Here is an 82,456-nt window from a genome sequence, read left to right as displayed (position 1 = left end):
ACAGCGCGGGGATGCCCCTGACCCGCTGGGTTGGCGCCACACCGTCCTGACGGGCCTGTCTGGCAGGGGGCAGGGACCGGTGGCCTGATACCGGCCCCTGGATCGAACGGGTGCGGCGGTGACTGCCGCCGTCCGATATGTTGGCTTTCAACGGCACCTGATCGTGATCGGTCGGGTGCCGTTCTCATTTGTGGGTATTGGCGCCGCAAACCCGCCAAAAGCAAAACGGCCCGGGGAAAACCCGAGCCGTTTTACATGTCTAGCTGGTCGGAGTAAGAGGATTCGAACCTCCGGCCTCTGCCTCCCGAAAGCAGCGCTCTACCAGGCTGAGCTATACTCCGTCATGCTTCACGCATCGTTTCGCCGGGGGCGTCGTTTGCGTGGGCGGCTGTATAGCGCCATCGAATGGACCATGCAAGCACTAGATCGCATTTTCCCACCCCCGGGGTGCCGCATGGCAGCCGCGCGCCGGCAAGCCCCTCTTTTCGATAAGAAAAAGGCCGGGAAAGGCATCCTTTCCCGGCCTTGGCAATATCCATCTGGAAGCCGCCGCGTCAGTAATCGCGGTCCACAACGAATTCCAGTACCTCCAGCAGCGCCCGCTTCACGGGGCTGGACGGGAACAGTCCCAGCGCATCGCGGGCCACCGATGCGTAATGGCGGGCCCGCTCCACGCTGTCGCGCAGGGTATTGTGTTTGTTCATCAGGGCAATGGCCCGGTCCAGGTCATCCTCGCCCTGGTCCAGCTCCTCCATCGTCCGGCGCCAGAAGGCCCGCTCCTCGTCGTCGCCACGGCGGAAGGCCAGCACGACGGGCAGGGTGATCTTGCCCTCGCGGAAATCGTCGCCGATGGTCTTGCCCAGCCGGGCCTGCGCTGCGGAGTAGTCCAGCACATCATCGACAAGCTGGAAGGCCACGCCCAGGTTCAGCCCGTAGGAACGCAGCGCTTCTTCCTCTGCCGCCGAACGGCCAGCCACCACGGCGCCGATCCGGCAGGCGGCGGCGAATAGTTCCGCGGTCTTGGCCCTGATGACCTCCAGATAGGCCTCCTCGCTCGTCTCCGTATCGTTGGAGGTGGTGAGTTGGAGAACCTCGCCCTCCGCGATCACGGCCGAGGCATTGGACAGGATGCGCAGCACATCCAGCGACCCCGCCTCCACCATCACCTGGAAGGCGCGGGAAAACAGGAAGTCGCCGACCAGCACGGAGGATTTGTTGCCGAACACGGCATTGGCGCTGGCCTGGCCACGGCGGAGATCGCTTTCATCGACGACATCGTCATGCAGCAGGGTGGCGGTGTGGATGAACTCCACACAGGCCGCCAGCGGCTTGTGCTGTTCGCCCTGATAACCGCACATGCGTGCGGCGGCCAGGGTCAGCACGGGGCGCAACCGCTTGCCACCGCTGGCAATCAGATAGCCGGCCAGCTGGGGAATCAGTTCCACCGGTGAATGCATGCGGTCAACGATGATCTCGTTGACATCGGCCAGATCATCGGCGACCAGCGCGACAAGCTGGTCGAGCGCGTTCGTGTCCGGCTTCCGGCGCTTGGGATCAAGGGTGGTCACGGTGGCCACGGGTCAAGGCTCCATCGCGAGAAGACGGCAAACAGGATCGAAGCCCGGTTGACGGGCCCAGGATTGCGGGGGAGCATAGCGGGGCAGGGCGTGGGGTCAAGGCCCGCACGCGCCTGCGCGCGGCATGTCCGCCTTGAGCTTGCCACCTGACAGGACCCAGATGCAGCCCCTGATCCGCAGCAACGACCCCGTTGAGCTGAGTTTTGCACAATCGCTGCTGGCCGATGCGGGTATCCTCGCCATCCTTCTGGACCAGCATACATCGGCGCTGGAAGGCAGCATCGGTGCCATTCCCCGGCGTCTATGCGTGGCCGATGCCGATTTTGCGGCGGCGCGCGCATTGTTGCGCGACGCGGGCCTGCCGGTGGTGCCATGACGGACGATGCGTCCCTGGTGGAACGTACCCCCGTTCTGGGTGGGCGCGTCACTTTGTTCCAGCCCCGGCAGGGATATCGTACCGCCATCGATCCCGTGCTGCTGGCTGCCGCCGTGGGGGCGGCAGCGGGGGACAGCGTGCTGGAACTGGGCTGTGGCACGGGGGCGGCCCTGCTGTGCCTGGCGGCGCGGGTGCCCGGGCTTCAGGTCACGGGGCTGGAAATCCAGCCCATGGCCGCCGGCCTGGCCCGGCAGGCGGCGGCGGCCAGCGGCCTGGACGCACGGGTCCGCATCCTGGAGGGTGACCTTGCCCATCCGCCGCCGGACCTGCGGCCCAACAGCTTCGACCATGTGATGGCCAACCCGCCATTCTGGCCGGCCGGCCGGCACACCCCGTCACCCAGCGGGCACAAGGCGGCCAGCCATGGGGAGGGGGCGGGGGAGGGGACCGGTGACCTGGCCGGTTTCATCCAGGCTGCGCTGCGCCTGCTGCGCAGCCGTGGCACCTTGACGCTGATCTATCCCGCCGACCGGCTGGACCTGTTGCTGTCGCTGCTGGCGGGGCGGTTCGGGGATATCCGGCTTCTGCCGCTGTGGCCGCGCGCGGGCCAGCCGGCGCGGCGGATCATCCTTTCCGCGCGGCGGGATGCGCGAGGTCCCCTGTCCCTGCTGCCGGGTCTGGTCCTGCATGGGGACGGACAGGGATATATGCCGGCGGCGGAAGCGATCCTGCGCGATGGCATGCCCCTGCCCGTCGGGTGACGGGGGATCAGTAGGAAAGGCTATAGCGGGCCAGGATACGGTCCCGCGTCCCGTCCTCCTGCAGGCTTTCCAGTGCGGTGCGCAGGGCCGCGACCAGGGACGGGCTGCAATCGCGCGAGCAGGCGAGGAATATCTCGTCATCTGCCACCTTGCGCCCGATATGCAGGGGAAGGCCGCGGCCCTCCTGCTGCCAGCGCATCCGGATATGAAGCGTGCTGCCATACCACCCGTCGACCCGGCCGCTGGCCAGCATGTCGGCTTCCCGGGAGCCTAGCGGCGGCGTGCTGATGAGTTCGGCGGGATAGCCCATGTCCCGCAACTGCTGCTCCTGGGCGCTGCCGGCACCGACCACCAGGGTCCGCCGTTCGGCCATGGCCTGTTCCAGGCTGTCGATCGGCGCCTTCAGGCTGGCGATTGCCCGTTCGATCCGGCACACGGGCGCAATCCAGGTGAATTTCCCGTCGCGGGACGGCAGCCAGGTGACGGGTGTGATCAGCATGTCCTTGCCGGCCACCACCATTTCCTGTGCCCGGCGCCACGGGATGAACCGGAGCTGCGGCTCCATGCCCGCGCGGCGGATCGCGGCCAGTGTCAGTTCCAGGACCGCGCCCGGTGCCTCGGCATTTTCCATCGCCATCGGCGGCGACTGCACGGCCAGGATATCCACATTCCTGCTGCCGGCGTGCGCGTGGGTGGGCATCCCCCCCGCCACGGCCAGTGCGAGAAGAAGGGCGTATGCATAAAGGTATATTTTGATATTGCCCTTTTTCATATGCTTAGACTGCACATTGCATCGGGCAAGGTCAAATGCCGCTATTGTTCTTTCGGATGGTGGAGAGGTCTTCCGGTCGGCGGGTCGCATCCCCACCTTCTGCTGGTTGATATGAAGACCGAAGGTTCACCGATATGATCCGCCGCCTGAAGAAGATTGCCGGCCTGTCCGTTTCGCCGCTGGTCAACGTGCTGCGCCTTTCCGGTGTCATCGGCACGAAACGCCGGGGCCTGTCGCTGGAGGGGCTGGAACAGGATATCCAGCGGGCGTTCGCCCCGGCCGATCTGGCGGCCGTGGCGCTGGCGATCAATTCGCCGGGTGGTTCACCTGTACAGTCGGCGCTGATCGCGCGCCGGATTCGCGCCCTGGCGGTGGAGAAATCCGTGCCTGTCCTGGTTTTCGTGGAGGATCTGGCCGCCAGCGGCGGCTATTGGCTGGCCTGCGCCGGGGACGAGATCGTGGTGGATGGCGGTTCCATCGTGGGGTCGGTCGGGGTCATCTCTGCCGGCTTCGGCTTCACGGGCCTGATGGACAAGCTGGGTGTCGACCGCCGCATCTATACGGCCGGCACCCGCAAATCCATGCTGGACCCGTTCCAGGCGGAAAGGCCGGAGGATGTGGCGCATGTGCGCGATCTGCAGGTCGATATCCATGAGCAGTTCAAGCAATGGGTGCGCGAACGGCGGGCCGGGCGCCTGAACGCGACGGAGGATGAACTGTTCAACGGCAATGTCTGGACGGGCCGGCGCGCCGTGGAACTGGGCCTGGCCGACCGGCTGGGCTGCCTGCACAGTGTGTTGCGTGAACGGTTCGGCGACAAGGTGCAGGTGCGCACCATCAACCCGGCCCGGCGGGGCGGGCTGGGGCGGTTGATCGGGCTGGACGCCGGGAGGCTGGCCGACGGCCTGGCCGACATGGCGGCCGAACGGGCTGCCTTTGCCCGCTACGGGCTGTGAGCCTGCCGATTTCACTTGCCCCGCGCGGCGGCTTCTCCCACCTTTGGCGCCCATGATCTCCCTCACCAAACTCCTCACCCTGATCGGCATCCTGTTCGTCGTCTGGTACGGCTTCCGCCTGCTGGGCAGGATACAGCGCCAACGCCAGGACGCGCTGCGCCGCAATGGCGGCGGGGAACGACCCGCGCGCAAGGGGACCGGCCGCCAGGAACCCGCCGATACGCAGGACATGGCCAAATGCACCGTCTGCGGCGTCTATGTCGCGGCCGGTGCGGGCAAGTGCGGCACGCCGGGCTGCCCGCGCTGAGGCGGGGGCGGCCGCCATCACCCTTTGTGCGCAACAAACCATCGCCAGCCCTGCGTTCCCCGCACAGAACGTAACCGGGCGGCTGCCTTGATTTGGTCCTTGACGCTCATTAAGGTGCCACGCACTGCAACAGTAGTGTGAAGTTCAAGGACAATGGCGGCCAGCGCATCGGGCAAACAGCCCCTCTCCTTCCAGGGTGTCATCCTGACCTTGCAGAATTTCTGGGCGGCCCAGGGCTGTCTGGTTCTGCAGCCCTATGACATGGAAGTGGGTGCCGGCACGTTCCACCCGGCCACCACCCTGCGCGCGCTGGGCCCGGACGCCTGGAACGCCGCCTATGTGCAGCCGTCCCGCCGGCCCAAGGATGGCCGCTATGGTGAAAATCCCAACCGGCTGCAGCATTATTACCAGTTCCAGGTGATCATGAAGCCGTCGCCGGCCAACATCCAGGACCTGTACCTGCAGTCTCTGGTGGCGCTGGGCATCGATCCCGCCCTGCACGATATCCGCTTTGTCGAGGATGACTGGGAAAGCCCGACGCTCGGCGCCTGGGGCCTGGGCTGGGAGGTGTGGTGCGACGGGATGGAAGTGTCGCAATTCACCTATTTCCAGCAGGTCGGCGGCATCGCGGTGGACAAGGTGGCGGCGGAACTGACCTATGGCCTGGAACGTCTGGCCATGTATATCCAGGGCGTGGAAAACGTCTATGACCTGCGCTTCAACGATCCCGTGGGTGATCGTCCGGCCGTGAAATATGGCGAGGTGTTCCACCGCGCCGAACAGGAATATTCCGCGCATAATTTCGAATATGCGGATACGGGGATGTTGCTGCAGCATTTTCAGAACGCGGAGAAGGAGTGTGCTTCCCTGCTGTCCCACGGTTTGGCCCTGCCGGCCTATGACCAGTGCATCAAGGCCAGCCACCTGTTCAATCTGCTGGATGCGCGCGGTGTCATTTCGGTGGTGGAACGGCAGAGCTACATCCTGCGGGTGCGCACACTGGCCAAGGCCTGCTGCGAGGCGTGGCTGGCCGATGGCTACCGCCGCGGGCAGGCCGCCTGAAGCTGATCATTACGATACCAGAACAATAATCTCCGGACGCTTGTGACCAAAATGGCCGAACTGCTGATCGAACTGTTCATGGAAGAGATCCCGGCCCGCATGCAGGTGCGTGCGGCCGATGATTTCCGGCGCCTGGTGACGGACAAGCTGACGGCCGCCGGCATCACCTTCGATCGGGCGGAGGCCCATTCCACGCCGCGCCGTGTGGCCCTGGTGGTGGATGGCGTGCCGGCCGCCCAGGCCGATGTGCGTGACGAGCGCAAGGGGCCGCGCGTCGGGTCGCCCGAACAGGCGCTGGCCGGGTTCCTGAAATCCGCCGGCCTGTCCAGCATCGATCAGGCCGAACAGCGCGACACCGGCAAGGGCGTGTTCTATTTCGCGGTGATCGAGAAGAAGGGCGGCGCCACCATCGACGCCCTGCCCGGTATCATCGATGCCGCCATCCGCGAACTGCCCTGGCCCAAATCCATGCGCTGGGGGGCCAATGATTTCATGTGGGTCCGCCCGCTGCATTCCATCCTGGCCCTGTTCGACGGCGCGGTCATTCCCGGCGCCCTGACCCTGGCGACGGCGGAAACGGCACCGGAACAGTCGGACGGCACTGTCTGTCTGGCCGGTGAGGTCAAGGCCGTCACCATCCCCTATGGCGACAAGACGCAGGGCCACCGTTTCCTGTCCCCCGGTGAATTCACCGTCACCGGCTTCGCCGACTACAAGGACAAGCTGCTGAAGGCCCATGTCGTGCTGGATCGGGAGTTCCGCAAACGCCTGATCCTGACCGGAGCGGAAAAGGCCGCCGTGGCGGAGGGCTTCGTCCTGAAGGATGATCCCGGCCTGCTGGAGGAAGTGGTGGGTTTGGTCGAATGGCCCGTCGTGCTGACCGGTGCCATCGATGACAAGTTCATGGACGTCCCGGCCGAGGTGCTGACCACGTCGATGCGCACGCATCAGCGTTATTTCGCCCTGGAAACCGCCGATGGAAGGCTGGCCCCGCGCTTCGTGGTGGTTGCCAACCGCAACACCATTGATGGCGGTGTGGCCGTGGTGGCGGGGAACGAGCGCGTGCTGCGCGCCCGCCTGTCGGACGCCAAGTTCTTCTGGGACCAGGATTTGAAGGTGAAGCTGGAAGACCGGCTGCCCGGCCTGAAGGACATCACCTTCCATGCCAAGCTGGGTACGCTGCATGCGCGCGTGGAGCGGATTGAGGCTCTGTCGGTTTCCATCGCCAAGGCCCTGAATTGGGACACGACGGTGGTGGAACAGACAGCATTGGCCGCCCGCCTGTCCAAGTCCGACCTGACCACGGGCGTGGTGGGTGAATTCCCCGAGGTCCAGGGCATCATGGGCCGCTACGTCGCCTATCACGAAGGGCTGCCCGCCCCCGTGGCCGAGGCGATTGCCGACCATTACAAGCCGCTGGGCCCGAGCGACCGCGTGCCGACCGACAAGGTGTCGGTGGCCGTGGCCCTGGCCGAAAAGATCGATACGCTGGTCCAGTTCTTTGGGATCGAAGAACTCCCGACCGGTAGCCGCGACCCATTTGGTCTTCGCCGTGCAGCGCTCGGTGTGATCCGGCTAATTCTTGAGAACAACCTCAGAGTCGATTTGGCAGCAATTTTCAAAGCTGCCGGAGCCGCCGATACCACTGTCGGCGAATTGGTCTTCTTCTTCTACGGCCGACTGGAAGTTGCTCTTCGGGAGCAAGGCATCCGGGCTGACGTTATTCGGGCAGTTCGTGAAAACAATGGTCGAGTAACTGACCTGACGCTGTTGATCGACAAGGTCAGGGCGCTTTCAAGTTTTCTTGCTTCTCCAGACGGCGGCAACCTCCTTGGCACATATCGACGCGGGATCAACCTTCTTTTTAAGGAAGAGGGTAAGGAAGACCGTATCGTAACGGGCATGCCGGAGCGGCGGGGCGAGCCGGTTGAGATCGAATTTTATGACGCACTGGGTACGGCTAATTCAACCATTCCAACATTGATTTCGAACGAGAGATTCGAAGAGGCCATGGTTGCCTTGGCCGCTCTTCGTGGCCCGGTTGACCAGTTCGCGAACAATGTCATGGTGAACGCACCCGAAGCTGATGTTCGCGAGAACCGGCTTCGACTTTATGCGGCGCTGCGTGCGCTTTTCTCTGAAATCGCCGACTTCTCGAAGATCGAAGGCTGACCCCATGATCCATCACCCCTGCACCCCCCGCCCCAAACGGCGGGCGGGGTGCGGCGGTGTAGGTAGTGGAATTACGTTATCCTTGTTGCAGTGCGGTAGTTTGGTAGTGGCGGGGCACGACACTGTCCGCCCCTTCCACCCGCCCGCCCCACCGTCATCCCCGCGAAAGCGGGGATCCAGCGAGAGCGGCGGTAGCCGCGACATGACTCATATCGGCGCTGACCGCGCCTTACGCTGGGTCCCCGCTTTCGCGGGGATGACAGTGGGTGCTGCCCGCGTCGTTACCACCGTACAGGGTCGCCAATCGACATCCCCCATCCGGGCCCCGGCCCGTCTGCCGTGCAATGACATCCCCAATCCTGTTGCACGGTGTTTCACAGCGTCACCACCAGACCAATCCCAACCCCATAATCAAACGGGACCAAGATCATGACGAAGTGGGTCTACAGCTTCGGTGAAGGCAAGGCCGAAGGTCGCGCGGAGATGAAGAACCTCCTGGGCGGCAAGGGTGCCAACCTGGCGGAGATGAGCAATCTCGGCCTGCCGGTGCCCCCTGGCTTTACGGTCACGACGGAGGTCTGCACCTACTTTTACGCCAATGGCCGTCAATACCCCGACACGCTGCGCACCGAGGTCGGTGCCGCCCTGGCGGAGATCGAGCGGATCGTGGGCATGACGTTCGGCGATGCGGAAAACCCGCTGCTGGTTTCCGTGCGGTCGGGCGCCCGCGCCTCCATGCCCGGCATGATGGACACCGTGCTGAACCTGGGGCTGAACGATGTGACGGTGGCGGGTCTGGCCCGCCGGTCGGGTGACGCCCGCTTCGCCTATGACAGCTATCGCCGCTTCATCCAGATGTTCGGCAATGTCGTGCTGGACGTGGACCACCATCATTTCGAGGAAGTGCTGGAAGACCACAAGCGCGACCATGACCTGAACCTGGACACCGAACTGACGGCCGAGGACTGGCAGGCGGTGATCAAGGGCTATAAGGAAGTCGTGCAGGAGGCCCTGGGCCGCCCCTTCCCGCAGGACCCGCAGGAACAGCTCTGGGGCGCCATCGGCGCCGTGTTCGGTTCCTGGATGAATGCCCGCGCCATCACCTATCGCAAGCTGCATGACATCCCGGCCGAATGGGGCACGGCGGTGAACATCCAGGCCATGGTGTTCGGCAATATGGGCGAGGATTGCGCCACGGGCGTCGCCTTCACCCGCAACCCGTCCACGGGCGAGAACGCCTTCTATGGCGAATATCTGATCAATGCCCAGGGCGAGGATGTGGTGGCCGGCATCCGCACGCCGCAGCACCTGACCATCGCCGGCAAGATCGCCAACGGCTCCGACCTGCCGGCCATGGAAGAGAGCATGCCGGAGGTGTTCCGGCAGTTGAACGAGGTGCGGCTGAAGCTGGAGCGGCACTATCGCGACATGCAGGACATCGAATTCACGGTCCAGCAGTCGAAGCTCTACATGCTGCAGACCCGGTCGGGCAAGCGCACGGCCCCGGCCGCGCTGAAGATCGCGGTGGACATGGTCCGCGAAGGCCTGATCACGCAGAAGGAAGGCATCCTGCGGATCGAGCCGAAGTCGCTGGATCAGCTTCTCCATCCCACGCTGGACCCCAAGGCGACGAAGCAGATCATCGCCAAGGGCCTGCCGGCCAGCCCCGGTGCCGCCAGCGGCAAGGTCGTCTTCACGGCGGAAGAGGCAGAGAAGCTGGCGGGCCTGGGCGAGAATGTCATCCTTTGCCGGGTGGAAACCAGCCCGGAGGACATCCACGGCATGCACGCCGCCCGAGGCATCCTGACCACCCGCGGCGGCATGACCAGCCACGCGGCCGTCGTGGCCCGCGGCATGGGCCGGTCCTGCGTGGCCGGTGCCGGCGAGCTGCGCATCGATTACAAGCGGGGCATCATCTCCGTCCGCAATGTGGAGGTGAAGGCCGGTGACATCATCACCATCGACGGGTCGACGGGTGAGGTGATGCTGGGCGAGGTGCAGACGATCCAGCCGGAACTGTCCGGCGACTTCGCCGAACTGATGGGCTGGGCCGACGCGCATCGCCGCATGAAGGTGCGCACCAACGCCGAAACGCCGCTGGACGCTCGCACGGCCCGCAAGTTCGGGGCGGAAGGCATCGGCCTGTGCCGGACGGAGCATATGTTCTTCGACGCCGACCGCATCATTGCCGTGCGTGAGATGATCCTGGCCGATACGGAGGCCGGCCGCCGCGTCGCCCTGGCCAAGATCGCGCCCATGCAGCGCAAGGATTTCGTCGAACTGTTCAAGATCATGAAGGGCCTTCCCGTCACGATCCGCCTGCTCGACCCGCCGCTGCACGAATTCCTGCCCAACTCGGACGCGGAGATGGCAGAGGTTGCCAAGGCCGCCGGCACCGACCTGTCCAAGGTTCAGCACCGGTCCCTGCAGCTCCACGAGGCCAACCCGATGCTGGGCCATCGTGGATGCCGTCTGGGCATCTCCTATCCGGAGATATACGAGATGCAGGCCCGCGCCATCTTCGAGGCGGCGGTCGAGGTGTTCAAGGAGACGGGTGAGACTGTGACCCCGGAAGTGATGATCCCCCTGGTCGGCACCAAGAAGGAACTGGACATCCTGAAGGAGGTCATCGACCGCGTGGGCGGGGAGGTCAGCACTGCCGCCGGCCGCAAGGTCGAGTACCTGGTCGGTACCATGATCGAACTGCCGCGTGCGGCCCTGCAGGCGGCCAAGATCGCCGAGACGGCGCAGTTCTTCAGCTTCGGCACCAACGACCTGACGCAGACCACCTTCGGCATCAGCCGCGACGATGCCGGTTCCTTCCTGCCCGACTATCAGCGGACGGGTATCCTGGAACATGACCCGTTCGTGACGCTGGATACCGATGGTGTGGGCGAACTGGTGCAGATCGCCGCCGAGCGTGGCCGCAAGACCCGGCCCGACATCAAGCTCGGCATCTGCGGCGAGCATGGCGGCGACCCGTCCTCGGTCTATTTCTGTGAGAAGGTGGGGCTGGACTATGTGTCCTGCTCCCCCTACCGCGTGCCCATCGCCCGCCTGGCGGCCGCACAGGCCGCCATCGAGGGCGAACAGCGCGCCAGCGAGGCGTGATATCAAGTCCCGGTGATCGCAACCGATCACCGGGACCGCAATCGCCGGCGCCCACATCCGTTGCTTGGCTACGCGCCACGTGGCGCGCGGCGGCGGTCGCTGCCGTTCCAGATCCCGGTGAGTTGCTCTCACCGGGATCTGGTATGAGATAGGCCGCGACCAGGCTTTCCAGCCTGAACATGGGGAAGGGAAGGGGGCCGGCGACGGCCCCCTTTTTCATGGGTGGTTATTCCGAAAGGTCCCAGTCGACCGTGGAAACGACGCGCACCGTCTTGTCGACCTGCCGCCCTTCATAGCTGCCGGGCACCTCGTTGCGGGCCAGAATCTGGAAGACGCCCTGGTTGGCGCGGCGGATGCCGCCGATGGTGGCGCCGCTGTCGGCCGCGAATTGCTGGGCAGAGGCGCGGGCGTTGCGCGTCGCCTCCGCGATCATCTCGGCCTTCACATCGTTCAGGCGGGTGAAAGCATAGGTCGGCCCGTTGCCGCCCCCCTGGTCGCCCCCCAGCACGACATCCTGGTCCAGAAGGCTGGCCATGTCCTGGCTGGCGGCGACGACGGCGTCGACATCGCCCGTGCGCACGGTCAGGGTACGGGTGACGATATAGCGGCTGTCAACAGGTCCCTGGCGATATTGCTGGGCCAGCAGATCGACCACGTCCAGCCCGCGCGACACGACCGCTTCCGCCCCGATCCTGTGGTGGGCCAGAAAGGCCAGTACAGCGGCCTCGTCCTTGGCGCTCTTGGCCTGGACTTGGCCCAGATCATTGCCGGTGGCGACGAAGCGCAGCGGCCAGATGGCCAGGTCGGCGCGCACCTCCCGCTCGGCCAGCCCCTTCACGCTGACCACGCGATCGGCCAGCCGCATCCGGGCCAGTTGCGAACCGGCGAGATAGCCGCCAAGGGCGATGCCCACGGAAACGATGAGGGACGTGGCAAGAAGAACGGATGTGCGCATGATCGCCTCGCCGGGCAGGGGGATGGGTTGCCCCACCCTGCGAGGCGATCATGTCGCTGTCATGGCGTCATGACAGCGACGCCGCGGCGATGGCGGTCACGCCTTCGCCGTTTCCGGGCCGCAATCCTGGGCCTTTGCCCCGGGTTTGCTGGGGGTGGACAGGGACCAGATATGGTTGAACGGATCGCGCAACTGGGCATAGCGGTCGCCCCAGAACATGTCCGCCGGCGCCATCACGGGCTCACCACCGGCGGCCAGCGCCTGGGCGAAGACGGCATCGATATCGCCCACGGCAAGATGCAGCGTCACAGGCGGGCGCCTGGGGAATTCCGTCGGGCTCTCGGTGCAATATTCGGGGAAATCATCGCACAGCATCAGCGGGCCGCCATTGATCAGCAACTGGGCGTGCAGCAGGCGCTTCCCGTCCTCCGCCGGCATTTGCATGACCGGCGTGGCGCCGAAGGCGCGGATATAGAAGTCGATGGCCGCATGGGCGTTGCGTACAATCAGATGCGGGATCACGCCGGGGACGTTGTGGGCATGATTGGTCGTTTCGGACATGGTGCTTCCCTTCTGTGTGCCGTGGCGGCCGGTTGCCATATCCCAAGGACGCCGGCCCCCGGCCGGTCCCGACAATGCCGCGCAAAAATCATGATCCCGGGCCGTCGGCCTGTAAACGGTCCAGATGCTGGCGGATATGGCTGGCCTCTGCGGGGGTGCTGGCCAGGGCGATGGCCCGGCCGAAGGCCTCCCGCGCCGGTCCGCTGCGCCCCAACTGCATCAGCAGCGCGCCGCGCAACCCATGGAAATGGAAATATCCGTCCAGCCGGGCCGCCAGCGGTTCCACCATGGCCAGCGCCGCTTCCGGCCCTTTCACCTTGGACACGGCCACGGCACGGTTCAGCGTGACCACGGGCGATGGCTGCTGGAGCTCCAGCCCCCCATAGAGCAGTTCGATCTGTGCCCAGTCGGTTTGCGATGCCGTGGGCGCACGGGCATGCAGGGCCGCGATGGCGGCCTGGATCTGATAGGGGCCGGACCGGCGGTGGCGGACGGCCTTGTCCAGCAGCGCCAGTCCTTCCGTCAGGGCCGGGCGATGCCACAGCGAACGGTCCTGTTCCTCCAGCAGGATAACGGAGCCATCGGCGGCGAACCGGGCCGCGCGCCGCGCATGTTGCAGCAGCATCAGGGCCAGCAGGCCCATCACCTCCGGTTCGGCCGGGAACAGGCGTAGCAGCAGGCGGCCCAGGCGGATCGCCTCCTCGCACAGCGGGGCGCGGGCCGACTGCTCCCCGGTGCCGGCCGAATAGCCTTCGTTGAAGACCAGATAGACCATGGCGGCGACGGCGGCCAGCCGTTCCGGCCGGTCGGCGGCGCCCGGCGCCTCAAATGGCACGGGCCGGGCGGCGATGCGGGCCTTGGCGCGGGTGATGCGCTGTTCCATGGCGCTGTCGCCGACCAGGAAGGCACGGGCGATCTGGCGCACGCTCAGGCCCGACACGATGCGCAGGGCCAGCGCGATCTGCTGCGTCGACGGCAGGTCGGGGTGGCAGCAGATGAACAGCAGGCGCAGCACATCGTCGCGATAATCGGCGGCATCCAGCCGCTCGGCCGCCGCCGCCTCCCCGTCGGAAAGGTCGGACAGGGCGGCATCATCCTCGGGCAGGGCCACATGCCGTGCCCGTCTGCGCGTCTGATCGATGCCGGCATTGCGGCCGACCATGATCAGCCAGGCGGCGGTGTCGCGTGGCGGACCGTTGCGGGGCCAGGACGAGAGCGCGCGCAATGCCGCTTCCTGAAAGGCCTCCTCGGCCAGGTCCAGGTCACGGAAATACCGCAGAAGCGCACCCATCGCCTGGGGTCGTGCCGCGGCCAGGGCGGCGTTGATCCAGGCGATGTCGCTCATGGGGCCAGCGGCCCTTCGGATTGGGACAGGGCCAGCGGCCCTCCGGGCCGGAACAGCGCCACGGGCCTGATTTCATAGGACCCGGTGCCGGGATTGGCGCGGGCCAGTTCGCGGGCCTTCTCGATGGCTTCCTCCAGCCCGTCGCAATCGACGATGTAGAAGCCCAGCAACTGTTCCTTGGTTTCCGCGAACGGACCATCCAGGACCAGAGGTTCCTCCTTGCCCTTGCGCAGGGTGGCGGCGGCTGTCGTGGGCAGCAGCCGTGCGACGGGCCCCAGCTTGCCGGCATTCGCCCAGCCCTCCTGGACGCGGCCCAGCCGGTCCATGACGATGGCATCTTCTTCTGCCGACCAGGCGCCGACCACATCTTCCTCATTGTAGCACAAAATGGCGTACAGCATGTGCGGGCCCTCCTTCCTCATCCACAGGACGCTGGATTATGCCCCGTGCCGACAGGGCTTTCAGAAAAATTTCCAGACGGTGGGATTCCCGCGGGTCGGATAGGGCGGACATTCATTCTTCGCCGGCCGAACCATCATGGCCGAAGGTTTTCAGGGGGCGGCTGCCCCTTTAAAGCCAACAAGACGGGTAAGGGCCATGATCCAGGAAGCGATGTTCAATTCACTGTCCAGGCGCGCGATGTTCGGTGGGCTGGCGGGTATGGGTGCCATGGCGGCATCCGCTCCGGCCTTCGGCGCGACAGGCAGGGCCAAGGGCGATATCCGGCCGCTGGATGTAATGGACCCGCGGGAGAATCTCTACGGCTTTGCCAAGATGTGGGGGACCATTGGTCCGAAGGCGGTGCTGTCGGGCTATCAGGGCGTGCAGTACGCCATCGTCGGTGACAAGCGCGCCATGCCGCTGTTCGGCTATTGCGGCTTCGGCAACAACCGTAACGTCATCCAGCCGGACGGGTCGGTCAAGGTGATGGGCAAGGAATGCGGCTATTTCACCGACCTGGCGACAGGGGAGATCCTGGATTACTGGGACAATCCCTGGACCGGGGAGCGGGTGGAGGTCTTCCCCTTCCTGAACGATCGCTGGCGCGGAACGCTGACCCTTGAACAGAAGGTGTTCAAGATCGGTGACGGGGAAACGATCAACAACGACAATGGAACGCAGGGCCAGAAGGGCAAGCCCTTCCTGCTGCCCTGGCAGCGGATCGGCGACCAGTACCTGTTGAGCTGGGATTACGCCCATGAATATACCAACCCCGTGACGCCCGAAGGCTGGCCCAAGGCATCCACGGGCCGCCGGGCCAACCCGTCGGAGCATTTCTGTATCTTCACCCCGACGGCGGAGATCGATGACCGCTCGCTGCCGTCTGCCCGTTTCCATGCCGGTTTCATGCGGCAGGGCCCCTGGTGGCCCTGGATGCTGATGGGCAAAAGCGGTGTGCATGGCGTGCTGACCGGGCGCATGCACAGTTACAAGATTACCGGCACGGTTGAGGATATTCCCCGCGCCGTGCTGAAGCGGGTGGAACGCGACCGGCCGGACCTGCTGGAGGAACCGACGGACGGGCCGGATGAAGGCGTGCGCGGCACCCTGGAAGCCTATGCGGAGGACGTGCCGCCGGAGGTGCCGGGCTATGTCTCCCCGCTGGCCCGGAAGCGCGCTGAACAGAAGGGCTGAAGAATGGGCGGGGGGGGGCGATATCGCCCCCCCCGCCACAGGACCTGTGCTTGGGGCCAGATGGTCAGCCAGGATTTGCGGCGCCCGCCCCCTCGTTGGCGGCATGCAGCGGGGGCATCGCCAGAAGCCTGTTGAGCTGCTGAAGATCCGATCCGCCGGGGCTTTGGAAGACGCGCAGCCCGAATTCCGGCAGGATGGCCAGCAAATGGTCGAAAATATCGGCCTGGATGGCCTCGAAATTTCCCCAGGCCGTGTCATTGGTAAAGCAGTAGATTTCCATGGGCAGCCCTTCTGACCCTGGGGCCAGGTGGCGGACCAGAATGGTCATGCCCTGATGGATGCCGGGATGCTGCCGCAGATACTGGTCCAGATACGCGCGGAAGGTGCCCAGGTTGGTCAGCCGCCGGATATTATACTCATCATCCTTGCCCAACGTGGCGTTCCATTGGGCAATTTCCTGCTGCTTGCTGTCCAGATAGCCGGCCAGGACCTTGAAATTATGTAGATTCTCGATCTCCTGCGGGTTCAGGAAGCGCACGCTGTTCTGATCCAGGAACAGGGAACGCTTGATGCGCCGCCCACCGGATTCCTGCATCCCGCGCCAGTTCTTGAAGGGCTCGGAGATCAGCTTGCGCGTGGGTAGCGTGGTGATGGTCTTGTCCCAGTTCTGGACCTTGACCGTATGCAGGGCGATGTCGATGACATCGCCATCGGCATTCATCTGCGGCATCTCGATCCAGTCGCCGACACGCACCATGTCGCCGGAGGAGATTTGCACGCTGGCCACCAGGGACAGCAGCGTATCCTGGAAGACCAACATCAGCACGGCCGCCAGCGCACCGACGCCCGACAGCAGGATCAGGGGCGAGCGGTCCATCAGCGCCGCAATGACCAGGATGGTGGCGATGGCGAAGACCACCAGTTTCACCAACTGCACATAGCCCTTGATGGGTTTGCGGTGGGCATCCGGCCGGCGGCTATAGACGATGGTGACGATATTCAGCGCGGCACTGACGGCCAGCGCCAGGGTCAGGATGATGAAGGCCGCGCAGACATTGCGGACGACCAGCACCACCGCATCGGGCAGGCCCGGCACGAGGTTGATGCCGGCCATGATGACCAGCGCCGGCATGACATTGGCCAGACGCGGGATCAACCCCTCGCTGGCCAATGCCTCGTCGCTGCCATAGCGGGTCAGGGACAGCCCCCGCTGGATCAGGCGCAATACCAGTTTCTTCACGACAGAATTGGTAATCCAGGCGGCCAGTATCAGAATGGTCAAGCCGATCAGTGTCCGGATCAGGTCGGCATTTTCCGCTATCAGATTATGAAAATAATCCGAATCCATCGATTTCCCTTTCCAAATTCAATTGCGTTCATCGCCTGCGGCAACGGGTGTGAAGCCAGCATCTGGATGGAAGACCCAGCGAATATAGAGGCGGTGCCCGTCAAATTCTACCTTTGATGCCAGGAAATCCTGACCGGCATCGATGTCGTCAGGTGCCTGTCACCTCTCCAACGGTCTTCATGACGCGGTTTGATGGCGAAAATCCCCGCGCTGTTCCCTTCCGGCGATAAGCAGGCGATGCCATCACAGAGCGTGACGCCGATGGAATTGACGGCATGCCCGGATATCGTCATCATTAAATGACCTAATGTTACATCATTATATGGAGCGGGCGTGATGGTGATGGTTCGGCGGGCCTATGTGGATGGCCGCTTCGGTCAGATGCACCTTCGCATCGCCAGGGAAGGGGGCGGGGGGCGGCCCCCGCTGCTCTGCATCCATATGAGCCCGATGAGCGGTCGGGTATTTGAGGATTTTCTGGGCGAGATGGGCGCCGACCGCACGGCCATCGCCTTCGATACCCCGGGTTTCGGCCTGTCGGACCCGCCGCCGTCGCCCCCTTCCATCGCCGACTATGCCGGCGCCCTGCTGGACGGATTGTCGGCGCTGGGCATTGAGGGTCCGGTGGATGTCATGGGTTATCATACGGGTTCGATGATTGCGGTTGAAATGGCCCGGCAGGCCCCGTCCCGCATCCGCCGGCTGGTCATGGTGGCCGCCCCCGTCATCACGGCGCAGGAGCGGGAGCAGTTCCGCGCCTTTTACCGGGAAAAGCCGGTGCAGGCCGATGGCAGCCACCTGCTGGCCCGCTGGCAGGGCTTCCACTACTACCATATGCGGCCGGGTGCCGATCTGGAGGCGATTGCCGAGAAGTTCCCCGATGCGCTGCTGGGCGGGGCCAAGTCGGCCTGGGGACATCAGGCGGCCTTCGCCTATGACCTGGCGGGGCGCATGGCCGGACTGGACCAGCCCGCCCTGGTGCTGGTGACGGGCGATGACCTGGATGTGCAGACCCGCCGGGCGGACGGCCTTGCCCGCACCGCCCGCCTGATTGAGGTGCCCGGCTGGGGGCATGGCTTCCTGGATATGCACACGGCCGACGCCGCCCTGATGGTGCGTGCCTTTCTGGACGCTGCTGCGGGGGACCCCTTCGCCGGGATCGTGCCGCCGCTCTCCGCCCTGGGGCCACGCTATCCCGCGCATGTCGGCGCCTTCCGTCCGGTGCCGGCCGACTGAACAGCCGGGGCCGCCGCCGGCCGGATACCGCCATCGATGTGGCCGGCTGGCCGGCCACATATCACCCCTGCCAGCCCATGCCCCCCACGGGTCATTGCCAGAAGGTCCGCCACCCCCTATCTTGCGCCGCATCCCTGCACCCTGGCTTGATCCATGACCGACCTGTCAAAAATCCGCAATTTCTCCATCATCGCCCATATCGACCATGGCAAGTCGACGCTGGCCGACCGGCTGATCGAATTCTGCGGCGCCATCGAGGCGCGGGACATGAAGGCGCAGTTGCTCGACAACATGGATATCGAACGGGAGCGCGGTATCACCATCAAGGCGCAGACCGTGCGCCTGAATTACAATGCCAAGGATGGCGAGACCTATCAGTTGAACCTGATGGACACGCCGGGCCATGTCGATTTCGCCTATGAGGTTTCGCGCAGCCTTGCGGCCTGCGAAGGGTCGCTGCTGGTGGTCGATGCCAGCCAGGGGGTGGAGGCGCAGACCCTGGCCAATGTCTATCAGGCATTGGACGCCAACCACGAGATCGTACCCGTTCTCAACAAGGTGGACCTGCCGGCCGCCGATGTGGACCGCGTGAAGACGCAGATCGAGGATGTGATCGGGCTGGATGCTTCGGACGCCGTGGAGATTTCGGCCAAGACGGGCCTGAATATCGAAGGCGTGCTGGAGGCCATCGTCGCCCGCCTGCCATCGCCCAAGGGTGACCGGGAGGCGCCGCTTCAGGCCTTGATCGTCGATAGCTGGTATGACGCCTATCTGGGCGTCATCATCCTGGTGCGGGTATTCAACGGCGAACTGAAGCTGGGCCAGAAGGTGCGCTTCATGGCTACGGGCGCCACCCGTGAACTGGACCGCGTCGGCATTTTCACGCCCAAGAAGGTGGCGGTCGACAGGCTGGGGCCCGGCGAAATGGGCTTCGTCACGGCCGCCATCAAGGATATCCGCGACACCAAGGTCGGCGACACGATCACGGAGGAACGCCGGCTGGCCGAAAAGCCGCTGGCCGGCTTCAAGCCGTCCATCCCCGTCGTGTTCTGCGGCCTGTTCCCCGCCGATGCCGCCGATTTCGAGCATCTGCGCGACAGCCTGGGCAAACTGGCGCTCAATGATGCCAGCTTCCAGTATGAGACGGAAAGCTCGGCCGCGCTGGGCTTCGGTTTCCGCTGCGGCTTCCTTGGCCTGCTGCATCTGGAGATCATCCAGGAGCGGCTGGAGCGCGAATTCGATCTGGACCTGATCACCACGGCGCCGTCGGTGGTCTACAAGATGTTCATGACCGATGGCACGGTGCTGGAGATGCACAATCCGGCCGACATGCCGGACGTGGTGAAGATCGACCATATCGAGGAGCCGTGGATCAAGGCCACGATCATGCTGCCGGATGAATATCTGGGCGGTGTGCTGGCGCTCTGCACCGAACGGCGCGGCATCCAGGTGGACCTGACCTATGTCGGCGGCCGTGCCATGCTGGTCTATGAATTGCCGCTGAACGAGGTGGTGTTCGATTTCTATGACCGGCTGAAATCGATCAGCCGCGGCTATGCCAGCTTTGACTATCATCTGGAAGGCTATCGCGAGGGTGATCTCGTCAAGATGTCGATCCTGGTCAATGCGGAGCCGGTGGACGCGCTGTCCATGATCGTGCATCGCAGCCAGGCCGAATATCGTGGCCGTCAGCTTTGCGAGCGGCTGAAGGACCTGATCCCCCGCCATCTGTTCAAGATTCCCATCCAGGCTGCCATCGGGGCCAAGGTGATCGCGCGCGAGACCATCGCGGCCCTGCGCAAGGACGTGCTGGCCAAATGCTATGGCGGCGATATCAGCCGCAAGCGCAAGCTGCTGGACAAGCAGAAGGAAGGCAAGAAGCGCATGCGCCAGTTCGGCGAGGTTGAAATCCCGCAGAGCGCCTTCATCGCGGCCCTCAAGATGGGCGACAACTGATCGGGCGGATGTGACGGCCGCCCGTCGTTGCGCTGAAGAAAAGGGGGCAGGTGGTTTTCCACCTGCCCCCTTTTCTTATTCTATGGCCGGAATTCTCAGCCCACCCGTTTCAGGGCCAGTTGCCAGCTCAGGCCGAAACGGTCGACCAGCCAGACATAGCGCTGGGCAAAAGGATATTCGCCAAGCGGCATCAGCACCTGCCCATCGACCGACAGGGCCTGGTACAGCCGCTCCAGTTCGGCATCGTCGGTGCAGTCGATGAACAGGGTGATGGCGGGGGTGAAGCCGAAACCGTGATCGATCGAACTGTCGATGCAGACGAAATTCTGGCCCGCCATGCGGAAGGCGGCCTGCATCACCGTGCCTTCCACGCCGCCCTGGTCGGGACCGTAACGGAACAGCGCCGTGATCTCCCCGTCGGCGAACAGCGACGTGTAGAAGCGCATGGCCTCTTCTGCCTTGCCCTGGAACATCAGGAAGGTCGAGATCTGGCGGGGCATGGTTTCCTCCATCGGGTCGGGTTGGGCATCGGTGCCGGCTGCGCCGATGCCGACAGGATGGGGTATGCCTATTCCATCCCCACCAGCGCGCGTGAGAAGGCACGGGCCTCGAACGGACGCATGTCATAGACGCCTTCGCCCACGCCGATGGCATGGACGGGCAGCTTGAACTTCTCTGCCAGGGCCACCAGCACACCACCGCGGGCCGACCCGTCCAGTTTGGTCAGGATCAGGCCGTTGATGGCCACCATGTCCTTGAACACCTCGATCTGGCTATGTGCGTTCTGGCCCGTGGTGGCGTCCAGCGTCAACAGCGTGGTGTGCGGCGCCTCGGGGTTCAGCTTCTTGATGACGCGCACGATCTTACGCAGCTCTTCCATCAGGCCGGCCTTGTTCTGCAAGCGCCCGGCCGTGTCGATCAGCAGCACGTCCGCCCCGGCCTTCGTCGCCTGTTCCACCGCGTCATAGGCCAGCCCGGCCGCGTCGGCGCCTGTGTCGCGGGCCACGACGGGACAGCCCGTGCGCTCGCCCCAGACCTTCAACTGTGCCACGGCCGCCGCGCGGAACGTATCGCCGGCGGCCAGCCAGACGATCTTGCCCTCATCCCGGAACTGGCGGGCCAGCTTGCCGATGGTGGTCGTCTTGCCGGTGCCGTTGACGCCGACCAGAAGAATGATGTGCGGTTTCTTCGACGGGTCGATGACCAGCGGGCGGGCTACCGGCTCCACGATCTTCTGAAGCTCCGTGGCGAGATAGTCTTTTACCTCCTCGGCGGAGACCTCCTTGCCGAAGCGGGTCTTGGCCAGCCCCGCCGTCAGGCGGGCAGCCGTGACAGGGCCCAGATCGGCCCGGATCAGCAGTTCCTCCAGTTCCTCCAGCGCCTCGTCATCCAGCTTCTTCTTCGTGAAGATGCCGGTGATGCCGTCGGTCAGGCGGCTGGTGGACTTGGACAGCCCGTCCTTCAGGCGGGAGAACCAGCTTTTCTTCTCCGGCTTGTCCTCCAGTTCCGGCAGCAGGGCGACCGCCAGGGGGGAAGGCAGCGGGACGGGGGGGGGAACAGGGGTGGGGGCAGCCACCACGATCTCTTCTGCCATCGTCCCATCCACCGCCGTTTCCAGCGGTGCCGGAGCCGCCTGCGCATCCCCGGCCGGCCCGACAGGGTCGGCTGCGGGTTGATCAACCGGTGGTGTGATCTCCGGCTGGGGCGGCGGGGCGGGGGCCGGCTGGGGTGCGGGCGGGGTGGCCGGCTTCTTCTTGAACCAGTTCAGCATGGGTCGATGGCTCGCGCGGTCAATTGCGTCCCGGCCACACCGGTGATGATGCAGCGGATGATCGTTCCGGGTTCATAATGATCCGCCATGGCCACTTCGGCAAAGCCTTCATTCCGGCCAAGGCCCCGGCGTTCAATCAGTACGTTGGCGGAACGACCCGCCTGTGCGGCCAGATAGCGCGCCACCTGCACGGTGCCGGCCGCGCGCAGCCGGGCTGCGCGCTCCTTGCGGACGGGGCCGGGGACCTGGGGCATCTTGGCGGCGGGGGTGCCGGGGCGGGGGCTGTAGGGGAAGACGTGCAGCCAGGTCAGGCCGCATTGCTCCACGATGTCCAGGCTGTTCTGGAACATCGCCTCCGTCTCGGTCGGGAAGCCGGCGATGATGTCGGCGCCGAACACCATGTCGGGGCGCAGGCGGCGCGCCCTGTCGGCGAAGGCGATGGCGTCGGCGCGCAGGTGCCGGCGCTTCATCCGCTTCAGGATCATGTCGTCCCCGGCCTGCAGGGACAGGTGCAGGTGAGGCATCAGACGTGGCTCCTCGGCCACCAGACGCCAGAGGTCGTCATCCATCTCCACCGCATCCAGGCTCGACAGGCGCAGGCGCGGCAGGTCGGGCACCAGTGCCAGCAACCGGCGGACCATCTGCCCCAGCGACGGCTTGCCCGGCAGGTCCGCGCCATAGGAGGTGACATCCACCCCGGTCAGCACGACTTCGTTGTAGCCCGCTTCCACCAGGGCGCGGACCTGGGACACGATCTCCCCCACCGGTACCGACCGGGAATTGCCGCGGCCATAGGGGATGATGCAGAAGGTGCAGCGATGGTCGCAGCCGTTCTGCACCTGCACGAAGGCACGGGCGCGCCCCTCCATCCCCTGGATCAGGTGGCCGGCCGTTTCCTTCACGCTCATGATGTCGTTGACGACGACGCGCTCGGCATCCGCACCGCCGAACGCCGCCCAGGGGGCGGCCGTCAGCTTGGCATCGTTGCCCAGCACATGGTCGACCTCGCCCATGGCGGCGAAGGTCTCCGGGTTGACCTGGGCGGCACAGCCGGTGACGATGATCTTCGATGCCGGCCGTTCGCGGCGCAGGCGCCGGATGGTCTGCCGCGCCTGACGTTCTGCCTCCGCCGTCACGGCGCAGGTATTGACGATGACGACATCATCCAGCCCGGCCTGCCGCGCATGGGTGCGCATCACCTCCGACTCATAGGCATTCAGGCGGCAGCCGAAGGTGACCAGGGTCGGTTCGCCCAGCCCCCCGGTCACCTCCGGCGGGCCGCCTTCGCCACTTTCATGCACATGGGCTGTATCGGCCAGGGCCGTTCCGGCGGTATCGGTCAGGGCCGTTTCGACGCTCACAGCGCCTCTCCACCCAGCAGATCGGCGCCCAGCGTGCCGGCAAAGGATGTCGCGACGGGTCCCGTCATCAGGACATGGCCATCCTCACGCCATTCGATATCCAGCACCCCGCCATCCAGGGTGACGCAGACGCGCCGCCCCGTCACCAGACCCCGGCGGATGGCCGCCACGCCGACGGCGCAGGCGCCCGACCCGCAGGCATCGGTAATGCCGGCCCCGCGTTCCCAGACGCGCATGCGGACCGATGACGGTCCGGTCACGCTTGCCACCTCGATATTGGCGCGATCGGGGAAGAAGGGGTGGCGCTCCAACTCCGGGCCCCAGCGTGTCAGGTCCACATCTTCCGCGTCCGGCACGAAATGCACGGCGTGGGGGTTGCCCATGTTCACGGCGACGCCATCGGACAAGGGGCCGGCCGATGCCGGCAGATGCAGCGTGTCACAGGCTTCCGCCACGGGGATCTGCTGCCAGTCCAGCCGTGCCGGTCCCATATCCACCGTCACGGTGCCATCGGCATGCAGCCAGCAGCGCAGCAGGCCGGAAATGGTCTGTATCACCAGTTCGTCGCGCACCAGGCCCCGGCCAACCAGCGAGGCGACGCAGCGCGTGGCGTTGCCACAGGCCCCGGCCTCGCTACCATCGGGGTTCAGGATGCGCATGAAGATGTCTGCCGCCGTGTCCTGCGGTGGTTCGATCAGGATCAGCTGGTCGAAACCCACCCCGCGCCGGCGGTCGCCAATGGCAACCACCTGCGTCGCCGTCAGGGGGACGGGCCGGTTGCGGGCATCGATGACCACGAAATCGTTGCCCAGCCCATGCATCTTCAGGAATTGTATCGTCATGGGCTTTATATAAGCCCCCGCTGCCCCAGCGTAAATGTCTGCTGGGGACGGGGCGGGGATGCAAGGGGCGGGGATGCAAGGGGCGGGCGGGCACCTGCCCGCCACCTGCTGACCGCAACGGCCTACCAGCGGTAACGCAGCCCGCCATGGAAGGCCCGCCCTGTGCCGGCATTGAATATCTGCGACGCGGGGCCGGCCGTGCCGGCGATGGCGACGCTGGAGATATAGTGCCTGTCGGTCAGGTTGCGGCCTTCGACATAGCCGGACCAGCCGCTGCCGGTATCGTAGCCGACCCGGAAATTCAGCAGGGCATAGGACCCGATGGTCAGACTGTTGTCATTGTCTGCATAGTAATGGCCGGGCGCCCATTCGACATTCGGTCCCGCATAGAACCCTTCCGGATGCTTGTAGAGCAGTTCGGCGCGCAGGAAATGCCTGGGCACCCCCGGCAGGCGGTTGTCACCATAGAGGGCGTCCCCGTCGAAGAAGAAGTCATTATAAGTATAGGCGAGGTTCAGCATCACGCGGTCATCGGCCACGCCAGCCGATTTCAGGAGGACGGCCTCCAGCCCGGCCTCGATCCCCTGATGGACGGTGCTGTCCACGTTGACGACGCTGCAGGCCGCCCAGGGCGCCGTGGTCAGGCATTGCAGCTCGTTCCTGATCTCCGCACGGTAGAGTGTGATATCCCAGGCCACATCCTCCCGCCCGCCGCGGGTGCCGATCTCATAGGTCGTGGCGCGCTGGGCCGTCAGGTTGGAACTGGCCGGTGTGGCGAAGGAATTGGCGTCGTAGCTGGGCACCTCTGCACTGCGCGAGATGTTGGCGAAGGCCTGCCAGCCTGTATCGATGTCCCACAGCACGCCGACGCGCGGGCTCCACAGGTCATAGCTTTTGCGGCCCGACTGATCGCCGTTGGACAGGAACCGGTCGCGCCGGTCGCGGCTGGCGTGCAGGTACTGGACGCCGGCGATCAGCGACAGGTCGGGGCGGAGATGGAAGGCGTTTTCGGCATAGGCCGAAATATTCTCCGACTTGTCGAGCATGGAAGCGGCCACCGCGCCCTTAACGGCGCCCGACAGGTTGATATACTGCCTTGTATCGATCCGGCCGTTATGGATATTGGCGCCGATGGTCAGGCGGTTGCGGTGGTCGCCCAGCGACCGGTCGTCCACGGCACGCACGAAACCGCCATAGTCGTTCACCTTGAAATCCAGCCATTGGAAGATCGGGTGCATGACATGCCGGTGCTGGCCGAACAGGCCGAATTCGATCCGCGTCTGGTCCAGGCGCACCGTGGTCTTGTTGGCCAGGCGTACCGAGTCGATGTTGCGCTGCTGATCCTGGTCGATCCAGGCCGGGTGGGCGGCGCGCGGGGTTTCCAGCGCTTCCTGCTTCGTCATCTCGCCCGGGATGCGCTGACGGATGGAATTGGCATTCACATGGAAGCGGGTCTCCACGTCCGGCGAAATGCTGTAGCCGACATTGCCGCTGCCGCGCACCTGGTGGCCGTCGCTATGGTCGCGGTAACCGTCGGCATCCTGTCCCGACGCCGTGATGAAATAATCCAGCGCGCCCGACACGCCGCCGGTGCTGGCCTGTCCCTTGACGTAGCCGAAGCTGCCCACATCCAGGCGGCCGTCGAAGCGGGCGGCGTCGCGTCCCGTCGGAGTGACGAGGTTGATGGCCCCGCCCAGCGCGTTTGACCCGTACCGCAGGGCATTCGCACCCTTGAAGATTTCCACATGGCGATAGGCGCTGGGATCCACCTCGAACAGGTCGACCAGCCCGTCGGACATGTTCATGGGCACACCGTCCAGATAGATGGACAGCCCGCGATTGCCATAATTGCGCGACAGGCCGGAACCACGGATGGACAGGCGGGCATCGTCGCCGAAGCGCGGCTGCACGACGATGCCGGGCACATAGCCCAGAATGTCCTTGATGGTCTGGACGGGGCTGTTCTTGAAGGCGGTGTCGGGCACCACCTCCACGGCGCCGGCCGTGCGCCGGATGGCGGCCTCGGCCTCTTCGATGGCGCGGTTGCCGATCACGACGATGTCGCCCTCCGCGACGGGGCGGGCATCCTGCGCGACGGCAGGCGTGATGGCGAGGCCGAGCAGGGCGCTCGACGCCAGAAGCAGATTCTTCATGCTGACATATCCTTGGGGGCGCGCCCCCTTGCGGCCTTTCCCGAGGGGGCGAATGTTCAGGCGCGGGACGGGGCCGTCCCGGCAGCAGGCAGTCCGGATATCGGTCAGACAGGAAGGGGTGGTGCGCGCAGTGGTGGCCGCAGGCGTGCCGGTATCGATGGCGGGGCCGTCCGGGAAGGGCAGGGGCCCCTTGTGATGACGGGCTGAAGCAGCGCGAAGGCCAGGATCGCCGCGACTGCCGCCAGGGACAGCATGGACAGGGATGCAAAGGCGCAGGGCGTGCCCTGCGGGCTGGGCACCGGCTTGCCGTTATCCGCCTTGCCGGCGAGGTCCGCGGTCTTGGGACCGGCACCCCAGCAGATGCTCATGCCCAACTGGCCGTCCGGCGTGACCGGCATGAAGCCCGGCGGCACCATCAGCTTCATCGACAAGGCCAGCATCATGACGACGCCGGCCAGCAGCCGATGGTTCAGGAGGAAATGGCGGAGCGGATGCACGGTGGCGGCAGCCTCGGGGTCGGCGTTTCCATGGGGCGGATCAGGGAGGGACTACCCCATCACCCGTGCATAAATCCACCCGAAAAGGGTTCCGCAGTCTGGAAATGGCCGGCCGTTGCCGGGGCAAGGGTTACTTCCGGCCTTCGATCACCTTGAAGCCCTCCGCCTCCGCCACGGTGCGGCGCGATTTGAAATGTCCGTCGAAAACGGCTTCGTAAGGGAGGTGCTTGTTGGCGACCAGCAGCAGGGTGCCGCCCGTCCCCAGCGCCTCCGCCGCGCGGATGATGAACTGGCTGCCCAGCGTCACGTCGGTGGCCTTGCCGGCATGGAAGGGCGGATTGGTGATGATCCAGTCGAAACGCCCGCGCGGCAGGCCGGCCGTCACATCGGCCCAATGGTATTTCAGCACCGTGCCGCCGGCCAGGGGCGCCACATTGGTCGCGGCGGCGGCCAGCGACGCCGCATCGGCTTCGTAAAGATCCAGGCCTGCCACGCGGCCGGGTCCGGCGCGCAGCAATTCGGCCGAGAGATAGCCCCACCCGGCCCCCAGATCGGCGACCCGCCCCCGGATGGCGCCGGGGAACTGGGTGGCCAGCAGGCGGGAGCCGGCATCCACCTTGTTCCAGCCATGCATGCCGGGTCCGGCCATGAAGCCGGTGGCTTCCACCCGCCGCACGGTGGCCCCTTCCTGCCATTCGGCCAGAATGGCCGGGGGCGGCCCGGCCTGCTTCACGGTCCAGAAGACACGGGCATGATGCTTGGACAGGTTCTCCATCTCGCCGAAAGCCTGCCTGGCAGCCTTCATCAGACTGGCCACGCCGGTATCATTGTCGCCGCAACAGACCAGCAGCCCGCCGGGCTCCAGCGCCTCCCAGGCCTGCGCCATGGCGGCCAGGCTTTCAGCCTTGTGCTTGGTCATCAGGCACAGGCCGGTCCGGTACGGGCCGGCGGGCAGGTCGCGCACCACCTGGAACCCGGCCTGCACCAGCGCATCATGTGCCGGCTTGAACCCGGTGACGCAGATCAGGGGGCGGAGGTCCGGCGACAGGGCGCTGTCGGCCCCGGCGTTCAGGATGAAGCCGGTCCCCCGCGCGGGCAGGGGCAGCAGGCCGGTGGCGAACGGGTGGTGGATGGCTTTGGCGATCGACATGGCTGCCACGCCTATCCCATCTGCGACGCGCTGTCGAGCGGCGTGACCCGCCGGGCAAAAGCGTGTAGGCATGGAACCGCCGCCATGACCGCTCCTGCCATGACCAAACCCGTTCCGCGCCAGTTCCTCACCTTCGCCCTGATCGGGGTCGGGGGGCTGTTCGTCGATATGGCGGCGCTGGCCGTGGCGCTGCATCTGTTGGGGCTGGACCCCTATGGCGGCCGCGTCTTCTCCTATCTCATGGCGGCCACCTTCACCTGGTACATGAACCGGCAATATACCTTCGCGGGTGTCAGCCGGCGTGGGGCGTTGCGGCAATGGTTGCGGTTCCTGGCGGCCAATGCCGTCGGGGCGCTGGTCAATTACGCCGTCTATGTGGTGGTCCTGCAACTGGGCGGGCCCGTCATTGCCTGGGTCGGCCTGTGGCCGGCGGCGCTGGCGGCGCTTCTGCCCTATGCCGGGGTGGCGGCCGGCAGCGTCTCGGGGCTGGTGTTCAACTTTGTCTTGTCCAGGCGTCTGGTTTTCCGCCAATCCCGTTAGGAAACGCGGGTCCTTCCCCGTCCTTTCAGCCGGTGACGCCCCACGGCCCACGTAGCGGTGCTTGCATCCCCCATGCTATGGATGGGCGGAAACAAAGATCGGGGGAGCGTTTCGGGGAATGCCGTCGGCGCGGTTCTATCGGTGGATGACCTGGGGCTTGACCCTGGCGCTGGTCACCGGTGCGGGTGCCATGGTCTGGCACGAAACCAGGACCTCGCGCCTGCAGGCGGAGGTGCTGGCCCGTTATGGTCGGGACCTGACCTGGCAACTGGAGCCCGGCCCCAACCCCGATATCCGGTTTCCCGGCCCCGGCCCCTATGACCAGCGCCTGGGCTATGCCGGCATCCCGGGCTTCGTGGAGCGGCTGGTGGCCGCCAACTACCGCGTGGACCTGCAGGCGCGGCCCAGTCCGGCCCTGCGCGATTACATGGATTTCGGCGGATTCGCCCCCTATGCGGAGAAGACGGCCGGCGGCCTGTCGATCCGCGACCCGCACGGTCACCCCCTGTTCGACGCGCGCTATCCGGAGCGCACCTATGCCGGGTTCGGGGAAGTGCCCAGGCTGGTGGCTGATACGCTTCTGTTCATCGAGAACCGGGAGCTGTTGGACCCGACCCATCCGCATCGCAACCCGGCCGTGGAATGGGACCGGTTTGCCCTGGCCCTGGCCAATATCCCGTTGAAACTGGTCAATCCCGACAATCCGCGGGCCGGCGGTTCCACCCTGGCCACGCAGATCGAGAAATACCGGCATTCGCCTGAAGGCCGCACGGGCAGCGGCATGGAAAAGCTGCGGCAGATGATGTCGGCTTCCGTCCGCGCCTACAAGGGCGGGCCGGACACGACACGGGCCCGCCATCAGATCCTGGTCGATTACCTGAATTCCACGCCGCTGTCCGCCCGGCCCGGCATGGGCGAGGTGAATGGCCTGGGCGACGGGCTGTGGGCCTGGTACGGCACCGATTTCGCCCTGGCCAACCGCATCCTGCGCGACCGTCCGCGGACGGAGGAGGATCTTCAGCTCCAGGCCGTCGTTTACAAGCAGGTGTTGAGCCTGCTGCTGGCCCAGCGCCGGCCATCTGCCTATCTGGGCACGGGCACCGGCCGGCAGGCGCTGAACGAACTGGCCAACGGCCATCTGCGCCTTTTGGAGCGGTCGGGCATCGTGCCGGCACCCCTGGCAGACGCGGCGCGCTTCTTCCCCCTGCGATTCCGGGCCGAGCCGCCTTCCATGCCGGAACCCAGCTTCGTGGAACAGAAGGCGACCAACGCCATCCGCTCCCGCCTGCTGGGCATGCTGGGTGTCCCCAGCCTCTACGCGCTGGACAGGCTGGACCTGGCTGTGGACACCACGCTGGACCAGCCGACCCAGGCGCGCGTCACGCAGACATTGCGCAAGCTGGCCGATCCCGTGCAGGCCGCCGCCCTGGGCCTGGTCGGCGAGCGGTTGCTGAACCAGGCCGATCCGGCCCGCATCGTCTATTCGGTCACCCTGTTCGAGCGCACGGCGGACGCCAACCTTGTGCGGGTGCAGGTCGATACGCTGCCCCAGCCGCTGGACCTGAACGAGGGGGCGAAGCTGGATCTCGGCTCCACGGCCAAGCTGCGAACGCTGGTGACCTATCTGGAGATCATCGCCAAGCTTCACGACCGCTATGTCGGGCGGGAGACCTATGAACTGGATGCCGCGGCCCTGGATGCGCCGGACCGGCTGACGCAATGGGTGTTGCGCACCATGTCGGCCCAGCCGGGCCTGGGCATTGCGGGCCTGCTCGACCTGGCGATGCAGCGCCCCTATTCGGCCAGCCCGGCGGAGCGCTTCTTCACCGGCGGCGGGCTGCACAGCTTCGGCAATTTCGACAGGCTGGACGATGGAAAGGTGATCAGCGTGGCGGAGGCGTTCCGCCATTCCGTCAATCTGGTCTTCATCCGCATGATGCGGGACATCGCCAACCATTACATCGCGGAAGGCCCCGACAACCGCACCGACCTGATGGATGATCCCCGCCATCCGGCGCGCCGCACCTATCTGTCGCAGTTCGCCGACCAGGAGGGCAGCACCTTCCTGAACCGGTTCTGGTCGACCTATCAGGGGCTGGAGCCGGCCGCCGCCCTGGACAAGCTGGCCGGACGCATCCGGCCCCTGCCGGACCGGTTGTCCGTGATCTTCCGCTCGGCGCTGCCCAACGCGCCCGTGCAGGACCTGGCGCGCTTCCTGGACCGGCACATGCCGGCCGGCGGGCCGCCGGAAGCGCAGGTCCGCGCGCTTTACGACCGCTACGCTCCCGACAACTGGTCGCTGAACGACCGCGGTTATATCGCCGGCGTGCATCCGCTGGAACTGTGGCTGGTATCCTATCTCCAGGACAGCCCCGCATCCCAGCGCCGCGACATGCTGAAGGATAGCAGCGAGTCGCGGCAGGAAAGCTATAACTGGCTCTTTTCCTCCCGGTCCAAGCGGGCACAGGACACGCGCATCGGTATCGTGCTGGAGGAGGAGGCGTTCACCCGCATTCATGAGGAATGGCAGCGTCTGGGCTATCCGTTCGGCAGGCTGGTGCCCAGCTATGCCACCTCCATCGGCAGTTCGGCCGACCGGCCGGGGGCCCTGGCCGAACTGATGGGCATCATCCTGAATGATGGTGTCCGGTTGCCCACCCTGCGCGTCAACCGCCTGCATTTCGCCAGCGCCACCCCGTATGAGACCAGTTTCGTGCCGGCCAGCCTGCTGGACAGGGCCGAACAGGTGATGGCGCCGGAAGTGGCGCGCGTGGTTCGCCGGCACCTGCGCGATATCGTGGACAATGGCACGGCCCGGCGTGTGAAGGGTGCCTTCACGGCCGCCGACAGCGCGGAAATCCCCGTCGGCGGCAAGACCGGCACGGGCGACCACCGGTTCGAACGCTACGGTCCTGGCGGCGTGGTGCTGGAAAGCCGTGTCGTCAACCGCACGGCCACGTTCGTCTTCTATATCGGTGACCGGTTCTTCGGGGTGATCACGGCCCATGTTCACGGGCCGGAGGCGGCGGAATACCGCTTCACGTCCGCCCTGCCGGCACAGTTGCTGAAAATCCTGGCGCCGGCACTCAATCCGTTGCTGAACGACGATACGCAGACGGCCGACCGGGGACGATAGGACCGGCCCGATTCCCCCCTGCTTTTTTCCCGACGGGCCGCGGGCCCCGCAATCGGCTGCCCGCGGGCCGGCTATCGGATGGGGTATGCCCATTTGGCCGTGCGGGCGGGGACGCAGGCGGCGGGCGGCACTGGCCACCACCACCCCCGTTATCCACAATCAATCCACAGGAGCGGGCCTTTCCCCCCGGTTCCATTGTGCTAGGTTAGGGCATCCACCCCCTACATCTAGTGTTGGTGCCATGTCCTCCCTGCTGACGCCCAATCCGGTCTACAAGCCCTTCCGCTACCCCTGGGCCTATGAGGCCTGGCTCACCCAGCAGCGCATCCATTGGCTGCCGGAGGAAGTGCCCCTGGCCGATGACGTCAAGGATTGGCGCAACAACCTGTCCGATGCCGAACGGAACCTGCTGACCCAGATTTTCCGCTTCTTCACCCAGGCCGATGTCGAGGTGAACAATTGCTACATGCGGCACTATAGCCGCGTGTTCCAGCCGACCGAGGTCTGCATGATGCTGGCGGCCTTCTCCGCCATGGAGACGGTGCATATCGCGGCCTACAGCCATCTGCTCGACACGATCGGCATGCCCGAGGTCGAATATTCCGCCTTCCTCCACTATAAGGAGATGAAGGACAAATATGATTACATGCAGGAGTTCAACGTCGACAGTAAAAAGGACATTGCCAAGACCCTGGCCGTGTTCGGCGCCTTTACCGAAGGGCTCCAGCTTTTTGCCAGCTTCGCCATCCTGATGAATTTCCCGCGGTTCGGGAAGATGAAGGGCATGGGCCAGATCGTGACCTGGTCGGTGCGTGATGAAAGCCTGCATACGCAGTCGATCATCCAGTTGTTCAAGACCTTCATCAGCGAAAACCCCGAGGTCTGGGACGAGGAATTCCAACGCGAACTCTACAAGGCGTGCGAGACCATCGTGCACCACGAGGATGCCTTCATCGACCTGGCGTTCGAGATGGGGGCGGTGAAGGGCCTGGAAGGCGAGGATGTGAAGAAATATATCCGCTATATCGCCGACCGTCGTCTGGCCCAGCTCGGCCTGCAGCCCATCTACAAGACAGACAAGAATCCGTTGCCGTGGATGGATGCCATCCTGAATGGCGTGGAACATACGAACTTCTTCGAGAACCGGGCCACGGAATATTCGAAGGCCGCCACGAAGGGTTCCTGGGAAGACGCTTTCGCGGATTGAGCATCGGTACGTACCGATGACCGGGGCGGCCTTTTGCGGGGCCGCCCTTTTTTATGGCGATTCTTGATGCGGGCGTTTCAGCGGTTCTAGGCCGGTTGCCGGAAAAGATAACCTATCCTTGCGGATGAGGTGGAAGCCCTTCCCGGTGGATCGATGGCAGTTATCCTGTTGTCATGAAAAACACTTTGGGCATACCGCATAGGCTTAGGTCAGGGACGGTCGGCTGGACGTTTTCCCGGCCCGGATGGCTTCTGCCCGGTCTGGGCATCGCCATGGCCCTGGCCATGTCCTTCATCATCATGGCCCAGATTTATCTGGATCGCGGTAACGCCCGTATCCGGGCCGAAGCCGAGGCGACCAACCTTGGCAGTGCCATCGCCGGTGATATCGACCGCCACCTGAACCTGTTCCAATTCCTTCTGGGAACCCTGCGCGATACGATCACATCGCCGGCCTTCAGCCAGATACCGCCGGAATTGCGGGAACGGTTCCTGTTCGAACATTCCGCCATACCGCACGAAATGGGCGTGCTGTTCGTAACGGATGCAACGGGCACGATCATGATGGGGGCCGGGGATGGGCTGGTGACGGGCGAAAGCCGGAGCTGGCGGCCCTATTTCGATCATCATCGCCGCCGGAATGATCGTGACCTGCTGATTTCCGGTCCCTATCTGGCCCTGTCGACGGGAGAGCCCGTGCTCATGCTGTCGATGCGGGTCAGCGGTCCGGATGGGTCGTTCCAGGGTGTCGTTGCCGCCTCCATGCGTCTGGAATATTTCGACAGTCTGTTCGCCGACATCACCCTGCCGCCCAATGCCAGCGTCACCCTGCTGCTGAATGGTAGCACCGTGCTGGCCCGCAAGCCGGCCCTTCCGGAAGCAGACGCGGTGATCACCCGGCAGGAAACGGTACTGCTGCCGATTGCAGGCGCCGTGCGATCCGGCCGTCCACAAGCCAGCCGTGTCGATGATCATCTGGTGATCACCACGCCTGTGACCCAATGGCCCTTGCGGCTGGAACTGGCCAAGCCGCTGCACGACATCTATCAGGACTGGCGCGCCAACGCGCTGACCGTGGGTTTTACGGCCGCAGCCCTGCTAGTCGGCTTCGTCACCCTGATCATCAAGGCGCACCTGGATGCCCTGCAGCGCAGCCGGGCTAAAGCCGAACTGGCGGAGGCGAACAGCCGGCTGGAACAATTGGCGACGACCGATCCGTTGACGGGTATCGCCAACCGCCGCATGTTCGACGACCTTATGCGCCGCGAGCAGGCCCGGATATCGCGCAAGCCGCACGACACCGTGGTGATGATGATTGATATCGACCTGTTCAAGCCCTTTAACGACACCTACGGTCACGGGGCCGGCGACGCAGCATTGCGTTCTGTGGCACAGGCTATCGCGGCGGCCGTGCCGCGCGGCGGTGACACCGCAGCCCGTCTGGGGGGCGAGGAATTTGGTGTGCTGCTGACCGACACCGACATGGCGGGCGCCATCACCGTGGCCGAGCGGGTGCATGAACTGGTGGCCGCCATCGGCATCCGGCACGGCGGCAGCCCGCACCAGCATGTCACCGTGTCCATCGGTCTGGCAGGGACCTTTGGTCAGCCGGAGGGCACGACCCTGGAGCAGTTGCTTACACTGGCCGACCGCGCTCTCTATGATGCCAAGCGCAACGGGCGCAACCGCATCGAAATACACCGCCCGCCGGTACCCAGCCTGATACTGGGGGCGGCGGTGTGATCGTCCGGGGCGGATCAGCCGCGATGTCGCAGAAAGAAGATGCGGGCCTGGCTGTAGTCGCGGTGATCCAGCGGATCAAAACCCGGCGGAGGCGCAAAGGCATCGGTTGAAGCCACTTCTACGCAGACCAGGGCGCCCGGTGCCAGCCAGCCGGCTGCCGACAGCGCGGACAGGGCCGGCGGTGCCAGTCCCTGGCCATAGGGCGGGTCCAGAAAGGCCAGACCGGCGGCAAAGGGGGCGGCGGGAGGGCGTCCCGCATCGCCCAGCACGAAGCGGCACTCTCCCGTTTCGCCCAGCATTTCCGCATTGCGCCGCGCCATGTCCAGTGATGGCCGCGCCCGGTCCAGAAAGGCGGCGCGGGCGGCCCCCCGCGACAATGCCTCCAGCCCCAGGGCGCCGGTGCCGCAGAAGGCGTCCAGTACATCCGCCCCTTCCAGCGCGTCGCCGCCATCCGCCATCCAGTCACCATGCGACAGGATGTTGAACAGGGATTGTCGTGTGCGGTCGCTGGTGGGGCGCACATCGGGACCCGACGGTGCCTCCAGCCGGCGCCCGCGATGCCTACCGGCGACGATCCGCACGCGGGCCCCCCTTCGATGCCGGCCGGGCCGGCTTGCCGCCGGGCGACGGCTTCACGGGGGTGCTGGCCGTTTTCGCGGGGGCGGGGCGGGCACTGCGCCGGGGGGCGGGCGCATCGTCGGCAATGTCGCCCTTGGCCAGCACGCGGTCCAGCTTGGCCACGGCACGGCGGGCGCTCTCGCTGAGTTGTGCGGCGGGGCCGCGCTTCGCGGGCTTCGGTGCCTCCACCTCGTCCCGTGGTGCAGCGGGCTTGCGGGCGGGGGCCGGCTTGGCGCGTCCGCCCACCAGCCGTTCCACGCTGTCGCGGGCCTTGGCGGCCGACGGCTTGCGGCCGCCCTTGGTCGCGCCGGCGGGCGCGGCCGGGGCCATGGCCTTGGGCAGGCGGTCATAGCGCATGCGCGGGGCGGCGGCGGGCTGGCCGGCGCTCTCCGTTGTTCCCTCTTCCTGCCCTTCGGGGAAGAAGGCGGGGATCTGGTCGCGCAGCACGCGCCGCGGCACCTCCTCCACGGCGCCCCGTTCCAGCTTGCCCAGCTGGAACGGGCCATAGGCGACGCGGATCAGGCGGCTGACGGGCAGGCCCAGCCATTCAAAGACGCGGCGGACCTCGCGGTTCTTGCCTTCACGCAGGCCCACGGTCAGCCAGGAATTATAACCGACGGTGCGGTCGATCACAGTTTCGATAGGGCCATAGGCAAGCCCCTCCACCACCACGCCCTCGGCCAGCTTGCGCATGGTTTCCGGTGTCGGCACACCATGCACGCGGATGCGGTACCGGCGCAGCCAGCCCGTGGCCGGCAGTTCCAGGTGCCGGGCCAGCGCACCGTCATTGGTCAGCAGCAGCAGCCCTTCCGACGACAGATCCAGCCGGCCGACGGAGATCACGCGCGGCATGTGCGCCGGCAGATGGTCGAACACCGTGGCCCGGCCCTTTTCGTCACGCGCGGACGTCACCAGCCCCTCGGGCTTGTGATAGCGCCACAGGCGCGTCGGTTCCGGTTCCCCGACATTCTGGCCGTCCACCTGGATACGATCGCCGTCACGCACCAGGAAGGCGGCGGTGTCCAGCACCCTGCCATTCACGCGCACCCTGCCGTCGGCGATCCAGCGCTCCGCATCGCGCCGGGAACAGACACCGGCGCGGGCAAGCCGCTTGGCGATGCGCTCCCCACCCGGCAGGTTGGTGGCGTCATCCGTTTCGGCATCATCGGTGCCGTCTTCGACAGGCACCTGACGCAGGGGGTCATAGGAATTCTGGGACATGGGGCCGGAGATTACGCGCAAAGCCCCCCGCCCCGCAAGCGGGCCCCGGCTTGACGGGCGCGACCGTCCCATGCAGCCTTGCGCACATCATGACCGATCCCCGTTTCCGCCCGTCGCCCATGGATATCGCCTTTGCCGAAGCCGCGGCCGCGGCCGTTCGCGGCGAGGTGCCGGTGGGTGCCGTCATCATCGACCCGGCCACGGGGCGCGTGCTGGCTGCCGCCGGCAACCGGACGGAGGAACTGTGCGATCCCACGGCCCATGCAGAGGTGCTGGCCATCCGGCAGGCCGCGGCATTGCTGGGCAGTCCGCGCCTGCCGGGGCTGGATCTTTATGTGACGCTGGAGCCCTGTGCCCTGTGCGCGGCATCGATCAGCTTCGCCCGGCTGCGGCGGCTCTATTTCGGGGCCTATGATCCCAAGGGGGGGGCCGTGGATCATGGCCCGCGCTTTTTCCAGCAACCGACCTGCCACCATGCGCCCGACCATTATGGCGGCCTGGGGGAGGGCAGGGCGGCTGCCCTGCTGCGCGATTTCTTCAAGGACCGGCGCCAGGCCGGTCCCCGGACGGAGGTGACGTGATGAATGACCAGCCCTTTCCCGCAATCATCGCCCTGGCCGACCCCGGTCCGGCGCCCGAAACCTACCGCCCCGCGTCGGACCGGTTGCTGGGCGGCGATCCCGTGCAGACCGTCAGCAACCGGTTCAGCAGCACCGATGGCCGCTTCAACTGCGGTATCTGGACGGGCGCCGTCGGCGCCTGGCGCGTCGTCTTCACGGAGAACGAGTTCTGCCATCTGCTGGAAGGGCTGGTCGTGGTGACGGGCGATGACGGTTCCAGCCGCACCTTCAGGGCTGGCGACGCCTTCATCATGCCGGCCGGCTTCACCGGCGTCTGGGATATCAGGGAGCCGGCGCGCAAATATTACGCGGTCTACGAGTAACCGTGGCTCAACCATCCACCAGTTCGATTCGGAGCCGTCATTTGCGAGGGGGAGCGATCCGGGCGTTGTGCTCTTATATACCCAAATGACCAGAGAATCCTCGAAATCTCTTGTTTAAGCCTCTGAAAATCAAGGAAAATGTGAGATCTCTCCTGGGATTCTCTGAGGGCAGCGGTGTACCTTAGGCCCGGTGATCGCAACCGATCACCGGCCTCAACCGCCGCCGCCCACATTCGTGGGCTTGGCTACGCCCCCACGGCCGCCTTCCCCTCCACCCCCAGCGCCTTCAGCGCCGTGGCCACGATGTCGCGGGCGGTCAGGCCGGCTTGCTCGTATTGCTTCGCCGGACTGTCATGATCCTGATAGGTGTCGGGCAGGACCATGGGGCGGACCTTGCAACCCAGATCCAGCAGGCCGCTGGTCGCCAGGTGGTGCAGCACATGGCTGCCGAAGCCGCCGATGCTGCCTTCCTCGATGGTGATCAGCACCTCATGGTCCCGGACCAGCCGTTCCACCAGTTCCATGTCGATGGGCTTGGCGAACCGGGCATCGGCGACGGTGGTGGACAGACCGAGGGCGGCCAGATCTTCTGCCGCCTTCTGCGCCTCCGCCAGACGCGCCCCCAGTGACAGGATGGCGACCTTCGATCCTTCGCGGATGACACGGCCCTTGCCGATGGCCAGGGGCAGGCCCTGTTCGGGCATTTCCACGCCCACGCCTTCGCCGCGCGGATAGCGCACGGCGATGGGGCCGGCATCATGGGCGGCACAGGTTGCCACCATATGCACCAGTTCCGCCTCGTCCGCCGCGGCCATCACCACCATGTTGGGCAGGCAGGCCAGATAGGCCACGTCGAAGGCGCCGGCATGGGTGGCCCCATCGGCCCCGACCAGGCCGGCGCGGTCGATGGCGAAGCGCACGGGCAGGTTCTGCAATGCCACGTCATGGACCAACTGGTCATAGCCGCGCTGCAGGAAGGTGGAATAGATGGCGCAGAAGGGCTTGAACCCCTCGGTGGCCATGCCGGCCGCGAAGGTCACGGCGTGCTGTTCGGCGATGGCCACGTCGAAGCTGCGCTTGGGGAATTTCTGCTCGAACAGGTCCAGCCCGGTGCCCGACGGCATGGCAGCCGTGATGGCGACGATCTTCTCGTCCCTGGCGGCTTCCTTGATCAGGCTTTCGGCGAAGACACGGGTGTAGGACGGGGCATTGGCCTTGGGCTTGGCCTGGGTGCCCGTGATCACATCGAATTTGCCCACGGCGTGCAGCTTGTCGGCCGATGCCTCGGCCGGGGCGTAGCCCTTGCCCTTCTGCGTCACGCAATGGATCAGGACGGGGCCACCTGTCGGATCGTCGCGGACATTTTCCAGGACCGGCAGCAGATGGTCCAGATTATGGCCGTCGATGGGCCCGACATAATAGAAGCCCAGTTCCTCGAACAGCGTGCCGCCGGTCACCATGCCCCTGGCATATTCCTCCGCCCGGCGGGCGGCGTTCAGCAGGGGGCGGGGCAAGTGTTCGGCCACCTGCTTGGAGAAATCCCGGAACCCGCGGTAGGATTTGGAGGAGATCAGCCGCGACAGATAGCCCGACAGCGCGCCCACAGGCGGCGCGATGGACATGTCGTTGTCATTCAGGATGACGACCAGCCGCGATTGCAGGGCACCAGCATTGTTCATGGCTTCATACGCCATGCCGGCCGACAGGGCCCCGTCGCCGATGACGGCCACGACATTGTTGGTCCGCCCGGCCAGATCGCGCGCGGCCGCCATGCCCAGCCCGGCGGAGATGGAGGTGGAGCTGTGCGCCGTGCCGAACGGGTCGTACTCGCTCTCCGACCGCTTGGTGAAGCCGGAAAGGCCGCCGCCCATGCGCAGGGTGCGGATACGGTCGCGCCGCCCCGTCAGGATCTTGTGCGGATAGGCCTGATGGCCCACATCCCAGATCAGCCGGTCGTCCGGCGTGTCGAAGCAGTAATGGATGGCGACGGTCAGCTCCACCACCCCCAGTCCGGCGCCCAGATGGCCACCCGTCACCGACACCGCGTCGATGGTTTCCTGCCGCAACTCATCGGCAAGCTGGCGCAATTGCGTGGGTGCCAGCCGGCGCAGATCGGCGGGGATATTGACCTGGTCCAACAACGGCGTCTTCGACTGGGACATGGTCCCTTCCTCTTTTTCTGTTTCCACCAGCGCCCCTTGAACGCCGGGCACCGCCGGTCTGCGGCCCCCGGGTGTCATCCGCGATGGCGGCTGCCCTTATGCACGCCGCTCGACCACATAATGCGCCACCTGACGCAGCATTTCAGCCCGGTCCCCGAATATCTCCAGGTGCTGGGCCGCCTGACCGGCCAGCCGGCGCGCCTGGTCGCGGGCCCGCTCCACGCCCAGGATGGACACGAATGTGGCTTTTCCTGCGACGTTGTCCCTGCCCACGGGCTTGCCCACCTCTTCCTGGCTGCCTTCGACATCCAGCAGGTCGTCGGCAATCTGGAAGGCCAGGCCCAGATCGTGGGCATAGGCCTGCAGCGCATGGTGCTGCGGCGAGCCGGCCCGGCCCAGAATGGCGCCGGCCACGGCGGAAAAGGCGATCATCTCCCCCGTCTTCAGGCGCTGGAGCCGCGTGATGGCCCCGATATCCAGTGGTGTCGTCTCCGCGATCAGGTCCAGCATCTGTCCGCCGACCATGCCCCTGGGCCCGGCGGCCTTGGCCAGACCGGCCACAAGCCGGCAGCGCACCTGTGCATCCTCATGCGTTTCGGGATTGGCCAGAATCTCGAACGCCTGGGTCAGCAATGCGTCGCCGGCCAGGATCGCCGTCGCCTCATCGAATTCCAGATGCACCGTCTTGCGGCCCCGCCGCAACTCGCTGTCGTCCATGGCCGGCAGATCGTCATGGATCAGGCTGTAGCAATGGATGAACTCCACCGCGGCGGCCGTGCGCAGCGCACAGGCCGGGTTCACCCCGAACATGCGGGCGCTTTCCATCACCAGGAAGGGCCGCAGCCGCTTGCCTCCGCCCAGGCAACCATAGCGCATGGCGTCGAACAGCCGCGCTTCCATGAGGCTGGTGCGGGGCAGCAGCACCTCGATGGCGGCTTCCACCTGTTCGACGGTATCCGCCATGGCGGTGGTCAATGTCTTGGGCAATGACGGCATCAAGGGGACCTCAATCCAGGCGGGCAGGTTCGGCGCTGATGGTGCCATCGGCGGCGATGGTGATGCGGTCCACCTTGGCCTGCGCCTCGCGCAGCTTGGCTTCGCAATGCCGTTTCAGCCAGGTGCCGCGTTCGTAAGACTGGATGGCGTCGTCCAGCTTGGCCTTGCCCTCCTCCAACTGGCGGACGATCCGCTCCAGCTCGGCAAGCGCATCTTCGAAGGAGAGCGCGGCGATATCGGGGGGCAGGGTCTGGTCGGTCATGGCATCGCATTGGCTTTCGGAAGGCCGGACTGTATGTCCCCCGGCCCGCCGGTTCAAGTGCCACGCATGGCCGAAGGCGTCAGGCCACCATCAGGGTCTTTACATGTGCGGCCGTCGCACTGGCCAGCGCGCGCAGGTCGTACCCACCCTCCAGCACGGAAACGATGCGGCCGCGGGCATGGCGGTCCGCCACCTCGATCAGTTTGCCTGTGACCCAGACAAAATCATCGTCTGTCAGGTCCAGCCCCCCGACCGGGTCGCGCATATGGGCATCGAACCCGGCGGAAATCATCAGCAGGTCGGGCCGGAAGGCATCCAGCGCCGGGATCATCTGGGCCTGGATGGCATGGCGGAATTCGGGGCTGCCGGACATGGGCGGCAGGCAGGCATTCACGATATTCCCGAAATCGCCTTTCTCCCGCACGGACCCCGTGCCGGGATAAAGCGGCCATTGGTGGGTGGAGCCATAGAACAGGTCCGCGTCGTGCTGGCAGAAGGTTTGTGTGCCATTGCCGTGATGCACATCGAAATCGACGATGGCCACCCGTTGAACGCGATGGATGGCACGGGCATGGGCCGCCCCGACCGCGATATTATTGAACAGGCAGAAGCCCATCGCCTGGTCAGGCTCGGCATGGTGGCCGGGCGGGCGCACGGCGCAGAACGCATTGCGCGCCTGTCCCCCGCACACGGCATCGACGGCGGCGACCACGGCGCCCGCCGCCCGCAGGGCGGCCGTGCCCGTGCCGGGCGACAGCACGGTGTCGGCATCGATGCTGCCATGGCCTTGGGCCGGAATGGCATCCAGCAGGGCCGTGACATGGGCCGCGGGATGCACGCGCTCCAACTGTTCGCGGGTGGCCAGCGGCGCGTCGCGCCGGTCCAGGAACATGAAGACCTCGTCCTCCAGCGCCGACAGCACGACGCGCAGCCGGTCGGCGCATTCGGGATGGCCATAGCCCGTGTCATGTTCAAGGCAGTCGGAATGCGAGAAAAGCAGCGTGTTCATCCGGCGTCACGTCCCCCTGGTCGGTTCTCCGCCCGCCTGATTAACGCCGGCGGGCACGCCAGGATATCATGGGGGCGGATGCCGGTCGTCGTCATTGCGGCAGATCATCAGGCCGGCGCATGGCCGCCTCGCCGTATGCGAAAACGTGTCGCATCACCGCCGGCCGCCGGCCCCAAGGCATCGGTGCCCAGCAGGATGTGTCCGCCTTCCCGGCAGAAGGTGGCGAAATCCTTCTGTGCCGCCTTGTCTGTGGCGGTCACGTGCAGAATCTGGCCCGGCTGCATGGCGCGCAGCGCCTTGGCCGCACGCAGCACCGGCATGGGGCATTTCAGGCCCGTGCAGTCCAGCGTGAGGTCGGCTTGCATGCCGGTGCTGTCCATCTGACCGTTTCCCTGGCTGGAATTTTATCGTCCCGGCGGGCTTGACGCCCTGCCCCCGCGATACAGTTAAAGCCCTATGAATGCGCCTGTCCTGCCTGTCAAGACCACCGATGCGGCCGCCCTGCTGAAGGCAATGGGCAATGAACGACGCCTGTGCGTGCTGTTGCATCTTGCCGAAGGCGAGAAGGCGGTGGGCGAACTGGAAACCCTTGTCGGCCTGTCACAATCGGCGCTGAGCCAGCATCTGGCCCTGCTGCGGCTGGAGGGTATGGTCCAGACCCGCCGTCAGGCGCAGACCATCTTCTACAGCCTGCGGGGGGAGGCGGTGACCGCCGTCCTGTCCCTCCTGGCGCGTATCTATCCGGTCGATGCCGATCCCATGGCCGACGATGGTCACGCCGCACCGGCGCCGATCAGGCGTCCGGCCGCGGCCGCTGGCATGGGCCGGCCGTAAAGGAAGCCCTGCAGGAAGCCGCAGCCCAGACGCGCCAGCTCATCCGCCTGCTCCTGCGTTTCCACGCCTTCCGCCACGACTTCCAGCGACAATTGCTGGGCCAGGGCCAGCATGGTGCGCAGGATGGTCCGGCTTTCGAACCGGTCGATCATGCTGGACACGAAGGCCCGGTCCACCTTCAGGAAATCGAAGGGCAGGGTCTGGAGGTAGGCCAGGTTGGAATAGCCCGTGCCGAAATCATCCATGCAGAGACGGATGCCCAGCCCGCGCAGGCCCGTCAGGATTTCCGCGGCGTGGCCCGGATCACCGATGATGGTGCTTTCCGTCACTTCCAGCTTCAGCAGCGTCGGATCGACGCCCGTCTCCCGGATCACGCAGCGCACATGGTCCAGAAAGCCGGGCTCGGACAATTGCGCGGCGGAAATGTTGACGCTGACCCAGACCGGGCGGCCGGCGGCCCGCGTCCACGTGGCCGTCTGTTCGGCCGCGGCGCGCATCACCCAGGTGCCGATGGGCACGATCAGGCCCGTTTCCTCCGCTGTGGGGATGAAGGCAGCGGGTATCACCACCCCGCGCGACGGATGATTCCAGCGCACCAGCGCCTCGAACGCCACCACCTCGCGCGTTCCGGCATCGACGATGGGCTGGTAATAAAGCTCGAACTGACCCTGTTTCAGCGCACTGCCCAGTTCCATGGTCAGGCCCAGCCGGCCGCCATCAAGCGGCTCCGCGCCGATCACCACCTCCTGCAGGCGGCCGAAGGCGCGCTTGGATGCCTGCATGCTTTCTTCCGCCCGGGCCAGCAATTCCTCGCCATGCCGGCCCATGCAGTTGCACCAGGCCAGACCGGGCGAGGACATGGGATGCACCTCCCGCCCGGCCAGAACCAAGGGCTCGCTGACGGCGCTGGCGGCAGCGTGCAACTGGTCCCTGGCTTCGGCCAGCCGGGGGGAGCCGGGCAGCAGCAGGGCGAACTGGTCGCCGCCCGTGCGGGCGCAGACCGCGCCGGGGCCGGCGGCGTCCAGGATGCGCCGCGCCGTGGTGGTCAACAGCCGGTCGCCGCTGGCCACGCCCAGTTCCTGGTTGATGTCGCGGAAATGCCGCAGGTCGATGATGCCCACGGCGGCGCTTTCCACCCCGCCATGCTGCAATTCCTCCAGCCGTGCCTCGATCGCCTGGATGAAGCCGACCCGGTTCAGCAGGCCCGTGGCGCGGTCATGCGTGCGGTCCTTCGACAATTGTGCCACTAGCCGGGCATTCTCCAGCGCCACCGCCACCGTGCGCGCGAACAGGGCCATCATGCCGGCCTGGGGCATGCGGCCGGCCGGCAGGTTGGCCAGATGCAGCACGATCGCCGTTTCGTCCGACAGCGCGGCCGCGATCGCGAACCAGTCGTCGCCGCCCACCGGGCCGTCGGCCGTCAGGGCGCGGACGACCTGCTGTCCGCGTTCCGCCGGGACCAGATGCGACAGCAGGCCGGGAGCCAGCGGACCGCCATGCCCGCCCGTGCCGGCCAGCACCAGCGGTTCCCCCGTGGGCACGCCGCCCACCAGCTCGCCGCGGACCAGCAATCCCACCGTTCCCGGCCCGGCCAGGGCGCACAGGTCCTGCACCGCGATGGCGGCCAGGATGTCGGGGTCGCGTTCACCGAACAGGCGGGCCGTGGCGTCCAGGACGCGGGTCAGCCCGGCACGGTTATCCGCCAGTGCGCGGACCTGCTCATAGGCACGCAGGGCCGTGTAGACGGAGGTCCACAGCCGTCGCGCCGTCAACTCGTCCTTGGCGCGGTAATCATTGATGTCGTAGCGCTCCACCACCTCGCGCTCGGGCGCCTGTCCCGGCTGGCCTGTGCGCAGGATGATGCGGACATGGTGGTTGCCCAATTCCTCGCGCACGGCGCGCGCAAGGGTCAGGCCGGCATCATCCTTCTCCATCACCACATCCAGCAGGATCAGGGCGATATCGGGATAGACGGCCAGCATCTGCCGCGCCTCTGCCGCTGAATAGGCGGACAGGAACAGCAGGCGGCGGCCATCGTGCCGCATGTCACGCAGCGCCAGCCGCGTGACATTATGGACGGACGGGTCGTCATCGGCGATCAGGACCAGCCAGGGGGGCAGTTCGGGCGCCGCGGGCTCCCCCGTCGGCTCGGCCGCGAAATCAACCAGATCGTCCACCATTTCGCGACCGCCCCCCAACCTTGTCCATGGCGCCCCACGCCCTGGACGATCTGTTCCCGCTCTGCAACGATCGTCTCTGTTTCTCAAGGCTCCGCAAGGTAGATGAATTTATGGCGCCGCGCCATACGACCGTTCAGGCCACGCCCGCGCATTCCGGCTCCCCGGTTGCACGCCGGTGGCGGTGCTGGCATCGCGGCCCGCTTCCATGTCATGCTGTCCGCCACCGTTCCCGCCCTTGCCGGTGCCCCATCGCATCATGGAACCCCTGATCAACACCTTGCTGGCCGTCGCCGGATTGCTGGGGCTGGTCAGCCTGCTGCCGCCACTGGCCCAGCGTCTGCGCCTGCCCTACACGGTTGTGCTGGCGGCGCTGGGCGTCGGCTTCGGCCTGCTGCTGCACGGATCGGGGTCGCTGTTCGGCGAGGGGACGGGACCGTTCAACGCCTTCATCCATGCGGTGGGGGAGGTGGAGCTGACCTCGTCGGCCTTCCTCTATATCTTCCTGCCCATCCTGCTGTTCGAAACCGCGCTGGGCGTGGATGTGCGGCGCATGATGGACGATCTGGGGCCCATCCTGCTGCTGGCCGTCGTGGCCGTGCTGATCGCCACGCTGATTTCCGGCCTGGCCATGTGGTGGGTGTGGGGTATCTGGCACGGGATGCCGACGCAGAAGGCCCTGATCATCTGCCTGCTGCTGGCCAGTATCATCGCCACCACCGATCCCGCCGCCGTCGTCGGCATCTTCCGCGACCTGGGCGCGCCCCGGCGGCTGACCATTCTGGTGGAAGGCGAAAGCCTGTTCAACGATGCCGCCGCCATCGTCCTGTTCACCTTGTTGCTGGGATTGCTGACCCAGGGCGGGGAACCGGACCTGGGGCAGGCCACTTCCGACTTCATTGTCAAATTCGCGGGCGGCGTCGTGGTGGGCTGGGCCATGGCCTGGGCCGCGGCCCTGATCATCACGCCGTTGCGGGGCCAGACCCTGTCGGAAATCACGCTGACCCTGACGCTGGCCTATCTCACCTTCATCCTTGGGGAACATTTCCTGGGGGTGTCGGGCGTGGTGGCCGTGGTGGTGGCGGGTCTGGTCATGGCGTCGTCGGGCCGCACACGGGTCAGCCCGGAAAGCTGGGCCAGCCTGGACCAGGTATGGAAGCAGTTGGGATTCTGGGCCAATTCCCTGATCTTCCTGTTCGCGTCGATGCTGGTGCCGCCGACCTTGATGAATGCGAAATGGAGCCATTTTGCCCTGCTGGGGGCGCTGATCGTGTCAGCACTGGTGGCCCGCGCGCTGGTGATCTTCGGGTTGCTGCCCATGCTGGCCTGGATCGGTGCCAGCGACCGGATCGGCAACCGGTTCCGCATCGTCATGACCTGGGGCGGGTTGCGTGGTGCCGTATCGCTGGCACTGGCGCTGGCCGTGACCGAGCATCCGCAGCTTCCCGTCTATATCAAGGAGCATGTAGCCGTCGTCGTCACCGGGTTCGTGCTGTTCACCCTGTTCGTGCAGGGTACGACACTGCGGCCGCTGATCAGGCTTTTGAAGCTGGACCGGCTGACGCCGGTGGAACTGAACCTGCGCAACCGGGCCGTCGGCCTGTCGCTGACCAATGTCCGCCGCGACCTGGAGGAAGTGGCCAAGCGGTTCGGCTTTCCGGTCGAACATGCGGTGGAGCCCCTGCTGGAGCGTGGCGCCGAACTGGCGCAGGAGCAGCTGGATCTGGAAAGCCGCTATGGCGCACTGTCGCCGGATGACAAGGTCTATATCGGCCTCTCCACCCTGGCCCGGTACGAGGAACAGCGGTTCCTGTCCTATTTCCGCGACGGTGTCATTTCCCGCCTGTCGGTGCAGACGCTGACGGCCGCCGCGGGGCGCCTGCAGGATGCGCTGAAGACGGGTGGGGCCGCAGCCTATGAGAAGGTGGCGGCCAAGCAGTTGCGGCCGGGCCGGTCGCTGCGGCTGGCCCTCTGGCTGCATCGGCGGTTCGGCCTGGAACGGCCGGTGTCGGCGCGGCTGTCGGAGCGCTATGCCATGCTGACCGCCCTGCGTTTCTGCCTGAAGGAGACGATGGAGTTCACCGGGGACCGCCTGGTGCCCATGCTGGGCAAGGCCACGGCCGACGCCGTGCGGACCCGGCTGGTCCAGCGCCTCAAGATCGTGGACGAGGCATTGGATTCCATCCGGCTGCAATACCCGGCCTATCTGGACGCCGTGCAGTCGCAGTACCTGATCCGCGCGGGCCTGCGGATGGAGGAAAGATCGACCCAGTCCCTGTTCGAGGAGGCGCTGATCAGCCGCGAGATCCTGAACGACCTGGAACGTGACCTGCGGGAGCGCTGGCAGGGTGTCAGCAAGCCGCCGCAACTCGACCTGGGGCTGGCCACGCATGAACTGGTGGCCCGCGTGCCGCTGTTCACCGGTCTGGCGCCCGACCGGCTGGCGCAGATCGAACGGCTGCTGAAGCCGCGACTCTATTTCCCCGGTCAGCCCATCGTGCGCAAGGGGGAGCGGGGCGACACGGTCTATTTCATCTCTTCAGGTGCCGTCGCCGTGCATGTGCCGGGGCTGGAGGCGCCGATCCGCCTGGGCAGCGGCGATTTCTTCGGCGAGATTTCGCTGGTGCTGGACCAGCCGCGCAATGCCGACGTCACGGCCATCGCCTATTGCCGGCTTCTGCTGCTGGATCGCCGCGATTTCAACCGTCTCTACACCACCGATCCCGACCTGAAGCGCCACATCGACAGCGCCATCGAAAGGCGCCTGTCCGCCTGATTACGGCTCCATCACTCATACTATTTTGCGGTGACCAGAACCTATTGGTTCTGGTCACCGCCCTCAATTGCCGGCGCCGCATCTGCGGCTTCACGCGGCTTTCCAGTCAAAGGAGAACCGCTCTATACCCGTGCCATGAAGATGAGCGGATAGGGCTTTCCCCCATGATCGATGGGGGAACGGCCCACGACGCGGAAGCCCAGGGTGCGGTAGAAGGTTACCGCGCCGGGGTTCTGGGCATTCACATCGACCAGCAATTGCGCATGCAGACTGGCCGCATGGTCGATCAGCCGGCGGCCGACACCGGTGCGGTGGAAGGCGGGATGGACGAAAAGCGCATCGATCTTGGGGCCCGTCAATCCCATGAAGCCGGTGGCCGTCCCATCCTCCAGTGTTGCCAGCCAGACGGGAACCTGCGGCAGATAGAGGGTCAGCAGCAGGTTTTCATAGAAATCCAGGTCGGCCGGCGCCACGAAGCCATGCGTGGCATCGACGGCGGCGCGCCAGACGGCATGGATGGCGGCGACATCGTCGGGTGTGGAAAGGCGCAGGGCGGGCAGGGGCATCGGGATCCGGGCACTAATGGAAAGGGCCGGCCCGTCACCGGGCCGGCCCCTGCATGCTTGCCGAAAAAGGGCCGGATTACCAGACCTTGCATGCCTTGGCGCCGCGCACCATGGCGTCATCGGGCTTGCAATTGAAGGCCTTGGCGAATTCCGGCATGTTGGCCACCGTACCGTTGACGCGATAGCGGGCGGCCGAATGCGGGTCCGTCTGCGCCCGCAGCCGTTCCGCCTCGGGCCGGGCGGAGGAACACCAGACCCCGGCCCAGCCATAGAACAGCTTCTGTTCCGCGCTCAGCCCATCGGCCCCGCGCGCGCTCAGGGCGTTCTGCCCACCCAGGCGGTTGCGAAGGGCGGCCAGCGCCAGACGCAGGCCGCCATTGTCGGCCGTGTTCTCCCCCAGCGTCAGCTTGCCGTTCAGGGGGGTGTCGCCGGCCACAGTATAGGCGCCGTACTGGTCCACCAGGCATTGCGCCTTCTCGTTGAACCGCGTGGCGTCGGCCTCCGTCCACCAATCCTTCAGGTTGCCGTGGGCATCGAAGGCGCGGCCCTGATCATCGAACCCATGGGTCATCTCGTGCCCGATGACGGCGCCGATGGCGCCGTAGTTCAACCCATCGTCGGCCTTGAAGTCGAAGAAGGGCGGCTGCAGGATGCCGGCCGGGAAATTGATGTTGTTCTGGCTGGGATCATAATAGGCGTTCACGGTGGGTGGCGTCATGTACCATTCGTTCTTGTCCACCTTCTTGCCGATCTTGGCGTTCTGATAGGCATTCTCGAAGGCGGCGGACCGGAACAGGTTGCCCAGCAGCGCGTCCCTGGCGACGGTCAGCGCCGTATAGTCGCGCCACTGGTCGGGATAGCCGATCTTCTGGGCCATGGCGTCCAGCTTCTCCAGGGCCTTGGCCTTGGTTTCCGGCCCCATCCAGTCCAGATCCCGGATTTCCTGCGCATAGGCGGCGCGCAGATCGTCCAGCATGACCAGCATGCGCTTTTTGTGTTCCGGCCCAAAGGCGCTTTCCACGTAATGGCGGCCCAGATCCTCGCCCAGCGCGTTGTCCGCGGCGTCGGTGCAGCGCTTCCAGCGCGGCCGCAATTCCTGCGCGCCCGACAGGGTCTTGCCGTAGAACGCGAAATTCTCCTCCACGAAGGGCTTCGACAGCCACGGGGAAGACCGGCGCAGTGCCTGCCAGGTGAAATAGGTGCGGATATCGCCCAGGTCGCTGTCGGCGACCGTCTTGTCCAGGTTCGTGAAGAAGCCGGGATCGTTGACATTCATCTCGGTGAAAGCCGGAGCGCCCACCGTCCTGACATAGGCGGCCCAGTCCACGCCCGCATGTCCGGCCGCGAAATCCTTCAGCGTCGTGGGATTGTCCAGCCGGCTGGTGTCGCGCCGTTCCACCTTGGGCATCGTGCCCGTGGCCAGCTTCCTCTCGAACGCCATCACGGCTGCTGCCTTGCGCGCTGCCGTGGCGGCATCGTCGCCGGCCAGGGTGAAAATGGCGGCTACATGCTTCTCATAGGCCGCCCGCAGCGTCACCGACCGCTCATCATCCTTCAGGTAGAGATCGCGGTCGGGCAGCCCCAGGCCACCCTGGTCGAAGGCGGCGATGGTGTCCTCTGCCCTGGCGAAGCTCTGCTGCGGGCCGAAGCTGAACAGGGCGTTTACCCCGGCGTCGTGCAGCACGGCCACAAGACCGGCGACCTGCTTCTTGTCCTTCAGGGCGGCGATCCGGTCCAGCAGCGGCTTCACCGGTGCCAGCCCCGCCTTGTCGACGGCGGCCTCGTCCATGCAGGCGGCATAGAAGGCGCCGATCTTGGCCGTGCCCGGTTCGGTGCCGGCGGCTGCCTTCTCCAGGATGGCGTGCAGCAGGTTCTGGTTGCTCTGCTGCAGCGCGTCGAAGGTGCCCCAGCGGGCCCGGTCGGCCGGGATGGGGTTCTCCTTGATCCAGGGGCCGCAGGCATGCAGGAAGAAATCATCGCAGGGGCTGATGCCGGGATCGACGGCCGGCGTGCTGGAAGCTTGCGCCATCGCGGGCTGGCCCAGACCCATCAACAGGGTCAGGCCGAGGGCGCCCAGGCAGGTGCTGGCGGACAGGCCCTTCATGCTGTTCACTCCGGTACGGGGATTGCTGACGTGTATTGTCGGGCCGCCTGACGGCGGCTCTTGGACAGCGACCGTAGCACCGGGTTTCACAGGCCGCGAATGGCGCTGTGTAACGGCTCTGTTACAGCCGTGGCGGCGTCACCGGGCAGCAACAGCGACAGGTTGGCGGCCAGGGCCTCGTCCCAGCCCGCATCGGTGCGCCGGTGGAGGGGAAGGCGGGCCAGAACGGTCTGCTGGATGCGCTCCGCTTCCAGTTCCGCGGCCTTGACCTGTGCGCGCAGGGCCTGGGTGGCTGCATCCTCCGGTGCGGGCGCTGGCCCCGATTTCAGGCGGCGGCGAAGCGCGCGCAGCGGCTGCACGACATCCTGTCGCCAGGGGGCTGTCGCATGCCGGGCGGCGGACAGTTCGACCGGGGTCAGCACATGGCCGCGGGCACCCAGCCAGGCGGCCCATAACAGCAGGTTCACATCGGCCCCGTGCTCGTCCTGCGCCAAAAGGCAGGCCGCCGCCACGTCCGGCCCCGCATAGACCGCCAGGGAAAAAGGCCACAGGTCGGGAATGTCCGAGGGGGCGGCCGGCACACGGGCAGCCCTGGGCGGATGATACCGATAGGGATCACCGGGCCCGCCACCGCCGCGGCGCTCCAGCGCACCGGCGGCGACCAGCAGGCGGCAATCCTGGTTGACACGTTGCTGCCGGGCCCCGTGGCCGAACAGATGTTCGGCGATCATGATCTCCGTCAGGCCCGGACGGGCCCGGACCAGGGTGATGATCCGGTCGGCGACCGTGCCCGCGTTGCTGCCCATCACGCCATCCTTATCTTTGCACCCTATGGCCGTTGCACCCCTCCGGCCCTTCACACCCCCTCTGTGCCCGGTTCATCCGCCCCGCGGCTCGTCCCCCAGATAGATGCCCAGCCCGCGGGCGGTGCGCATCAGCGTACCGTCCAGGTCCACGGCGGCATAGGTCGCGATGGCATCGGCGATGGGGATGTCGATGACGCGGCGGTTGGACCAGGCGACCAGCCGGTCGGACTTTCCCGCCGCCAGCAGATCCACGGCCGCCACGCCGAAGGCCGATGCCACGACGCGGTCATTATGCCCCGGCGGGCAGCCGCGCTGCACATGGCCCAGCACGGTGACGCGCGTCTCCGCCCCCGTCGCCTCCGCGATCAGGTGGCCGACATAATTGCCGATGCCGCCATAGCGCTTCTGCCCGTCGGCGAATTCCTGCTTGGCTGTGCCGCCTTCCATGGTCTTGGCGGCTTCCGACACGACGACCAGCGCGAAATTGCGTCCGTCGGCCTGTACGCGACGGATCTTGTCGGCGATGCCGGCCACCGACCAGGGCAGTTCGGGCAGCAGGATCACATCGGCCCCGCCCGCGATGCCGGCGGACAGCGCGATGTGGCCGGCGTCGCGCCCCATAACCTCCAGCACCATGACGCGGTCATGGCTGGCGGCGGTGGGCTGCAGGCGGTCCAGCGCCTCCGTCGCGACGGCCACGGCCGTGTCGAAGCCGACCGACATCTCCGTGATGCCCAGGTCATTGTCGATGGTCTTGGGGATGCCGATCAGTTTCAGCCCGCCGACATCGGCCAGTTTGCGCAGGATGGCCATCGATCCGTCGCCGCCGATGCCGATCAGGCTGTCCACGCCCAGTTCGCGCAGGCCGCCGATGATCTCCATCGACCGGTCCTTGCGGGACCCGTCGGCCATGGGATAGGCGAAGGGGTCACCCTTGTTGGTGGTGCCCAGGATGGTGCCGCCCTGGCGCATCATGGCGCAATCGACACGGTTGGTGTCCAGCGTGATATAGCGGACGGGCCGTGACAGCAGGCCCTGCGTGCCATCCTCGATCCCCACGACCTCCCAGCCGTAATGCGCGGCGCGATGGACCGCCGCCCGGATGACCGCGTTCAGCCCGGCGCAATCGCCGCCGCTGGTCAGGATGCCGATCCGCTTGTTGGCGCTCATGAACGTCCCTTCCTCCTGCTCACCGGCATTGCGCCGCAGGGGGGACTTTGCCAGGAAGCGCGCGCGGTGGGCAACCTTTCCAGTGCCGCTGCCGGCTTCAGCGCGCGATGGCGTAGCGGGCCAGGAACAGGGCCACGGCCTTGCGGCTATCCTCGGGCAGGTTGGTGAAATTGATCCTGGTGCCGGCCTTTTCCACCGCGGCGACCGTGCCGGCAGCCTTCAGCGACAACTTCTGCTTGGGGTCCTTCAGGTCCAGATCGAACGTCACGGCCTGCCCGACCTTCAGCTTGGCCCCGGCCACGGTGACGCTGTTCAGCCCCAGGTTGGCAATGGTCAGTGACTTGCCGTCGATTTTCAGATGGGCGGTGTAGTTGGGCACCCGCACCTTCTCGACAACATCCACCTTCAGGAAATCGAACATACCCATGGGGACCTGCCGCGACGTGGTCAACATCTGATCCTAACAGAGAAAATCCTGTCCTGTTAGGGGTTTGCGGACATCATCGGGATAGGGTGCGTCTGTAAACCCCTTTTCCTGCGCTTACGGCCCGGCTTTGGCGGCTGCTTCCAGGGCTGCAATATCGAATTTCACCATCTTCAGCATCGCTTCCGTCACACGCCGCGCCTGCCCCGGATCGCCCTGCATCAATTCACCCAGGCGCCTTGGCGTGATCTGCCAGCAAAGGCCCCAGCGGTCGCGAAGCCACCCGCATTGCTCGACTTGCCCGCCCTCCGACAGGGCGGACCATAGCCGATCGATCTCGGTCTGATCATCGCATTCCACAATGATGGAAAAACTGTGATTGAAGGCGTCCAGCGGTCCCGCCTCGATGGCCATGTAGCGCTGGTCGCCCAGGGTGAAGACGGCCAGGCGCACACTGCCGGCCGGGCCGCTGGGGGTGTCGGCCGGCAGTGGCGTGACCCATTCCAGGATGGAACCGGGGATCAGCCCCGTATAGAAGCGCACAGCCGCTTCCATGTCCTTCTCGAACCAGAGATGCTGCTTGACGGTCGTCATGGGTCGGGCCTCTCCTTGATCCTGGCTGTCCGCATCGGCTGCTCTCCCAAGGACGGCCGGCGGTCCCGCCGCCCGACAGGGGGGGACGGATTTTTTACCCCGGCCTTCCGCGGGCGCGCGACCCACCCCGATTGCACCCCGCGTCCCGCTGCGGTACAAGGCCCGCAAACCTCTTGCAGACGCCTACCTGAAGGAAGCCCCCATGGCCGCTTATCAATATGTCTATGTGATGAAGGGTGTGACCAAGGTCTATCCCGGCGGCAAGAAGGTGTTCGAGAACATCTGGCTGTCCTTCTATCCCGGTGCCAAGATCGGCGTGCTGGGCGTGAACGGTGCGGGTAAGTCGACCTTGCTGAAGATCATGGCCGGGCTGGACAAGGATTACAACGGCGAGGCCTGGTCCGCCGAGGGTGTGAAGGTCGGTTACCTGCCGCAGGAACCGCAATTGAACCCCGACAAGAATGTCTGGGACAATGTCATGGAAGGGGTGGGGGAGACCAAGGCCCTGCTGGACCGGTTCAACGCCGTGTCGGAAGCCATGGGCGACCCGGATGCCGATTTCGACACGCTGATGGCCGAACAGGCCGAGTTGCAGGAAAAGATCGACGCGGCCGACGCCTGGGATCTGGACCGCACGGTCGAAATCGCCATGGACGCGCTGCGCTGCCCCGCCGGGGATGCCGATGTGTCGAAGCTGTCGGGCGGTGAGAAGCGCCGCGTGGCCTTGTGCAAGCTGCTGCTGTCCAAGCCCGACATGCTGCTGCTGGACGAACCGACCAACCATCTGGACGCCGAAAGCGTGGCCTGGCTGCAGCGCTTCCTGGCCGACTATCCCGGCACCGTGGTGATGGTCACCCACGATCGTTACTTCCTGGATGCCGTCACCGGCTGGATTCTGGAACTGGATCGCGGGTCGGGCATCCCTTACGAGGGCAATTATTCCGCCTGGCTGGAACAGAAGCAGAAGCGTCTGGAGCAGGAAGGAAGGGAAGAGGGCGCCAAGCAGAAGCAACTGGCGCAGGAACTGGAATGGGTGCGCGCCAGCCCGAAGGCGCGTCAGGCCAAGTCCAAGGCCCGTATCCAGGCTTACGAGGAATTGCTGGCTTCCGCCAACCAGAAGGAAGCCATCGGCGAAACCCGCATCGTCATTCCCACGCCGCCGCGCCTGGGCAATGTGGTTATTGAGGCCGAGAACCTGCGCAAGGGCTTTGGCGACCGGCTGCTGATCGACGATCTTTCCTTCCGCCTGCCGCCAGGTGGCATTGTGGGCATCATCGGCCCCAACGGTGCCGGTAAAACCACCCTGTTCCGCATGATCACCGGGCAGGAACAGCCCGATGGCGGCACCTTCCGCGTGGGCGAGACGGTGCAGTTGGGCTATGTCGACCAGAGCCGCGACAGCCTGGACAACAAGAAGAATGTCTGGGAGGAAATCTCCGGCGGGCTGGACGTGATCGAGCTGGGCAAGAAGTCCATGCCGAGCCGCGCCTATGTCAGCGCCTTCAATTTCCGCGGGCCGGACCAGCAGAAGAAGCTGGGCCAGCTGTCGGGCGGTGAGCGCAACCGGGTGCATCTGGCCAAGATGCTGAAGTCCGGCGCGAACGTCCTGCTGCTGGACGAACCGACCAACGATCTGGACGTGGAAACGTTGCGCGCCCTGGAAGAGGCGCTGACCACCTTCCCCGGCTGCGCCGTGGTCATCTCGCACGATCGCTGGTTCCTGGACCGTCTGGCCACGCACATCCTGGCGTTCGAGGGTGACAGTCAGGTCGTCTGGTTCGAGGGCAATTACGCTGATTATGAGGCTGACAAGCGCCGCCGCCTGGGGGCGGAGGCCGACCAGCCGCACCGTATCAAGTACAAGCCGCTGGAGCGCTGATCCGCCATCGGACCATCGGCCGGGGTTGTAATCCTGGCCGACGGTCTGATGGCTGCCAGCCTGTCCTAATTTCGCCATTCGGGTGATATCTGATGGGCGGGCCGGCGATCGTCGCCGGCTGAAAGGAACCGCTGAACGGTCCACCCGCATGCGCCTTCTGTCGATCGCCGCTGCCGCCCTTCTGCTGTTGGGCGGCTGTACCCAGTTTCCACAGGATGGGGGGCAGGAAGCCCGCTATCGCTGGATGGCCCAGACCTCCTGGCGCCTGCTGGAATTGCGCATGGCCTGCATGGGCAGCCCCGAGGCGGGGTTGCCCGGCCGGCCCCTGTCGCCGGAAGAGGCGGCGGAACAGCGGCGCCTGGTTGCCATGATGATCGAGGATGATCCCGTCGTCTGGGCCAGCATTCCCCTATCCAATCCGCGGGTGGAAGAATTCCGCCGCATCTGTGCCGGTGACCCGATGACGGGCACGCCGGGCCGTGCCCTGGACCCGGCCGAACGACAGGAATTGCAGGTATTGCTGGAAACCGGTTCCGGCATGGGCACGGGCGGTCCGCCCGTCCGGTACGAGCCGGGATCGACCGTCGTGATGGGGGTCGACCGCAACGCGCTCTACTGGGGGCCGGGCGTTCTTTATGATTCCGGCTCCATGTTCCGCACATGGGGCGGGAGCGATTCCTGGTGGTGGGAGCAGGACCGGCGTCACCGCATGATGATGCTGGACCTTGAAAGCCGCCGCCGGTCCTATGAAGGACGCCTGCGTGAGGAAAGGCGGCGGCGGGAGGAAGCCGAGCGCCGCCTGGAGGAGGAACGCCGCCGGCAGGCGGAGCGTCCCGGCCGATGGGAGCGCGATCGCGACCGCCCACCCCCGGCCTTCGCCAATGAGGAGGAGGCGCGCCGTGCGGCAGAGGAGGCGCGCCGCCGCATGGAAGAACGCCGCCGGCGCGAGCAGCAGGAAATGGATCGCCGCCGCGACCGGGATCGCCGCGCCGACGAGGATACACGCCAGCGCCTGGAGGAAGAAAGGCGCCGGGCGCGCGATGATGCGCGTCGTCAGGCGGAAGAACAGCGGCGGGCCGCCGAAGAGGTCCGCCGTCAGGTGGAGCAGGAGCAGCGCCAGGCACAGGACGAGGCTCGCCAGCGCCAGGCCGAGGAACAGCGCCGCGCCATGGAGGAAGCCCGCCGCCGGCTGGATGAGGAGCGTCGCCGGGACCGGCCGTCGCCACCGCAGCGCATCGAGCGCGCGCCTCGCACCCAGCCTGAATAGGACCGGACGGCGGTGGGGGCCTTTTCCGGTCCGGCCGACGGGAAAATGCCAGATGACGGGGTGGTCCGTCGGGCCATTGTCCAGTATCGTCCATGCCGGCCCCGTCGCCGGAGCGTTGTCGCGACATGCCGGGGTCATAATTGTGAGGTTTCATGCCGGGCATGATGATGCGCCTGTCCTTTTCCGTTCGCCGGTTGCTGCTGCCGTCGGTTCTGATGTTCGTGCTGCCGGTCGGCGCACTGGCGCAGAACAGCATCGGCCCCTTGCCCGACGCCGGCGCCGACCGCCCCCCCGTGACGCGCGCGCCCTTGCGCGCGCCGGCCCGGCCCGACCTGTCCGTGCCCCCGCTGCCCGCTGCACCCGACCAGGGTGATATCCCCCCCGCACCCGTTGCCGAACTGCCGCCCCCGCGTGTTCCGGGACTGCCGGACGGTGCGGCGCCGGCACGCCTGCCGGCCGATCAGAGCACGCTGGTCTATGCGCCCGGTGCGGATGTGCTGCCGGCCGGCACGGATGCCGTGCTGGCGGATATCGTTGCCCGCCTGCGGGCCCGGCCGTCTGAACGGCTGGAACTGCGGGCCCATGCCACGGGCCCGGCCGACCGGGCCGGGGATGGGCGGCGCATCGCCCTGCTGCGGGTGCGCGCCCTGCGGGACCGGCTGGTGCAGCAGGGCCTCGATCCCCTGCGCCTGCTGGTTTTCGCCGAGGCATCGCCGCCCGATGCCGCTTCCGCCAGCCCGCCGCCCGACCGTATCGATCTGGTGATCCGCCAATGACCAGCCTGTCCGCCGACCGCCGCCCCGGCCCCGCTTCCGAAGCCGTCCCGCCGCCGGCGCCCCCGGCCAGCCGCCCCCGCAAGTTCCTGCTGCGGATGACGCTGTTCGCCGTCGCCGTCGCCGTCATCGCGGCGGTATTGTCACCGGCCCTGGCCAAGGCCTTCCTGGCGAACCCGGCCCTGAACGGGCTGATCCTGTTCACCCTGCTGCTGGGTGTCTGGTTCATCTTCCGACAGGTACTGACACTGGGGCCGGAGGTCGCCTGGCTGGAGGCGTTCAGCGCCAATCGGCCCAGCCCCACGCCGCCGCGCCTGCTGGCCCCCATGGCCCGTATGCTGGGCGAGCGTCAGGGCGGGCGGTTCACCCTGTCCGCGGTGGCCAGCCGGTCGCTGCTGGACGGTGTCGGCACCCGCCTGGACGAGGGGCGGGAGATATCCAAATATCTGATCGGGCTGCTGATTTTCCTGGGCCTGCTGGGAACCTTCTGGGGCCTGCTGGAAACCGTCTTCTCCATCGGCGGCGTCATCGCCAGCCTGACCCCCGACAATGCCGATGTGGCGGGCGTGTTCAGCAATTTACAGGCGGGTCTGGTGGCGCCGCTGTCGGGGATGGGGATGGCCTTTTCCTCCTCCCTGTTCGGTCTGGCGGGATCGCTGGTCCTGGGCTTTCTGGAATTGCAGGCGGGCCAGGCCCAGAACCGGTTCTACACGGAACTGGAGGATTGGCTGGCCGGCATCACGCGGCTGTCCAGCGGTGCGCTGGGCGAAGGGGACGGCGGCGGTGGCGGTGCCTCCGTGCCCGTCTATATCCAGGCGTTGCTGGAACAGACGGCAGAGAATATCGAGCGTCTGCAATTCACCATGGCCAGCGCGGAGGAAGGGCGCAAGGCCCAGAACCAGCATTTGGTCAACCTGACGGAACGGCTGGCCACACTGACCGACCAGATGCGGGCCGAGCAGACCCTGATGCTGCGCCTGGCCGAGGGGACGGCCCAGATGCGCCCGCTTATGGAGAAGCTGACGGGTGCGCTGGCCGATGGCGGCAGCCTGGGGATCGATGATGCCACGCGCGCACATATCCGCAACCTGGAACTCTACACAGCCCGCATCCTGGAGGAGACCAGCCAGGGGCGGGTCCAGTCCACTCAGGAAATCCGTAGCGAAATCAAGATCCTGGCCCGCACCGTCGCGGCGCTGGGCGACACGGAGCGCTGATCCATGGCCTATGTCCGCCGCCGCGCCGGGCGGGAGCAAGTGGACATCTGGCCGGGCTGGGTGGATGCGCTGTCCAGCCTGACCATGGTGGTCATCTTCCTGCTGATGGTCTTCGTGGTGGGGCAGTTCTACCTGTCCACGGCCTTGCAGGGCCGCGACCGGGAACTGGCCGACCTCAACAGCCGCATCGCACAGCTTGCCGACGCCCTGGCCCTGGAACGCGACAACAGTGCGCGCCTGCAGGCCGATCTGGGGTTGCTGACCGAACGGTTGCGCGCCACGCTGGCGGAGCGGGAGGTGCTGGAAAGCCGGCTTTCCGCCTTGGGGGCCGCAGAGGATGCGGCGATATCGGCCGATGAGCGCCATGCCGCCCTGGTCCGGGAACTGGAGGCGGAGCGCCGCATCAGTGCCGCCGCCCGCGGCGAGGTCGATTTGCTGAACCAGCAGCTTGCGGCCCTGCGCCAGCAGTTGCAGCAGCTTGTCACCGCCCTCGACGCTTCGGAGACCAGGGCGCGGGAGCAGGAGGTGCAGATCGCCGAACTGGGCCGGCGCCTGAATGCCGCGCTGGCCAGCAAGGTGGCCGAACTGGCGCGGTTCCGGTCGGAATTTTTCGGCCGCCTGCGCGAGGTGCTGGGCAATCGCGACGATGTGCGCATCGTGGGCGACCGTTTCGTCTTCCAGTCGGAAGTGCTGTTCGACAGCGGCTCGGCCGAACTGGGGGAGGCGGGGCAGGTGCAGTTGGGCAGTCTGGCGCGCACGCTGATGGACCTGTCCGCCCGCATGCCGCCGGAGATAAACTGGATCCTGCGTATCGACGGTCATACCGACATTGTTCCCATCCGGGGCGGGCGCTATGCCAGCAACTGGGAACTGTCGACGGCGCGCGCCATCTCCGTGGTGAATTACCTGATCGGAATGGGCGTGCCGCCGGAACGGCTGGCGGCTACGGGATTCGGCGAATTCCAGCCGCTGGAGCCGGGGACCGGCCCCGCGGCGCTGGCCATGAACCGGCGGATCGAGTTGAAACTGGACAGCCGCTAGACCTGTTTCAGCGCACTTGCTGACGACCGCCCGCCTGCGTGATATTAGACCCGTAATGGGAAGAAAGACCGGAGACACGGGGCGCCGCCGCCGCCGCCCCCCGGCCCTGCTGGGCCGCACCGGCATCAACCTGCTGTCGGCCATGGTGCTGGGCGGGCTGTGGTTGCTCGTCGGCTGGCAGATACAGACATCCTACCGCGATGCCCTGGCCGATGCGGAGCGTGACTCGGCCAACCTGACCCGCGCCTTCGGCCAGTATGTCAGCCGCACGGTCAGTCAGGTACAGCAACTGCTTCAGGAAGTGTCCGACCGGGTGGAGGCGGGATATCCAGCCGACCTGGAGGCCATGCGCCGGCGCGTGGCCGGCCTTGACCGCGTTTCCAAATTCTTCGGCATCATGGATGCCCGCGGCACGGTCGTGGATGCCACCCGGCCGGGCGCGGTCGGGCTGGACATGTCCGACAGTGACTATTTCCAGCAGGCCACCGCGCGGGGGGCGCCGCGTCTGGGCTTTGGCAAGCCGATCATCGGGCGCACGCCGCTCATGTCGTCCATCCCTTTCTGGGTGCGGGTGGAGGAGCCCGACGGCACGTTGCGGGCCGTCATCGTCGGTGATGTCCTGTCGGAATATTTCGCTGGATTCTTCAGTGCCGTCGACCTGGACCTGTCGGCGGTGGCCACGGTGCTGGACCTGGACGGCACGGTCTATGCCCGCGGGGCCAGCACGCCCGGCATCGTGGGCCAGTCCTATCCCGACCTGCCCGCGGTCGGGGCCGCACGCGAAGGGGGCGAACACGGGCTGGTCCGCGCGGTCAGCCCGCTGGACGGGGCGGACCACATCGCCAGTTACGAATTGCTGCCCGGCACCCAGCTTCTGGTATCCGTGGGACAGGATCTGAACCATGTGCTGCGGCCCTATCGGCAATTGCGCAACCAGGCCCTGCTCCAGGGCGCCATCGGCACCATCATCGTGCTGGCCCTGCTGCTTCTGGTCCACCGCTATGTCGACAAGCTGGAGGCCAGCGAGGCGGCGGCCCGCCAGGCCCGCGCGGAGGCGGAGCAGGCCACGGCCGCCAAGTCGCAGTTCCTGGCGGTCGCCAGCCACGAGCTGCGCACACCGCTGAACGCGATCATCGGCTTCGCAGAGGTCATGGTCCATCGCATCCATGGCAGCATGGGCAACCCCAAATACGCGGAGTATGCCGAGGATATCCGCGATTCAGGCCTTCACCTTCTGGCCTTGATCAACGACATCCTGGACCTGTCGAAGATCGAGGCGGGCCGTATGGAACTGACGCTGGAAACCGTCGATCTGTCGCGGCTGGTCCATGATTGCACCCGGCTGATGCGGGGCCGGGTCGAAATGGGCCATCTGTCCCTGGACACGCAGGTGGCGGCGGCGGGCCCCATGCTGCGGGCGGATGGCATGAAATTGCGGCAGGTGCTGCTGAACCTGATCAACAATGCCGTCAAGTTCACGCCACCCGGCGGCACCATCACGGTTTTCGCCGGCTATGATCAACCGGGGGAAGACCGGTCCGTATTGCTGTGCGTCCGGGATACGGGCTGCGGCATGACCGCGGTGGAGGTGGCCATCGCCCTGGAGCCCTTCCGTCAGGTCCACAGTCACCTGTCGCGTCCGACCGAGGGCACGGGCCTGGGTCTGCCTGTGGCGCGATCCCTGGTGGAACTGCATGGCGGCACGCTGGCGATCGACAGCGAACCCGGCCGCGGAACGACCGTTACCATACGGTTGCCAACGACGTTGAATGTCTGAAACCAAGAGACATGGGCAATAAGCCCTGGTTTTCGCGATCGCCGCCGCGCAAAGGATGCGGCGCCGGCGCATGGAAAATCGAAGGCTGGTGCATGCCTGCGCTGACCGGGAACAGGCTGTTCAGGGTGCCGATCCGGCGGGTTCGGCATCCGGGTCCACCACGTCCAGCCGCACGGCGGCGATATTGACCAGCAGTTTGCCCGCATGCTCGAAATTGACCGTGACGCGCGTGCCGATCACGGACTGGACCTGGCCCAGCCCCCAATCGGGCTGGGTCGGATGGCGGACGAAGGCGCCGGGAACCAGGGATTCATCCATTTGTTCGGCTTCCAGTGAATAGGACGAAGCCCTATCCTAACCAAAGCGGCCGGCCATGCCCAAGGATCGCGGCCGCAGGCGAGGGGACGTGGAACCGCATGGAACGGCATCTGGGAATAAGGGTGGTGGAGCTTCTGTGCTCCCGTCTCTGCCATGATCTGGTCGGCCCGGTCGGCGCGATCAACAATGGCGTGGAATTGCTGGACGAAAGCGGCGGCGATGCCGGCGGGGAGGCATTGGACCTTATTGCCGACAGTGCCGATAGCGCCGCCGCCCGGCTGCGGCTGTACCGGCTGGCGCTGGGGGCGGCCGGTGGACAGGCGGGCCTGTCCGCCGGTGACGGGCGCGCGGCGCTGGAGGCCTGGTTCCGCGGTGGGGCGACCCGGCTGGAATGGCTTGCTGCCCTTCAGTCACCACCACCGGGAATGGTGAAACTGGTGTTGCTGTCGGCCCTGCTGGCGGAGGAGGCCTTGCCGCGTGGCGGGGTGGTGCGGGTGGAGGGGGACGATGGTGGGCTGGTCCTCACGGCCAGCGGCACGGGGGCCGCCCTGCGACCAGAGATGGTGGCGGCGCTGTCCGGGGGGCTGGCCGAAGCGGACCTGACGCCGCGGTCGGTGTTGTCCCATGCCGTGCCCCGCTTCGCCGCCGCCTATGGACTTTCCTTCACGCCGCCCGAGCCGGCGGGCCCCCTGCGTTTCGTCCTGGCAAAGAACCGTTTCTGATGTTGCCGCGCGCGGCAGGCCATGATGCAGCCACTGAACTATTCAACCTCGCCGCGCGGCCTGCAGCCGTGAATAGTCCTCGTACCCGCACATTCGGATGGCCGAACCTAACCGAAAAGAGGTAAGCTTGCCCTTGCCAACGCTGCCCCCCGCAGTCCATCAATTCGAACACAGCATGGAAGAATTTGTCTGATTTCAGAGACTCTTCATTGGCCGACGGTCGGCCGGGCGCGTACAAGGGTCCTTCACCGGGGGTATCGACCGGCGTATGGCGTGGAAACTTGAATTTCCCGAAACGGGGCGTGGACCATGGATGATCTGCTGAGTGAATTCCTCACTGAGACCAATGAGAACCTCGCCGTCCTCGACGTCGAGTTGGTGAAGCTGGAGCAGAACCCCAATGATCCGGGGCTGCTGTCGAACATCTTCCGACTGGTTCACACGATCAAGGGGACCTGCGGCTTCCTGGGGCTGCCACGGCTGGAGTCGGTGGCCCATGCCGCCGAGAACGTGCTGGGCAAGTTCCGCGACGGGGAGTTGCATGTTTCCCCCTACGCGGTGTCGCTGATCCTCGAATCGCTGGATACGATCAAGGGCATCCTGTCCGTCCTGGAACAGACGGAGGCGGAGCCGCCCGGTTCCGATCAGGATCTGATCGACCGGTTGAACGCGATGGCGGAAGGGCGGGAACTGCCCAAGGCCAATGCCGCCCCGCCGGCCGCCGCACCAACCGTGCCCGACAATGATCCCGACCAGCTTTTCGAGCCGGTTCCTGCCCATCTGACACATACGCTGGCGCCGGCCTCGCCGCCGCCACCTCCGCCCCCGCCGCCCGCGAGCCAAGCCGTTGCGCCCGTGGTCGAAGCGCCGCTGCCGGCCGTCGATGTGCCGCCGCCGTCCCCGCCGCCGCCGCCTCGCAGCGAGGCACAGGACGAGGTGCGGGGCGAGGCGAAGGAAAGCGCACTTGCCCAGCAGACCATCCGCGTGCATGTGGATCTGCTTGAAAACCTGATGACCATGGTTTCCGAGCTGGTGCTGACCCGCAACCAGCTTCTCCAGATACTGCGTTCCCAGAAGGACAGCGAGTTCGCCGCCCCCCTGCAGCGTCTGAACCATGTCACGTCGGAGCTGCAGGAAGGCGTCATGAAGACGCGCATGCAGCCCATCGGCAATGCCTGGGCCAAGCTGCCGCGCCTGGTGCGCGACCTGTCCCATGAACTGCACAAGAAGATCGAGCTGCAGATGCTCGGTGCCGAGACGGAACTGGACCGTCAGGTGCTGGAGCTGATCAAGGACCCCCTGACCCACATGGTTCGCAATTCCGGCGACCATGGGCTGGAAATTCCGTCGGAGCGTATCGCCGCCGGCAAGTCCGAAACCGGCCGCATCACACTGAACGCCTATCATGAAGGCGGCCATATCATCATCGAGATCAGCGACGACGGCAAAGGCCTGGCGCTCTCGAAGATCAAGGCCAAGATCATCCAGAACGGGCTGGCGACCGAGTCGGAACTGGCCCAGATGGCGGATCAGCAGATCCAGCAGTTCATCTTCAAGCCGGGCTTCTCCACTGCCGCCAAGGTCACGTCCGTGTCCGGCCGCGGCGTGGGCATGGACGTGGTGAAGACGAATATCGAGAAGATCGGCGGCACGATCGAAATGCGGTCGGTCGAGGGTCGGGGCACGACCTTCACCATCAAGATCCCGCTGACGCTGGCCATTGTTTCGGCCCTGATCGTGGAATGCGCGTCGGAGCGATTCGCCGTGCCGCAAATCAGCGTGATCGAGCTGGTGCGCGCCGCCGACGACAGCGAGCACAAGATCGAACGCATCAACGGTGCGCCGGTCCTGCGCCTGCGCAACCGGCTGCTGCCGCTGGTCAGCCTTCAGAAGCTGCTGAAGCTGGGCAGCGCCGAGGATGACGAAAAGCGGGAGACCTTCATCGTCGTCAGCCAGGTTGGCAACTATACGTTCGGCATCATTGTCGACCGGGTGTTCGATACCGAGGAAATCGTGGTGAAGCCGGTGGCGCCCATCCTGCGCCATATCGAACTGTTCTCGGGCAACACCATCCTGGGCGACGGTTCGGTCATCATGATCCTGGATCCCAACGGTATCGCCACGGCGTCGGGCAACCTGGCCGGAATGCCGGATACCCAGATGGCCGCCCAGGAAGTGGCCAAGTCCACTTCCCGCCGGGAGGACGACAAGATGGCCCTGCTGCTGTTCAGCGCCGGGGAGGGCGGGCCCAAGGCCGTGCCGCTGTCGCTGGTCGCCCGTCTGGAGGATGTCGACCTCAATCAGGTCGAATTGTCCAATGGCGAACCCGTGGTCCAGTACCGGGGCAAGCTGATGCCGCTGGTGCCCATCGATCCGGCCTGGAAGATCGCGCGCGACAAGCGCCAGCCCGTGGTGGTGTTCGCCGATGGCGACCGTTCCATGGGTCTGGTCGTCGACGAGATCGTGGATATCGTGGAGGACCGCCTGCAGGTCGAACTGGGGACGGAGCGTCCGGGCTTCCTGGGTTCGGCTATCATTGCCAGCAAGGCGACAGACGTCATTGATGCCGGTTTCTACCTGACCCGTGCCTTCAAGGACTGGTTCGGCAACAACCATGAGAGCTTCGAGGATGACCATCAGCATCGCGTGCTGCTGGTCGATGACAGCCCGTTCTTCCGCAACCTGCTGACCCCGCTGCTGACCGTGTCGGGGTACGATGTGACGGCGGTGGAGAGTGCGGACGAAGCCCTGGCCCTTTGCGAGTCGGGCGAGGATTTTGACGTCATCGTCTCGGATATCGAGATGCCGGGCATGAGCGGCCTGGATTTTGCCCAGGCTGTGCGTGCCAGCACCCGCTGGTCCGGGACGCCGCTTGTCGCCCTTTCCAGCCATGCCAGTCCGCGTGACCTGGATCGCGGCCGGCAGGCCGGCTTCAACGACTATGTCGCCAAGTTCGACCGTGAAGCCCTGCTTTTCACGTTGCAGCAGACCATCACCGAGAAAGGTGCCGCATGAGTGCCCGTCTCCCCGCCGTAAAGAAGGCCGGCTCCCAGGAAATCGCCCTCATCAAGAACGAGGATTTCGTCACGGCAACCATTGCCAACCAGCTTTTCGGTATCCCGGTGCTGCAGGTGCAGGATGTGCTGGGGCCGCAGAAGATCACGCGCATTCCGCTGGCCCCGCCGGAGGTTGCGGGTTCGCTGAACCTGCGTGGCCGCATCGTCACGGCCATCGATGTGCGCAAGCGACTGGACCTGCCGCCGCGCCCGGCCGATGGCAAGCCCGTGATGAGCATTGTGGTCGATCATAAGGGCGAGCTCTATTCCCTCATGGTCGATAATGTCGGCGAGGTGCTGTCGCTGTCCTCCGATGATTTCGAACGTCATCCGGCCACCATGGATCTGCGGTGGCGCGAGATTTCGACCGGCATTTATCGTCTGAAAGAGACATTGCTCGTCGTTCTGGATGTCTCAAAGCTGCTCAACTTTGCTAACATCGAGGCGGCATAACCCGCGTCCGGCAATCGAGGTCCATTGATGAAGTCGTGTCTGGTCGTCGATGACAGCCGCGTTGTCCGCAAGGTAGCGCGCAAGATCCTGGAAGAACTCGGCTTTGCCTGTGATGAGGCCGAGGATGGCAAGCAGGCCATGGATTATTGCGCGCGCAGCATGCCGGACGCCATCCTGCTGGACTGGAACATGCCGGTGATGACCGGCATAGAATTCCTTCGCCGGCTTCGCAAGATGACGGGCGGCCAGGCGCCCAAGGTTGTCTTCTGCACAACGGAGAATGATCTGGCCCATATCCAGGAAGCGCTGTCGGCGGGTGCGAACGAGTACATCATGAAGCCGTTCGACAGCGACATCATCCAGACGAAGTTCCAACAGGTCGGCCTTCTTTAAGGCCGCCCGGGATTGCAGGCAATGAACGAGCTTCCCGGACGACCGGTGACCCAGGCGACGCCGACCGGCACAGAGCCCTATAGGGTGATGGTGGTGGATGACAGTGCCGTCATCCGCGGCCTCCTCACGCGCTCGCTGGAAGGTGATCCGGAGATCAAGGTCGTCGCGTCCGTGGCCAATGGCCAGATGGCGATCAATACCTTGCAACGCCAGATGATCGACGTGATCGTGCTGGATATCGAAATGCCGGTACTGGACGGGCTGTCGGCCCTGCCGCATCTGCTGGCTGTCGATCCGCATGTCAAGATCGTCATGGCATCCACGCTGACGGCCAAAAACGCCGATATCAGCCTTCGTGCGCTGAAGGCCGGAGCGGCGGATTATATCCCCAAGCCATCATCGACACGGGAATTGACCAGTGCTGATGATTTCAAGCGGGAATTGACGGGGAAGGTCAAGGCGCTGGCGCTTGCCGCGCGCAAGGCCGATCCGCGGAAGGGGGCGCCCACGCCGGCCGCCGGTACGCCCGCTGCCCCCGGCATCGTGCGGCCGGTGACGCCTGTGGGCACCGCGCCGCCGACCACAGGTTTCACGCTGTCCCCACCTGTCCGGTTGAAGCCGGAAACGGGGCCGATCAGCCTGCGGCCCGTGCCGGATTTCCGGCCGGATGTGTTGGCCATCGGCAGTTCCACGGGTGGGCCGCAAGCCTTGTTCGAAGTGTTGAGCCACCTGAAGGATGGAATCCGGCAGCCGATCCTGATCACCCAGCATATGCCGGCAACCTTCACCACCATCCTGGCCGAACATATCACCCGCCAGTGCGGCGTGCAGTGTGCGGAGGCGAAGGAGGGGGAACCCATCGTGGGTGGCCGTGCCTATGTGGCGCCGGGTGATTTCCACATGCTGGTCGTGCAGAAGAACGGTGTGAATTACCTGACCCTGACCAAGGACCCGCCGGAGAATTTCTGTCGCCCTTCCGTGGACCCGATGCTGCGCAGTATCGTCCGCGCCTATGGCAAGCGGGTGCTGGTCACCATTCTGACCGGCATGGGCCATGACGGGCAGCGCGGGTCGGAGGCGGTGGTGCAGGCTGGCGGCGCCATTCTTGGGCAGGACGAGCCCAGTTCCGTCGTGTGGGGCATGCCGGGGGCGGTGGCGACGGCGGGATTGTGCAGTGCCGTCTTGCCATTGAAGGAAATCGGGCCTTACATTCGTAAGATCGCATTGAGGCAGGCAGCATGAAGGTCGAAGACTTCGATATGTTCTGCACCCTGCTGAGGCAGCGGTCGGGTCTGGTCTTGACCTCCGACAAGGCCTATCTGCTGGAAAGCCGGCTGATGCCGGTGGCCCGCAAATGGACCCTGAAGAGCCTGGACGAACTGGCGGTCGCGGTCCGCAGCAAGCGTGACGAGGCATTGCTCCGTGACATCACGGAGGCGATGACCACCAACGAATCCTCCTTCTTTCGTGACCAGAAGCCGTTCGACCAGTTCAAGCAGGTGGTCCTGCCGCATCTTCTGGCTAACCGGGCTGCGAAGAAGCAGATTCGCGTCTGGTCTGCGGCCTGTTCTTCCGGGCAGGAGGCCTATTCCCTGGCCATGCTGTTGCAGGAGGAAGGGGCCAGACTGGCCGGCTGGCGGATCGAGATCCTGGGCACCGACCTGTCGAGTGAGATGGTGAACAAGGCCCGCGCCGGCCTTTACACCCAGTTCGAGGTGCAGCGTGGCCTGCCCATCACCCATCTGGTGAAATATTTCAAGCAGATGGGCGACAAATGGCAATTGAACGATGATATCCGCGGCAAGGTGCAGTATCGGGAATATAATCTCTTGTCCGACCTGACACCGCTGGGCCAGTTCGATGTGATCTTCTGCCGTAACGTTCTGATCTATTTCGATCAGCCGACCAAGTCCAAAGTGCTGGAGGCCATGGCCAAGCTGTTGCCGCCGGATGGCATCTTGTACCTGGGCGGGGCCGAGACCGTGCTGGGCATCACGGAGAAATTCAAGCCGATGGAAGGCCAGCGCGGCCTTTACACCCTGGCTGCCAAGTGATGGTGGCGGCAGGGCGGCTGTAACCGGTCTCGGATGACAATAGCCGAATGGACCCTGTCAGGGTCTTCTGCGCCATGCGTGCAGGCTGTAGGCTGTCAGGGTTTGAGACAGGACCCCCGCATGCCGTCGCGCCTTTTCGTCTTCCTTTGTTGCCTGCTTTTGCTGGCCGTTCCGCCTGTCGGGGCGGCGGAGAAGGTCACATTCGGCCTGCGTGAGGCCGCACCCCTGGTCTACAGGGTTGCCGATGGGCGTCTGGCCGGTATCGAGTATGAGTTGCTGGAGGCGATATTCAAGGCTGCGAATATGACGATGGAACCCTATGTCGGGTCCAACGCCCGGCTGGTCGTGGCTGCCAACGGTGCGGTCGTGGCGGGGTTTGCCCCGGTTGTGGGGGATGGGCCGGCTGATATCACTTTGACCGACAGCTATATCACCTATCAGAACGTGGCGATGACACTGGCGGGGCGTGACATCCATCTGGAACGGCCCGATGACCTGCGCCATTGGCGGGTTCTGGCCTTCCAGCGGGCCAGCAAGGTGCTGGGCCCCGAATTTGCTGCGGCCGTGGCGGCGGCACCCGATTACCGGGAGGAGCCGACACAGGCATTGCAGGCCCATGGGCTGCTGTTCGGCCGCTATGATGTGGTGGTCGCTGAAACGCGGGTGCTGCACTATCACATCGCGCGGGTGCTGGCCGGCAGTGGCAGTGACACCCGGCTGCACCTGCCCGTGGAGGAGTACCGAATTTTTCCGCCCACCCCTTACCGGGCGGGCTTTCGCGACGCGGCGCTGGCGGCGCGGTTCAACGAAGGCCTGCGCCGCATCCAGGCCAATGGCACCTATGCCACCATCATGGCCCGCCATAGCCCGACGCAGTAGGCAGGCGGCGGTCCATCCGTACGGCACGCACGCGGTTCACGATGGACCAGCCGCCCGACAATTCGCCCACCGGTGCCACGGTCCATTCCCATTCCGCTTCGCCTGCCGGCAGATTGGCGCCGAATAGTGGGTCTTCCCATTCCGTCACCTTGCCATCGGGATCGACGATGCGCCGTTGCATGTCCCCCACCAGCAAGGTGGGGCAGGTGAAACGGGCCAGATGATCCAGATGGGCCATGACGATGGACCGGGCAAATCCGCCCAGGTCGGCGTCGGGCCATCGGCGTTGGGCGTGACGCAGTGGAACCAGGGGCAACTGGGAGATGAGGTTGGCGGACACGACCAGACCCAGACCCGGCTCATCCACGAAGGCATTGCAATTGGGTGTCGGCACCTGTGCGGCAGCCCGGTCCGCCAGCGACAGGGCTGTGCCTGTCAGGTCCATCTCCACCAGTTCAATACCGGCATGGCGTCGCGCCAGGTGCCGGGCGTCGGGCGGATGGGCCACATCGACCAGCAGAACGCGGGAAAAACGGGCCAGCAGTTCGGCCATGGGCAGGTCCAGGCAGGGGCCTGACCCCAGGATGACAGCCGTGTTGCTGCCTGCCGGTGCCTCCGCCATGGCGGCCAGCAGACGCCGCTTGGTATTTTCCTGATGTGGGGCCCAGGCGGCGGCACAGCGTTGCGCCCGACCAACACAGGCCACGGCGGCATAGCGGTAGCCCAGGGCGGCGAAGGCCGGTGCGCATCTGGTGCGCAGGCTGATCAGGATTTCGCGCAGCATAGGGACCCGCAGCAGAAAAAAGGTCCGCCGCGGTAGAGCGCGGCGGACCCGTCACATAGCATGCTGCCATGTTGGCGCGAAACCGGATAGGTTGCAGCAGCCGTCCTTAATTGGCGGCTGTCTGGATGCGTTGACGCAGGGCCGCCAGCAAGGCATCGAATCGGCCGCCATTGCTTTCAATGACGCTGGCGAATTCCGATCGCTGCGTCACGCTCATGCTGACATTCTCCACGATCACATCGATGATCTTGAAATTGCCGTCACGGTTGCGAACGCGCCAGGAGACGTTCACGGGCGGGCCATTGGGCCGCAGCACCTGCGACATGACCACGGCATCGTTGGCACCTGCGGCCTGGGCGCCGCCAACCTTGAAGCTCTCGCCCGCATACTGGCTGAACCGCTCGGCATAGACCTCGACGATCATCTGCTCGAACAGGGTCTGGTATTCCTTCTTCTGGGCGTCGTTGGCGACGTTCCAGTACCGGCCCAGCACGAAGCGGCTGATCGTGTTGATATCAAAATTCTCGTTCAGCAATTCGCGGAAGACGGTCTTGGCCTGCTCGTCATTGACCTTGGGGTCGGCCAGCGTGGCAATGGCCTTGTCGCCCAGCGACTGCACGAAACCGGCGGCGGCCTGCGGGGCCTTGGCGTTCTGTGCCTGCGCGCTGGCCGGGGCCAGGGTCGGACCGGCGATCACGGCAAAGCCGGCCAGAACCAGCATTGCGGCGCCGGTCAGCGGCGAACGGCGATGGGAGATCGGGTTCTTCACGTCTTGATCCTCTGGTTTCCTGCGCCATCCTGCGGTCGGCCCCAGGCCGCCGGCAGTGACGCGCGTCACGATGTTCCGTCCATGGCAGTCAACCATTTGTCCACTCAATGGATAAGCGGCAATTGCGACCGATATTGGGCATCACCCGTTCGATAACGCGGCAGGGGCGACGTTGGGAACCGCGATCAACGCGGGGCGGCCCCCGACGGATGTCGGGTGTTTACATCGCATAAAGATATCTTTATATCTTGATCCGACACCGTGAAAGGACGTCTGGTCCATGGAATTCCTGTTGAATGCGCTGAAGGCAGCGGCCGAGCCGACAAGGCTCCGGCTGTTATCGCTGTGCGCGCATGGGGAACTGACGGTGACGGAGCTTACCCAGATTCTGGGGCAAAGCCAGCCGCGTGTTTCGCGTCACCTGAAGCTGCTGTGCGAGGCCGGATTGCTGGAGCGGTTCCGGGAGGGGATCTGGGCCTATTACCGCCTGGCCGAGCGCGGGGCGGTGGCGGAACTGGCCCGCACCCTGGTGGATGCCATCCCCTCTGACGATGCCGGGCTGGCCCTGGACCTGGAGCGGCTGGACCTGATCAAGCAGGGCCGGCGCGAGGCGGCGGACCGCTATTTCAGTGAGAATGCCGCCCGTTGGCACGAAATTCGCGGCCTGCATGTGCCGGAGCGGGAGGTCGAGGCGGCTTTGCTGTCGCTCCTGCCGCAGGAAGGGATCGCCGATCTGCTGGATGTGGGTACCGGCACGGGCCGCATGCTGGAGCTTTTCGGCCCCCGCATTGCCCATGGCCTGGGCATCGATGCGTCGCGCGAGATGCTGGCCGTGGCGCGCGTCAGTCTGGAGCAGGCGGGCCTGCGCCATTGTCAGGTGCGCCTGGGCGAGATGTACCAGCTTGCCCTGCCGGGGCAGAGCCAGGATGCCGTCATTTTCCACCAGGTGCTGCATTATGCGGAGGAGCCGGCGGACGCGCTGGCGGAGGCGGCGCGTGTGCTGCGCCCGGGCGGCATCATGCTGGTGGTCGATTTCGCCCGGCACGAGCTGGAATATCTGCGCGAGCAGCATGCCCATCGCCGTCTGGGCTTCACCGATGCAGAGATGGGCAATTGGCTGCGGCGGGCCGGCATGAATCCCGATCCCGTCCGTGTGCTGCCGGGTGATCCCCTGACCGTCTGCATCTGGCGCGCCATCCGTGCCGACACCTCTTCAACGCGGCTGCGGCCGTCCCCGACCCCGTAAAGCGAGTGTGGCTTCCATGACCCTGAACGACCTGATGGATGCGGCTGGCGGGCCGGCCCCCCTGATCACGGCGCCCGGCGACCTGACCGTCAGTTTCGAATTCTTCCCGCCCAAGACGGAGAAGATGCATGAGAATCTGTGGACCGCCATTCGCCGGCTGGCGCCTTTGAAGCCGGCCTTCATGTCGGTCACCTATGGTGCCGGCGGATCGACGCGGGAACGCACGCACGCGACCGTCACGGCCATCCAGGCCGAAACCGGCATCCCCGCCGCCGCCCACCTGACCTGCGTGGCCGCCACGAAGGAGGATATCGACGAGATCGCGCACAGTTACTGGGATGCCGGCATCCGGCACATCGTGGCGCTGCGGGGTGACCCGCCGCCGCGCGCGGATGGCACGGGCGGCCTGGGTGGCCGGGGTTATGAACCGCATCCCTGCGGCTATGCGTATGCGGCGGATCTTGTGGCAGGGTTGAAGCGCATCGCGGACTTCGACATCTCCGTCGCCTGCTTCCCCGAGGTCCACCCTGAGGCGCCCAGTGCGCAGGTTGATCTGGACAATCTGAAGCGGAAAGTGGATGCAGGCGCCAACCGGGCCATCAGCCAGTTCTTCTTCGATGCCGAGGCTTTCCTGCGTTTCCGCGACAAGGCGGCCGCGGCTGGCATCCATGTGCCCATGGTACCCGGCATCCTGCCCATCCTGAATTTCCAGAAGGCGGCGGAAATGGGCGCCAAGTGCAACACGGCGATGCCGGCCTGGATGCTGGACCTGTTCAATGGACTGGACGCGGCACCGGAAACCCGGCATCTGGTCGCCGCCACCGTGGCGATCGAGCAATGCCGCTATCTGGAGCGGCATGGCGTGAAGCAGTTCCATTTCTATACGATGAACCGCGCCGACCTGACGGTGGCCATCTGCCACATGCTGGGCGTGCGGGCCTGAACCCATGGGTGCCGTGAAGGGGGGCACGCCCCACCTTCACGGCCGTCACCGGTTCAGATCACCACTTGCGCTCCGTTTTCATCTGGCCGCCATTCAGCGCGTCCAGGAAGCTGTTGCCGCCCTTGGGCTTGCCGCTGCGGACCATGCGCGGGTTGGGGCGGCGTCTGGCCTGCTCCACCACCTTGATGGCCGTGGTGGTGGCATCGTTCTCCACCCGCCGGCGCACATCGCTATCCAGCGATTCAAAGGCCTGCTGGGCGAAGCTGAGCGCATTCTCGGACTGTGATTCAACGACCTGACGCAGGGCGTTGGCAGCCATCAGGCATTCCAGCCGTTCCGGTCCTGTCACGTCGTCAAGGGCATTGGCCAGTATCCCAATCGCTTCCAGCGTTTTGGGGTCCTTCAATTCAACGGACATCTTCTATCCGCACCTTTCGGGTACATATATGCGTCCCCCATAGTCCCACCGCCAGCGGAAATACGCAATAGACAGCCATGCCGCGCCCCGTCATGCGGCGCGGGCAGTGCGCGGATGCACGGGGCGATGGCGGCCCGGTCTTTACAAGACGGGGTTGGTCCGGGTTAAGGTCGGCGCCATGTCGATCCTGATCGTGACCACGACCAGCACTAAAAAGACCACCCTGCGGGGCGGGCTTTTTGGCGTGCGCGCGGTCTGACGCGGTCGACATAAAGCCAGATGCCCCGCCGGGAACGGTTGGGGCGGCTCCAGGTGGATCAGGCCCCATCCCGGCATCAAGCCAGAGGATCGGTTCCATGAATGTCCACAACGCCCCCCGCCCCGAAGCTGCCGCCCGGCCCGTTTCCGTTGCCGTGGTCGGTGCCACCGGCGCCGTGGGGGTGGAAATCCGCCATTGCCTGGAACAGGCGGGCCTGAACCTGTGCCGGGTGCGCCTGCTGGCATCCCCGCGGTCGGCCGGACAGGTCGTGCCGTTCGCCGGTGGCAGCCTGATGGTGGAGGCGTTGGGTGATGACAGTTTCCAGGGTATCGATTATGCCCTGTTTTCCGCAGGCAGCGGCATTTCGCGCGACTATGCGCCCAGGGCCGTGGCGGCCGGTGCCGTGGTGATCGACAATTCCTCCGCCTTTCGCATGGATGGCGATATTCCGCTGGTGGTGCCGGAGGTGAACCCGGATGTGATCCCGGCGCGGCCGGGCATCATCGCCAATCCCAATTGTGTCGCCATCATCGCGACCGTGCCCCTGGCGGCTCTGGACGCCCGCCACCGCATCCGCCGGTTGACCATCGCCACCTATCAGGCCGCCAGCGGTGCCGGGGCCGCGGCGATGGAGGAGCTGCGCGCCGCGACGGCCGCCCATCTTGCCGGTGATGCCTATGCGCCCCGTGTGCTGAAGCACCCCTATGCTTTCAACCTTTTCTCCCACGATGCAGCCATCAACCCTGCCACGGGCTATAACGGGGAGGAGGAGAAGGTGGTCGAGGAGACGCGCAAGATTCTGCGCCGGCCCGACCTGCATATCGGCATCACCTGCGTGCGGGTGCCTGTGCTGCGCGCGCATTCCATGGCGATCAGCGTGGAGTTCGATGAGGTGGTGGAGCCCGACGCGGTGCGGTCCATCCTGTCATCGGCACCCGGTGTCCGGCTGGTCGATGACAGGGACGGCAACCACTTCCCCATGCCCAACGAGGCCTCGGGGCAGGGCGACGTGCTGGTCGGCCGCATCCGCCGCGATGTGGGCGACCCGTCCGGCCGGTCCATCGCCCTGTTCCTGGCCGGCGACCAGTTGCTGAAGGGTGCGGCGCTGAATGCCGTCCAGATTCTTCAGCGCCTTGTCGGCTGACCGGACGCACGCTCTGGCTTGCGCAGGTTCCCCTGGTGCCGGGGCGCGGAGCGGGGTGCCGGACAGGCACGCAAAAGAAACCCCCGGACCTGTTGAAGGCCGGGGGTAGTTTGCAGGGACGTCGGAGCGGCTGAGGGGACTTGGGTTAGCGCCGGTCGGTACGGGTCAGGGACAGCGTGTCCTGGTCGTACTTGTACTCGGCCATCTGCTCCACCTGGGCAGAGGTCAGGTTGCGGACCTGGACTTCCTTGTCACCGCCCAGGAATTCGGCATCGGCGATGTCCACGGCGATGGCCTTCTTGCCCATGCCCAGGAAGCCGCCGGAGGTGATGATCAGCCTTTCGGCATCGCCACTGCTGGCGTTCAGGATCACATCCTCCACCTCGCCCAGCTTCTTGCCGTCGGCACCCACGGCGGTCCGGCCCAGAAGGGTTTCGGCGGAGGTGCGGTCAAGCCGCGGCGCGGTGGGGGCTACGACCTCGGGGGCACCCTGCGGCCGGGTGTCCATGACCGACGGGTCCTGGGCCCTGTTCTGGTCGATCGCACCCGGAACGGTGGTGCCCGGAACGGGCGGAACGGGCTCGGTGGAACCGGGCGGCACGGTCTGGGCCATCGCACCGGCGCTGCACAGGAGGGCGGCCGCGGCGGCGGCACCAATCAGTCGAGTGCGCATGGTGTGTTTCCTTCCGTTGGTTGGCAGGAGGGCTTGGCATCAGCGCCACACCCATGCCCAGTCAACACGGCCGGTCCAGGAAAGTTTCCATCTGGATTTGTGACATTACCCGCGCAGGGTGCCGGATTTATGCCCTGTGCCTTTGATCTCGCCTCCTCGAGATCGAAGGCTTCGGCGGCACGTGCCGCCGCCGCGCCGGTCGGCACGGATATCAAGGGTCATTGTCCATGCCCCTTGGCTATTATACCCGCGGCCGGAAACCGTGACCGATGGTCAAGGTTTTCGGCACCTCAAACGCCGGCGCCGTCATCCGGCGGCCCCGCGCAACTGATCGGCGATCTGGGCCAGCCGGGTGCCCAGATCGCGGGCGGCGTTGGCGCTGGCGGTCTCGTTCTGGCGGCTGGCGGAACGCAGCAGGTCGATGGCGCGCGACAGGTCGACCGACAGCCCGTCCAGCCGCAGAACCCGCTCGCGCAGGTTCTGGGTCAGTTCCGATACGATGGACAGGTCGGTCCGTTCCCGGTTGCGGGTTTCCTCCAGCACGCCGCGCACGCTGTCGGTCGTGCTGTCCAGCCGGTCACCCAGCCGGTCGATGCCGTCCAGGCGGGCCTTCAATGCCTCCGCGATGGTCAGAAGCTCCGCATTCTCTCGTTCCCGTCCGGCATTGTCGGATGCGGCCAGCGCGTGCAAGGCCGCCGTCGCTGCCGACAATCCGCCGGCCATGCCTTCGATGTTCTGGATGCGCTGCTGAAGCTTGTCCACCAGCCCAACCGCCTGATCGACGGCCATCTTCTCCCGGTTGTCGGCGCTGGCGACCAGGGCGTGAACGGCGTCGATGGCGGCGCGCAGCCCGGCCGTCAGGTCGATCAGTCCCTGCGGGGTATGGTCCTTGTCGCGCACGGCATCCAGTTCGGCCGCCACCGACTTCATGTCGGCCAGCAGCCGTTCCTGCTGTCCGACGGTGCGCGACAGGGTGGTCGTGGCGATATGCGCCTCCGACGACAGGGCCTTGGTTTCCTGCCGCAGGTCGCCGGTCAGGTCGCGCAGACGGGCGGTGGCGTCGTCCACACCGCCCGTCAGGCTTTGTGCCAGCCGGCCCGCCGTCTCCCCGATCTCCTTCACCCGGTCGGCGATCTGGGTGGCGCTGCCGCGCATGCGGGTCAGCAGGTCGGCGATGGCTTCATGCTGGCCGGGCTCCACGCGCCGGCGCTCGAACTCCTGCCGCAGCCCGTCGCTGGTCAGACGCAGCCCGTCCACGGCGTCGGCCATGCTGTCGGCGCGGTCCGACACATCGGCCATCAGGCTGCTGAAGCGGGCCTGGATGTCGTGGAACTGCTCGGCCAGTGGTTCCAGCTTGCCGCGCGTCATGTCCTCCGCGATTTCCGCTGATTGCTGCATGGCGTGCTGGGCATGGTTCATGCTGTCCAGCGCGGCTTCCAGCTTGTAGGCGATTTCCGCGGCGCGGTCGTCCAACTGGTCTGCGGCACGCGATACCTGATGGCCGGCATCCTCCAGCCGGGCCGCGGCCTTCTCCGTCGCCTCGTCCAGGCGGCTGGTGGCGCCACCCAGGGCGGCGAACAGCGCCTTTTCCCCATCTTCCATGGCGTCGGCGGCGCGTGTCATGCGGCTGCCGGTCTGGTCCACGGTACCGGCCAGCATGTCGCCGGAGGCCCGCAGGATCTTCACGGCCGACAGCAGGCTTTGCTGTGCCTCCGTCATGGTGGCCGACAGCGCCTTGGCGGCGTCGCGCGCCTCCACGCTGGCATGGCGGATATCGCTGTCGCTTTCCGACAGGCTGCCCAGCGTGTCGCTGACCTTGGTCTCCGTCCGTGACAGCGTATCGGCCAGCATGTCGGCATGCTGTCGCAGCGCATCGACCACGGCATCCAGACCGTTATGATCCCCGCTGGCGTCGAAGGCACGGACCTGGGCCACGGCATGGCCCAGCATTTCCGTCGCCTGACGGATCTCCCGGTTGCTTTCCGTCACCGTGCGCACCGCGGCCGCGCAGAGCTGGTTCACCTGGCCCAGTGTCTCGTGCAATTGCTGCTTCGTGTCGCCCACGATGCGGCCGACATCGTTGCCCAGCACGGCCAGCGTGCCGCCGGCCCCGCGCAGCCGGGCCGTCAGCGCCTCGAACAGGTCGGCATAGTCGCCTTCGAATTTCAGGCGCAGGCGCCCATCCTCCGTGGCTACGGAAATGTCGGGAATTTCCGCCGCCTGCTTGCGAAAGGCGTCGATGCTGCGGGCCAGGCCGCCGAACTCGTCCGGGCGCTCGGTCCCCCACAGGGGGGCGCGCCAGTCGCCGCGGGCCACGGCATCCACCCCGCGCCCCAGTTCCGACAGGGGACGCAGCACCCGCGTGCCCAGCAATGTCAGGAAGGCGAACAGCGTGACGACCAGGGCCAGTACGGCGGCGCCGCCCAGCCACAGCCCGCGGGTCGCCACCTCCTCCAGCCGGGCCAGTTCCACGGCCTGCTGCGTGCGCGACCGCTGGTCGATCCGGTCGGCCAGGGCGGCATAGCGGGTGAGGAGGATGACGGGTGTGGTCTGGCCCAGCGCCGTGGGCCCGCCATTGGCCGATTCCAGGGCCCGGCGCGCGCTGTCCAGCAGGCGCTTGAGATCGGCGGCCAGTTCCAGTTCGGCCGGTGTCAGCCGCTTGCCCTGCAGACCGCGCAGGGACTGGTCGGCGGCGTCCAGGCTGGCCCGCATCTCGGCCCGTGCCTCGGCATTGCCGGTTTCGGCAAATTGCGCCAGGGCCGACAGGAAACCGTCATGGCCCATGCGCTGCTGGAAATCGATCAGCAGCCGGGTCTTGGCCAGCGTGTCGCCCGGCACCTCGAGGTTGCCGGCCTGCACCTGATATTGCGCCATCTGGAAGGTCGTGCCGGCCGCCAGGGCGCCAACCAGGATGGTGGCGCCCAGCGCGATGGCGGTGCTCAGGCTCCGCAGCGACGACAGCCGCGCTCCCACGCCCCGCTCCATGATGCCTCCCAACCCTGATCTTGCGTCGATGGGCGGAGAGACTAACCAATTATTGTGTTCAGTTCACTCATTCCTTGGCGTATCGCCTTCCGACGGGGGTAGAGGCAGCCAGGCGGGGGGCTGGGGCCGCAGCCGGACCCCGCCACAGGCCAGCGCCCGGCCCATCGTCAGCGCCTCCAGCCGAATCAGGGCCAGGGCCCGATCCCCGCAGCCGCTGCGGATTTCCCCCACCTCCGTCCCATCGGCCGTGACGGGCGTGCCGGGTTCGGGCAGCGGGCCGTCGACGGCCACCGGCAACAGCCGTTTCTTCACCAGTCCGCGATATTTGGTGCGCGCCGTCAGTTCCTGGCCGACATAACAGCCCTTGTCCCAGGCGATGGCGTGCAGTTCGTCGAAGCCATTGTCCAGCAGGATGGATTTCTCCACCACCAGGTCGCGCGTGCCGTCGGGAATGCCCAGCAGCAGCCGGGCGCGGTCCCAGGTGGCGAAGGCGCCGGTCGCCGCGGGGGTCGCATCGGCCCGCAGGACCAGCCGCCGCCCCAGCCCGGCATGGCGCGGGTCGACCAGGCTCCAGCCGCCGGCGACGGGGATGACCTGTCCCGCCGGCGCATCGGCAGGGCCGGGATCCGCCAACACCCGGTACTCGTCCGACAGGTCGGTCAGCTCGACCTTGGACCGCAGCTTGTACATCCGCAGGCGTCGCAGCAAATCCTCCCGCCGGGACGCCTCCACATCCAGCAGCAGGCGGTCATTGTCGGCGAACAGAATGAAATCATGCAGATACTTGCCCTGTGCCGTCAGCAGCGCGGCCCATATCGCCCGGTCCTGGCCGGCTCGGGTCACATCGTTGCTGATCAGTCCCTGCAGGAAGGCGACACGGTCCGGCCCGCCGATGGCGATGATGGCCCGGTCGGGCAGGGGGATCAGCGGTGCGGACATCATGGTGGTTCGATCCGGAAATGGTTCGGTACAGGGCTGCTTAAATATAAGCGGTACCGGCGGGGCGCATAGGGGGCACGTGGGGCTTGTGCGAAATCGCGCTTGGTTCTGCCCTGGTTAGCCGTTAAATGAGAAGATACAGGGGCGCTGATCTGTCTGATCCAAGGGCGGCAGCGATGCATGCGGACAAGGGGGGGCACGCTGGTGCTCCCGTCATCGTCTTTATAATTGGTCTGGGTATCCCGCTGCTGGCAGCGGTCGTGCCCCTGGCGCCGCTTGGCATGGCGCCGGGCATGGTCGCTCTTTCGGTCTTCGCGCTCATGGCCTGCCTGTGGCGGGAACGGCGCCTGCCGCTTCCCGATCCGTTGATCCTGACCGGCCTGGGCCTTTTCATTGCCTGGACGGGGCTTGGCCTGTCCTGGACGGGGGCCATGGGCCGGGCCCTGGAATCCTGGGCCGCCTTTCTCTATGTCTTCGTGCCGGGTCTGTTCTTTTTGACGGCCCTGGGCCGGCTGGCTCCCGATCGGGCGCGGCAGGCTGCACGCTGGCTGCTGCCGGCGGCCGTATTCGGGGCGATCCTGTTCACGCTGGAACTGATCGGGGACCAGCCGATCCAGCACCTGGCCTCACCGGGCAAGACCGACCTCAACCTGGAACGCGATATCAATCGGGCGGCCGTGCTGCTGGCCCTGCTGGCGGGACCGGTATCGTTGCTGATGTGGCGGCTGGGCCAACGTGTGCCGGCGGTTCTGGCGTTGGCGGGGGCGCTGGTGCTGACCATGTTCAGCACCAGCGAATCGGCCGTTGCCTTCCTGCTGGCCCTGCTGCTGTTGCTGGCTTTGGGCTACTGGTCAGTGCGGCTGGCGGCCGGTCTGGTGGCGACGGGCATCGTGCTGGGCCTGGCATTCTGTGGACAGGCCGCCCAGTGGATGACGCGGGCCGGCCTGCCACAGGCGGAATGGCTGCCGGCCAGTTCCCGTCACCGGATGATGACCTGGAACTTCGTGGCGGAGAACCTGGACGCACATCCCTGGCGCGGGTGGGGACTGGAAGCCTCCCGTGTCATTCCCGGTGGGGAAGGTATTTTCCCCGGCACCTTGAACTGGCCCGTCCTGCCGATCCATCCGCACAGCCTGTTCCTGCAGATCCGGCTGGAGCTGGGCTGGATCGGCGCGCTGGCGGCGGGGTTCCTGCTGCTTGTCGTGCTGCGCCGGCTGACCCGGCTGGACCCTTCCATCCGGGCCATGGCCGTGGCGCTGTTCGGCGCGTCCATCCTGATGCAAAGCTTCGCCTATGGTGCCTGGCAGGCCTGGATCCTGTGCGGCATGCTGTTCGCGGGCGCTGTGCTGGCCCTGGCGGGGCGGGTCAGGGGCCCTTCTTGACCAGACAATCCGTGCCGGCCGCCTTCAGGCGCTCGCACAGGGCGACCGCAGCGGCCCGGTCGGCAAAGCCGGTCAGGAAAACACGGGTATAGATGCCGCGGGCGCCCAGGTCGGCCTGGATCAGGGCGGGCTGCCTATCGCCCAGCAGCGGTGCCTGGCGCAATGCAAGACGCCGCCAATGCTGCTCGGCCTCCGCCCGGCTGGGCAGGGAGCCGACCTGGATGACCCAGCCGTCGCCGAGGTCGCCGGCGGATCCGGGTGCAGGGGCGGGCGGCGCCACCCCGGACGTCACAGGCGGCGGCGTGGGTGATGCCGGCGGGGGCACCGGTTCGGCCGCCGGCCGCTGCACGGGGACGGATGGTCCCGCTGAAGGCGGCGGCGGCGCAGCGGTCCCGGCGGCCAAGGTGGCGGCTGGTGCGCCCATCGCCGGCAGCGGTGCCCGTGACCGGAGCGTCGCTTCCCTGATCTGGTCCGGCGTGGCTTGCGCCTCGATATCCTTTTCCAGGCGGATGGCAGCCACCAGCCGCTTGGCGGCGGCGCGTTTGGCCCAGGTCAGTGCCTCCACGACGTCCTTCTGCGTCCCCAGACCGAAGAAGGTCAGGGCCGCCAGGTTGTTCTGGGCGTGCATGTCGCCGGCCATGGCGGCCGGTCGCAGGAATTCCAAAGCCTTGGCATGGTTTGCCGGCAGGTCCTGACCAAAGGCGTAGAGCGCGCCTGCCATGCTCTGCGCCCCGACATGTCCGCCGCGCGCGGCCTGTTCCAGCAGATCCAGGCCGCGGCGTGCGTCCTTGGCGACTCCGCGTCCCTGGACCAGCATCTCGCCGGCCAGATACTGGCCCGAACTGTCGCCCGCTTCCGCCGCCGCGTTGAATTCCCGGAAGGCCGTGGCGTAGTCGCCATTGGAAAAGGCGATGCGCCCGGCCTGGATGTCGGCCAGCGCGGGGGCGGCCAGCAGCAAGGGCAGCGGCAGAACCAGGGCGGCAAGGGACGTGCGGGCGCGGGGCAGCATGCGGGTCATCATCCGGTCACAGGGCAGGGCTTCTTCATAGCGGACATGGGGCCGCTTGACGATGCCGGATAAACGGGCTTCAAACCAGCAACCTTGTCGATGCACTGGAGATTTGGCGATGGCCGCCAGGAAGAACCCGCTGAACCTGAACCCCTTGCAGTTGAAGACCCTGACCTTGTTCCAGGCTCTTGCCGAGTTCGAGGATATCTGCCGTCCCATCGGGGATGGCGCGGTGGAGGTGCTGGAACTGCCCTTCACGGCGCATGGCAATCATTTCCATCTGGGGCCCTGGCTGGTCTATGCCCAGGATGCCACGGGCCTGCGCAACCCGGCACCCTGGGCCGTGCTGGAACGCAAGGGGCTGATCCGGGGTAATTTTCCGATGTCCGTCGTGCTGACGCGGGAAGGGCTGGATTATGAGACCGGCATGCGCCGGCAGATTTTGCAGGGTTCGGATCATTGACCCTTGGCGGCGGCGGGAAGCGAGGATTTCATGGTGCTGGCGGTCAAGGGGGGCTGGTTTCCAGGATGTGGCCGGCGCGTTGGGCGCGCTGCCGTTCTTGACGGATTTGATCAATCATTTTGATCAGAACGGGCCTTTACGACCGGCTTTGTCCCGTCCACCTTGTCGCCTATCCTGGCCGAGCCAGTTTTGTTCCCTGGAAGCCCTAACAAGAGCGCCCTCAGATGAAACTCCTTGTCGCCGTTAAGCGTGTCGTTGACTACAACGTCAAGATCCGCGTGAAGCCCGACAGCAGCGGTGTTGAGCTGTCGAATGTCAAGATGTCGATGAACCCGTTTGACGAGATTGCGGTTGAGGCTGCGGTTCGTTTGAAGGAGGCTGGGAAGGCCTCTGAGATCGTGGTTGTTTCGATTGGTCCTGCG

At 66.0% G+C, this 82,456-nt stretch carries 73 protein-coding genes and 1 tRNA gene; 37 read left to right on the top strand and 37 right to left on the bottom strand.

Features of this window, described 5'->3' with window-relative positions; translation table 11 throughout:
- Positions 1-264: 264 nt before the first annotated feature.
- Positions 265-341: transfer RNA gene (locus ACM9LZ_RS17440), tRNA-Pro, on the bottom strand.
- A gap of 213 nt (positions 342-554) precedes the next feature.
- Positions 555-1,577 carry a polyprenyl synthetase family protein gene (locus ACM9LZ_RS17435; RefSeq protein WP_416620778.1) on the bottom strand — a complete coding sequence of 341 codons (1,023 nt, stop codon included), beginning with the start codon at positions 1,575-1,577 and terminating at the stop codon, positions 555-557.
- Positions 1,578-1,737: 160 nt separating this feature from the next.
- On the opposite strand from ACM9LZ_RS17435, the gene ACM9LZ_RS17430 reads away from it, so the two are divergent.
- Together ACM9LZ_RS17430 and ACM9LZ_RS17425 are read left to right on the top strand one after the other, a co-directional pair.
- Positions 1,738-1,953: a putative signal transducing protein gene (locus tag ACM9LZ_RS17430; RefSeq protein WP_416620777.1), complete on the top strand. Its 216-nt coding sequence runs from the start codon at positions 1,738-1,740 to the stop codon at positions 1,951-1,953.
- On the top strand, positions 1,950-2,714 hold the full coding sequence (locus ACM9LZ_RS17425) for a tRNA1(Val) (adenine(37)-N6)-methyltransferase (protein ID WP_416620776.1): 765 nt from the start codon (positions 1,950-1,952) through the stop codon (positions 2,712-2,714). The genes ACM9LZ_RS17430 and ACM9LZ_RS17425 overlap by 4 nt, the downstream gene beginning before the upstream one ends.
- Positions 2,715-2,721: 7 nt before the next feature.
- On the opposite strand, the gene ACM9LZ_RS17420 is transcribed toward ACM9LZ_RS17425, so the two are convergent.
- Positions 2,722-3,414 (bottom strand): substrate-binding periplasmic protein, encoded by a 693-nt coding sequence (locus ACM9LZ_RS17420; RefSeq protein WP_416620775.1) that lies wholly within the window; start codon positions 3,412-3,414, stop codon positions 2,722-2,724.
- 206 nt (positions 3,415-3,620) lie between these two features.
- On the opposite strand from ACM9LZ_RS17420, the gene ACM9LZ_RS17415 reads away from it, so the two are divergent.
- The 5 genes from ACM9LZ_RS17415 to ppdK all read left to right on the top strand — a co-directional run bounded on the left by ACM9LZ_RS17415 (position 3,621) and on the right by ppdK (position 11,094).
- Positions 3,621-4,442, top strand: a complete 822-nt coding sequence (locus tag ACM9LZ_RS17415; RefSeq protein WP_416620774.1) for a S49 family peptidase — start codon at positions 3,621-3,623, stop codon at positions 4,440-4,442.
- A 52-nt stretch (positions 4,443-4,494) separates the two neighbouring features.
- On the top strand, positions 4,495-4,749 hold the full coding sequence (locus tag ACM9LZ_RS17410; protein ID WP_416620773.1) for a hypothetical protein: 255 nt from the start codon (positions 4,495-4,497) through the stop codon (positions 4,747-4,749).
- 153 nt (positions 4,750-4,902) lie between these two features.
- A complete protein-coding gene (locus ACM9LZ_RS17405) occupies positions 4,903-5,811 on the top strand; it encodes a glycine--tRNA ligase subunit alpha (protein WP_416620772.1) in 909 nt (302 codons plus the stop codon).
- 51 nt (positions 5,812-5,862) lie between these two features.
- A complete protein-coding gene (gene glyS, locus ACM9LZ_RS17400; RefSeq protein WP_416620771.1) occupies positions 5,863-7,983 on the top strand; it encodes a glycine--tRNA ligase subunit beta in 2,121 nt (706 codons plus the stop codon).
- Between the two features lie 429 nt (positions 7,984-8,412).
- On the top strand, positions 8,413-11,094 hold the full coding sequence (gene ppdK, locus ACM9LZ_RS17395; protein WP_416620770.1) for a pyruvate, phosphate dikinase: 2,682 nt from the start codon (positions 8,413-8,415) through the stop codon (positions 11,092-11,094).
- A gap of 226 nt (positions 11,095-11,320) precedes the next feature.
- Here the strand turns inward: ppdK and ACM9LZ_RS17390 are convergent, their stop codons facing one another.
- The 4 genes from ACM9LZ_RS17390 to ACM9LZ_RS17375 all read right to left on the bottom strand — a co-directional run bounded on the left by ACM9LZ_RS17390 (position 11,321) and on the right by ACM9LZ_RS17375 (position 14,356).
- The gene (locus ACM9LZ_RS17390; protein ID WP_416620769.1) at positions 11,321-12,049 is read right to left on the bottom strand and encodes an SIMPL domain-containing protein; all 729 of its coding nucleotides are present in this window, start codon (positions 12,047-12,049) and stop codon (positions 11,321-11,323) included.
- A 96-nt stretch (positions 12,050-12,145) separates the two neighbouring features.
- Positions 12,146-12,610 (bottom strand): VOC family protein, encoded by a 465-nt coding sequence (locus ACM9LZ_RS17385; RefSeq protein WP_416620768.1) that lies wholly within the window; start codon positions 12,608-12,610, stop codon positions 12,146-12,148.
- An 88-nt stretch (positions 12,611-12,698) separates the two neighbouring features.
- Positions 12,699-13,955, bottom strand: a complete 1,257-nt coding sequence (locus ACM9LZ_RS17380; RefSeq protein ID WP_416620767.1) for an RNA polymerase sigma factor — start codon at positions 13,953-13,955, stop codon at positions 12,699-12,701.
- On the bottom strand, positions 13,952-14,356 hold the full coding sequence (locus tag ACM9LZ_RS17375) for a YciI family protein (protein ID WP_416620766.1): 405 nt from the start codon (positions 14,354-14,356) through the stop codon (positions 13,952-13,954). Before ACM9LZ_RS17375 ends, ACM9LZ_RS17380 begins: the two co-directional genes overlap by 4 nt.
- A gap of 196 nt (positions 14,357-14,552) precedes the next feature.
- Between ACM9LZ_RS17375 and ACM9LZ_RS17370 the strand changes: the two genes are divergently transcribed.
- Positions 14,553-15,590 (top strand): DUF1838 family protein, encoded by a 1,038-nt coding sequence (locus ACM9LZ_RS17370; RefSeq protein ID WP_416620765.1) that lies wholly within the window; start codon positions 14,553-14,555, stop codon positions 15,588-15,590.
- 64 nt (positions 15,591-15,654) lie between these two features.
- Here ACM9LZ_RS17370 and ACM9LZ_RS17365 read toward each other — a convergent pair whose 3' ends face one another.
- The gene (locus ACM9LZ_RS17365) at positions 15,655-16,938 is read right to left on the bottom strand and encodes a mechanosensitive ion channel family protein (protein ID WP_416620764.1); all 1,284 of its coding nucleotides are present in this window, start codon (positions 16,936-16,938) and stop codon (positions 15,655-15,657) included.
- Between the two features lie 336 nt (positions 16,939-17,274).
- Here ACM9LZ_RS17365 and ACM9LZ_RS17360 point away from each other — a divergent pair, with 336 nt between their 5' ends.
- Together ACM9LZ_RS17360 and lepA are read left to right on the top strand one after the other, a co-directional pair.
- Positions 17,275-18,174, top strand: a complete 900-nt coding sequence (locus tag ACM9LZ_RS17360; RefSeq protein WP_416620763.1) for an alpha/beta fold hydrolase — start codon at positions 17,275-17,277, stop codon at positions 18,172-18,174.
- Positions 18,175-18,327: 153 nt separating this feature from the next.
- Complete coding sequence (gene lepA, locus ACM9LZ_RS17355) at positions 18,328-20,130, top strand: translation elongation factor 4 (protein WP_416620762.1); 1,803 nt, start codon at positions 18,328-18,330, stop codon at positions 20,128-20,130.
- Positions 20,131-20,225: 95 nt separating this feature from the next.
- Here the strand turns inward: lepA and ACM9LZ_RS17350 are convergent, their stop codons facing one another.
- The 7 genes from ACM9LZ_RS17350 to ACM9LZ_RS17320 form a co-directional block, all read right to left on the bottom strand.
- Positions 20,226-20,630, bottom strand: coding sequence for a VOC family protein (locus tag ACM9LZ_RS17350; RefSeq protein WP_416620761.1), 405 nt, complete (start codon positions 20,628-20,630; stop codon positions 20,226-20,228).
- A 68-nt stretch (positions 20,631-20,698) separates the two neighbouring features.
- Complete coding sequence (gene ftsY, locus ACM9LZ_RS17345; RefSeq protein WP_416620760.1) at positions 20,699-21,901, bottom strand: signal recognition particle-docking protein FtsY; 1,203 nt, start codon at positions 21,899-21,901, stop codon at positions 20,699-20,701.
- On the bottom strand, positions 21,895-23,097 hold the full coding sequence (mtaB, locus tag ACM9LZ_RS17340; RefSeq protein ID WP_416620780.1) for a tRNA (N(6)-L-threonylcarbamoyladenosine(37)-C(2))-methylthiotransferase MtaB: 1,203 nt from the start codon (positions 23,095-23,097) through the stop codon (positions 21,895-21,897). Before mtaB ends, ftsY begins: the two co-directional genes overlap by 7 nt.
- A 161-nt stretch (positions 23,098-23,258) precedes the next feature.
- The gene (dapF, locus tag ACM9LZ_RS17335; protein WP_416620759.1) at positions 23,259-24,104 is read right to left on the bottom strand and encodes a diaminopimelate epimerase; all 846 of its coding nucleotides are present in this window, start codon (positions 24,102-24,104) and stop codon (positions 23,259-23,261) included.
- Positions 24,105-24,226: 122 nt separating this feature from the next.
- On the bottom strand, positions 24,227-26,257 hold the full coding sequence (locus tag ACM9LZ_RS17330; protein WP_416620758.1) for a TonB-dependent receptor family protein: 2,031 nt from the start codon (positions 26,255-26,257) through the stop codon (positions 24,227-24,229).
- Between the two features lie 104 nt (positions 26,258-26,361).
- The gene (locus ACM9LZ_RS17325; RefSeq protein WP_416620757.1) at positions 26,362-26,754 is read right to left on the bottom strand and encodes a hypothetical protein; all 393 of its coding nucleotides are present in this window, start codon (positions 26,752-26,754) and stop codon (positions 26,362-26,364) included.
- Between the two features lie 130 nt (positions 26,755-26,884).
- Positions 26,885-27,904 (bottom strand): class I SAM-dependent methyltransferase, encoded by a 1,020-nt coding sequence (locus ACM9LZ_RS17320; RefSeq protein ID WP_416620756.1) that lies wholly within the window; start codon positions 27,902-27,904, stop codon positions 26,885-26,887.
- A gap of 84 nt (positions 27,905-27,988) precedes the next feature.
- Between ACM9LZ_RS17320 and ACM9LZ_RS17315 the strand changes: the two genes are divergently transcribed.
- The 4 genes from ACM9LZ_RS17315 (at position 27,989) to ACM9LZ_RS17300 (ending at position 34,529) form a co-directional block, all read left to right on the top strand.
- Positions 27,989-28,444, top strand: coding sequence for a GtrA family protein (locus tag ACM9LZ_RS17315; RefSeq protein ID WP_416620755.1), 456 nt, complete (start codon positions 27,989-27,991; stop codon positions 28,442-28,444).
- Positions 28,445-28,589: 145 nt separating this feature from the next.
- Complete coding sequence (locus ACM9LZ_RS17310; RefSeq protein ID WP_416620754.1) at positions 28,590-31,580, top strand: transglycosylase domain-containing protein; 2,991 nt, start codon at positions 28,590-28,592, stop codon at positions 31,578-31,580.
- 241 nt (positions 31,581-31,821) lie between these two features.
- Entirely contained in the window at positions 31,822-32,787 is a 966-nt protein-coding gene (locus ACM9LZ_RS17305; RefSeq protein WP_416620753.1) for a ribonucleotide-diphosphate reductase subunit beta, read from the top strand.
- A 272-nt stretch (positions 32,788-33,059) separates the two neighbouring features.
- Positions 33,060-34,529 carry a sensor domain-containing diguanylate cyclase gene (locus ACM9LZ_RS17300; protein WP_416620752.1) on the top strand — a complete coding sequence of 490 codons (1,470 nt, stop codon included), beginning with the start codon at positions 33,060-33,062 and terminating at the stop codon, positions 34,527-34,529.
- A 14-nt stretch (positions 34,530-34,543) separates the two neighbouring features.
- Here ACM9LZ_RS17300 and ACM9LZ_RS17295 read toward each other — a convergent pair whose 3' ends face one another.
- Both ACM9LZ_RS17295 and ACM9LZ_RS17290 read right to left on the bottom strand, forming a co-directional pair.
- Positions 34,544-35,110 carry an RsmD family RNA methyltransferase gene (locus ACM9LZ_RS17295; RefSeq protein ID WP_416620751.1) on the bottom strand — a complete coding sequence of 189 codons (567 nt, stop codon included), beginning with the start codon at positions 35,108-35,110 and terminating at the stop codon, positions 34,544-34,546.
- Entirely contained in the window at positions 35,091-36,368 is a 1,278-nt protein-coding gene (locus ACM9LZ_RS17290) for a pseudouridine synthase (RefSeq protein WP_416620750.1), read from the bottom strand. The genes ACM9LZ_RS17295 and ACM9LZ_RS17290 overlap by 20 nt, the downstream gene beginning before the upstream one ends.
- Positions 36,369-36,487: 119 nt before the next feature.
- Here ACM9LZ_RS17290 and ACM9LZ_RS17285 point away from each other — a divergent pair, with 119 nt between their 5' ends.
- Together ACM9LZ_RS17285 and ACM9LZ_RS17280 are read left to right on the top strand one after the other, a co-directional pair.
- A complete protein-coding gene (locus ACM9LZ_RS17285) occupies positions 36,488-36,949 on the top strand; it encodes a nucleoside deaminase (protein WP_416620779.1) in 462 nt (153 codons plus the stop codon).
- Positions 36,949-37,311 carry a cupin domain-containing protein gene (locus ACM9LZ_RS17280; RefSeq protein WP_416620749.1) on the top strand — a complete coding sequence of 121 codons (363 nt, stop codon included), beginning with the start codon at positions 36,949-36,951 and terminating at the stop codon, positions 37,309-37,311. The genes ACM9LZ_RS17285 and ACM9LZ_RS17280 overlap by 1 nt, the downstream gene beginning before the upstream one ends.
- A gap of 245 nt (positions 37,312-37,556) precedes the next feature.
- Here ACM9LZ_RS17280 and dxs read toward each other — a convergent pair whose 3' ends face one another.
- The 5 genes from dxs to ACM9LZ_RS17255 form a co-directional block, all read right to left on the bottom strand.
- The gene (dxs, locus tag ACM9LZ_RS17275; protein ID WP_416620748.1) at positions 37,557-39,473 is read right to left on the bottom strand and encodes a 1-deoxy-D-xylulose-5-phosphate synthase; all 1,917 of its coding nucleotides are present in this window, start codon (positions 39,471-39,473) and stop codon (positions 37,557-37,559) included.
- Positions 39,474-39,569: 96 nt separating this feature from the next.
- Complete coding sequence (locus ACM9LZ_RS17270) at positions 39,570-40,469, bottom strand: polyprenyl synthetase family protein (protein ID WP_416620747.1); 900 nt, start codon at positions 40,467-40,469, stop codon at positions 39,570-39,572.
- A gap of 10 nt (positions 40,470-40,479) precedes the next feature.
- Complete coding sequence (locus ACM9LZ_RS17265; RefSeq protein ID WP_416620746.1) at positions 40,480-40,731, bottom strand: exodeoxyribonuclease VII small subunit; 252 nt, start codon at positions 40,729-40,731, stop codon at positions 40,480-40,482.
- Between the two features lie 79 nt (positions 40,732-40,810).
- The gene (locus ACM9LZ_RS17260) at positions 40,811-41,740 is read right to left on the bottom strand and encodes a histone deacetylase family protein (RefSeq protein WP_416620745.1); all 930 of its coding nucleotides are present in this window, start codon (positions 41,738-41,740) and stop codon (positions 40,811-40,813) included.
- Positions 41,741-41,847: 107 nt separating this feature from the next.
- Complete coding sequence (locus ACM9LZ_RS17255) at positions 41,848-42,105, bottom strand: sulfurtransferase TusA family protein (RefSeq protein ID WP_416620744.1); 258 nt, start codon at positions 42,103-42,105, stop codon at positions 41,848-41,850.
- Between the two features lie 91 nt (positions 42,106-42,196).
- Between ACM9LZ_RS17255 and ACM9LZ_RS17250 the strand changes: the two genes are divergently transcribed.
- Positions 42,197-42,574 (top strand): ArsR/SmtB family transcription factor, encoded by a 378-nt coding sequence (locus ACM9LZ_RS17250; protein WP_416620743.1) that lies wholly within the window; start codon positions 42,197-42,199, stop codon positions 42,572-42,574.
- On the opposite strand, the gene ACM9LZ_RS17245 is transcribed toward ACM9LZ_RS17250, so the two are convergent.
- Positions 42,514-44,754: a GGDEF/EAL domain-containing response regulator gene (locus ACM9LZ_RS17245; RefSeq protein WP_416620742.1), complete on the bottom strand. Its 2,241-nt coding sequence runs from the start codon at positions 44,752-44,754 to the stop codon at positions 42,514-42,516. The two genes, ACM9LZ_RS17250 and ACM9LZ_RS17245, sit on opposite strands and share 61 nt — an antisense overlap.
- A 256-nt stretch (positions 44,755-45,010) precedes the next feature.
- Between ACM9LZ_RS17245 and ACM9LZ_RS17240 the strand changes: the two genes are divergently transcribed.
- Entirely contained in the window at positions 45,011-47,527 is a 2,517-nt protein-coding gene (locus tag ACM9LZ_RS17240; protein ID WP_416620741.1) for a cation:proton antiporter, read from the top strand.
- A 122-nt stretch (positions 47,528-47,649) separates the two neighbouring features.
- Here ACM9LZ_RS17240 and ACM9LZ_RS17235 read toward each other — a convergent pair whose 3' ends face one another.
- The 6 genes from ACM9LZ_RS17235 to ACM9LZ_RS17210 form a co-directional block, all read right to left on the bottom strand.
- Positions 47,650-48,093, bottom strand: coding sequence for an acetyltransferase (locus tag ACM9LZ_RS17235; protein WP_416620740.1), 444 nt, complete (start codon positions 48,091-48,093; stop codon positions 47,650-47,652).
- A 76-nt stretch (positions 48,094-48,169) separates the two neighbouring features.
- Positions 48,170-50,197 (bottom strand): M13 family metallopeptidase, encoded by a 2,028-nt coding sequence (locus ACM9LZ_RS17230; RefSeq protein WP_416620739.1) that lies wholly within the window; start codon positions 50,195-50,197, stop codon positions 48,170-48,172.
- A gap of 86 nt (positions 50,198-50,283) precedes the next feature.
- Positions 50,284-51,003 carry a TIGR02444 family protein gene (locus ACM9LZ_RS17225; RefSeq protein WP_416620738.1) on the bottom strand — a complete coding sequence of 240 codons (720 nt, stop codon included), beginning with the start codon at positions 51,001-51,003 and terminating at the stop codon, positions 50,284-50,286.
- Positions 51,004-51,075: 72 nt separating this feature from the next.
- Complete coding sequence (locus ACM9LZ_RS17220; protein ID WP_416620737.1) at positions 51,076-52,173, bottom strand: ATP-dependent 6-phosphofructokinase; 1,098 nt, start codon at positions 52,171-52,173, stop codon at positions 51,076-51,078.
- 97 nt (positions 52,174-52,270) lie between these two features.
- Positions 52,271-52,627 carry a hypothetical protein gene (locus tag ACM9LZ_RS17215; RefSeq protein WP_416620736.1) on the bottom strand — a complete coding sequence of 119 codons (357 nt, stop codon included), beginning with the start codon at positions 52,625-52,627 and terminating at the stop codon, positions 52,271-52,273.
- Between the two features lie 87 nt (positions 52,628-52,714).
- Complete coding sequence (locus ACM9LZ_RS17210) at positions 52,715-53,191, bottom strand: VOC family protein (protein WP_416620735.1); 477 nt, start codon at positions 53,189-53,191, stop codon at positions 52,715-52,717.
- A 202-nt stretch (positions 53,192-53,393) separates the two neighbouring features.
- On the opposite strand from ACM9LZ_RS17210, the gene ettA reads away from it, so the two are divergent.
- From ettA to ACM9LZ_RS17180, 6 genes are all read left to right on the top strand, one after another.
- Positions 53,394-55,070, top strand: a complete 1,677-nt coding sequence (gene ettA, locus ACM9LZ_RS17205; protein WP_416620734.1) for an energy-dependent translational throttle protein EttA — start codon at positions 53,394-53,396, stop codon at positions 55,068-55,070.
- Positions 55,071-55,218: 148 nt separating this feature from the next.
- Complete coding sequence (locus ACM9LZ_RS17200; RefSeq protein ID WP_416620733.1) at positions 55,219-56,337, top strand: hypothetical protein; 1,119 nt, start codon at positions 55,219-55,221, stop codon at positions 56,335-56,337.
- A 152-nt stretch (positions 56,338-56,489) separates the two neighbouring features.
- Positions 56,490-57,113, top strand: coding sequence for a hypothetical protein (locus ACM9LZ_RS17195; RefSeq protein WP_416620732.1), 624 nt, complete (start codon positions 56,490-56,492; stop codon positions 57,111-57,113).
- On the top strand, positions 57,110-58,327 hold the full coding sequence (locus tag ACM9LZ_RS17190; protein ID WP_416620731.1) for a flagellar motor protein MotA: 1,218 nt from the start codon (positions 57,110-57,112) through the stop codon (positions 58,325-58,327). The genes ACM9LZ_RS17195 and ACM9LZ_RS17190 overlap by 4 nt, the downstream gene beginning before the upstream one ends.
- 3 nt (positions 58,328-58,330) lie before the next feature.
- On the top strand, positions 58,331-59,368 hold the full coding sequence (locus ACM9LZ_RS17185; protein WP_416620730.1) for a peptidoglycan -binding protein: 1,038 nt from the start codon (positions 58,331-58,333) through the stop codon (positions 59,366-59,368).
- A 55-nt stretch (positions 59,369-59,423) separates the two neighbouring features.
- A complete protein-coding gene (locus tag ACM9LZ_RS17180; RefSeq protein ID WP_416620729.1) occupies positions 59,424-61,145 on the top strand; it encodes a sensor histidine kinase in 1,722 nt (573 codons plus the stop codon).
- A 120-nt stretch (positions 61,146-61,265) separates the two neighbouring features.
- On the opposite strand, the gene ACM9LZ_RS17175 is transcribed toward ACM9LZ_RS17180, so the two are convergent.
- A complete protein-coding gene (locus ACM9LZ_RS17175; protein WP_416620728.1) occupies positions 61,266-61,463 on the bottom strand; it encodes a DUF3553 domain-containing protein in 198 nt (65 codons plus the stop codon).
- Positions 61,464-61,561: 98 nt separating this feature from the next.
- Here ACM9LZ_RS17175 and ACM9LZ_RS17170 point away from each other — a divergent pair, with 98 nt between their 5' ends.
- The 7 genes from ACM9LZ_RS17170 to ACM9LZ_RS17140 all read left to right on the top strand — a co-directional run bounded on the left by ACM9LZ_RS17170 (position 61,562) and on the right by ACM9LZ_RS17140 (position 69,020).
- Positions 61,562-62,185 (top strand): histidine phosphotransferase family protein, encoded by a 624-nt coding sequence (locus ACM9LZ_RS17170; protein ID WP_416620727.1) that lies wholly within the window; start codon positions 61,562-61,564, stop codon positions 62,183-62,185.
- Between the two features lie 309 nt (positions 62,186-62,494).
- Positions 62,495-65,200 carry a hybrid sensor histidine kinase/response regulator gene (locus ACM9LZ_RS17165; RefSeq protein WP_416620726.1) on the top strand — a complete coding sequence of 902 codons (2,706 nt, stop codon included), beginning with the start codon at positions 62,495-62,497 and terminating at the stop codon, positions 65,198-65,200.
- Positions 65,197-65,694, top strand: coding sequence for a chemotaxis protein CheW (locus tag ACM9LZ_RS17160; RefSeq protein WP_416620725.1), 498 nt, complete (start codon positions 65,197-65,199; stop codon positions 65,692-65,694). The genes ACM9LZ_RS17165 and ACM9LZ_RS17160 overlap by 4 nt, the downstream gene beginning before the upstream one ends.
- A 27-nt stretch (positions 65,695-65,721) precedes the next feature.
- Positions 65,722-66,087, top strand: a complete 366-nt coding sequence (locus ACM9LZ_RS17155; protein ID WP_416620724.1) for a response regulator — start codon at positions 65,722-65,724, stop codon at positions 66,085-66,087.
- Between the two features lie 21 nt (positions 66,088-66,108).
- Positions 66,109-67,329, top strand: a complete 1,221-nt coding sequence (locus tag ACM9LZ_RS17150; RefSeq protein WP_416620723.1) for a protein-glutamate methylesterase/protein-glutamine glutaminase — start codon at positions 66,109-66,111, stop codon at positions 67,327-67,329.
- Entirely contained in the window at positions 67,326-68,141 is an 816-nt protein-coding gene (locus tag ACM9LZ_RS17145; protein ID WP_416620722.1) for a CheR family methyltransferase, read from the top strand. The genes ACM9LZ_RS17150 and ACM9LZ_RS17145 overlap by 4 nt, the downstream gene beginning before the upstream one ends.
- 120 nt (positions 68,142-68,261) lie before the next feature.
- Positions 68,262-69,020, top strand: coding sequence for a substrate-binding periplasmic protein (locus tag ACM9LZ_RS17140; RefSeq protein ID WP_416620721.1), 759 nt, complete (start codon positions 68,262-68,264; stop codon positions 69,018-69,020).
- On the opposite strand, the gene ACM9LZ_RS17135 is transcribed toward ACM9LZ_RS17140, so the two are convergent.
- Together ACM9LZ_RS17135 and ACM9LZ_RS17130 are read right to left on the bottom strand one after the other, a co-directional pair.
- Positions 68,992-69,804: a hypothetical protein gene (locus ACM9LZ_RS17135; protein ID WP_416620720.1), complete on the bottom strand. Its 813-nt coding sequence runs from the start codon at positions 69,802-69,804 to the stop codon at positions 68,992-68,994. The two genes, ACM9LZ_RS17140 and ACM9LZ_RS17135, sit on opposite strands and share 29 nt — an antisense overlap.
- 106 nt (positions 69,805-69,910) lie before the next feature.
- A complete protein-coding gene (locus ACM9LZ_RS17130) occupies positions 69,911-70,573 on the bottom strand; it encodes an MlaC/ttg2D family ABC transporter substrate-binding protein (RefSeq protein WP_416620719.1) in 663 nt (220 codons plus the stop codon).
- 280 nt (positions 70,574-70,853) lie between these two features.
- Between ACM9LZ_RS17130 and ACM9LZ_RS17125 the strand changes: the two genes are divergently transcribed.
- Positions 70,854-71,819, top strand: coding sequence for an ArsR/SmtB family transcription factor (locus tag ACM9LZ_RS17125; protein ID WP_416620718.1), 966 nt, complete (start codon positions 70,854-70,856; stop codon positions 71,817-71,819).
- A 16-nt stretch (positions 71,820-71,835) separates the two neighbouring features.
- A complete protein-coding gene (gene metF / locus ACM9LZ_RS17120; protein ID WP_416620717.1) occupies positions 71,836-72,762 on the top strand; it encodes a methylenetetrahydrofolate reductase in 927 nt (308 codons plus the stop codon).
- A 58-nt stretch (positions 72,763-72,820) separates the two neighbouring features.
- On the opposite strand, the gene ACM9LZ_RS17115 is transcribed toward metF, so the two are convergent.
- Positions 72,821-73,180: a hypothetical protein gene (locus tag ACM9LZ_RS17115; RefSeq protein ID WP_416620716.1), complete on the bottom strand. Its 360-nt coding sequence runs from the start codon at positions 73,178-73,180 to the stop codon at positions 72,821-72,823.
- A gap of 356 nt (positions 73,181-73,536) precedes the next feature.
- Here ACM9LZ_RS17115 and ACM9LZ_RS17110 point away from each other — a divergent pair, with 356 nt between their 5' ends.
- Positions 73,537-74,583 (top strand): aspartate-semialdehyde dehydrogenase, encoded by a 1,047-nt coding sequence (locus ACM9LZ_RS17110; RefSeq protein WP_416620715.1) that lies wholly within the window; start codon positions 73,537-73,539, stop codon positions 74,581-74,583.
- Positions 74,584-74,728: 145 nt separating this feature from the next.
- On the opposite strand, the gene ACM9LZ_RS17105 is transcribed toward ACM9LZ_RS17110, so the two are convergent.
- The 3 genes from ACM9LZ_RS17105 to ygfZ all read right to left on the bottom strand — a co-directional run bounded on the left by ACM9LZ_RS17105 (position 74,729) and on the right by ygfZ (position 79,183).
- On the bottom strand, positions 74,729-75,256 hold the full coding sequence (locus ACM9LZ_RS17105; protein WP_416620714.1) for a PRC-barrel domain-containing protein: 528 nt from the start codon (positions 75,254-75,256) through the stop codon (positions 74,729-74,731).
- Between the two features lie 306 nt (positions 75,257-75,562).
- Positions 75,563-78,241 (bottom strand): HAMP domain-containing protein, encoded by a 2,679-nt coding sequence (locus ACM9LZ_RS17100; RefSeq protein ID WP_416620713.1) that lies wholly within the window; start codon positions 78,239-78,241, stop codon positions 75,563-75,565.
- 63 nt (positions 78,242-78,304) lie between these two features.
- Positions 78,305-79,183, bottom strand: coding sequence for a CAF17-like 4Fe-4S cluster assembly/insertion protein YgfZ (ygfZ, locus tag ACM9LZ_RS17095; RefSeq protein ID WP_416620712.1), 879 nt, complete (start codon positions 79,181-79,183; stop codon positions 78,305-78,307).
- Positions 79,184-79,356: 173 nt separating this feature from the next.
- Here ygfZ and ACM9LZ_RS17090 point away from each other — a divergent pair, with 173 nt between their 5' ends.
- Entirely contained in the window at positions 79,357-80,562 is a 1,206-nt protein-coding gene (locus ACM9LZ_RS17090) for an O-antigen ligase family protein (protein ID WP_416620711.1), read from the top strand.
- Here ACM9LZ_RS17090 and ACM9LZ_RS17085 read toward each other — a convergent pair.
- Complete coding sequence (locus ACM9LZ_RS17085) at positions 80,546-81,571, bottom strand: SPOR domain-containing protein (RefSeq protein WP_416620710.1); 1,026 nt, start codon at positions 81,569-81,571, stop codon at positions 80,546-80,548. The two genes, ACM9LZ_RS17090 and ACM9LZ_RS17085, sit on opposite strands and share 17 nt — an antisense overlap.
- Positions 81,572-81,689: 118 nt before the next feature.
- On the opposite strand from ACM9LZ_RS17085, the gene ACM9LZ_RS17080 reads away from it, so the two are divergent.
- Together ACM9LZ_RS17080 and ACM9LZ_RS17075 are read left to right on the top strand one after the other, a co-directional pair.
- Positions 81,690-82,034 (top strand): hypothetical protein, encoded by a 345-nt coding sequence (locus tag ACM9LZ_RS17080; RefSeq protein WP_416620709.1) that lies wholly within the window; start codon positions 81,690-81,692, stop codon positions 82,032-82,034.
- Positions 82,035-82,258: 224 nt separating this feature from the next.
- Positions 82,259-82,456: electron transfer flavoprotein subunit beta/FixA family protein (locus tag ACM9LZ_RS17075; protein WP_416620708.1), on the top strand; the 198-nt coding region annotated here is incomplete at its 3' end.

Origin of the sequence: Niveispirillum fermenti (assembly GCF_048066175.1) — a bacterium.
GTDB classification, from domain to species: domain Bacteria; phylum Pseudomonadota; class Alphaproteobacteria; order Azospirillales; family Azospirillaceae; genus Niveispirillum; species Niveispirillum fermenti.
Note: the sequence above shows the minus strand (reverse complement) of the source record. Positions and strands in the feature narration are given on the sequence as shown.

What these genes read in the sequence shown, in the direction of transcription:
- ACM9LZ_RS17360 (WP_416620763.1), top strand. Translation starts at nt 17,275, where the DNA reads ATGGTGATGGTTCGGCGGGCCTATGTGGATGGCCGCTTCGGTCAGATG.
- ACM9LZ_RS17255 (WP_416620744.1), bottom strand. Translation starts at nt 42,105, where the DNA reads ATGCAAGCCGACCTCACGCTGGACTGCACGGGCCTGAAATGCCCCATG.
- ACM9LZ_RS17145 (WP_416620722.1), top strand. Translation starts at nt 67,326, where the DNA reads ATGAAGGTCGAAGACTTCGATATGTTCTGCACCCTGCTGAGGCAGCGG.
- glyS (WP_416620771.1), top strand. Translation starts at nt 5,863, where the DNA reads ATGGCCGAACTGCTGATCGAACTGTTCATGGAAGAGATCCCGGCCCGC.
- ACM9LZ_RS17350 (WP_416620761.1), bottom strand. Translation starts at nt 20,630, where the DNA reads ATGCCCCGCCAGATCTCGACCTTCCTGATGTTCCAGGGCAAGGCAGAA.
- ACM9LZ_RS17370 (WP_416620765.1), top strand. Translation starts at nt 14,553, where the DNA reads ATGATCCAGGAAGCGATGTTCAATTCACTGTCCAGGCGCGCGATGTTC.
- ACM9LZ_RS17285 (WP_416620779.1), top strand. Translation starts at nt 36,488, where the DNA reads ATGGATATCGCCTTTGCCGAAGCCGCGGCCGCGGCCGTTCGCGGCGAG.
- ACM9LZ_RS17415 (WP_416620774.1), top strand. Translation starts at nt 3,621, where the DNA reads ATGATCCGCCGCCTGAAGAAGATTGCCGGCCTGTCCGTTTCGCCGCTG.
- mtaB (WP_416620780.1), bottom strand. Translation starts at nt 23,097, where the DNA reads ATGCGCACCCATGCGCGGCAGGCCGGGCTGGATGATGTCGTCATCGTC.
- ACM9LZ_RS17240 (WP_416620741.1), top strand. Translation starts at nt 45,011, where the DNA reads ATGGAACCCCTGATCAACACCTTGCTGGCCGTCGCCGGATTGCTGGGG.
- ACM9LZ_RS17310 (WP_416620754.1), top strand. Translation starts at nt 28,590, where the DNA reads ATGACCTGGGGCTTGACCCTGGCGCTGGTCACCGGTGCGGGTGCCATG.
- ACM9LZ_RS17380 (WP_416620767.1), bottom strand. Translation starts at nt 13,955, where the DNA reads ATGAGCGACATCGCCTGGATCAACGCCGCCCTGGCCGCGGCACGACCC.
- ACM9LZ_RS17200 (WP_416620733.1), top strand. Translation starts at nt 55,219, where the DNA reads ATGCGCCTTCTGTCGATCGCCGCTGCCGCCCTTCTGCTGTTGGGCGGC.
- ACM9LZ_RS17225 (WP_416620738.1), bottom strand. Translation starts at nt 51,003, where the DNA reads ATGGGCAGCAACGCGGGCACGGTCGCCGACCGGATCATCACCCTGGTC.
- ACM9LZ_RS17180 (WP_416620729.1), top strand. Translation starts at nt 59,424, where the DNA reads ATGGGAAGAAAGACCGGAGACACGGGGCGCCGCCGCCGCCGCCCCCCG.
- ACM9LZ_RS17090 (WP_416620711.1), top strand. Translation starts at nt 79,357, where the DNA reads ATGCATGCGGACAAGGGGGGGCACGCTGGTGCTCCCGTCATCGTCTTT.
- ACM9LZ_RS17135 (WP_416620720.1), bottom strand. Translation starts at nt 69,804, where the DNA reads ATGCTGCGCGAAATCCTGATCAGCCTGCGCACCAGATGCGCACCGGCC.
- ACM9LZ_RS17125 (WP_416620718.1), top strand. Translation starts at nt 70,854, where the DNA reads ATGGAATTCCTGTTGAATGCGCTGAAGGCAGCGGCCGAGCCGACAAGG.
- ACM9LZ_RS17115 (WP_416620716.1), bottom strand. Translation starts at nt 73,180, where the DNA reads ATGTCCGTTGAATTGAAGGACCCCAAAACGCTGGAAGCGATTGGGATA.
- ACM9LZ_RS17300 (WP_416620752.1), top strand. Translation starts at nt 33,060, where the DNA reads ATGGCCCTGGCCATGTCCTTCATCATCATGGCCCAGATTTATCTGGAT.
- ACM9LZ_RS17270 (WP_416620747.1), bottom strand. Translation starts at nt 40,469, where the DNA reads ATGCCGTCATTGCCCAAGACATTGACCACCGCCATGGCGGATACCGTC.
- ACM9LZ_RS17175 (WP_416620728.1), bottom strand. Translation starts at nt 61,463, where the DNA reads ATGGATGAATCCCTGGTTCCCGGCGCCTTCGTCCGCCATCCGACCCAG.
- ACM9LZ_RS17220 (WP_416620737.1), bottom strand. Translation starts at nt 52,173, where the DNA reads ATGAGCGCCAACAAGCGGATCGGCATCCTGACCAGCGGCGGCGATTGC.
- ACM9LZ_RS17195 (WP_416620732.1), top strand. Translation starts at nt 56,490, where the DNA reads ATGCCGGGCATGATGATGCGCCTGTCCTTTTCCGTTCGCCGGTTGCTG.
- ACM9LZ_RS17080 (WP_416620709.1), top strand. Translation starts at nt 81,690, where the DNA reads ATGGCCGCCAGGAAGAACCCGCTGAACCTGAACCCCTTGCAGTTGAAG.
- ACM9LZ_RS17160 (WP_416620725.1), top strand. Translation starts at nt 65,197, where the DNA reads ATGAGTGCCCGTCTCCCCGCCGTAAAGAAGGCCGGCTCCCAGGAAATC.
- ACM9LZ_RS17265 (WP_416620746.1), bottom strand. Translation starts at nt 40,731, where the DNA reads ATGACCGACCAGACCCTGCCCCCCGATATCGCCGCGCTCTCCTTCGAA.
- ACM9LZ_RS17320 (WP_416620756.1), bottom strand. Translation starts at nt 27,904, where the DNA reads ATGTCGATCGCCAAAGCCATCCACCACCCGTTCGCCACCGGCCTGCTG.
- ACM9LZ_RS17280 (WP_416620749.1), top strand. Translation starts at nt 36,949, where the DNA reads ATGAATGACCAGCCCTTTCCCGCAATCATCGCCCTGGCCGACCCCGGT.
- ACM9LZ_RS17250 (WP_416620743.1), top strand. Translation starts at nt 42,197, where the DNA reads ATGAATGCGCCTGTCCTGCCTGTCAAGACCACCGATGCGGCCGCCCTG.
- ACM9LZ_RS17165 (WP_416620726.1), top strand. Translation starts at nt 62,495, where the DNA reads ATGGATGATCTGCTGAGTGAATTCCTCACTGAGACCAATGAGAACCTC.
- ettA (WP_416620734.1), top strand. Translation starts at nt 53,394, where the DNA reads ATGGCCGCTTATCAATATGTCTATGTGATGAAGGGTGTGACCAAGGTC.
- ACM9LZ_RS17420 (WP_416620775.1), bottom strand. Translation starts at nt 3,414, where the DNA reads ATGCCCACCCACGCGCACGCCGGCAGCAGGAATGTGGATATCCTGGCC.
- ftsY (WP_416620760.1), bottom strand. Translation starts at nt 21,901, where the DNA reads ATGCTGAACTGGTTCAAGAAGAAGCCGGCCACCCCGCCCGCACCCCAG.
- ACM9LZ_RS17105 (WP_416620714.1), bottom strand. Translation starts at nt 75,256, where the DNA reads ATGCGCACTCGACTGATTGGTGCCGCCGCCGCGGCCGCCCTCCTGTGC.
- ACM9LZ_RS17245 (WP_416620742.1), bottom strand. Translation starts at nt 44,754, where the DNA reads ATGGTGGACGATCTGGTTGATTTCGCGGCCGAGCCGACGGGGGAGCCC.
- ACM9LZ_RS17405 (WP_416620772.1), top strand. Translation starts at nt 4,903, where the DNA reads ATGGCGGCCAGCGCATCGGGCAAACAGCCCCTCTCCTTCCAGGGTGTC.
- ACM9LZ_RS17305 (WP_416620753.1), top strand. Translation starts at nt 31,822, where the DNA reads ATGTCCTCCCTGCTGACGCCCAATCCGGTCTACAAGCCCTTCCGCTAC.
- ygfZ (WP_416620712.1), bottom strand. Translation starts at nt 79,183, where the DNA reads ATGATGTCCGCACCGCTGATCCCCCTGCCCGACCGGGCCATCATCGCC.
- ACM9LZ_RS17260 (WP_416620745.1), bottom strand. Translation starts at nt 41,740, where the DNA reads ATGAACACGCTGCTTTTCTCGCATTCCGACTGCCTTGAACATGACACG.
- ACM9LZ_RS17215 (WP_416620736.1), bottom strand. Translation starts at nt 52,627, where the DNA reads ATGTTGACCACGTCGCGGCAGGTCCCCATGGGTATGTTCGATTTCCTG.
- ACM9LZ_RS17315 (WP_416620755.1), top strand. Translation starts at nt 27,989, where the DNA reads ATGACCGCTCCTGCCATGACCAAACCCGTTCCGCGCCAGTTCCTCACC.
- ACM9LZ_RS17110 (WP_416620715.1), top strand. Translation starts at nt 73,537, where the DNA reads ATGAATGTCCACAACGCCCCCCGCCCCGAAGCTGCCGCCCGGCCCGTT.
- ACM9LZ_RS17330 (WP_416620758.1), bottom strand. Translation starts at nt 26,257, where the DNA reads ATGAAGAATCTGCTTCTGGCGTCGAGCGCCCTGCTCGGCCTCGCCATC.
- metF (WP_416620717.1), top strand. Translation starts at nt 71,836, where the DNA reads ATGACCCTGAACGACCTGATGGATGCGGCTGGCGGGCCGGCCCCCCTG.
- ACM9LZ_RS17210 (WP_416620735.1), bottom strand. Translation starts at nt 53,191, where the DNA reads ATGACGACCGTCAAGCAGCATCTCTGGTTCGAGAAGGACATGGAAGCG.
- ACM9LZ_RS17290 (WP_416620750.1), bottom strand. Translation starts at nt 36,368, where the DNA reads ATGTCCCAGAATTCCTATGACCCCCTGCGTCAGGTGCCTGTCGAAGAC.
- ACM9LZ_RS17230 (WP_416620739.1), bottom strand. Translation starts at nt 50,197, where the DNA reads ATGAAGGGCCTGTCCGCCAGCACCTGCCTGGGCGCCCTCGGCCTGACC.
- ACM9LZ_RS17185 (WP_416620730.1), top strand. Translation starts at nt 58,331, where the DNA reads ATGGCCTATGTCCGCCGCCGCGCCGGGCGGGAGCAAGTGGACATCTGG.
- ACM9LZ_RS17190 (WP_416620731.1), top strand. Translation starts at nt 57,110, where the DNA reads ATGACCAGCCTGTCCGCCGACCGCCGCCCCGGCCCCGCTTCCGAAGCC.
- ACM9LZ_RS17140 (WP_416620721.1), top strand. Translation starts at nt 68,262, where the DNA reads ATGCCGTCGCGCCTTTTCGTCTTCCTTTGTTGCCTGCTTTTGCTGGCC.
- ACM9LZ_RS17155 (WP_416620724.1), top strand. Translation starts at nt 65,722, where the DNA reads ATGAAGTCGTGTCTGGTCGTCGATGACAGCCGCGTTGTCCGCAAGGTA.
- ACM9LZ_RS17170 (WP_416620727.1), top strand. Translation starts at nt 61,562, where the DNA reads ATGGAACGGCATCTGGGAATAAGGGTGGTGGAGCTTCTGTGCTCCCGT.
- ACM9LZ_RS17375 (WP_416620766.1), bottom strand. Translation starts at nt 14,356, where the DNA reads ATGCTGTACGCCATTTTGTGCTACAATGAGGAAGATGTGGTCGGCGCC.
- ACM9LZ_RS17425 (WP_416620776.1), top strand. Translation starts at nt 1,950, where the DNA reads ATGACGGACGATGCGTCCCTGGTGGAACGTACCCCCGTTCTGGGTGGG.
- ACM9LZ_RS17410 (WP_416620773.1), top strand. Translation starts at nt 4,495, where the DNA reads ATGATCTCCCTCACCAAACTCCTCACCCTGATCGGCATCCTGTTCGTC.
- ppdK (WP_416620770.1), top strand. Translation starts at nt 8,413, where the DNA reads ATGACGAAGTGGGTCTACAGCTTCGGTGAAGGCAAGGCCGAAGGTCGC.
- dapF (WP_416620759.1), bottom strand. Translation starts at nt 24,104, where the DNA reads ATGACGATACAATTCCTGAAGATGCATGGGCTGGGCAACGATTTCGTG.
- ACM9LZ_RS17150 (WP_416620723.1), top strand. Translation starts at nt 66,109, where the DNA reads ATGAACGAGCTTCCCGGACGACCGGTGACCCAGGCGACGCCGACCGGC.
- ACM9LZ_RS17385 (WP_416620768.1), bottom strand. Translation starts at nt 12,610, where the DNA reads ATGTCCGAAACGACCAATCATGCCCACAACGTCCCCGGCGTGATCCCG.
- ACM9LZ_RS17365 (WP_416620764.1), bottom strand. Translation starts at nt 16,938, where the DNA reads ATGGATTCGGATTATTTTCATAATCTGATAGCGGAAAATGCCGACCTG.
- ACM9LZ_RS17085 (WP_416620710.1), bottom strand. Translation starts at nt 81,571, where the DNA reads ATGCTGCCCCGCGCCCGCACGTCCCTTGCCGCCCTGGTTCTGCCGCTG.
- ACM9LZ_RS17430 (WP_416620777.1), top strand. Translation starts at nt 1,738, where the DNA reads ATGCAGCCCCTGATCCGCAGCAACGACCCCGTTGAGCTGAGTTTTGCA.
- ACM9LZ_RS17390 (WP_416620769.1), bottom strand. Translation starts at nt 12,049, where the DNA reads ATGCGCACATCCGTTCTTCTTGCCACGTCCCTCATCGTTTCCGTGGGC.
- dxs (WP_416620748.1), bottom strand. Translation starts at nt 39,473, where the DNA reads ATGTCCCAGTCGAAGACGCCGTTGTTGGACCAGGTCAATATCCCCGCC.
- ACM9LZ_RS17100 (WP_416620713.1), bottom strand. Translation starts at nt 78,241, where the DNA reads ATGGAGCGGGGCGTGGGAGCGCGGCTGTCGTCGCTGCGGAGCCTGAGC.
- lepA (WP_416620762.1), top strand. Translation starts at nt 18,328, where the DNA reads ATGACCGACCTGTCAAAAATCCGCAATTTCTCCATCATCGCCCATATC.
- ACM9LZ_RS17235 (WP_416620740.1), bottom strand. Translation starts at nt 48,093, where the DNA reads ATGCCCCTGCCCGCCCTGCGCCTTTCCACACCCGACGATGTCGCCGCC.